We start from the raw sequence: 84,044 nt of genomic DNA on the forward strand, positions 1-84,044 counted from the left end.
TCGCTGTCGGCCAGAAACCTATCTGCCACCCGGAGTGCCTTCTGGCTTATCAGTTCAATATCTATGCCAACATTATGTGCCGCCGAGAGTATAACGGCAGCCAGTTGAGGAGAATGCGTAATAGAGATGTGCAGGTTGCTATGCTCAAAATAAGGTTTTCCGTATTCGTTGCGGCACAGCACCAAGGGTGCCTCTGTAAACTGCTGTAGGAGCTTGTAAGCCAGTACTCTGCTAGCCAGCCACTCCTGCTCACGCCTCGGGTGTACCTTGCCTGCCAGTACGCTGAGATCTGCATGCGCCGGCAAAGCAGCATATAAGTCTGCTGCAGGCTCTTCTATTTGCCAGATGCCGATAAGGGTTTGCGGAGCAGGATGCAGGGTGTGTACAAGTGGCATAAGTAGGGCAGGAGACCTGCCAAATTAATAATTAGAAAATAAAAATTAGATTTTGGAGTGCTTAAGCATTCCTATATCTAACATTCCGCAGTTGGTAGCGCATGTGACGCTAATTTCCGCACAGAAGTTACAGAACCTGCTATTGCTTCTTTTTTGTTGTAAATTTAAACAAATTTAAGCGCTTGTTTCCTTTTCGTGTTTGCAACAGAGCAGATGAAGGTACAGGCGCTTTCACTAAGGACCAAACAGCTGGCATGGCGAACACAATAGAAGTAAAAAAACTGCACACACTTACCGGTCACCGCGACTGCATCTACACTCTGGAACCATCCGGAGAGAGCCACGTGATTTTCTCGGCAGGTGGAGATGGCATGGTGGCAGCCTGGAATTTAAACGACCCCGAAAACGGGGAACTGGTGGCACGGGTAGGCTCATCGGTTTACGCGCTCAGTTATGTGCCTTTCCGCAACCTGCTGCTTATCGGGCAGAACAACGAAGGCGTGCAGGTGATCGACCTTCAGAACAAAACTATCTTAAAATCGGTATCGCTGCCGAAAGTATCCATTTTCGACATTAAATACAGCGCACTGCAGAACAAAGTATATGTAGCGCAGGGCAATGGTGGCGTTTGTGTTTTGGCAGCTGATACCTTTGAGCTGCAAAGTATAACCCGCAGCACCGACCAAAGTGCCCGTTCGCTGGCCCTGAACAACCAGACCCAGGAGCTGGCCGTTGGCTACAGCGACAACAGCGTCAGGGTATTTGATGCGGCAACCATGGAACTGAAGCACGAGCTGAAAAACCATACCAATTCAGTGTTTACCGTAGCCTATGCGCCGGAAGGCGACCTACTTATAACAGGCGGCCGCGATGCCCACCTGCGGGTGTGGGAGGTGCAGCAAGGATACAAAGAGCGAGGCTACACTATTGCCCATATGTACACCATCAACCACCTTGCTTACAGCCCCGATGGCCGCCATTTTGCCACCTGTAGCATGGATAAGTCTATTAAAATATGGGATGCCCGCACCTTTAAATTACTGAAAGTGATCGATAAAGTCCGGAATGCAAGCCACGGCACTTCCGTGAATAAATTATTTTGGACGGCTCACCATAATCAGTTAGTTTCGTGTAGTGATGATCGCACCATTTCGGTCTGGGACATAAAATTGAGTTGAATATGAAGATTACACCGTTAGAAATCAGACAAAAGACATTTGAGAAAGCTTTCAGAGGTTTAGACAAGGATGAGGTAAATGCTTTTTTGCTGACCTTATCGCAGCAGTGGGAAAAATTACTGGATGAGAATAAAGACCTGCGCATGAAACTTGATGCGGCTCATCGCGAAACCCAGAAGCTGCGCGAGGTGGAGTCTTCTCTATATAAAACACTTAAAACAGCCGAAGATACTGGCAACAGTATCCTGGAGCAGGCCACTAAATCGGCTGAGCTGAAAGCCCGTGAGGCCCAGTTGCAGTCGGATGAACTGCTGAACAAAGCCCGTAACGAAGCACGTTCGTTGTTAGAAGAAGCCAGCCAGAAATCTGGAAAAATTCTGGTAGAAATGCAGCAGGAGGTTAAAGCCTTGGAGCAGGATTACCAGCGATTGGAAAGCTATCTCGATAGCATGGTGCGCGACCTTAAAAACCTCGCTAATGATGCTTTAGAGAAGGTAGAAAAGACAAGTGCAAAACCTAAAGCCAGTACTTTGAGTATTCTTTCTAGAGCGGTAGACGTAAAAATAAACACGCCGGAACTGCTTCAAAACCTGAAAGAAATGAAAGTAACAAACGAAGATTTATATCCTGTGGCCGCCACACCGGTAGCCCTGCAGGTAGCAAGCGAGGTAGAGCCTTTCGGCGATCCTGCTCCAGGTGTTAACGATCCGATACCTGAAATTCCGAACCCGGTAACGCCGGTGCCATCTATTCCGGGCCCTGAAATAGAGCAGCCGGAGCCAGACTATCCTGGCCGTATACCTGGCCCTGAAATAGAACAACCCATTCCGGATATTCAGCCAATAAAGCCGGAGGAGCCGGAAATTCAGCCACCGTTAACGGAACCATCCAGAAGCTATAGCCAGCAACCAGCCAAACAAACTGCCGGCTCTTTCTTCGACGAGTTAGGCTAAACTATGGGACAAATTGCGCTGGAGGGCCTGGAGTTCTTCGCTTTTCATGGCTACTACGACGAGGAGCAGAAAATTGGAAACAAGTACGGCATAGACCTGTACCTGCACACCGACCTGCGCCGGGCCGCTGAGTCTGACGACCTGCACCAAACCGTAAACTACGAGACCCTGTATGCCCTGGTAGTGGAGGAAATGAAAGTGCCCGCACGGCTGCTGGAGCACCTGGGCCACCGCATCATAGACAAAGTTTATGAGCGGTTTCCGTTTGTGCAGTCGGTAAAGGTACAAGTGTATAAGTTTAACCCTCCGCTTGGAGGTATCTGCAAGTGGGCAAAAGTAACTTTAGAGGAGGAAAGGTAAGTACTTGCCACCTACCCATAAATGCAGCTGATTCTGAAAAAGGATCAGCTGTTTTTTTTTTGCGGCAAAAGCGGCTATGTTTTCTTAAGCCAGGAATCACTTACATTAGCAATTAATTGCCTTGCAACCAGCAACTAACTTTAGTATATTCAAAGATCAATCAGTGGCGCATTCAAGTTTGAAAGTAGTAACTAACTCCAAACCCGATTATTTTCTTTTTCTTTCGGAAGGGTAAGACCGGAGAGCGCAGGAGCTGAACGTTTAGCATTGTGTTTCATTTATAACCTTTAACCAATGGAAATTCCTAAAACACACCAAGCCGTAATGCCTTACCTCATGCTACACAATGCCGAGAAATTCAAAGCCTTTGTTAGCATCGTATTTGATGCTGAGGAAACATATTCTGCCATGCGGGATGAAAAACATGTGATGCATGCCGAAGTGCAGATAAGTGGCAGCACCATTATGTACTGCGATGCTACAGAGCAGTGGAAGGCACAAACAGCGAACTTGTTTGTGTACGTACCAGATGCCGATGCCACCTACGAACTGGCGCTTGCAAACGGAGCCACTACCGTTACGGCACCTTCCACACAAAGCTATGGCCGCAGCTGTGGCGTAACAGATCCGGTAGGGAACGTGTGGTGGATAACCTCTGTAGTAAGCCAGTAAACCTGGACCTGTTTTCGTGTTTTTTACCTCCGGAAGGGCTTTTTCATTCTAATAATTTATCTTTGGCTAACCTCTGCACACCTATGTTTATGGGCAAAGCAGGCAGCGCTGCTAAAGGCTGCTGGCAAAAGTTTGGTATTTGTAATTATTCTAATAAAAATGCCCTTCCGGAGAGGTTCGATAGCACAATATCTTTAGGGTAAGCAAAGGATTTTTGTGCCTGCTCTTAACTAATTCTGGTTGAAAAGAAATATTACCTAGCCTAAAATGGAAGTATCTGCCTTTAAAGAAAGTCTTTCTGCCGCACAGCCACCAGCCGAAGCAACTGTGTACCTGCAGGCACTCTGGTTCGATGCCCGAGGCAACTGGGAGAAAGCGCATGTGCTTATCCAGGACCTGCCCGATAAAAATGCCGCCTGGATACACGCTTACCTGCACCGCAAAGAAGGCGACACCTGGAATGCTGACTATTGGTACCGCCGGGCCGGAAAGACAAGGCCTGCCGTTTCGCTGGAACAAGAGTGGGAGGGGCTGGTAGAGGCGCTTCTTTAGCCTTAAAAGTAATAATACATATGGTGTAGGCCAGATAAATACACTTTGCTCAAAATCAGTGCCTTTGAAAAACCAGATGCAGCCGTTCCACTAAAAATATTTCAGTTAACATAACCTTAATTTGGGCTTTCGGGGTTTTGGGTAGCAACCATAAATTTCAGTAACGTATATTTAACCTCTTATGAGAGAGGAAACCCCAAAAAAGCCAAAACCGGAGAAAATGATTGTTGGGAGGCGCGAGCGTGTGTCGTTCCCGGAACTGGACCTGGAGGAGATAGAGGCCAAGATCGATACGGGAGCCTATACCTCAGCCATCCACTGCTCCGACATCCACGAAGAAACATTGCCAAACGGCACCAATGTAATTAGTCTGGACCTGCTGGACCCTTCGCACCCAAAGTACAACCACCGAAAACTTACTTTTTCCGATTACACCTTTCGCGACATTAAAAGTTCTAATGGCGAGGTGCAGCAGCGATATGTGATCAGAACCAAAATAAAGTTTTTTGAGGAAGAAATAGAAGCCGAGTTTTCTCTCTCAGATCGCAGCGACATGAAATACCCCGTCCTTATTGGCCGGACACTGTTGCGGGGCCGGTTTATCGTGGATGTTTCCCGTAAAAACGTCGGTAAAAAAACTAACATCAAACAGAAAAAAAATCTTTTATGAAAATAGCCATTCTCTCCCGTAACCCAAAACTGTACTCTACCAAACGTCTGGTAGAAGCAGCAGAGCAGCGGGGGCACGAGGCCGTGGTGCTGGACCATTTGCGTTGCGACCTAGTAGTGGAGCAAGGAAACCCGCACATCCTGTACAAAGGTGAGCGACTTACCGGCTTCGATGCTGTAATTCCCCGAATTGGGGCATCTGTTACTTTTTACGGAACAGCCGTAGTGCGCCAGTTCGAAATGATGAAAGTAAAAAGTATTGTAGGCTCACAGGCTATTGTCCGCTCCCGCGATAAGCTGCGCAGCCTCCAGATTCTGGCCCGGGCTGGTCTGGGTATGCCTAAAACAGCTTTTACAAACTACTCCAAAGAAACCTCTGAACTGGTAAAAGAAGTAGGCGGAGCGCCGTTAGTTATTAAGCTGCTGGAAGGCACGCAAGGCCTTGGCGTAGTGTTGGCCGAAACCAAAAAAGCCGCTGAGTCGGTAATAGAGGCTTTCCATAACCTGGAGGCACGCATTATTGTGCAGGAGTTTGTGGCAGAGGCAGGCGGAGCCGATATACGGGCTTTCGTGGTAAATGGCGAGGTAGTAGGTGCCATGAAACGACAGGGCAAAGAAGGCGAGTTCCGCTCTAACCTACACCGGGGCGGCAAAGCAACCCTAATCAAACTGTCGCGCCAGGAAAAAGCGGCAGCCTTGCTTGCAGCTAAATCGCTTGGCCTGAACGTGGCGGGTGTAGACATGCTGCAGTCGAAACGCGGGCCCCTTATTCTGGAGGTGAACTCCTCGCCTGGTCTGGAGGGTATCGAGAAAGCCACACAAAAAGATATTGCCGGAAAAATTATAGAATTTACAGAAGAGCTTGTAAAACGGAAGCTCACCAAAAAGAAAGACGTAAGCGAGTAGCATGCCTGAAACCATAACCATAAACGGGAGGTCAATAGACAGAGGTGAGAAAGTGCTCACCAAACTAAATATTTCGAAGCTGCCGAGCGGCACCGTAATAGAAATACCAGTATATGTGTTCCGGTCGGTGCACGACGGGCCGGTGGTGCTACTCATGGCCGGTATGCACGGCGACGAGGTAAACGGCATTGAGATTATACGGCGTATGCTGAGCAAAAAAATGCTGTACCCGCTAAGAGGCACTATTATAGCCGTACCCATTCTGAATATCTATGGCTTCCTGAACTTCTCGCGCGATGTGCCGGATGGAAAAGATGTGAATCGCAGCTTTCCGGGGAGTAAAGACGGTTCGCTTGCCAGCCGCGTAGCTTATCGGTTTATGAAAGAAGTAATGCCCTATGTCGACTACGGAGTCGATTTCCACACAGGAGGGTCGAGCCGCTCTAACTTTCCGCAGATAAGGTGCGTGCTTGATTACCCTAAAAACGTGGAGCTCTCGCAGGCTTTTGGTGCTCCTTTTGTACTAGACGCCGGTTTCAGGACCGGCTCGCTCCGTAAAGAAGCCTGGAAACATGGCAAAACTATACTGGTTTATGAGGCGGGCGAATCCTTGCGCTTCGATGAGGTTGGTATTTGCACTGGCATAGAGGGCACCTGCAGGTTTCTACACCACCTGGGCATGATGGCAGGCGCTCCTGCAGCTGCGCAAGAGCCTGTAGTATGCCACAAAGATGTTTGGATCAGGGCAAAAAACGCAGGTCTTTTCCGGAGTGTTGTAAAGTCGGGGGAGCAGGTGAAGAAAAACCAGTTACTGGGTACTATTACCGATCCGTATGGAGAAATGGAGGTGAAAATTGTAGCTACCTCTGCAGGCTATATTATCGGACTGAACAACATGCCCGTAGTAAACCAGGGCGATGCGCTGGTGCATATTGCTTTTTAAGTTAATAACTAGATTTCAGATACAAGAAATTTTAATTTGATGGCATTATTTGCTATTACTATACTGCCAACATTTGCTTGTAAACTTCGCAGTGAGAACCCAGTTTGAAGCGTAACAAATGGTCAGGCACAAAAAAGGAGAACTCTTTAATTGGAGTCCTCCTTTTTTGTGCCTGAAGCACCTTCAGTACGTATTGCTGAACCAATCTAGCATTTAAACTCTAGAACACGTAACGCACGTGCAGGGCAGAATCCCAGAAACCGCCACCGCTAGGTATGTTGATGTAAGGTTTAATGTCGGCACCAATAGTAAATGGAATATCGCGGATATAGTACTCAAGGCCAAGTATACCATCAATACCCAGACCAAGTACATGGCGGTCGCCGTAGCGTTTGTGGCCACGGTCGTAGTAGTAAGCTCCTTCGTAAAAGCCAACGTGGCCACCTAAACCGTAGTACCATTGCAGGCCGCTTATATCAAAGGCCTGAGCATGCTTTTCGTATAGTAGGGTAAGGGTGGTGCCTCTGTGGCGAAAGCGGGTGCTGATGATGCCTTCCAGGGCTGCATCGCTTTTAATAAAGTGCTTAATGGTAAGTCCGGAGGCTACGCCACCTCTGAAGCCAATGCCAGTAGAATAGCCACTCTGTGCCTGTGCGCCAACAGCACACACGATAACGATCAATAAGGTGAAAGTTAATCTGATAATTCTTTTCATGTTTATTTAATATATTGTAGTATCAATGGCTCTATGCGGGCCGCAAGGCTGCAAAGTTAAAAGTTCTTGCGTAGTAAAACCGTAAAATTATCAGCTGTCCTTACTTTTTGGTTGCAGATTTATAGTTTTGCAGGTAGGCTGTTTTGGAAGTGCGCTTTCCTATCAGTTTAAAAAAAGAGATAAAGCCTTCGCTATCAAGTTGGAGCGCTTTGGCGAATGGGTCTGGCTTTTTTGCCTCGGTATAATCGCGGATATACTCTTTGCGAACCAGCTCCGCTTCTTCTAACTGGCAGGCTTCTTCTATGTGTACCAGCCCTGTTTTCTCCCATAGCTTCCGCCACCAGTCTATGGTATGTATAAAGTACCAATAGTTCTGGAAATCCTTTTTAAGAAAACCAGGAACCTGCTCCAGCGTCTCGATTTCCTGAGTAAAGCAAACATCTACCAGTGCAATATGGCCTTCGGGTTTAAGGAAGCGTGCAATGTAGGGCAGGTACTTTTCGTCGGTGCCGAAGTAGGTATAGGAGTCCACTACAATAATAGCGTCGAAATACTCATCGGCGAAGGGGAGGGCACGGGCATCTGCCTCTATCGGAATAACCTGTTCCTCGCATCCTTGCTGCATGATGCGCTCGTAGTTGGCGCTGGCAGATATAGCCTCGTCTACAGCCCAAACTGTAACATCGAATTCTTTGGCCAGAAAAATAGAACTGATTGCTTTGCCGCAACCCAGGTCCAGTACCCGCATACCAGGTTTGAGGTGCAGCGATTTGGTAAGGCTTTCCAGGTTCAGGAGCACATTTTCGCCCATAGAGTGTTTGCGAACCCAGGCCGGGTCATAGCGCGATGCCTTTGGGAAGGCGTGTTGCAGCTGTTGTTCTTTCATGAAACAGTATTTTAGCGTTAGTTGCAATAGGAATACTGTCAGAGAGTCTTTTTTGATGCAGCGCAGACCACATAAACCCAAAAATGAAGGCAGGTCTACCTAAAGACATACCAACCAGCTAATTGGTGAACAAGCGCCACCAGCATTGCCTGCAGGTGAGCAGAGCCCATTTGCTAGCCCTTGGTGCTTTTTTGGTGCGAGAGCCTCTGGAAGGGTGTTTTTATTTAAATAATTTGCCTCCAAAGCTATTCGAGCTATGGCGCAGGAGCTTTAGAGGTGGTGTTGCCCAGGTCTTCTATATCATCGGAGGGGTAAATGTGTGTACCTTTCTTATCAAAGGCGGCTACGTGCAACATGGCTTTAGCCACCGTTTCGCCTTGAATAGGCTTGTATTTTTCCAGCGGACCAATAAGCAGGCTGCTTAAGGGGCGCATTACCTTACTGGCTATTTCTTCGCCGGTGCGCTGCACTTCTCGGTCGCCAAGCAGGAGCGAGGGCCTAAAAATATGAACCGACTCGTACCCGATATTTGTAACTGCCTGCTCCATGTTGCCTTTTACGCGGTTATAAAAGAACATCGATTTGGCATCGGCACCCATGGCAGACACCACCAGAAACTGAGAGGCTCCTTTGGCAAAGGCCAGCTCAGCCAACTGCACCACATAATGCTGATCTACTTTCTGAAACGCCTCCTTAGACCCAGCCTGTTTAATGGTGGTGCCTAAGCAGCAGTACACATCATCGGCAGCCAGGTCGGTTTTGTACTTCTGCAACTGGTCGAAGTCAATTACCTTCTGGTCGAGTTTGGGGTGTATAATGGGCACATCGCGGCGGCCAATAGAAATAACCTGATCGTAGCGATCGGAGTGGAGGAGCAGCTGCAGGCAGTGGCCACCTACAAGGCCACTGGCTCCGGCAATAAGTGCAGTTCTGGTTTTTTGCATAATGTTGAGGCAGGCTCTTAAGCAGACCTTACGCGATGTACCGCTTTAGGCACTTAAATGTTGTACTTTGAGCAGGAAATATGCGAAAACCAGAGAATTTAAGCTACTAGCTTGATATGGTCGGCTGCCAGTACGATTTTTCCTGCTTTATAAAGACTGCCAATAGCTCTTTTAAAATTTTTCTTGCTCATGCCCAGCATTTCATAAATTTCTTCGGGGCTGCTTTTATCAGAGAGATTAAGTAAGCCGTCTTGCTGCCGGAGCAGGTCCAGAATCTGCTCTGTAGCATCGCCTACTTCGTTAAAACCGCCACCGCTTCTGCGCAAAGTCACGTCTATTTTGTTATCAGGGCGAATCGTTTTTACAAAGCCTGTAAGTTTATCGCCGGTTTCGATTTTCTGGAAAACTTCGTTTTTATACAGAATGCCCATGTACTTGTTGTCGATAAGCACTTTGTAACCAATGTCTGTGGATCCTATCACCATCAGGCGTACTTCCTGGTTCTCTTCCAGCTGAATGTCGTCGTTTTGCAGGTATTTTCCGAGTTTGGCAGTAGCCACTACCCGGTCGGAGGTTTCGTCTACGTACAGGTACACGCAGTATTTACGGCCCGGCACCATTTTCTCCTTCTGGTTGTGCAGTGGCACGAGCAGGTCTTTTTCCAGGCCCCAGTCCAGAAACGCGCCGAAGGGGGTGCTGTCTTTTACGGTGAGGCAGGCAAATTCGCCCACAGTGGCATGGGGTATCAAGTTAGTGGCGATCACACGGTCTTCAGAATCGCGGTACACAAACACTTTTATTTTATCGCCGATCTGAGCTCCTTCCGGTATGTACTTGTTGGGCAGCAGAATGTCGCCATCTTCGGAGGTAAGGTACACGCCAAAATCTACTGCTCTGCTTATCTCTAAAATATTATAATTGCCTAAATCTACCATGGTTGTTCCGTTAAGTGTGTTACCTGAGGCTGTCAGGCTGCATTATTGTTTTACTTTTTCCGGAGGCATATTGTTTACAACCGAAGCTAAAATAAGATGCAGCTCCGCCTGTACTACCTGTTGCCTTCCTTGCAAAGCTAAAGAAATAGGGGGTGGTGTAAAAGCCAAATCTGCTATTGTTGAAGCCGAGGAGGCAAGCTTATGTTGTTATTGGTTTTGTTGCACTCATAGCCCAGGCATGCCGCGAGTGTTTTAAGCCTCCGGAAGGCTGTTTTCATTAGAAGAATTTACTGGTCTTCCGCAGGTTGTTTCAACCTTGCTCCAAAGTAACTCCTGCGTCAGGTATCTTGTTCAGCCTAGTTAAAATGATCCTGTCAAATGGCCGCAGGATCATTCAATGACAAGTGGAGGCGTAGGACTCACATGCCTTGCCAGCTAAAATATGCGTTACTGAAATTCTGTAACACCAGGCTGCGTGAACCGGAAGTCAGCAAAATCATAGTAAGGGCGGGTGGAGTTGTACATTCTAAAGTTGTTAAAATTCTGCAGCGGAGGCCCTTTAGGATAATAGTTGAACAGTATTTGAATGGTGCTGAAAGACAGGTACTCATTCCGGAACCTGAACCCGATGCCAAAGCCGGTATAGGGCTTAGTTTTAAGTGGAGAGCTTTTGTTGCCGGTGGAGAGCCAGGCGGCATCTGCAAAGGCCACAGTAGCCAGCCTGAACCCGAACAATGAAAAAGGCGTGTACAGGTTCGCCTCATAGTTGATAGCAATGCGCTTGCTTCCCCGTACAAAATCTGAGCGGAAGCCTCTCAGGCCACTCTCATTGTTAATGGTGAGGAGCTCTTCGGGGTAGCGGTTTACGCCGAAGGTGCCTCTGCCAATTATATAATGGCGTAGTTTCCAGTTACCCCACTCCGAAAGTTTAGTAAAGTACATGGTTTCCAGATCCAGCACACCCTGCTCGAGCTGATTGTTGTACACAAAGGAGCCGTAGGCTGCTTTTCCGAAAAAGTAACCAAAACTGGGATGATACTTGGCAAAGGAGCCTTCGGTGCTGAAGTAATAACGATCTTTTAAGGCTCCTTTCTGATAACCGTAGGTAACCGAGAACAGGCTTCCGGCCGGAACGTCTTCTGTTCGACCAAAACCAAACAGGTAACGGTCTTTAAAGTACCGCCGCACACTGTAACCAATACTACCCAGAACAAGCGTGTTGCTCTGAAAGCTGGGAGAGGGAGTGGTGGTGTAATTCGTTTTAATAAATCGCATCGCCAGAATAGTGCGCGCCCTCGGCTCAAAACCCAGGTTGTAGGTCTTGAACTTAAAGGCGCGGCCCAACCAGGCATCGTGCTGGGTATATACTACATTTTTCCGATAAAAAAGCGAATCTGTAGCTACCGGAGGCATCAGTACCTGTTCATCGGCCCACTTAGTGCCAATAGCTCCTGCATATTTCGTGTTCATTGAAAAGAAATCGCGTCGCAGAAAGGCGCTTCTCTCTTTGTAAAAGTTCTCGTTGGCATATATAATGTCGGCCGAGATATAGGAGTTACTGATGTTCTCTACTGTGTAAGCACCGGTAGCCTCCCAGGGGCGCGGACGATCCATGTTGAACCGGTAGGAGGAGCGCAGTTGGTGGCCGAGTCCTAAGAAATTAAGTTCGCGCACCGCTACTCTGCCAGCTCCTGAGGAGGGAGAATAAGAGCCGGAGCCGCCCAGGCTAAACACATCCTTTGTTACGATGAACACGTCTACGCTATCTTCGGTGGAGGTAGCCTCGTTTACAACAATGCGCGCATCGAGCAGGTAGCTGGTTTGGCGGAGCAAACGCTCCGACTCCACCAGTGCCAGCGGCTCCAGGTACTCGTTGCTCCGGAAGAGCAGCTTGTTGCGGATGAGCCGGTGCCGGGTTTTCATATGCAATGAGTTTCCTGCTTTCTCAAAAAAAGTTTGCGGCACCCGGGCCGTGTCGTGAATAGAGTAGCCAAAGGCGTTGAGGGTGCGGATATCGATGCGGCGGACCACCTTGTAATTATGTCGCTCGTTCTCCCGTTCTATTAGCTCGGCATCCAGTCCATACACTTCTTCGTCGCGCCGGTCAAATACCAGTACTGCCTTTAGGAGCTTGCCCATAATGGTTTTGCGCTGCGAGATCTGGCGCAGGTTGCTCATTACACGCTCATCAAACTTTGGCCTTAGGCTGTCGGTTGGGGCTGCTTTCAGACTATCTTTTTTGCTTTCCACTTCCTGCGCACGACACACACCAGCCAGCAGCAATATGCTGAGGAGACACAAGCATGTGGTGCGGGTGAAAAAGAAAGGCAATAGTAGCATGTAAGTATCTGTGGGTATTCGGCTTTGTAGCAACCTCCCAATATAACGTTTTCTTTAACGATAAATGTTATGCTGCCGGGCAGTATTTACGGTTGAATTTATAACAAGAAAGCATAATTTAAAATTTCAGAAATTCTGCAACTGCACCTGCTCATAAGTTGGGAGGCTTGTGAGCGGGTCTTGCCCAAAGCACTTACCGCCCAACGAAATTACAAATTGCCCACCACACAGACCATGTTTGGAGGCATGAGCTGCAAGAGGGAAATCAGATATTTTAGTCAGATATTTTAGTGGAATATAACTTAGTTAAAATGTCACCTTTGTTAGATTCTAAAGTGCCAAAATGGGAAATACGTTTTCAAAATAGCACAGTTAAAGTCTGTTGATAAACAGATAGTCATGGATTTTGTTTCTATAAGCTGCTCACAACACTATAATTAAGGATCGATGTATAGATTTAGCTTTAGCCTTAATCATGGCACGGTTTTTCAATGTACAAGTTTACCATTCTGGCACAGAGGTTCACTGCAAACAGGTGCTTAGTGAGGAATGGGGGGAAGCGTGCAGCAGTTTTCAGATAGAGCTTCTTATAAAAAAGATCGGGCCGAAGCCTAGGGTTATCCACATCTAAAACGGCTCCGGAAGCCCGCTTTCATTAGAATAATTGTAATGGTTTTCTAAAGGCAAATGATTTGCCTTTGAGGCGGCAGGAGCTGAAAACTACTCTTTATAGCTACAGCAGTAGGGTGTAATAGGAGGCCCTGTAGTACCTAAAATTAAATGCTAATAATGTTAGTTTTAATTGATTGTGGAAAACCTTGTGAATAACTTTTGCTAATTTTAATAGTTTTATTTGGGTCGCTCTGCTATCTTTAAATTATGAAAGACGGATATAAGAGATAGATGGACAACAAGATAGCAGATAAACTAAAAATATTAGCAGATGCAGCTAAATACGATGTTTCCTGTTCTTCGAGCGGAGGAAAACGCAAAAACGAAAACAAAGGATTGGGAAACGCAGAGGGAATGGGGATCTGCCACAGCTATACTGAAGACGGGCGTTGTGTATCGTTGCTGAAAATTCTGCTTACGAATTTCTGCATCTTCGATTGCGCCTACTGTGTTACCCGCAAAAGTAACGATGTGCAGCGGGCAGCCTTTACAGTGCAGGAGGTCGTGGATCTGACCATTAACTTTTACCGTCGCAATTACATTGAGGGGCTTTTTCTGAGTTCCGGTATTTTTAAAAACGCCGACTACACCATGGAGCGGTTGGTGCGGGTAGCCAAAAAGCTACGCCAGGAAGAAAAGTTTAACGGTTATATCCACCTGAAAACCATACCGGGAGCTAGCGAAGAGCTGATAAAAGAGGCCGGCCTCTATGCCGATAGGCTGAGTGTGAACATAGAGCTGCCTTCGGAGGAGAGCCTGCAGCAGCTGGCCCCCGAGAAAAGCTATGCTGAGGTATTAGACCCGATGAGTGCGATCAGCAAGCAACTGGTGCTGGCAAAAGAGGAAAAGAAGCTGTTTAAGTCGGCTCCCTCATTTGCTCCTGCCGGACAGAGTACACAGCTTATCGTAGGCGCTTCTGCCGAAGACGATAGGCAAATTCTGCAGCTTTCGGACCAGCTTTACAAAGGCTATAACCTAAAGCGGGTGTATTACTCCGGCTACGTGCCCATCAGCACTGATTTACGGATGCCGGTATTGGCAGAGCCGCCTATTATTCGCGAAAACCGCATTTACCAGGCCGACTGGCTTATGCGCTTCTACGGCTTCGATGTAAAGGAGATAGTAGATGAGCAGTATCCGAACCTCGACCTGGACATAGACCCAAAGCTGGCGTGGGCACTGCGCAACAGGCACGCCTTTCCGGTGGAGCTAAACACCGCAGATTATGAGATGATATTGCGCGTGCCGGGCATTGGAGTAAAATCAGCAATGAAAATTGTGTCGGCCAGGCGATTTGCACCGCTGCATTTCGACCATCTGCGCAAAATGGGGGTAGTGCTTAAGCGGGCCAAATACTTTGTTACTTGCCAGACCAAAAGTCTGCAACGCCAGGATTTTGACTCTTTCTCCATTCGCCGAAAAATACTCTTCGGCGATGGCTCCACCAGGAGTGCTTTACTGACCCAGCAGCTCGACTTGTTTCAGCAGGCCAGTTAGAGTTGCCCCGATGTACTAAGTGCTTATGCAGAATATGAGTTGGTGGTAATACTAAAAAAGAAGAGTTGCGGAGTTGCTACAGGCCATGTGATAACACAGGTTAGCGACAAAATCAGCAATAGTATGCATTCTCCGGCTTTTACATCACCAACATATGTTCCCAGTAAGCCTTGAGAATGGCTTAAGCTGAAAAACAATGATTTCTGGTTCTAACAATTCCGAAACTAAAATTTGTAACGCTCAAAATAATACGATCATGAGAAATAACACAAAAGTTGCCCGCATTACCTGCTACTGCAAACTAAACATGTTGGTTCCTCACCTGCAGCGGCTCACTTCTGGTTTACAGTCAGACCAAAAGCATCAAAAATCAAAGGCTAATTAGTAACTGCTTTTAGTAAGGTGCTGGTTTACAATAAGAAATATATGTGCTGCCACCTTGCCTGATTTTGTAATAAGAAGCAATACAGGCTGTTCTCTCCGGCAGTAATTTTATGTTGAGTTACAGGAACGGCAAACCAAAACTGAATTCTGCTAATAAAAAGAGCCTTCCGGAACTATTTAAGTACTATCAAACATAAGGCTTGTACTTGCCCGGTTCTTTGGTTTCCCGGTGTCCATAGGTTATTATGTACCACTGCCAGGCAACTTTAGCAACTATTTTTCATCTCTCTAATCTGTTTCATGCACCTCTATACCTACGATGGCTCCTTCGAAGGCCTGCTAACGGTTGTGTTCGATGCCTACGAGCGCAAAGTGTGGCCCCATAGCATTGAGCAGGAGCACCTGGCGCAGCCACAACTGCTAAGCCAGACCATTGCTGTAACAACAGACGAGGCAAAGGCAAACAGAGTATGGCAGGGGTTGCAACAGCGCTTATCGGCCGGTGCTTTACGTTCGCTCTACCATACTTACCTTTGGGAGCAACCTGGCTTTGAGATGCTGCTTTTTGAGTACGCTCGCCTGGTTTTTAGCAATAAAAGTAGCATAGAAGGCAATTTTACGGCAGATTGCGTGTTACAGGTGCAGCAGGCAAGCAAGCAGGTGCACCGCGAAAAGCATCGTATGGAAGCCTTTGTGCGCTTTCAGAAAACACAGGACGGATTATTTTACGCCGCCATTTCGCCGGACTATAATGTTTTGCCGCTCATTATAAATCATTTCAAGAACCGTTACGCAGACCAGCAGTGGTGTATCTACGACCTGAGGCGCCGCTACGGAACCTATTACGACCTTCAGGCTGTTACCTTTATAAATCTGGAAAAAACAGGCATGCCTCGCCGGCAGCAGGGAGTACTGCAAAAAGCTGATTTCGATACAAAAGAAGATATGTATCAGCAACTATGGCAGGTATATTTTGACCATGTAAATATTCCGGAACGGAAAAATCCGAAACTGCACCAGCGCCATGTGCCCAAACGGTACTGGAAATACCTCTCTGAAAAGCAGCCCAGGCCTATTTCTGAATAATTAATAACTTACACAAGGCCTCTCAAGTGCAGCTAACATCTGTTTGGGAACTATAGTTAGTTATAACCATAGCCGAGGCAGATGCGTATAAAGCTATATATGTTTTTTAAAATTTATAGCAGTCAGGCAACCTACCCCAGTTTTGATTGTTTTTGAGCCCTCTGCTAAAACCTTAAAATTTGCACTATGAATAACCGCGTACGAAAGAAACTCATACAAGTAGCCCGTGGAAGAGCTCACCTGATGTCTTTTCAAAATTTAGTGATCGAAGCTGAGCTTGGCCTTAATCTGGAAAATACTTACGAGAAGTGCCAGCTAAATGAGGTTATAGATGAAATTTCTGAGGAAGAGTATGCTGCCGGAAGACCTCTGTTAAGTGCCTTGGTACAAGTGAGAGGAAACCGCAACCAAGGAGACAGTTTTTTCAGACTCTGCGAGCGACTGGGCCTTGGCGACTGGAAAACTCTAAAGAAAGACCGCGAGTTTCTTGAGCAACAGCGCGATGCCTGCCGGAATTTCTGGCAAAACAACACCAATTTCTCTTCTTACCTGTAGCATCTCCATCCGGCATTGCAAAGCCGGACTTGGTGTCCACTACATAGGTTACTATAAAAGCAAACAACTTGGCCAGTTGGCACTCCTCGTGATGTGTTGACTGGCCTTTTGCATTTCTTCGAAGTTACTAGAGATTCTGCTGCACCAGCTCAGGCAGATAGGTTAATCCAATGCAGTGGCTATTTTACAAATCAGATATATTTTAAGGCTTTGCTCCGGTTTCTTTCACTTATAGCAGCAACAGCTACTGCAAATAAACAGTAAGCCACTGTCTTCGGCAACAAGAAGTGGATTAGTCGGCCTAGCTGCCTTGTAGCTGTGGTTGAACATAAAATTATTTCATTTCAGATAAGGTAACTACTTTATATTCAATACCCATTTGCTTGGCGTATTCTTCTATAGTCTGCTCAAATCCTGCTTTTCTTCTTCGCTTATTTACAAATTTGGGGTCTTTTATAGGCCAAATAACCGGACTGTTCACTCCATTGCTTAAGCAACCGCCGCAAGCTTGAGTACCATAAATCTGCTCTTTCTTTTGGTTCATTAAATAGCGGTCTTCCATTTTTGCAACCAATGTAAAAGGTAACTCCTTTTCCTTACCTGCCTTCCTTATTAGAGAGATATATTGAGGAATCTTATCTGAATGCTGTATCACATTCCAGGCAACTTCATTTGTTTTCGCTCCTACAAGACTTTTACCAGGATAGCCATATTTGTTGAACACTTCTTCAATAAAGAGAAGATTAGAAGAATCTGTCTTCAGCATGTTGCTCTGAATGTAGCCCCACAGTTCAGAGGGTGAAATACCAAAAGCTTTGGCAATGGAATCTTTCTGACTATGTTCTGGATAATCAAAAAGGAGGATCCTATACTTCTGGTCAAGTACACTAATACTATCCAGTTGGTTCTTCAACTCTACATTCATTTTCCGACTTTGCCCAAATGAATGGAAGGCAAGAGAATAAGAATGGCTAAGATTATGTTTTTCATACTTAATTTGTCTTTTCATGCTCAACAGCTGGCTAATAACACATCTTGTTCTATCTCTCTACCCATAGTAATTGTTCTGTTGCAGTATGGTTAATTTTAGAAATATAATTAATCTACTAAAGCGCCTAGGTTTTACTTCTTCAATTTTACTGGTCACTAGTCACCTAGGCTACTATTTAACTACTCAACAACTTAAGCAGAAATACCTGGAACAGCTAAATCATAAGGAATAAAGTTTTTATAGGATAATTGTAGAAAAAAAATTGGGTGTTACATAGATTATTTAAGAATTTATATATTAATTTATAGAATAATCTTATATCAGAGCTTTCGATCGGGAGGTTTATTAATAAAACACTGTAGTTTAGCTACTTACAAATATTAAACTTTATCTATTTAACATTCTTTACCAATTGCCTATGAAAGCTCATAAGTTTACTAAACTGTGCTTGCTATTTTTTTTGTACCTTTTTTATAGTATGCCCGCTGCTATGGCGCAGGAAGAGGCTGCCAAGTTCGGCAAAATAAGCGAAGCCGAACTCCGCATGAAATCTTACGACAAGGACACAAGTGCCGCTGCAGTTATCCTGTCGGACTACGGTTACTCGTATTTTAACACGAACGGTGGACTAAAACTTGTTTTTGAACGCCACACCCGCATCAAGATCCTGAAAAAATCTGGCTACGAATGGGCTAATGTAGAGATCCCGTACTATCGCAGAAACAGCGATAAAGAAATAATCACCTCTATCAAAGGCTTTACCTATAACCTCGAGAACGGCAAAATAACAAAGGATAAGCTGGAGTCTAAAGCCATATTCGATGAGAAGTTTAATGAAAACAACTCGCAGAAGAAGTTTACCATGCCCAATGTAAAAGAAGGTTCTGTAATAGAGTTTTCTTATACTGTTACCTCTGACTTTGTTTATACTTTAAACCCATGGGAGTTTCAAACTACTATTCCAACCATTTGGAGTGAGTACCGCGCCCGTATACCGGAGTACTTCGACTATAAGTTTCTGCAGAACGGCTACCATAGCTTTTATACAAACAAAAAAGATGCAGCAGCCTCTGCTGATGTAGACGTTCGAAACGAGGCCTATGTGTGGGTCATGAAAGATGTGCCCGCTTTGCAGGAAGAGAGATATATTACCACGCTCCGAGATTACCAGGCAAGGCTCGACTTTGAACTGCAAGTAGTTAAGTTTCCGGGCCAGATTCCGAGGGTAGCTACCGGTAACTGGGAAGAGGTAATCAAAAAACTGATGGAGGAGGAGCGTTTCGGAACCCAACTCAAGCGCAGCGGCTTCTTCAAGAGCGAAATAGCTACCATTAAAGCAGCTAATAAAACTCCTGAAGCACAGGTAGGAGCTATTTACAATTTGGTTAAAAACAACATGAAATGGAACGGGAAGCATGGTTTCTACACCACCAGTACCACCCGAAAAGCCTTCGATAGCAAAGCCGGTAACTCAGCAGATATAAACCTGCTATTGATTGCCATGCTCCTGGAAGCAGATATAGACGCTGCTCCTGTATTATTGAGCACCAGAAACCACGGCCGTGTACACAAGGGCTCTCCTTTGCTCTCCAAATTCAACTATGTAATTGCCCAGATAAAGATAGGGGAGAAGGAGATGCTGTTAGATGCCACTGACCCGCTCCTGCCAGTAGGAATGCTACCTTACCGCTGCCTTAACGGCGATGGCTATGTCATTAAATCAGGTTCTCACACTTGGGTGCCCATTAAGCCTACCGGCAACTACACTACGTTTTGCATGGGAGAACTAGCCATAGATGCCAAGGGCGAAATCAAAGGAAAATTAAGCGAGTCTAACACAGGCTACAGCGCACTGTTTCTAAGAGGAGACATCAAAGACGAAGGCGAGGATAAATTTGCTGAGAAACGAAATAAGGAAATTGGTGAAATTAAATTTGGAAAGCCAACGATTACCAACTTGAAGGAGCTCGATAAAGCGCTCAATATTGTATACGAAATAACCGGCATGGGCAATGGCCAAGCTAACGATGTGCTATACCTGAACCCTATGATGAGCAAGGGGGAAAAAGAGAATCCATTCAAGCTGGAGGAAAGAAGCTACCCGGTAGACTTCGGATACCCTATGGACGAAACTTTTATGTGCAAAATTGCCATTCCGGCTGGGTATGAGGTAGATGAGACTCCTAAAAGTATTGCTGTTTCTTTGCCAGACAATGGTGGTAAGTTTACTTACATTGTAGAAAGCAAAAATTCTGAAATTCAGGTAATGAGCAAAATCAGCATAAACAAGCCGCTGTATTATGCCGATGAATATCCTTACCTCAAGGAGTTCTATAACCAGATTGTGGCGAAGCACGCAGAGCAAATCGTGTTAAAGAAATCTTCAAATTAACCTTAATTCAACGGTAAATGATCAACCGGACAAGCATACTTTTTCTTTTCTGGCCTTTACCTTCTGATATAGCTTTTAAAAAACATCTAGTATGAATAAAATTTGTTTTATCCTTTGCCTCCTGGGTGTGCTTTTGGGCGCACCTCAGGGCGCGAATGCCTCTGCTAGTGCAGCTGCTGCGGCAGAGGAAAAGGAGAAAGAAGCCAATATAGTAGTGCGTTCTTCAGAGACCTATTTTACGGTAAACTCTATTGGCAGCGGCACCAAGCGCATAAAAGCGACTATAAAAATTCTCAACAGCAAAGGCCAGCACGAGGCTAAGCTGCGTGTGCGTTACGATAAACTCACCAAAGTAGATTATATAAAAGGCACTACTTACGATATGTTTGGTAAAAAGGTAGCCACACTGAAGAAAAGCGACATAAAAGATGTAAAGACGATGTCGGAAACCAATTTTTTTGATGATGACCGGCTGAAAATAGCAGATCTTTCGCACCGTGTTTACCCCTACACGGTAGAATATGAGTACCAGACCACTACCACGAACATGATGTTTTACCCCGTCTGGGTTCCGCAGGATCAGACAAAGCTGATGGTGGAGGCTGCTTTGTTTCAGGTAAGCATGCCTAAGGGTATGAAACTGCGCTACCGCGAAACAAATTTAACAGGCACTGTGGCAAAAGAAACTACCGCCACACACGATGTCTACACCTGGCGCGTAAGCAACCTCAAACCTTTATCAGATCCGGAGCCTTACGGACCATCGGCTTTAGAATTCCTGCCTTCGGTGCGCACAGCTCCCACCGATTTTGAAGTACAAGGCTATGCTGGCAATATGGAGACATGGGAGGCACTGGGGCAATGGATTAACAAACTTAACGCTGGCCGCGATGTATTACCAGAGGCTACAAAGCAGCAGGTAAAAGCATTGGTTGCTACGGCACAAAGTCCGGAAGAAAAGGTGCAGAAGGTATATGAATACCTGCAATCGAAAACCCGCTACTTTAATGTGTCGCTGGGCATTGGTGGCTGGCAGCCATTCGAAGCAAGCTATGTCGACGCAAAAGGATATGGCGACTGTAAAGGTCTTTCTAATTATACAAAAGCCTTGCTAAAAGCTGTTGATATCGACTCATATTATACCCTGATATATGGAGGCAGCAATGGACCGGAACTAATAAAAGATTTTCCGAGCTCGCAGTTTAACCATGTGGTACTTTGTGTACCTATGGCTAACGATACCATCTGGCTAGAGTGTACGGACCAAACTAATGCGGTAGGGTATGCCGGAAGTTTTACCGGAGACCGAAATGCCCTGCTCATTACGCCGGAGGGTGGCAAGCTAGTTAGAACTCCAAAATACAGTGCCACCGATAATGCGCAGAAGCGCAGCATTTTTGTAAAGCTTGATGAAAAAGGCAATGGGGCCGCCAAAGTTACAACCTTGTATTCTGGTATTCAGCACGAGTCACGTGAAAACGTTATATCCTCTTATAAGCCGGAGGAGCAGCGCAAATGGTTATACCAGCAGGTAAACCTGCCTGCTTTTGAGATCAACAGCTTTGTATTTGACCTGAAAAAAAGCAAAGTGCCGGAAGTAACTGAGAAAATGGAGCTGAGCCTGACCAAATGTGTAACCATAAGCGGCAAGCGGTTATTCCTTACTCCAAATTTAATGACCAAGTGGGACCACGTACCCAACACCGTCGAAAACCGGAAATCAGAAGTGGTACGTTCTATGTCCTTTCTGGACGTAGACACGGTGGAGTATCAACTGCCTCCTGGCTATGCCCTGGAATCGAAACCACAGGATATAGAAATTAATTCTGACTTTGGCGTTTACCAGGCGCAAACCAAAATAGACGGAAATAATGTGCTTTATATCCGGAAGCTGCAAATGGAAAAAGGAAGATTTCCGGCCGATAAGTATCCATCTCTTATTACGTTCATGAACAATGTGCTGAAAGCAGATAAACAGCAAGTGGTGTTCGTGAAAAATGTGCCATAGCGCGCTTCAATAACAAAAGCCTCTGGGAGAGCCAATTATTCTAATAAATTAGCCCTTCCAGAGGCTTTTGTATTGCTAACGAACAATGGCTTTAAGTGACAGGTTAGTACAGCTCATTTCAATACACAATTAGAAAGACCTTCTAAAATTCAATTGGAAGGGGAGGTGAAGGGTCAGAAATTAGAGCAACAATCCAAAATCGCTTTAACTTCTAACCCCTTTACTTTTTTAAAATCTGAAACGCGTCTGAACCCGCACGTCAGACCGGATAGGACCTTCTATAGTTTCGAGACCGGAGCCAATGGTGCTTTGGTTGCGGTAGTGGGTGATGCCGTATTTTATCCAAAAATCGAGGCGGCGCATAGGGCGAAGCTGCATTAGAGCATATATGCGGGTGCCCCTCCCAAAGAAAGCCGGAATGGCAAAAGCGTAGAGTACATCGCGCTCGAAAACGTATTGGCGGGTATCGTAGCTGTCGGTGTCGAAAATGGCATAACGGGTGCTAAAGCGGACGGAGCGAAGATTAAAATTGATATCCTGTGCAATCATATAGCCTGTAGTGCGTGGCGACTCCTGCGCATAGCTGCTAAACTGCACCCGCGATCGCAGCGACACGCGCGGCGTAGGAGAGAAGTCGTAATAAAGCAGGTAATTTCGCCGCTCAGCCTGCGCCACATAATCTATGCTGGTGGTGTTGTTCGCCATATTCAGGCCTTTCTGCTCCGTCCTTACCTGTGCGTATAAACTAGACTGCCGGTTAGGCCGGAAAAGCAGGCGCACCAGGTATTCATCGCCATGCGAAGGTGCATCTACGCGGTAGCGCAGCCATGGAAACCGGAAGCGGTCGTAATAGGCTGTCAGTTCCCATTTCGGAAAGGGCTTAAGCTTAATGCCTGTATAAAAACCACTTTCGTTTATGTTGCGGGTGCCTTCCCCAAATGCATTGCCATAAAAGCTATGGAAGTTGCGGGTATAATGGCGGTGCAACATAGCTACTTCGACCTTGTTCGATAAATTGGCAATCAATCCGTTTACAGTGCCTACTCCGCCACTCCCCGATACAGCAGTCTCTCCAAAGAGGTACACATTCTGCCATACGTAGCTGTAGTGGGTACCTACGTTAAAATTATGTGTTCCTCCAAACTCAAAGCGCTGGTAAGCGGCCCCCGATTTTTGAATAGGAACACTAAATGTGGTGCTGAGGGCAGTTAAACCGGCACTGAAAGCTCTGTCGCTGCTCTGGAAGCTGAGATTTCCGCCCACCATCTGCTCCCGCACCTGCTTGCGGTTGGCAAGCTCTGTTGGTGTGCGATGGAAGCCTGAAGCCTGTATGCCGGTAAAAAATGTGACCTCTTCCAGGGTATCGAGTTGCGTAGTTTGCAAGTTGGCATCTACGCGCTTGCTGGAGAAAAAGGAGGTAAGGTTCAGGTTCCGCGATAAGGCATACGTGGCAGCCGCTCCTCTATAAAAACTGTTTTCCAGTACCGAACTGTAGGGCCTGATGCCCACATTGGCCCTGCTAACGGTGGTAATCGTTTCGCTGCCTTTGCCTACGCTGTACCCCGACGAAAGCAGCAGCCCCTGCCCAAACTGCAGTTGGTAATCGCCGAGGGCAATCGTCTTAAACTTGCCTTTGTTGTAGAGCTGCAGGTGCGCTGAGTAAAAATCGAACCCATACCGACGGGTGCTGCTGTCCCAGATAATCTGCTCGCCGGCATCTTTTTCGGCTGTAAAACCAAGGCTGTAGTCGCGGGTGTGGCTTACACGGTAGCGCATCAGGATCTTATCGGGAGAGCCGAGGTAGCAGGAGGTAGAGCGGCTGGTGCTATCGAGGGGAGAGTAGCCCCGGCGTTGCTGCAGCGTGCGGTCGTAACGCATAATCAGCGCGTTGTTATCTTCGCCCACGATGCGCTGCCAAAGCGGGCGCTGGTCGGCATTGAGCCCCGCATCCTCCACCCTCACAAAATACACCAGCTGGTAAATTGTAAGCAGGTCGAAGCCGGCTATAGACTGCAGCTCATAAATGCTCAGGAGTTTACCATTGGTCTCTATATGGCTGAACAAGGCATTAATTTGAGGGCGCGACAAAATGTAAAGCGACGCCAGTTCTTCGGGAGTAGTGTTGTTGAGGTCTATGGGGTGCTGGTAGTATTGGAACAGCGTTTCGTACATGTCCTCGTAAGGCACGTTTTCATCTTCCTGCTGCGCAAACAGCTCCTGCACAAACAAATCGAAGTCGAAGGTATGGCGCCGGAAGTCCTGGGCCTGCAGCGGTAGCTTATGCAGGAGTATTAGCAGGAAGGAACATACAAAACACCGCACCATAAGCCTCAGTTATGTGTATAAGAAATGGAGAGGTGGTGGCTAAGGCCAAGCAGGGTAGTGGTGCCCAGCGCGTAATCGACCTGCAGGAAGCGGGCCAGAAAACCAGCGCCAAAGGTGGTTGTGCTGGTTTGGGCGGAGAAGCCGGTGCGCAATGCAAACTTTTCTACCGGCTTATACTCGATACCTGCCTTCAGGTCGGCAGGGTAGTTAATGTCTTTTTCGGTTTCGGCACTCAAAAGCAGTTTCTGATACGGACGGTATGCAAGGCCTGCTTTCATAATGGTTGGCAAGCGCTCATCCTGAAACGTAGCCACTTTTGCCTGGGTAAGGTTGTAGGCATAGGCACCGAAAAACAAGTCTGGTATTACCTCCGCCTGCACCCCCACTGAAAAGCTAAAGGCTTTTTTGCTGCCAAGGCCATGCGCCGACACCTGCCATAGATCTGCTTTTGCCCCCAAGCTAAATTGCCCTATCTGGTGCCCAAAGCCAAGGCCCAGCGATTGCCGGCTAAAAAGTTCATCGCCAAACCGGCTCATGCTCAACCCAAACGTACCCACATCTGTTACTGGGTAAATACCCAGAAAGCAAACCGTTGTAAAGGCACTCATTCCGAACCTGTTTTCGGTATAAACACCAGCCATAGGGTTTTCCGCTTTTCCTATACCGGCTACATTATTTTGCAGTGCCCACAGCCCCGGAAATGTAACAGAGGCATTGCCCATGGCAGCGGCTCTTGCTCCGACAGGCACATCGGCTTGCGCAAAGCTCAGGTGCGGGAGTAATAGGCAAAGAAAGAATGCAATGTGCTGTAGTATATTTATCCCATCCGTTTGTGATTAAGTCCTGTTTTAGAAACCATTTTATACGGACAGAAAATAAAAAAAAACCATTTTTTAGGCTGAAAATTGTATTAAGAAAAGAAGTTTATTTATAAGTGGTTGTTTTATAGTTGGTTGCATGATTATACTCACGACCGTTTGCTATTAATTAAATGATCAAAGAAGTAAATTCTTCTAATGAAAAAGGCCTTCCGGAGGTGTCTGATGCCTAAACGAGCAAAGGGTATTGGTAATAAAAAAGAGGCTGCCCACCAAGAGCAGCCTCTTTTTGTAAGAAGAACAAGATACTTAATTTCTTACATCAACTGTTACACTTTTCTTGCCTTCCTTTTTCTTCACTTTTACCTTAGACTCACCGCTAGATAGTTTTACCTTTGCCTCCTCTACTGCCTCGTTCAGAAGTACGTCTAGACCTTCTGGTGCGGCTGCACTTGCTGTGTTAGCACCTGGGTTGCCATTGTCCACGATCTTCATTTCGTTGATCAGGTTTGTGGCACCGGCATATTTATCTACAATAAACAGCACGTACCGAATGTCGGCGTTAATGCAGCGTTTGAACTCCGGGTCATACACCAGGTCACCTGTCATGGCTTCCCAGTTGCCATCGAAGGCCAGGCCGATGAGTTCGCCGTTGCCGTTGATAACCGGGGAACCTGAGTTACCGCCTGTTATATCGTTGTCGGTAATAAAGTTAACAACCAGTTCGCCGTCTTTGTTGGCATAGCGACCGTAGTCTTTAGCTTCGTAGAGTTGCTTGAGCTTAGCAGGCACCACAAACTCTTCATTGTTGGGGTCTTCTTTTGCCATCAGGCCCTCCATGGTGGTGTAGTAGTTGTAACGAACTGCGTCTTGCGGGCTGTAGTCTTTTACGGCGCCATAGCTCAGGCGCAGGGTAGAGTTGGCATCCGGATAATAAACCTTATCAGGGTTCATCTCGCGGAGGGCAGCTACGTAGAGGCGGTTTGCCTGCGCCAGCTTGGCATTGCTTTCGGCCAGTTGCGGTACTATGTTGCTGCGGTAGTTGTCTATGATGCTGCTCACGATCTGGTATGCCGGATCGTTCTCCAGCTGCTTCAGGGTTGGGTTTTTCAGGAAAGCCTCTGTTTGCTGCTGCGATACCACAAACGATTTGCTGTACACTTCATCGGCCAGCTTCTGAAAGTTACCGTTATGCTTCTGCACCAGTTTCTTAAACGAATCAGGTTGCTGCTCTTTCGGGATGTCCTGGTGGTAGAACTGAAGCAAGGCCGCAAACACTTTTTTGTCGCTGGCTGCATTGTAGTCTTTAAAATGAGCATCTACGCGAGGGCGAAGGTCTTCTACTGCCTGCTTTACGTTGGCATCGTTTTTAGCTTTGAGTGCGCCATGCAGGGCCGACATGCGGTAAGCCAGCAACAGCGATTCCGTGCCTAAAATAGCTTCGTTCAGGTAAATGCTACCCAGGTTATACTTCTCTATATTCGCATAAGCGCTTCCAATTTGGTTAAGCACATCGCCATACAAGGCTTTACGCTGCGCATCGGCGTTGGCCCATTTCTGGAAAGCAGCTTCGTCTGCTACTTTGCCTTCTACAGTTTTCATGCGCTTAATGCCTTCGTTCTGACCGATAGAGTATTTATAGTAGTTGGCCGTAGAAGCGTATTTAGAGGCATATTTAATGCGGGTGGCCGGGTCTTTGTCCATGTCGGCTTTCCACAGAGCCAGTTTTTCCTCACGCAGTTTTATGCGAGATTTGTTCAGTTGGTTCAATTCCAGTTTCAGGCCGTGCGAGGTCATAAAACGTTGCGTACGACCCGGGAAGCCGAATACCATTGAAAAGTCGCCCTGCTCTTTGCCGCTGATAGAGATCGGCAGGAAGTGCTTAGGCTTGTAAGGCACGTTGCTCTGGTTGTAAGCGGCTGGTTTGCCATCGGGGGCCATGTACACGCGGAACATGGCGAAATCGCCTGTGTGGCGTGGCCACATCCAGTTATCGGTGTCGCCGCCGTATTTGCCTACTGAAGAGGGGGGAGCACCTACCAGGCGCACATCTGTGAAGCGCTCGTACACAAACATGTAATATTCGTTTCCGTTAAAAAAATCGCGTACATAGCTCACATACTGGCCGTTGCTGCTTGCTTCTTTGGCAATGGCCTGCACACGCTGTCCTACCTTTTGTGCACGCTCCTGCTCCGGAGTATTATTGTTAATGCCTTCCAGCACCTGGGCCGTCACGTCTTCCATGCGGACCAGAATATCAACAAACAAGCTTGGGTTAGAGAGCTCCTGCTCTTTAGACTTGGCCCAGAAACCATCGGTCAGGTAGTCGTTTTCGGTGCTGGAGTGAGATTGTATGGCGCTGTAGCCACAGTGGTGGTTGGTCAGAAGCAATCCTTCCGGAGAAATGAACTCACCCGTACAGAAACCGCCGAACTGCACAATGGCATCTTTTAGGCTGGAGTTGTTTACGCTATAAATTTCTTCGGCCGTTAGTTGCAGGCCTTGCTTTTGCATATCGGTGTGGTTCAGGCGCTTTATGAGCAGCGGAAGCCACATTCCCTCATCGGCCCTGGCCCCGAAAGGTAGGGTCAGCGAGGCTAGAAGTAGGAGTGAAAGGATTTTTTTGAACATGATTTATTGTTTTGTTGATGTAGTTGCTGCAAATTTAACAAAAAGGTAGCAAATGCTGTTGAAACAATGTGGCATATTCGCGCAAAACCATGACCTGGATCATACAAAAGCTCTTACTGGGAATAATCTGGGTGTACCAGCACGTTATCTCGCCTATTACGCCGGCCAGCTGCCGCTACACGCCCACATGTTCTGCTTATGCCGTGCAGGCTATAAAAAAATACGGTCCTTTTAAAGGCGGTTGGATGGGGCTGAAACGTATCGGCCGTTGCCACCCCTGGGGAGGTAGTGGCTATGATCCCGTACCGTGAAGGGGGGAGGTTCTGCAAATACCATTCTTAACAATCTTTATATAGGTATTTTGTTCGGGTCACTCCATAAAGTATTAACGTTCTCCTTTTTGTCATCCTGAAAGGATCTTGTGAGCTAGATCCGTTCGCTTTTGCTATTGGCTTTTTTGTCTAAGCTCGCGTTGCTTCTGTCTGACTTTTCATCAAGCTGGAGCTATTTCATTGCTGGCTTCCTTGTTCTTTTTGTCTTGATACAAAAAGAACCAAAAAAATCAAGATGATTTTGAACTCGCTGAACGCTCAGACAAAAAATCGTCAATAGGTGCACCTGGCAGTTGTCTTTGCCTTGTAGCCTCCTGTCGCAATACATTGTCTAAAGCTTAGCTTGTTTTTTATGAAATTATTCTAATGATTTTGCCCTTCTGGAGGTTAGAATAAGAAATTAGCACTTACTTTATTACCATTCTCATCCAATTTCCAATTGTTTCTAAAGCTACTGGCGCAATGGTTTCTTCTATGGTGCCATATTCTGATACCATACCTGTGGTAGCTGTTTGGAGGAGGTGGTTGAGGTTTGGTAGCTCCTTAATGGTTACGGTTTTGTTACCGGCAATTTTTAGGGCTTTTTCTATGGCTGGCAGGTTTTGATGTGGCACCGCCTGCAGGTCTTTGGAACCAGTTACGGCCAGAACAGGCATTGTTAGTTTTTGTAAGTCGGGAGCAGGATGATAGGAGAGGAAGTTCCGGACCCAGGGTGTGGTTAACTGGGTAACAAGCGCCTGCGTATTTTCTGGCGAAAGACCTAGTCTCTGCCGCTCCTGTACCGAAAATTTGGCTTTCGCATCCTCCTCCAGCTGTTTTATGGTAGTGGCAACAGCAATACTATCGGTGGTGGAGGCTGCGGCTTTAAACTGTGCGCGGCGCACTTTTAAAAACTTTTGAATTGTTTCCTGCGGCGCTCCAATCTCTTTAAACAGAGCCTCATTCTGTGCCAGTAGCAATTCTGTTCCTGATACGCCAATGCCAGCCAAAAAGGCTACAAAGGCCACGCTCTTGTCGGTAGCAGCTAATTGAGTTGCTATAAGAGCACCTTCGCTGTGGCCCAGCAAACCAATTTTTTTGGAGTTGATGTCTTTATGGGTTTTTAAGAAAGCGTAAGCTGCCCTGGCATCGGAAGTAAAGTCTTGAGTAGTGGCGGTGGCGAAGTTGCCGCCCGATTTTCCAACACCCCGGTCATCTAAACGAAGCACAGCTATGCCTTGCCGGGTCAGGTAATCAGCTATAACCAAAAAAGGCTTGTGACCAAGTATAGTTTCGTCGCGATCTTGAGGGCCAGAGCCGGTTAGTAACAACACGGCCGGAAATGGACCTTTACCTTGCGGTAAGGTGAGGGTGCCGGCCAGCGTAATGCCTGCTTCCTTGTTTTGAACGCTTACTTCACGCTCCAGGTAGGGGTAAGGCTTCTGGGGTTCCTGAGGGCGTTTGGGTGTTACTACAGAGTCAGCGCCCTTGCCTAAAACAAGCGGGAAGGATTGGCCGGCCTGCTGCCACTGCCCCGTTATGGTTGAGGGGCCGGTTATTTTACCGCTGTATACAATTCCCAGATTTTTCATGTCGAGGAACAGGCTGTCTTGCAACAGCTTTGCTTGTTGTACCGGCAGGCCTTTTGCACCTTGTGCAGGTACATCAAATGTGCCCGAAACGCCACCTTCGGGAGAAGTGTTTATATGGAAAATGACCTGAATCTGCTGCTCTCCTGCTTGTATTGTTCCGCTCCAGCTTCCAGTAAGCTGTTCTGGTTGAACTTTTTGCTGGGCAAATCCCATAGACAATCCCAGCATGTAAAGCAGTAGCGACAATAAAAAGCGATTCATCTTTATAGATTTAGGTATGGTTGGATGTATTTTTCTACAAGCTGTGTTGGAAATTGTGTTGAAAAGCTAAAATAGCGATTTACCCTAAGGGTTTTTTGATTTTGCATGAAAAAGTTATATTATAAATCAATTAAGTGTTATTGATAACTATTTTCAAGCTATTCCGACTTACTTAGGTAGTAGACAAAAGGTCACAGGTCGGTTCTTTTGTCTTACTATATAAAGAATATAAAAAATATGGATGTAGAAATCAAGAGCCACTTTCCCCACTCGCTGAACGCTCAGACAATGGAGCTCAAATAAGTGCACCTGGCAAAGTTTTTCTCTCTAAAGCCTCTTGCCGCATTACATTATATTAAGATTAGCTACTGCACGATTCAAATTATTCTAATGAATTTGCCCTTCCGGAGGCTTTTGAGATGGTTTAGTGCCTTGGCAACAATGCCCGAAAATTTTGCCTAAATTCGCGCCTTTACAGCAGACATGACAGGAGAGACTACGCGTATTTACAATCTACAATTTGGATTACTTTGTTTAAGCTCTTTCCTGTTCTTTGCCAGCTTTAACATGATCATCCCGGAATTACCCGACTACCTTACCAGCCTGGGTGGGGCAGAATACAAAGGCTTAATCATTTCGTTATTTACGCTCACAGCCGGGTTATCGAGGCCGTTCAGTGGTAAACTGGCTGACGAGATAGGTCGGGTTCCGGTAATGGTGGTGGGCGGTGCAGTGTGCCTGGCTTGTGGCTTTATGTATCCGCTTACGGGTTCTGTGGCTGCTTTTTTGCTGCTACGGTTTATTCATGGTTTCTCCACAGGTTTTACACCAACAGGTATTGCTGCCTATGTGGCCGATATTATTCCGATGCACCGGCGAGGCGAGGCGACTGGCTTACTGGGGTTAGCCGGTAGTCTGGGTATGGCGGCAGGACCGGCTTTGGGTGGGGCCATTGCCAACCAGTTTTCATTAGATGTTATGTTTTATGCCTCTTCTGGTATGGCTTTTCTGGCGGTGGCCGTAGTGGTACGCATGCCCGAAACCTTGGTTGGTCCACAGCGGTTTAACCTCAGGCTACTTCAAATATCCAGAAAAGAGATTTTTGAGCCCCGCGTATTTAGCCCTTCGCTGGTTATGTTTTTTTCCATTTTCTCATTTGGAGTTATTCTTACTGTTGTACCCGATTTTAGCCAGCACCTTGGCATAAAGAACAAAGGGCTATTTTTTACTAGTTTTACCCTCTCCTCGCTGGCAGTCAGGTTTCTGGCAGGGCGTATATCTGACAAGTATGGTCGTATCACCATCCTGAAGATCAGCTCGGCTGTGTTGGTGCTGGCGCTGGTGTGGTTGGGGCTGGCTAAAAATACTTTCGATCTGCTCACAGCTGCGGCTATTTTTGGAGTAGCCTCTGGCATGAATTCGCCTACCATCTTCGCTTGGACCATAGACCTGAGCCACGAGGCACACCGGGGTAGAGCCATGGCCACCATGTATATTGCCTTAGAGGCCGGCATTGGGATTGGTGCTTTGGCTTCCGGGTGGATCTATAACAACCAGGCCGAAAACTTCCCCTTTGTTTTCTTTACCGGATCCGCCACTGCTCTGTTGGCTTTTCTGTACCTGATGCTCTTCGTAAAATCAAAATAACTTAAAACCTACTTCTTTTCCTTTTCATCAGTTTACGGCTTCAAAACAATCGTTTTTTGGCTTTATGTCTGCTTTGCCTCCTGGCAATCTTATAAATTTTGCAATAATTTTTAGTTTACCTACATCTGCTTCCTCGTTTGGTTCGTAAATGGCAAAGTTGTTTAGGTGCTCCTGCTGCGAGTCAGATTTGGTCTAAAGCCAACTGAACAGGAGGGGCAGGTACCATGCAGCAGTAGTTTTGTTTTTAACTAAATGGAGGGAGCGAATGGTATTTCATAATCAGGTTCTTCTTGGTCTTATTGGGGCTTTGTTGTTTGGGGGCGGTTTGCCTAAGAGGCAGCCAGAGCCGATACACACCAGCCATACTATGTTTTTTGGTATTGATCCCTCTACTTGCGAAGTAATAGAGTTTGACGAGGAGACACCGGGGCAGGGGCTATTAAGCGAAATAATTAGTGAAGGCACCCCTGTGGCTATTACAGCACAACACCGCTTGCCTGGTGGGCAGTACGAACAGGCAAACGTTGCCAGCCTGTTCGATACCAGCATCCCGAGCGCCAGGTCTACGGATTTTACAACACCAAACCCGCAGGCTATGCGCTCTATGGGCAAAGTGCTCACCCTCGGCAGCAGCCAACCTAGCCAGTCCGGGCAAAGCAGAACCGGTGGCAAACTAGAGGTCGACTTTTCGGCCATGAGCTCCATTACGCTGAAAGCCGTGCATGTGCTCGACATCAGAAAAGAGGATGCTGGCTCAAAACTCGAACTTATTAACAAAAAGGGCGAAATATTCAGAACCTTTGAGCTGCCAATTACGAATACGTATGGAGCGATAAGGCTAAACACCGGCGACGTGAAAGGAGTAGCGAAGTTGAGAGTAGTGTTTGGAGACGAAAAGCAACAAAGAGGCGGTGGCGCCATAGATGTTATTGAGTTCTGTCGCGATTAAGGTAATCATTCATTTAACTTCTAAAATATAGACTACCATGTATCCTAAAGTATTTATGATTTTAAGGTCTTTATTATGCTTGATCGTTCAGGATGAAGCGTAACACGATATAAAATAGTTGCAGACTATTGCCGATACGCCTCACAGCCCTTAAGTTGTGAGGCGTAATCTTTTACAAAAGTTTGTGTCTGCGCCTGGAACCACTTACATAGGCAGCAGCGGCAAAAGGCAGGGAACTAACTTAGAGGAAACTACCGATTTAAGAGAGAACTTTATTAGGAGTTCTCTTTTTTGTATCTTTCCAACTAAAATTCATACTGACGAAAGTCAGTACAGTTAAATTATGGATACTGCTTTTCTTGATTATTTATACCAGGAGCATCAGAGGGCGCAACATAAGGTGTCAGACACTGCCATTTGCCAGCTAATAGAAGGGGTGGTGCAGTTGCTGTTTCCTTCTTTGTCGGAGCGGCAATTCAGCAGCCCCGAAGCATTGAAGGCATACGCCAAAGCGCTTAAGAAGGAGTTGCACCGATTACTCTCAGGTATGCAACACCAACTTCCGGCACCGGCAAAAGAGCTTACCAACGCGCTAATGAACCGTTTGCCGCAAATTCACCAGTTAATGCTAGAAGATGCAACAGCTATTCTGGAAGGAGACCCGGCCGCCCGTAATTTAAACGAGGTGATCAGGACCTATCCTGGCTTCAGGGCCGTTGTGTTTTACAGGCTGGCGCACGTGCTCTACCGTCTGGAAATACCCTTGCTGCCGCGCATACTATCGGAGTACGCGCATGCCAAAACAGGCATCGAAATACATCCGGGTGCTGTAATCGGTAGCCATTTCTGCATAGATCATGGCACCGGCGTAGTAATTGGCGAAACAGCCGTAATAGGCAACAACGTAAAAATTTACCAAGGTGTAACATTAGGTGCCTTGAGCGTAGATAAAGCGATGGCTTTTACAAAACGCCATCCAACTATTGAGCATAATGTGGTTATTTATGCGGGAGCTACTATATTAGGAGGCAATACGGTGGTAGGTGCAAACAGTATTATTGGTGGCAACGTATGGCTTACTGAAAGTGTGCCACCATATTCACGGGTATACCACCGTTCGCAAATAAAGGTCAGCCGCTCGGCTGACCCTGCAGAAGCAATAAATTATTCAATTTAAACTACAAACAAATGAAAGCTACGAGCATTCTGGGAACCATAGGCAACACGCCTGTAGTACGAATTAACAAGCTTTATAAGAAAGAGGTAGAGGTGTGGGTAAAGATGGAGCGCAGTAACCCCGGTGGAAGTATAAAAGACCGGATCGCGCTCTCTATGATAGAAGATGCCGAGCAAAAAGGGTTGTTACATAAAGACAGCATCATAATAGAGCCAACTTCCGGAAATACCGGGGTAGGGCTGGCCATGGTGGCTGCTGTAAAAGGTTATGAACTGATATTGGTAATGCCGGAGTCTATGTCGATAGAGCGCAGGCGGCAAATGGCAGCCTATGGCGCTAAAATGGAGCTTACTCCACGCGAGAAGGGCATGAAAGGCGCTATTGAGCGGGCAAGAGAACTGGCCGCCGAAAGGGAAAACGCCTGGATGCCTATGCAATTCGACAACGAGGCTAACACCAAAATTCATATCGAAACCACGGCCCAGGAGATCTTAGCCGATTTCCCGGAAGGTTTTGATTACATGATTACTGGTGTAGGTACTGGCGGTCACATAACTGGCGTTGCCAAGGTGCTGAAAGAAAAATTCCCGAACCTGAAAGTGTATGCCGTAGAGCCCGCTGCCTCGCCAGTACTAAGTGGCGGGCAACCTGGTCCGCACCCGATTCAGGGTATTGGGGCTGGTTTTGTTCCATCTATCTTGGATACATCCTTGCTCGATGGCATAATACAGGTAAAACCAGAAGACGCATTTGAATATACACGCCGGGCTGCTGCCGAGGAAGGCATCTTTATGGGGATTTCTTCAGGTTCGTCGTTGGCTGCTGTAGCGCAGAAAGTTGAGAGCGAAATTCCTGCTGGCTCACGTGTTCTTACCTTCTGCTACGATACAGGTGAGCGATACTTATCGGTAGAAGGCTTGTTTGTATAGTTGTTGCAGAGTAAGCTGCATCTATTTAAAGAATTAGCGCCTCCTATAGCTGTGCATTATCTCTGCAGCTATAGGAGGCTTTTTTATGCGGTTCAGTTTCAGAGCCACTTTGGCTCTTTAGGCCATAAATGTGCTGGAAGGGCAAAATCATTAGAATAATTTAAGCTAGGTTAAAAAAGCAGATCTTTTCTGTAGCCACAGGCAGGAGTTAAAGAAGTAGTGGAGCGGAAATTGTTTCAGCTGGCAAGCTGGTGCCGGATAGTAGGGAATGGCTTTGGAGAAGAAATAGAAAAGGCCCACATTTCTGTGAGCCTTTCGTGGAGAATATCGGAGTCGAACCGATGACCTCTTGCATGCCATGCAAGCGCTCTAGCCAGCTGAGCTAATCCCCCTTGTTTGTGATGCAAAAATAGAACAAATTTTCTTATTCCAAAATAGCTGCATCAAATTTATGAAAATAAAAAAGGCGGGGAATATTCCCCGCCTTTTCTGTATGTAGTTTGGTTATACTTCTTAGTTGAAGATATAACGTAAGCCTACTTGGCCTACCCATCTTGATCCGCTAAGAGGATCGTCAGAGATGGTGTAAGGTCTTGCGTTGTCAGATAGCGAATATTTGTATACTGGCGTGTTGCCATTAAATTCTACTAAATCTAATACTGAAAAATTGTTATCCCAATAAGAACCACCAAAACCTGTTCTTTCACCCCAGTTCTTATTCAAGAGGTTACCTACGTTTAACACATCGAAAGATAGTTGCAATGTATTACGCTTACCTCCAACATTTGTGAAAATGTCTTGAATAATCTTTAAGTCAAATTGGTGTGTAAACGGTGTTCTGGCAGCATTTCTTTCAGCATATTGGCCTCTGCGGGTTCTTAGATACTCCTGTGACTCTATAAAGGAGTTCAACCGGCTCCATTGTGCAGCTTGTTCCGCTTCTGTACCTGAAAACGTAATTTCGCTAGCATCTCTAGGTATGTACATTAAGCTGAAGTGGTTACTGTTTGATGTAGTGAAAGTAGAACGGTTCACGTCTCCACGCACGATATACGAATAAGCCGGACCAGACTGACCAGTGTAGAACAAAGTAACAGATGTGCCAAAGTGGTTAAGATACTCTTTTCTGTAAGAGATGGCACCAACAATTCTACTTCCAACATTGTAAGGAGAGAAGGCAACATCTACATTGTTCGACCCATTTACAGAGGCCACTCTGTAGTAGTTAGAATGGTTCTGAGAAGATGTGCCTGGGAACAAGTCTTTAGACTCAGTATAAGAATAAGCTAACGAACCATAGAAACCGCTTTCAAATGATTTCTGAAGTTGTGCGGTTGCTGTCCAGGAATATCCTTTATTAACATTGTCGATGTATACTACTTCGGTGTATTGAGACAGTCTTCTTCTAGTATTCATTTCAGCTGGATATACCAGTCTGTTGTCAGCTCCATCCAGCGTTCCTTGTGGCTGCACAAGGTTCAGGTTAGTAAATCGGAAGGAGTTCAGGTTTTTAGAGTACATAAACTCTGCAGTACCGATGAGGCCAAAAGGAAGCTGCTGATCGATAGCAATGTTTGTTCTGGCTATTTGTGGCAATCTAAAATTTTCATCCAGAACAGTAATGTTACCACCTGGGCCAGATGCCGCCGCTCTTTTTGGCTGGTTGTTAGGGTCAGGATTAAAAGGAGTATTAGGAGTCGTAATACGGTTCTGATCTAATAGTACGCCAGATTGGGTAAAGGCACCGCCAGCCCAAACAAATGGGAATCTCGATGTGAATATACCAGAACCACCTCTTATTTGAGTTGTTCTATCGCCAGTTACATCCCAGTTGAAACCAATGCGTGGAGACCACATAAAGGCTGGTTTGGGCATTCTGTTTGTCTGTACATTATATTGTCTAGCCAAAACAGAGTTGTTGAAGTCTTGGTTTTCGAGAGGCTCGTCCAGATAAATTGGAACATCCAAGCGAATACCACCAGTGACTTTTAAATTATCTGTAACCTGAAATTCATCTTGTGCATAAACTCCTAGCTGTAATGCCTTAAATTTAGCGCCCTCTTTTGGATTATCTGTTCTGCTGTACTGGTAGGTGAAATTATTTGCTAAACCAAGCTGCCAGTTTTCAATAGCAGTTCTGGCTGGATTTAAGCCAGATGCCTCTGTGGCAGCAAATTGATAGTCACCAAAAGCCTGGCCAATAAAGGCATTGTACATATTGTACATTTCGTTGTGTGTGCCGAAAGTAAAGGTATGTTTTCCAGCAAAAACATTGAGGTTATCGGTTAAAGTAAATATATCTTGGTCCAGTTGGTTCACTGTAGAGAAAGCTTCTGTTCCAAGGCTAACAGTTCTACTTCCTGGTAATGCGATAGTAACTCTAGGAAATGGTGCTCCGGGAGCTGATCTAGGTTCTCTTACTCGTGTGTAGCCAACTACTAAGTTGTTAGACAGAATGTTTGAAAACCTGCTGTTCAATTCTACTACAGCAGAATTAGTAGTACTCTCTCTTAGAACAGCACCATTCGCAAAAGTGATAGATCTTGGTGATCTATTTAGGTTAGAAGTTGTTTCACCAAAAGTGTAGCTATAGCGGGTTGTTAGCTTATGCTTGTCAGAAATGTTCCAGTCAAGTCGGCCGAAGATCTTCTCAGATGAGGCAGTTTCTTCTTGATCCATAAAGCTTCCTGGGTCATAGCCTAGTGCTCTTGCGCGAGCCGCTATAGATTCTAATTCTGCTACAGTAAACTCAGAGCCTGCCTGGCCTGGTGCAAAGCTCAATGGCGTTACTCTGTTCGTTTTTTCTGCGTTTAGGAAAAAGAATAGTTTATCCTTAATAATAGGGCCACCTACTCTGAAACCATACTGCTTATCAGTAAAATCAGAGAATCTAATAGCTTCCTGTCCTTCATTTAACAAGCCCCCTGGTGTCTTGCCGGTTAACTTCTCGTTTCTGTAGAAGTAGTATGCAGAGCCTGAGAAATCATTTGTTCCTGAACGGGTTACAGCAGAAATACCACCACCTGCAAATCCACCTAAGCGAACATCGAAGGGGGCAATTTGCACGTTGAACTGTTCAATTGCATCGAGTGAGATAGGAGACGTACCGGTGCTGCCGCCATTTGTGCCTGTGTCAGAAAGGCCGAAAACGTCGTTGCTTACAGCACCGTCGATAGTAAGCTGGTTAAACCTGTTGTTGATACCAGCTATTGAAATAGAGCTACCTTTGATATCTGCTTGTGGCGTTAAACGTGCAAAATCGTTAATACCACGTGTTACAGTTGGCAAAGTTGCAATCTGCTCCGATCTAATAGTAGTAGAGGCACCTGTTCTGTCACCATTTATGATGTTATCTCGGTTGCTTACTACTTCTACCTGATTAAGAGATAAACTGCTTGGACTCAATGTAAAGTTAAGATTAAGTGTTTGACCCAGAGTCAAATTGATATTTTCAGTAACTCTATCCTGAAAACCAACAAAGGAAACAGTAATAGTGTAAGGTCCGCCTACACGCATGTTCTGGATGTTAAACCGACCTTGGGCGTTAGTTGGGGAAGCATACTGGGTGTTAGTGGGTGTGTGAATTGCAACAACAGTTGCACCTGGAAGTTCTTCACCGCTTTCATCTCTTACAGCACCGCTCAAAGATGCTGTAGTGCTTCCTTGTGCCCAGGCGAGATGAACAGGTAAGATTAATGCCAATGCTAAGGCAATCCTTAGATAAAAGTTCTTCATAAAGAGGTTGTTTTTTTTACAAAGTTAGTAAGTGTTCGATTGTGTAATGTAAAGTTAGTGTTAAGAGTTAGTGGTTGCGGATGCAGTGCAGGATTATGTCATAGGCAGAATAGATTAAGGCTCATTTTAAGCTTCTGGTTTACTATAAACTAAAGAGGCGGTCTGACCGCCTTAATAAATATTTTCTGATAATGATCTGAGAAAAAGTTGTTTTCGATTACGCCGAGGCTGGTAGAAGCATGAATAAATCTTATTTCCTGGCTGCTGATAACCTCTGTTATCATGCCCACATGCGTTACCTCTCTGCTGTTTTTGCTGGCCCCAAAAAATACAAGATCGCCTTCTCTAAGCTCCTTCACGCGCACAGTCTTGCCAAAGCGGCTTTGCTCTTCAGAGGTTCTGGGTAGTTTTACATCAATGCTTTCGAAGGAGGTACATAAAAGGCCGGAGCAGTCCATGCCTAAACGGGAGGTGCCACCCCAGCGGTAGGGGGTGCCGGTATAGGAGCGTGCCGTCTGTATAACAGTGGCAATATTCTGATCGACGTTGCGCTTAGGTATTCGGGTGCGGCTGGTGCGGTCTTTGGAACCAGAAGAGGGAGCTTGTTTGGTTCTGCCTGCTATTTTGCCAGATTTTCTGGCAGCTTTTTTTTCCTGGGCTATTTGCCGCGCAGATTTATAAGTTTCACCACGTTTGCTGAATACTGGTCCTGATGATTGGCAAGCTGCCACAAAAATCAGGAAAAACAACAAGATACCAGAAGTTGTGAAAAATTTTCTCAAAGCGTCCATCCAACAAGAATTGATACAAAATTATAAAAAGAAGTATAAAATTAGAGAATACTGGCCATTAAAAAAATCAAATATTTTTAATAGCCCTCTTCAGGTGCTTCAGAAGCTTGCCTATAGCCATTTTTTAGATCAAAAAATTTTAGACTAAACTTTTTAATACCTTTTTTAATACGGAATGGGAGGCGATTACCAATAAAAAATTAGCTGTTCCCAATCCTACTAACGTAGCTCAACCAGACAGTATTGTTCCGTAATAAAGTCGCTTTCTGGTGATGTTGGCAAATACAAAAACAAGTGAGGTTGTAGAATTTTTCACCGAAGTGGAGCACCCAAAAGATGCAAGGCTTTAATCTTTTTTGAAAAAAAATTACTGTTAGTTAGTTGAATTGGCCCTTTTTTGCCTTTTTATATATTTTATAGAGGTGGGTGGCATGCTGAGGTTTCTAAGGGTGGCAAAGGAAAAGTTGCCGTTCCTGAACTAGCAGTTCAGGAACGGTAAGGTGTGGCGCTTACCTTAATTATTCTAATGAAAATGGTATTCCAGAGGCTTACAAGCTTACATATAGTTTAGCCCAGGTTTTATAGAATAGGGGAGGGTGTTTAACGGCTACTGTAGCAGCGCTAGGTCCTATTTGTATACCTGGCTTTGCACTTGTTACCGGTACCATCTCTAATTAAAATATTAGAATATTTAAATTATTCTAATAAAAATATACTCCAGGAGGCTAAGCTGCCAATACGTGTCCAAGGCTTAAAGCATAAAAACCGTGCAGCACAGTTGCTACACGGTTTTTAGATAAGTTTATCCTGTTTTAATATAAGTGCAGGCTTCAGGGGGTAATTTAAACTTAGACTCCATCCATTGTGTTTTTTTGCAGAAGTTCACTATCCATGCCTCGCAGATTTTGCCAGGCCTGCATCATATTCACATGCGATTCATTTACGGGCGCTTTTGCATTGTATTGTTGGTTCAGGTGTTGGTTCGGCTCAGGTTTTGCCATTCCGAAAAGGTTTTCCTTTAGTTGGCTTTCCTGCGAGGTGCTCAGGTTTGCTCTTAAAGCGGATTCTTCCATCATTTTATCTTTTCTCATGATTGGTTTCTGGTTAAAATGTATAAAAGTGTTAAGAAGAAAGGGGTACAGGAACACGTTTTTTCCGCTCTTCAACTATAAAATTGTTTAAATAGCCAGCGATGTCACGCATCGGTTCCCCTTCTAATGAATACGTGCTGCTTTCAAGATGGATGACGTAACACTCATGAAAAAATTGTTTCCATTTTTGCAGCGACTTCATGGACGTTAACTTGTCGCACTCTCCCCATAAGAGTAGCGTGGCAATGCCTTGGATGCTGCTTCTGTTTTGCCAATGCTCGTTGTACCAGGCGGTGATTTCGGCCAGTTCTTTGGTGCCAGCAGCCAAGTTTGCTCCCTGCTGAGAAGCCGCAGCTGGTAGGTTACTGCCCAGTAGTTTTTTAGCAAGTGTGGGCCTGAAAGCATGTAATCTGGCGTACAACAGTTTACCCAGGTGAAGCGTAGGTCGCCCGGCGGAACCTGTGTGCTTGGTATTTTTGGTAAAAGAGCAGCTGGAGGTATTCAGTAGAATCAGGTTGTTGATGGTGTCAGCGTGCTGAATGGCGTAGGCTAATCCGGCCGGTATGCCTGCATCGTGCAGCAGTAATGTAAGTTCTCTGAGCTTTAAGTGTGCTAATAGTTGCTCCAACAGTTCTGTATGGGTTTTAGGATTGAAGGTCCAGTCTTCGGGCTGGCTCTGTTGGGCTGGTACAAACGAGGCGATGGCAATACACCGGTGTTTGCGACACAAGTCCTGGAGCAGTGGCTGGTAAAGCGTGGGCCATGAGGGGGTGCCATGTACCACTACCAAAGAGGCTCCCTCGCCTTCATCAATATAGGTTAATGTTCCGGAAGGCAGCTTCAGTAAGCCTGTCTTGAGGGAATTATCGCCTGTATCCTTGCTTTGAGATTTCATATGCTAACAATTGTTATACTTACTGATATACTTTATAGAAGAAGGGAGGTTGTTGTTTTTAAGTGAAAAGAACTACCTTCAGACTTTTAAAACGCCGCCACAGGCAGGGCTGTAATTCTTTTAGCAGATTTAAAATTTTAGGTTAGGTACATCATGTGTGGGATAGCAGGCATATTGGCGTTTACGGAGGCTGGGCGTAACACATTTATCCGCCTAGATGCTGCTGCAGCGTCCCTGGCTCACCGTGGCCCTGATGCGGCAGGCACAATAGTACGCGGCCGAATAGCCATGGCAAGCCGCCGGCTTGCCATTATTGCTCCCGAACCAGCCGCGAACCAGCCTATTAACGATGCCTCAGGACGTTACAGTATAGTGTATAACGGCGAAGTGTTTAATTATAAAGCACTTCGCAAAGACCTGCAGGCTGCCGGCCATTTATTTCAAACAGCCTCCGATACCGAGGTGGTGTTACAACTCTATATAAAGGAGGGGGCCGACTGCCTGAAAAAGCTAAGGGGCTTTTTTGCTTTCGCCATTTACGATGCTGCCGAAGAGGTGCTGTTTGTAGCGCGCGACAGGTTTGGCGAAAAACCACTCTACTTCTATAAAGATGCCGACAAGTTTATGTTTGCTTCGGAGCTTTCTGCTCTGTTTGAGCTGGGTGTTCCACGTGAAGTAGATTTTGCTTCATTGTACCAGTACCTGCAGTTAACGTATGTGCCTGCTCCGGCCTCTATGCTGCAGGGGGTAAAAAAATTGTTGCCCGGGCACTCGCTCCTTGTAAGGGGTAACCGGGTGCAGGAGCAAGTTTGGTTCCGCTCCCCTTTTAGTGGCGAAGTTTCAATGAAAAACCAGTTGCCTTACCCGCAGCAGCAGGCCAAGCTGAAACGATTTCTGGAGCAGGCGGTGCAACAGCGCATGACCGCCGACGTGCCGGTTGGTGCCTTTCTGAGTGGCGGGACAGATTCTTCTGTGGTGGTGGCACTGGCTGCTAGGCACCAACCTCAACTCAAGACCTTTTCCCTTGGCTTTACCGATAGCCCCTATTTCGACGAGACCCACTATGCCCGCCTGGTTGCAAATAAACTGGGCACCAACCACACCGAGCTGCGGCTGAGCACCAGGCAGTTGCAGGAGTACCTATTGCCTATGCTGCACGCACTGAGCGAGCCTTTTGCCGACTCGTCTGCTCTGGCCGTATATGCCCTCAGCCAACATGCTGGCCAGCACGTAAAGGTGGTACTCTCCGGCGATGGCGCCGACGAGCTTTTTGGTGGATATAACAAGCACCTGGCGGAGTACCGGCTGCTGCAGGGAGGCATGGGGGCAGGGGCTGTAAAGGCTCTCGACTTTTTGTGGAGCAGGTTGCCCGCTTCCAGAAACACATATGTTGCTAATAAGATCCGGCAGTTTCACCGGTTTGCGGCCGGGGCACGGCTGTCTGCGCAGGAGAGGTATTGGCTATGGGCAACCTGGCAAAACGAAGAAGAGGCATTAAGTTTATTGAGTCCTGGTTACAGATCGGGTGCCTCAGGCAGGTTGTACAGGGCCAGAAAAGGCCGTTTGGTGGCTTGTGTGAATAATGAGCAGCCAAACCTGCACAGTGTACTCTGCGCCGACACACAACTGGTGCTGAGCAACGACATGCTGGTAAAGACAGACCTCATGGGAATGGCCAACGGCCTTGAGATCAGGAGCCCTTTCCTGGACCATAAGGTCGTGAAATTTGCAGCTTCGCTACCGATCACCTCCAAAGTAAGCATGTCTGTTCAAAAAAAAATTCTGAAGGAAACATTCAGGCAAGAACTGCCGGAAGAATTATTCAACCGGCCTAAAAAGGGTTTTGAGGTTCCGCTTGCTGCTTTATGGCAGGGCGAGGTGCAGGCGCAACTGCAAGAGCTGCTATCTGACGAATTTATTTTTGATCAGGGAATATTTGATCAGGGGGCAATCAGGCAATTAAGAAAGCAAGCAGCAACTGGTAGTAGCCATGCCGCTACTCGCTTGTGGACAGTTCTGGTGTTTCAGTTCTGGTGGAGAAAATGGATACTAGGTGTCAAACAGTAAGCTGTAAGACAATAGCCAGCTGCCATAGGTAGGCTATTTGCCTCCGGAAGGCATATGTCATTAGAATAATTTGAGATGACTGACTGATGCTAATTATTTAACATGGCAAAGGGTAACTATAATTAGGTTAGGAGAGTAAGTGTTTTTCAGTACAGTTTTTATCCGGAAGGGCAATAGAGTAAACAGTTCGCATGACCTACATTTTATGATATTGGCTCTAGAAGGTCTATTTTATTAGAATAATTTGAATATTAATTTTAATTTTAGTATCATCGCAGGTGCGTTTAGAATAGACTCCTCTTCTTTTATTATAAAGCAAAGCAAAAAGCGAAATGGTTACTTTTACTATGTTTAGTGGAAGTGGCCCAGAATTTATAGGAAACATGCAAGAAATGCCTGTGCTTTCCTATGTTTAAGATGTTGGAGGTGTATAATTATGTTAATAGTTTATTTATATATAAATTGAATATTAATAATATTTTTTCTACTAACGAAACAAGAATTAAATATAAATTTGTAACCTCAACCTAATGAATCAAATATGAAAATTGCTGTAGTTGGCACCGGATATGTGGGCTTGGTTACTGGGACTTGCTTTGCAGAAGTAGGTATTGATGTAACCTGTATCGATATTGATACTAAGAAGATAGAAAATCTAAGGAAGGGCATCCTTCCTATCTACGAGCCTGGCTTGGAAGAAATGGTATTGCGTAACACACAAAAAGAGCGCCTTTCTTTCTCTACCGATCTCGCTACAAGTGTACAAGGCTGCGACGTAGCTTTTATTGCGGTGGGTACACCTCCGGGAGAAGATGGCAGTGCCGACCTGAAGTATGTGCTGGCAGTAGCCCGCAGCATTGGTCAGAATATTAACGATTACACCGTTGTTGTAACCAAAAGCACAGTGCCTGTAGGTACAGCCAATAAGGTGCGTCAGGAGATAGAAAGAGCTTTAGAAGCACGTGGAGTTAATATTCCGTTTGATGTGGCTTCTAATCCTGAGTTCTTAAAAGAAGGTGCCGCTATAGAAGACTTCCTGAAACCAGATCGTATTGTGGTTGGAGTATCTTCTGAAAAAGCAGAAGATGTTATGACCAAGCTTTACAAGCCATTCCTGATGAACGGTCACCCGCTTATCTTTATGGATGTTCCTTCTGCTGAAATGACCAAGTATGCTGCCAACGCTATGCTGGCTACTAAAATCAGCTTTATGAACGATATTGCCAACCTCTGCGAAATTATGGGGGCAGATGTGAACATGGTGCGCAAAGGCATAGGTAGTGATGCTCGCATTGGCAATAAATTTATTTACCCAGGCATTGGCTACGGTGGTTCCTGCTTTCCTAAAGACGTTAAAGCGCTGGTGAAAACGGCTGCTGAAAACGGTTACGAAATGCAGGTGCTTAAGGCTGTGGAGCAGGTAAACGAAAACCAGAAATCTGTTCTTTTCAACAAAATCAGCAAGCATTTTAACGGCGATCTGGCAGGTAAAACCTTTGCTATCTGGGGGCTTTCCTTTAAACCAAAAACCGATGATATGCGCGAAGCACCATCGTTGGTGATTATAGAAAAGCTGTTGGAACAGGGCGCAAGTGTACGTGCCTACGACCCAGTTGCAATGAAGGAAGCAGAGCACACCCTCGGCGATAGCATTTATTACGGAAAAGATGAGTATGAGGCCTTAATTGATGCCGACGCACTGTTATTAGTAACAGAATGGCCAGAATTCAGAGCTCCTAATTTTAACGTAGTTGGTAAACTAATGAAAGACCGTGTCGTATTTGATGGACGAAATATTTATGATGCCACCGAATTACGTGAAAAAGGTTTTGTATATTACGGGATCGGGGTTAAACAAACAATAGAGCAGGAAAACGCAGCAGTATAGCAGTATAAATTAGATATGTCAAAAAAACGTGTATTAGTTACAGGAGGCGCAGGCTTTCTGGGATCTCACCTCTGTGACCGGTTAATTAAGGAAGATTACCATGTCATTGCCATGGATAACCTGATAACTGGTAACTTAAGCAACATAGAGCATCTTTTCAAACTCGAAAATTTTGAGTTTTATCATCACGATGTTTCCAAGTTTGTGCATGTCCCGGGTAAGTTGGATTATATTCTGCATTTTGCCTCACCAGCCAGCCCGATAGACTACCTTAAAATTCCGATTCAGACGTTAAAAGTTGGATCTTTAGGTACGCACAATCTCCTTGGTTTAGCTCGAAATAAGGGTGCTCGCATGCTCATCGCTTCTACTTCGGAAGTGTATGGAGATCCACTGGTACACCCTCAGACAGAAGACTATTGGGGTAACGTGAACCCGGTTGGCCCACGCGGCTGCTACGATGAAGCAAAACGTTTTCAGGAGGCTATGACCATGGCTTACCACATGCACCACGGTGTAGAAACTCGCATAGTACGCATCTTCAATACCTACGGGCCACGCATGCGCCTGAATGATGGCCGTGTGTTGCCAGCATTTTTAAGCCAGGCGCTGAGAGGCGAGCCGCTAAGTATTTTCGGAGATGGTTCTCAAACAAGGTCTTTCTGCTACGTAGACGATCTGATTGAAGGAATTTACCGCCTCTTGTTAAGCGACTATGCCTATCCGGTTAATATAGGTAATCCTTCTGAAATCACTATAAAGCAATTTGCTGAGGAAATCTGTAAGCTAACTGGTGTAGAACTAAAGCTGGAGTACCAACCGTTGCCAAAAGATGATCCGCAGAAGCGCCAGCCAGATATTACCAAAGCCAAAGAAATTCTGGGTTGGGAGCCACAGGTAGGTCGTGAAGAAGGTTTGAGGCGAACACTGGAATATTTCAAAGAAAATATTCATGTAGAACCGAAAGAGGCGCGAAGCTTTTAGTAGAGAATATATATTTAAGAGGCTCAGGTTAATTTGATCTGGGCCTCTTCTTTTTATTTCTCTTGCAATAAAATTTCTCTTAATCGTTCCCCACTCTTTCCGTCAAATTTATAGAGCCACTCCCTAGTGAATTTTGCTTTGTTAAACATTTGCTGTTGGTGTAACATATTTATATGCTCCAATGCCCACTCTAGTTCTTGTAAATTATAGACAGGTTGTGCAACTCCTGCTTCTATAAAAGATTTAGAAACATTCAGATTCCCAACCGGATGATTCTCTAAGGTAAGTACAGTAGTATGTTCCATGGCAATTAATGGCAGTAGGTAAGTAGAAAAAAAACCGACAATAATCTTTGTTGTTGGAAGGAGATTAGCTAATGTGTCATCATCTATAACTATTACCTTCTTTTCTTCTGCCAAACGACCCCAATCTTTATTGGGCTGCCGAGGGTGCTTTTTTACAAATACTCTATAGCCATGCTCTAAGCATATCGCTGCAAAAGACTGAGTAAAGCTCTCAAAAATGGCTGAAGTCCAACCTAGGAAACCAGCAGTTGCAAGTCCTTGATCAATAAAAATTAAATTTTTAGCAGGAGTATGTGAAGCAGACAAGTTAACTAGATGGTCGAATGTAGGTATCCCAAAATAATGAGTTCTACTAAAACTGAAACCAAGTAATTTCTTTTGTGCCGAAGCTACTACTGGGCTAATTGAAATATAGGCATCAGGGTAATAGATTTGTTTTTCTAATTTTTTTAGAACAGAAATATAATGCTCTTTTTTGCGGTAAGAACAATATATTCTTAAAGCTTTTGAAGGCTTAGGAGGCAATATGTTAATTGTGTTAATTAAATACTGCCTAGCTTTTATTCTGGCTGGTATTTGCTTAAGTTTTGTGAATAAGAGTTGATTCTTAGGTATACGCTTTTGGGGAGAGGTAAAAGCTTTGAGAATTTTATGAACGTGTGAGTCTTGAATGCCATGATCTAATAAAAAAGTAGGGATCCCTTTTACTTTACAAGCAATGTTTAGAGCCATATGAAAATATGACTCTATGTAAAGGAATAATACTTTGTCAGGCTTTATCTTTTCCAGGAGATCAAAGGCATTCTTGAAATTGCCCCAAAAAATGGCTTGGCCATACTCAGCGAATTGCCTATTGAACACTTCATCTGGTGAGGCAAACTCTGCAAAGAAAAAAATGAAATCAGCTTTACAAACCCGAAAATATGATAAAAAGTCGCTTCGGTTAAAGTTATACACCAGGAGCAATGTTTGCTTAGAAGTATAATGTTTGTGCTCCATGCTAAAAGAGAATTTAATAATTATGTGCCTGCAGAAAAAGTTAACTTAACAATATAGCCTTTAATCTATCTCCACTTTTTCCATCAAAAATATAGAGCCAATCATTGGCGAAGGTGTTCTTGTTATTGATTTGTTTTTGATGAATTATATCGATCTCTGAAAGTAACTGAGGTAACTCTTCTAGCAAATAAACAGGGTGAGATACTCCAGCCTCAACAAAAGGTTTTGAAACATTAAAAGGGCCCGCCGGATGGTTCTCCAAAGTAAGGAGTGTTGTATGTCTCATGGCTGCAAGTGGCATAAGATAGGTAGAGTAAAAACCAATTATGACTGGAGTAAATGGCAAGGATGCTTTAAGTTGACCATCTGTAATCAACGTTATCTTGTTTTTCTTCGCTTGCTCCTGCCACATAGATAGGTCTTGTAGGGGGTGAGGCTTAATAAATAAGTTGTAATTTGCTTGTTGGCACATTCTAATGAATTCCTTGGCGAATTGTTCTTTGCTTTCTTTCGTCCATCCTAGAAGTTGATTTTCAGCAAGTGGTTGATCAATAAATATGATGTTTCTCTTTTTTTGTGCCTCCACCATACCAGCAAGTTTATCGAAATAGGGCACCCCAATAAAGTGAACTTTCTGGTCAGAAGTGAGGCTTTCGTGAGTTCTATGGATCTCAAAAACTTTTGAACTAAATGAGATGTAATAGTCTGCTAGTCGTTTCGGATCTTTTATCTTTTTGAAGGTTACTAAAAAGTTGTATTTTCTACGGGTGCTGATAAATGTTCTAAGAAAAGCAGCGTCCTCAGGTGTAGAGTGCCTGATAGTGCGATTTAAAAACAGCTTTGATTTGAAGCGAGCAGAAAATTGGTTGATTTTATTTATAAAGGTTCTTAACTTTTGGTAAAAGGATACTTTAGGAATACAAACCATTTCAGGATCAAATGCAATGTTATAATCTGCCCGCATGCCATGCTCCAATAAATAAGTAGGAATAACAAGCTTTTTACAGGCTACATTTAAGGCAACATGATGGTAGGACTCAATGTATAAAAACACAACTTTAAACGGTTTAATCTTTTTTAGAAGTTCATAAGCATCTTTAAAATCCTTCCAATAAACAGCATTCCCATACTCTTTATAATAACTATTAGTTTCCTCAGCGACAGAAGAAAAATTAAGAAAAGTAAACCTGATTATATCTTTGCATGATTTAAGGAGCGAAACGTAATCTGTCCTATTATAGTCGCCTATGAATAGTATAGTTTTATTAGATGGTTTGCAGTTAGCCATAAAATTATTCGTATTGCACTCTAAAATAAGTGGCATTGACTACTTAAATAATAATTATGCAAAATATAGTAATTATTGCCCCTGCTATTGCACATGAAGGTATAACGAAACTAGTAGCTATCCAAATAATTGGGTTTTTGCAAAAGGGGATAAAAGTTAGTTTAATTGTTTTGGCTAAATCAGATATAGAGGGGCTTAAAGAGTTAAGTGTAGATGTGGATAAAATACCAATCCTGCAACTTCAACAATCAACTTCATATCTCTCGGTTAAGGCTTTAATAAATTCTATCAGAATCGTATTACCAATTATAAAGTTCCTGAGAAAGCAGGAAGTAGAGATTGTGATTGCTCATGCCCCTTATGCTCATTTTATTATGCGACTTGTAAAAATGGTGGCTAATGGTAAAGGACTCAGATTGATACAGTATTTCCATGGACTACAATACAGTGAGTACCCTATTAATACTTGGAGACGCCAAATTATAAACGGCTTGAATAAATGGATGGCAAGGCGCTTTGATGATAAACATATTTCTGTATCTGAGATAGTGAAAGATGAGATCAGCAATAATTTAACCAAGCATTGTGAGCATTACGTTGTTTATAATTGTTTAGTTGAAAATTACAGTTGGAATGAGAAAGCTGAACAAGAATGGCAACAGATTCAGCTGTTGTTGAATTTGGCTAAAGATAAATATGTTATGCTGCTTCCTAATAGAATTGATTACAATAAAGGTCAGCTCTTTTTTTTAAAAGTTTTAAAAGGCTTGTTGCAGTTAGGAATTATAAATTCAGGTAACCTGGCGGTCTTTATAGTTGGGGATGGTCCGCAAAGAAGGGAGGTAGAGCAACAGGTACAGGTGTTGGATCTTGGTAATATTGTGAGTTTAACCGGGATCTTGCCCAATGTGGTGGTGCAGAGACTTATGAAAGTAGTTGATTTAGTTGTAGTTCCATCTTTTTTAGAAGGGTTTTCATTTGCGGTATTGGAGGCTTTACAATCAAAGTGCTTGATTCTGGCTTCAGATGCAGGAGGGATAAAAGAATTGGTGCGTCATGAGGAAACTGGATTTTTATTTGAGACAGGAAACAAAGAAGACTGTCTCAACAAACTAATACATATTTATCAGAATAAGCATAGAGTACTCTTAAATTATAAGAAAATGGAGATTGATGTAAAGACTAAATTTTCTTTAGAACAACACTTAAACCAGCTTTTAAGAGCATTTAAGTCGTGAAGAATCAATTGGGTAAAAATGTTCTATTTATATGCTACTGGTCGTGGCATGATGGACTGACACGTTCTGCAGCAATGCCACACGTGCGTGTGTTGGATGAAAATCAGCGTATTAACAAGATACTGCTCGTTACTATTGAACGCGAGCATAATGTTGATTTTCCTATCATCAAGAAAGATATTGGTAAAATTGCCCATATTCCCTTATACCCTGATAATTTCAAGTTCAACTTACTTACAAAGATCAATGACTTTATTCGGTTTCCGAAGAAGTTAGTGAAATTAGTAAAGCAATATCAGGTAGATATTTTAATAGCCCACGGAGCACCTGCCGGAGCCTTGGCCTATAAAATATGGAAGCAAACCCAAATCCCTTTTTATGTAAGTAGTTTTGAACCTCATGCCGCTTATATGCTGGAATCCGGTGTATGGAGTAAGAGTGGCTTAAAATACAAATTTCAGAAACACTGGGAGCAGCAGCAGAAAAGGTTGGCAGCAGGCTTGTTGCCAGTTTCTGATCATTACAGACAAGTACTTGAGAAGGAGGGGGTGCCACCTGAGAAGTTAAAAACAGTTGCCTGCACCACCAGTTTACACCAATTTAATTTTCAATTATCTCATCGCCAGTTTATTAGGGAAAGACTACAATGGCAACAAGAGGTAATAGGCATCTATGTTGGTAAGTACGGAGGTTTATATTATGAACAGGAAGCTTTTGAAATTTATAAAACCTGCTTCGAACAAATATCTAGCTTCCGGCTACTCATTCTGTCTCCACAAAAGCAAGCAGACATAGAAGATAGTTTGTTGCAGCACCAGCTCGATCTGAAAATGGTAAAGGTCCTTTCTGTGCCGCATGAGGAAGTGCCTCAATACCTTTCTGCTGCAGATTTTGCTTTTGCTACGTACAAACCAGGGCCTTCAAAACAGTTTCTTTCTCCAGTTAAAATAGGTGAATACTGGGCTACAGGTCTGCCTGTGCTGCTTACTGAAGGAATCGGTGACGATAGCGATATTATTGAAAGAGAAGGAGGGGGCGCGTTGTTTAATTTAGGAGAAGCCGGTAGTGTAGAAAAAGCCATCCAGAAAATTCAGGATATAATAAAGCAGCCAAGGCACCGGGAACAGATCAGGGAGCTGGCTGTCAAATACCGATCTCAAGACCAGATCAGGAAAGCGTATGAATATTTTCTGGGAGAGCCGGAGGATGGAGAGTAAACGTGTACTTTTTGTAGTGCCATACCCGTTAGGGCAGGCTCCCTCGCAGCGGTTTAGGTTTGAACAATACCTGTCTTTGCTTCGCGAAAAAGGAATCTCCTTTGCCGTTTCCTCATTCTGGAGTTCTTCGGGTTGGGGTATTTTGTACCAGCAACAAAAATCTTTTCAGAAGCTGTTAGCGCTCTTATTTGGTTTCCTGCAGAGGTTGCTGCTCTTACCCCGGCTCCTGCGCTACGATTTTGTTTTTATTCATAGAGAAGCCACCCCTGTGGGGCCACCTTGGTTCGAATGGATGGCCGCAAAAGTGTTTCGCAAGAAAATTATTTTCGATTTCGACGATGCCATCTGGCTCCCCAATACTTCCGAAGGCAACCATATCGTTTCTAGGCTGAAGTGGCACCACAAAACAGCTTCTATCTCCAGGTGGAGCTATAAAGTGAGTTGTGGCAATAGCTACTTGCAGGCATACGCACTGCACTATAATAAGGCCGCTGTTGTACTGCCCACCACCATCGACACGGAACATCTGCATAAGGAACAGGAAAGCCAGCAAACTGCTACCATTACAATAGGCTGGACCGGTTCTCACTCTACGCTGCCTTACTTGTTGCTGGTGGAGCCTGTGTTGCAAAAACTGCAACAGCAATATTGTTTTGAGTTTATAGTGATAGCAGACAAGGACCCTGCTTTACAAGTTGCCACCTATCAGTTTGTTCGTTGGCAAAAAGAAACCGAGATAGAGGACCTGTTGCGGCTCAACATAGGTTTAATGCCGTTGCCAGATACAGAATGGGCAAAAGGAAAATGTGCTTTTAAGGCGCTCCAATACATGGCTCTAGGTATTCCGGCAGTGGTATCGGCGGTAGGAGCCAACACCACTGCTGTAGCCGAGGGCGTTACGGGTTATTGTTGCAGATCGTTGGAGGAGTGGTACCAGCGCCTGGAAGAGCTATTGGTAAACGCTACCTTACGTGAAAATATGGGTGCAGCAGGACGTAAACACGTGGAGGAGCATTACGCTGTGAAGGCAAACCGCCAAAAGTTCCTGCAGCTGTTCTCTTAAATCTTCTTGTTGTCTTTTAAAAAGGTGCGGGCCTCTTTAAAGTTAGCAGACTTTTTGTCGCTGTTGTTTATAACGATGGTATAATAGCGCTTCGCCTCCTTCATGTCTTTTTCCTCTCTGGCAATTCGGGCCAGGTTCAAAAACGAATTTATGTAATAACCAGAGTCTTTTTCGCCTGTTAACTCTGTGAATTTTATTACCTGGCGATAATGCACCTTCGCTTTGTTAAAATCTCGGTATTTATTTTGGTTAATATAGGCTAACACATAAGAGGCATAGCGCCCGCTAATGGCTTCGTAGCCCGGCATCTGATTATTAAGCTTGTCTAAAATGTCTAAAGACACGCGCTCTGCCATGGTAAAGTGGCCTTGCACAAACAGCAAGCGGGCATAGGTCCTGTGGAAATAGGCATTATCAGGGTAGCGCTGAATAAGATCCTGCGACACCCGCAGTGCATCTACCAGGTTCCCTTCTTCGTTGGCGTAAATACGCATCAAAAAAAACTTGGCTTCTGTAGCGGTATAAAAGCCATTGTTTGCCACGTGGCTCAGTTGCTTAATACCCAAGCGTTTGTCCCCACTTGGGAAGAAGGCAAGCACAGGGCGCAGGAGCTTATAATTTTCATGAATCCAGATAGAGTAGTAGTTAAAAAGCGCTTCTCCAAACAAAAACTCAGGGCTCAAACCATTGCCAGATTTAGCTTTTTCCATGTATTCGAGGGCACGCTTACTTGCTACAGTGGCCTTGCGCCAGTTGCTGCGCTCAGAGTGCAGACGGGCTTCAAAACCGTAGGCAGCAGCCAGAAAAAATGCAGCCTCAAAATTCTTGTTGTCTTTGCTGTAGAGCTTGTCTGCTTTTTGTACGGTGCTATCCATGTAAGCAAAAAACAGATCGTCGTATTGCATGGTCTGGATGTTGGTAGGTACAATTTTCCACCAGTTGCTCAGTCCCAGCAGGAAATAGGGCATGGGGTGCTCCGGGTAACGACGGCGAAGCGACTTAAATTGCTTTTCGGCGCGCTCATATTTGAAATTGTACATATTATCCACAGCGCCTTCCAATTCATACTGGATATCCTTGTTGATGAGCAGCATCCCTTTTACATTGCCTTCCGGCAGCACCTCCACCTCCGAAAAATCGTACTCTGCCATATAGATCGAGTCCAATTGCGTGGTGTCTGCCTGAGGCACCTGCTCCTGGGCAGAGGCAATGAGTGGAAAAAAGATGCTTGCAGCAACAATTAGGAATTTCTTCATGAAATAGAATACTATGCAGGTGTTTTCAGCAAAAATTTGTCTCAAATACTGAAAGCTTAAAAGTAACAACAATTATGCTAAATTTGAATGACAACTATTGAAATTTAATATGAATCTCCTGGAACAACTCTGTAAAATACATGCACCGGCTGGTAACGAAAAAATGCTATCCGACTTCCTGATAAACTATATTGAACAGCATAAAGTTCAGTGGAAAGTGAAACCGGAAGTGCTCTATGGGGACGAATTTCAGGACTGTATACTACTGGTGTTCGGCAAGCCCAAAACGGCCATTTTTGCTCACATGGACTCCATTGGCTTTACCGTGCGCTATGGCAACCAATTGGTAACCATAGGCGGACCCGATGTAAAAACGGGCTATAAATTAGTTGGCGAAGATGAGCAGGGGCCTATAGAATGTACGCTAACCTACGATGCCGAAGAAGGCGAATTAACTTATGAATATGCGCGTGAAATAGAACGTGGCACCGAATTAGTGTTCAAGTGCGATTTTCGCGAAACAGAGGAGTCTGTGCAGTCTTGCTACCTCGATAACAGGCTCGGCGTTTGGAGTGCGTTGCAGGTGGCCGAGACGCTGGAGAACGGCATAATTGCTTTTAGTTGCTGGGAGGAGCATGGTGGTGGATCTGTTTCTTACCTCTCACGGTACATGTATGAGCAATACGGAGTAAAACAGGGACTTATTTCTGACATAACCTGGGTAACCGAAGGTGTGCAACCTGGCAAAGGCGTAGTAATTTCCTTACGCGACAGCCTTATTCCGAGGAGGTCGTATGTGCAGCGGATTGTAGCTATTGCCCGTGAGGCAGGAGTGCCTTACCAACTGGAGGTAGAAGGAGGCGGAGGCAGCGATGCCAAAGAACTGCAGCGCAGCCACTACCCCTGGGACTGGTGCTTTGTAGGCGCACCTGAAGACAATGTGCACTCTCCAGATGAGATTGTGCACAAGGCTGATATTGCCAGCATGGTATCGCTTTACAAGGTGCTGATGGAAAAGTTGTAATAGGCCTTTGCCTAACATAAGTGAAAATGCCTCCAGAAGGGCATTTTCATTAGCATAATTGCTCCTTGTCTAGCCTGGCTTGTAAAAATATCCAGAGTGGGCACCTTGACACCTCTACTATCCCATCAAGTGAAAGCTGTGCAGCATCCGGGTGCCTGGAAAAGCCATGACGCTCTACATCCTTTTTTACCTGCGGAAGGCAGTTTTTATTACAATAATTCAGGCTGCTAATAGCAGTAGAACTAGCAAAACGTATGGCTGCTTATTATGGAACAAAACGTGAAATGGGAGCAGCCACAAGCTTTATAGGCTGCTATCGAGTTAATAGGTTGATGTTCAGGAGGTAGTGGTTTTATTTGTACAATTGAGGCCGTTGTAGGCTAACCTGCCTTCTATCTTTAGTTATAAATTACAGAAAGTATATATGAACTTGGCGGGAGTTCGTATAAGTGGGGTGTTAATGTGCTTGTACAGAATAGTTTGAGGAAAAGATGCATGTGAATATTAATGCTAACATTAGTTAGGATATTTCACTGCAAAATCTTTTCTTTAAAGAGTACATTTTACCACTCAAAACCACACTCTTTCTATATGGAAAATATCCTTTACGCAATTCCCGGTTTCGGATTAGCTGCCCTTCTGTACACTTGGTTCATGTCTGCCTGGGTCACAAAACAGCCTTCTGGTAACGAACGCATGAGCACCATCGCCAGGTACATTGCGGATGGTGCTATGGCATTTTTAAAGGCAGAGTACAAAGTGCTGTTCTATTTTGCTGTTATAGCATCGTTATTTCTTTTTTATTTAGGGTATACCAGTGAGCGATCGCATTGGCTCATTGTCGTTTCATTTCTTATAGGGGCTTTTTTGTCGGCTTTGGCAGGTTTTATAGGCATGCGCATTGCCACTAAGGCAAACGTACGCACAGCAGAGGCAGCCCGTAACAGTTTATCTAAAGCGCTGGAGGTTTCGTTTGCAGGCGGAACTGTTATGGGAATGGGCGTGGCTGGTCTGGCGGTGCTGGGGCTGGGGTCGTTGTTTATTGTGTTTTACTACATGTTTGTGCAGAGTACAGGTGCCAGTGTGAACGGACTGGAGATGGAACGGGCTCTGGAGGTACTCACCGGTTTTTCATTAGGTGCAGAAAGTATTGCCCTATTTGCTCGTGTAGGTGGCGGTATCTATACCAAGGCAGCCGATGTGGGCGCTGATCTGGTAGGCAAAGTAGAAGCGGGCATTCCGGAAGATGACCCTCGAAACCCCGCTACCATTGCCGACAACGTAGGCGATAACGTAGGCGATGTGGCAGGTATGGGGGCTGACCTTTTTGGCTCCTATGTGGCCACTATTCTGGCAACTATGGTGCTGGGCCGGGAGGTAGAAGTAACCGACAATTTCGGAGGCCTTTCACCTGTTATTCTGCCTATGCTCATAGCAGGTCTGGGAATTGTTTTCTCGCTCATCGGGATGCTATTTGTACGGGTAAAAGAAGGCGGCAACGTGCAGGCAGCTCTTAACCTTGGCAACTGGATATCTGTTATATTAACAGCTGTTGGCGCTTACGTAGCCATACACTGGCTCCTGCCAGAGAATCTTTCGCTTCGTAACTTCGAGTTTACTGCTAACGGTGTGTTTCTGGCGGTGCTGGTAGGCCTGGTGGTAGGGGCGCTAATGAGTATTATTACCGAATACTACACAGCCATGGGCAAAGGCCCTGTTAATTCTATTGTACAGCAATCGTCTACGGGGCATGCAACAAATATCATTGCCGGTCTGGCTGTGGGCATGCACTCTACCGTGCTGCCTATTATTGTACTGGCTGCCGGTATTGTACTCTCGTATGCCGCCGCCGGACTTTATGGAGTAGCTATTGCAGCAGCCGGCATGATGGCCACCACCGCCATGCAGCTTGCGATAGATGCCTTTGGGCCAATAGCTGACAACGCCGGTGGTATCGCCGAAATGAGCGAACTGCCAAAAGAAGTTCGCGGGCGTACCGACATTCTGGATGCAGTGGGCAACACTACTGCCGCTACAGGTAAAGGCTTTGCTATTGCCTCTGCTGCGCTTACCTCTTTGGCGCTTTTTGCGGCCTTTGTAGGTATTGCCGGTATTTCCAGCATCGACCTTTACAAAGCACCCGTGCTGGCAGGGTTGTTTATAGGTGCCATGATTCCCTTTATCTTCTCAGCGCTGGCCATAGCGGCTGTAGGCAGGGCGGCCATGGCTATGGTGCACGAGGTACGCAGGCAGTTCCGCGAGATTCCGGGAATTATGGAAGGAACCGGTATGCCTGAATACGATAAGTGTGTGGCCATCTCTACCAAAGCCGCCATTCGCGAAATGATGCTGCCGGGAGCCATTGCGCTTATTGTGCCCATAATTGTAGGTTTCGGTTTCAGAGGTGTTTTTGAAGATACCTCTTCTCCTGAGATTCTGGGTGGCTTGCTGGCCGGCGTAACCGTATCGGGCGTGCTCATGGCCATGTTCCAATCTAATGCCGGTGGTGCCTGGGATAACGCTAAAAAATCCTTCGAAAAAGGAGTGGAAATAAATGGCAAAATGGAGTACAAAGGTTCAGACCCGCACAAAGCCTCTGTTACCGGCGATACTGTAGGAGACCCTTTTAAAGATACTTCCGGGCCTTCGATGAACATTCTCATCAAGCTCATGTCTATTGTGTCGCTGGTAATTGCGCCGCACATTGCCCTCGAACAGGCACCTCCTATACCGGAACGTCCTATCGAGATAAACATGGAAAACCAGCAGCAGGCCCCCATTACCAACACGAAGCAACCTGAGGCTGCTCAAACGGTGGCTGTTTACGGTGCAGCAAACTAGCACACATAAACCAGAGAATGAAGTACACTTAAGCCCGGCAGAAGGCTTAGGCAGGAGTTGATAGACGATACATCAATTACAGCGGCTGTTTCTTTGTTATCCTTACTCATAGGCAATTTCTTTTTGCCGCAGGTGGTAGAAGAGGTTTAAAAACGAACAAAGGTTCTTTCCGTATGCAAGTGCATCGCAAAATATCAACTCCGGCTAAGCTCAAAGTTGGGCTTATTTTTATTTATACTTACCTTTGCTTAGATCATCAATTTAAGCCCATGGAACCTCGCATAGTTACCTTGCACGATAGCCAGTTTAGCACCTACCTTTCTGAGGAAGAAATTATTGCACGCATTCAAATACTGGCCGATCAGATTAATCAGGACTATGAAGGAAAGAATCCTTTGTTCCTGGCTGTCTTAAATGGTTCTTTCATGTTTGCGGCTGACCTCCTGAAACGGGTAACTGTGCCTTGCGAAATAGCTTTTGTGCGGCTTTCGTCTTACCAGAATATGCAAAGTACCGGTAAGGTAAAAGAGGTGCTGGGCTTGGTAGACGACATTAAAAGCCGGCATGTGATCATACTCGAAGACATAGTAGACACCGGACATACCTTAAAAGGCCTGGAGCAACAGCTCCTGGAGAAAGAGCCAGCTTCTTTAGAGGTGGCTGCCTTGCTTGTAAAGCCTGAGTGCCTGCAGCATCCTCTGGAGCTAAAATACATAGCCAAAAATATTCCGAATGATTTTGTGGTAGGCTACGGGCTTGATTATAATGGAATAGGACGTAACCTGCGCGATATTTATAAGATCGTTTCCTAGTACAGGCTTCACTAATGGAAGAGCAGCAAGAGCAAATTATAGTTTTTGCGCATGTTCTCTCTAAAAAACGAACAAATTTTTAATTTTATACTTACTTTTGCCTTTTACATTCACGAAAAGATATGCTCAACATTGTTTTGTTTGGCCCTCCAGGAGCTGGAAAGGGAACACAAAGTCAGAAATTAATTGAAAAGTACAACCTTATCCACCTCTCTACCGGAGATTTGTTACGATCAGAGATAGCGGCTGGTTCTGAGCTTGGGCTCAAAGCCAAGTCTTTGATGGATAACGGGTTACTGGTTCCTGATGAAGTGGTAATCGGTATGATTGCAAACAAAGTAAGGGAGCACGGGAATGCTGCAGGTTTTATTTTTGATGGTTTCCCACGCACAGTGCCGCAGGCCCAGAGCCTCGACAAACTGCTGCAGGAACATGGAACAGAAATTTCGGCCATGCTTGCCCTGAAGGTAGACGACGAAGAGCTGACAAACCGTTTGTTACTTCGTGGCCAAACCTCAGGCCGCCCAGACGATCAGAACGAAGAGCTGATTCGCAAGCGCGTGCAGGAGTACAACACCAAAACAGCTCCTGTGGCAGATTACTACGCTGGCCAGAGCAAATTTTTTGCTGTGGATGGTATCGGCGAAATAAACGAAATATTTGCACAGCTTTGCAAGCACATCGATAGCCTGACACAATAGTCACAGCGCACCTAATTAAATAGTTTCATAGTTTTAAATACCAGTATTGGCATCATCAAACTTCATCGATTACGTTAAGATCTGCTCGCGCTCCGGCCGTGGCGGTGGCGGCTCCGCACATTTGCACCGCGACAAAAAGACTGCCAAGGGAGGTCCCGATGGCGGCGACGGCGGCAGAGGCGGGCACGTTATTCTGCGCGGCAACTCACAGCTCTGGACCCTGCTGCACCTGCAGTACCGGAAGCACGTGATTGCCGAAAACGGACTTAACGGCGGCCCCGACCACTCCTCAGGAGCGCAAGGCCACGATGAGGTGCTGGAGGTTCCTTTAGGTACTATTGCCAGAGATGCTGAAACAGGAGAGGTAAAGTGCGAGATTACGCAGCATGGCCAGGAAATCATACTGACACCAGGTGGCCGCGGTGGATTAGGCAACGCACACTTTAAGTCGCCTACCAACCAAACCCCCCGTTATGCACAACCTGGCGAACCGGGCATAGAGGAGTGGGTAGTACTGGAGCTAAAACTGCTGGCCGATGTAGGTCTGGTTGGTTTCCCAAATGCGGGTAAATCTACGCTGCTCTCAGTTGTATCGGCGGCCAAACCTAAAATTGCCAACTACGCCTTTACCACACTGGCACCTAACCTGGGAGTAGTGGCGTACCGCGACTACAAATCGTTTGTAATGGCCGATATTCCGGGCATTATCGAAGGGGCTTCTGAGGGCAAAGGATTGGGGCTACGCTTTTTGCGCCACATAGAGCGGAACTCCATGCTGCTTTTTATGGTTTCTTGTGATAGTGCCGATATTGCCGACGAATACAACGTGCTGTTAAAGGAACTGGAGAAGTACAACCCGGAACTGCTGGACAAAAAGCGAATTCTGGCTATTACCAAAACAGACATGATCGACGAGGAACTGGAGGCTGAAATAAGAGCCACCTTGCCAGAAGGCCTCCCAACCGTTTTTATTTCCAGCATTACGCAGAAAAATATCGGAACGCTCAAAGACTTGATCTGGCAGGCACTCAATAGCTAATACAATTATCAGCAAATACGCTTTAATCGGTAGAGGCTTTTACAGCTATCTACCGATTTTTTTATAACCAGGGCAAAACTGCCAAGCTTGTGTGTAAAGAGCCGGCGCAGAAGCTCAAATAGTTTAAGAGCGCAAGCTTATGTAGTGCTGAGAGCGGTAAAATTTACGACTGCATGAAGCTACAGCTTGTAGCCGCTGTTACAAAATCAGAAAAAGTATTAGGCACCAGAGAGGTTCGGTTGTGTCAGTCTGTCACAGAGGCAGGTTTGGCAAGTTAATTGAAAAGGAAAGGGTGACTTATCAACCTAAATTTATAAGGCATTATGTCAGATAAAAAAAACAGAAAAGAGCAACATAACGAAGAATTGAACGACGTTACTGCCAATCTGGAAGAAAACGGACAGGAGCAGGCGGAGGCAGACGAGCAGTCTGATCTATCTACCGAAACAGAGAATACTGATTCTGCTGCCATAGAGCTGGCAGAAATGAAAGATAAATACATCCGCCTGATGGCAGAGTTTGAGAACTTCAGACGCAGAACTGCCAAAGAGCGCATAGACCTTTCTAAAACAGCTACACAGGATCTGATGAGCAACCTGTTGCCTGTACTGGACGATATGGAGCGCGCCAAGCAATCTATAGAAGGAGTTCAGGATGTAAACTCTATTTTAGAAGGCCTGGAGCTTGTTTTCCATAAGCTGCAGCATGTGGTGCAGCAAAAAGGTCTTAAAGTAATAGAGATAAACGTGGGCGATAGTTTCGACAGCGACTTCCATGAAGCTGTTACACAAATTCCGGCTCCTTCAGATGACCTAAAAGGTAAGATTATAGATGTTATTGAAAAGGGATACACTTTAAATGAGAAAGTGATCCGTTTCGCAAAAGTAATTATAGGAGCTTAAGCAATGGCTAAGAGAGATTATTACGAGATTTTGGGAGTAAGTAAGGGGGCTACTCAGGAAGAGATAAAGAAAGCTTACCGCAAAATCGCTATCAAGTTTCACCCCGACAAAAACCCGGACGATCCTACTGCCGAAGACAAGTTTAAAGAAGCGGCAGAGGCTTATGAGGTGTTGAGCAACGAACAGAAGCGTCAGCGTTACGACCAGTTCGGGCACCAGGGCATGAATGGCGGCTTCGGTGGAGGTGGCGGCATGAACATGGACGATATTTTCTCCCAGTTCGGCGACATTTTTGGCGGAGGCGGCAGCCCGTTCGAAAGCTTTTTTGGCGGTGGCAGACAAGGTGGCGGTGGCCGACGCACCCGTAAAGGCTCTAACCTGCGCATTAAGCTTAAACTGAACCTCGAGGAAATTGCCAACGGTGTTGAGAAAAAGATCAAGGTAAAACGCCATGTAGCCTGTGGTACCTGCGGTGGCAACGGTGCTAAAAACGGCACCGACATGCAAACCTGTAACTCGTGCCAGGGCTCTGGCCAGGTGCGTAAGGTGGTTAATACCATGCTGGGCCAAATGGTTTCTACGGCTACCTGCCCAACCTGTAACGGCGAAGGCAGAATAGTAACCAAGAACTGCGAAGTGTGCCATGGGAGTGGCCGCGAACTTCAGGAAGAAGTAATTGCCATAAATGTGCCGGCTGGCGTAATGGATGGCATGCAACTTTCAATGAGTGGCAAAGGCAACGTGCCAGAACGAGGCGGCGTGCCAGGTGACCTCCTGATTCAGATCGAAGAAGAGGCGCATCCAACCCTGAAGCGTGATGGCAACAATGTTATTTTCGATCAATACATCAGCTTTGTAGATGCAGCCCTCGGAGCCGACATCGAAGTGCCGACTATAACAGGCAAAGTTAAAGTGAATATCAAGCCAGGCACGCAAAGCGGCGAAATTTTCAGGCTACGCGGCAAAGGCATTAAAGACATAAACGGGTACGGCAAAGGCGATCAGCTGATTCATATCAATGTCTGGACACCAAAGTCGTTGAGCAGCGAGGAGCGTGCCGCTCTGGAACGCCTCCGCGACTCAAATAACTTTACGCCGCATCCTGGCAAAAACGACAAAGGATTTTTCGAGAAAGTGAAAGATTACTTTCAGTAAAATTTTAAATAACAACTGCCAAAGTAGCACCAGGAGCCTGCCTTTTATCTAAAGGGCAGGCTTTTCTGATTAAAAACAGCCTGTGATTTTCTTAAAGCCATGATAAGACCCTGACTTCTAACTGGTGAAAACTCCTTTCGGAGGGGTTTTTCATTGGAATAATTTATTTGTGCGGTAGTAGCAAAAAAATTTGTTCTCTGTCATTCCTCGCTCCATTTGTCATCCTTTAGGGATCTTGTGGGCAAGATCCATCAGCAGTGGCAACTCTGAGTCTAAGTTCGCATAGCTGCTGCTAAAGTACTGTCTGTAGCTGTTTGCTTCATAGCTTTTGTCTTTGTTCTTTTTGTCTTGATACCATAGCTGTCAGCCTAAGAGGAAGGGCACACATTAATCGAGGGCCCCTTCTCCAGCCTTGAGTACTCAGAGCCCCAGCTATGGAACAAAGTGGTGTAGGGGCATCGGATAAAGCGGGTACCAGAAGTGTTGGAGCCAAAGTAATATTAGCGTAAGATCAATAAGAATAGCATTCGGCATACTTATAGTATCTGCTATCTTAATTGCCGCAGGTATTGCCGCATCAGCAGAATAAAAGTATTTTTACCTAAACTAACACGTAATACTTTGAGCATCCTGAAAATTGATGGCGTTTCCAAGCGCTACGCCAATCATACCGCCCTCGACAACGTCAGTTTTGTAATACCGACTGGTTGTATTTTCGGTTTGCTGGGGCCTAACGGAGCCGGTAAAACATCCCTGATCCGGATAATAACCCAGATTACAGGAGCCGATACCGGCGAAATTTTGTTTAAAGGTAACCGACTCAAACCTGACCATATCCGCGAAATGGGTTATTTGCCAGAGGAGCGGGGCTTGTATAAAAAGATGAAGGTAGGGGAGCAACTGCTGTACCTGGCACAACTAAAAGGCTTAACCAAAGCAGACGCAACAGAGCGTATTAAAGGCTGGATAGACCGCCTCGAAATACGCGACTGGGTAGGCAAGAACATAGAAGATCTCTCAAAGGGCATGCAGCAAAAGGTACAGTTTATCGCAACGGTGCTGCACGAGCCCTCGCTAATCATTCTCGATGAGCCTTTCTCCGGGTTCGACCCTATCAATGCGAATCTAATTAAGGACGAAATACTGCGGCTCCGCGAAAGAGGAGCTTCCATTATTTTCTCGACGCACCGCATGGAGTCGGTGGAGGAGCTCTGCGATAACATTGCGCTCATAAACCGTTCGCATAAAGTGCTGGACGGGTCTGTAAAAGAAATAAAAGAGGCCTACAAAACTGATACTTACCAGGTTATAGGCAACGGCAAGTTACTAATCCTGACGCCGGACTTTCAGGTACTGGAGCAGCACGAGAACCATGGCGTGTTCCGGGCTTCTATCAAACTCCTGAACGGCACGCAACCCAACGACCTGCTCCGGTACCTGGTGGAGCGGGTAGAGGTACATTCCTTTATAGAGCTGGTACCAAGCATAAACGATATCTTTATCAGAAAAGTAAAAGAAACACACCATGCATAAAATCTGGTTGATTATTCAGCGGGAGTACCTGACGCGTGTCCGGAAAAAGAGCTTCATTATTATGACCTTTCTGACGCCGCTTTTACTGGCTGCCTTTATGATAGTGCCTGCCTTACTGGCCACTGTGTCGAGCAGTTCGGATGTGGTGATGGTGCTGGACGAAAGCGGCCTGTTTACAGACAAGCTGGAGACAAAGAAAGACCTGCAGTTTATTCCGATACAAGGCGACCTGGAGAGTGCAAAGGAGCTGTACCGCGAAACAGGCAACACAGCACTGCTGTACATCCCGAAGATGGATATCAATGATCCGCAGGGCTTTAAAGTCTATTCTAAGAAGAACACCAACATACAGACCAAGGCACGGCTGGAGAATATGCTGGAGAAGGAGATTGAGAACCAGCGGTTTATTGCCTCAGGCATAGACCGGGAGCAACTCAACAAAATGAAAGCCGATATTTCGATTACTACCGTTAACCTCAGCGACGAAGGTGAGCGCGATAACAACGCCTGGGTAACGTCCGGGGCTGGCATTGTAGCAGCTGTCATTATCTACTTCTTTATTTTTATGTATGGCGTGCAAATTATGCGCGGCGTTATAGAAGAAAAGACGAACCGGATTGTGGAAGTTATCATTTCGTCGGTAAAGCCATTTCAGCTGATGATGGGCAAAATAGTGGGCATTGCCGCTGTGGGGCTTACGCAGTTTCTGCTTTGGGTTATTTTATCGATGGTGGTGGTAACGGGAGTGCGGGCCGCCTTTGGCATAAATCCTGCGCCTTCGCCTGCTGAGCAAATGATGTCGGGAAGGGTAGCAGGTGCTGATCTGACTGAAGAGGAGCAGGCAGCCGAGGAAAGCAATACCAAAGAGGTAATGGGCACTACTCTTAGCGCCCTCAGCAACCTCAACATACCGCTTATTCTGGGTACTTTCCTGTTCTACTTTCTGGGAGGCTACCTGCTGTACGGCTCTCTCTTTGGAGCTGTGGGAGCCGCTGTAGATAATGAGACCGATACCCAGCAGTTTATGTTTCCCATTACCATTCCGCTGGTGATCTCCTTTATACTATCGTACTCGGTGGTGCTGCAGAACCCTGATGGACCGGTTGCTTTCTGGTTGTCTGTTATTCCACTTACCTCGCCTATTATTATGATGGTGCGTGTGCCGTTTGGGGTGCCGACATGGGAGCTATTGGTTTCGATGGGAGCTCTGATCCTGGGCTTTATCTTTACCACCTGGATTGCCGCCCGTATCTACCGAGTTGGAATTCTGATGTATGGCAAAAAAGTAAGTTACCGGGAGTTGTCGAAGTGGCTGTTTTATAGAGTGTAATTTTAAATGTGAACAAGAGTTCTTGCTACTTCTGAAGAATAATTTATTTAAAAAGAAAACCGGCCCTTAGTAAGCCGGTTTTCTTTTTAAATAATCTTGATAAAGAATATTTAAACTTAATTCCCGACATTAAATCAGAGCCGTTAAATTTTTCTAATGAATTTGCCCTTTCGGGGGTATTTTGGGTTCGGTAAGACTATGGCTTTTGCTGAGTGTCTGGTTCTGGCTATTTACCTCCCTGTCATCCTGAAAGGATCTTGTGGGCGAAATGCATCAGCTATTACTACCTGCTTTTAAGTCTAAGTTCCCATAGCGGCTTTTCTTGCTGTGACAGTGACGTGACTTGTTGCATTGCCTGCTTTCCTGTTCTTTTTGTCTTGATACAAAAAGAACCAAAAAAATCAAGACGATTTTGAACTCGCTGAACGCTCAGACAAAAAATCGTCAGTGGGTGCACTGGGCATGTATGCTCGCTTCGTTGCCTTCTGCCGCAATACTTAGCTTTCATTAGTAAAGGTCCCTGGCTGGCGCGGGCTTGTAGCCCGTGCCAACATTGCAGGATGAATGACAAAAGCCCATCCGTCAGAAGATGGGCTTTTGCTTTAGCTGCTACCGGTGCTGCGGATTCGAATTTTTCAAATAAGAACAGCCTTTCAGAGCTTTTTGCTACTTCTAATTAGAGTCAAATGCAACTGCAAATTCCTTAGAAAGATTTTGTGAACCAGCCTTTGCGGTAGAAGAAGTAGAGCTGTAGCAAGATAAGCAGTATCATCAGGCAGATCAGGATGGGGTAGGCGTAAGGTTGGTATAGCTCTGGCATGCTGTAGTTGTAGACTTTGCCTGTTTCAGGGTCCTCGCGGGCGAAGTTCATGCCGTAGACACCGGCAATAAAACTCAGCGGAATAAAGATACTGGAGATAATCGTGAGCACTTTCATGATCTCGTTCATGCGGGTACTTACCGTAGACATGTACAGGTCCACGAGGCTGGTGGTCATTTCTTTGTGACTATCGATCAGGTCGAGGAGTTGTATGGTGTGGTCGTAGGCATCGCGGAAGTAGACTTTCAGGTTTTCAGGAATCACATCTTCTTCCATCCGGAGCAGCTCCACCAGTTTGTCGCGTTCGGGCCAGGCAATACGACGGAGCTTTATCAGTTCGTTTTTCAGGTTGAGGATATGCTGCAGCGTTATCTTGGAAGAGGTCATCAGGATGTCCTGCTCCAGCTCTTCTACATACTTGCCTATTTCAGCTATCACCGGAAAATAATAATCCAGCACCACATCCAGAATGGCGTACATCATGTAAATAGGTGGACGCTGCCGAATAATTCCCCGGCCAGCCCTAATCCGTTCCCGCACCGGGTCCAGGCAGTCGGCGTAGTCGCTTTGGAGGGTAAGCACAAAGTTTACATCCGAAAAGATAGATAGCTGCACATCTTCCAGTGTATGCTGCTCGCTCGACCAGCGCAACATGCGGGTAATCATAAAAAGTCCTTTCTGATACTCGTCTACCTTGGGGCGCTGGTAGTCGTTTATTACGTCCTCCATCTGCAGGGCGTGTATCTGGAAATCTTTTACCAATTGCTCTTGCACACTAAGGTCGCCGTAGCCTCTGATGTCGATCCAGTGCCGGGCTTGCGGAAGCTCGCGGTACCGTTTCAATAATAAATCATACGTTGCGAACTCCTGCTCCTCAAACAGCTCCTCGTTAAACGACATCAGGAAAAAGCGAGGCGGAAAGGCCTCGGCAGGAACGTATAAATGGCCAGGTTTGCTACCAACCTTGCGGTCGAGTATGCTGGTGCTTCCGGAGAGGCGTAGCTTTCTTTTTGCCATAATTGGTAAATAGTCGATGTTTAAAATAAAACAGGCACCGGAGCCATAACATAAGCAAGCTGTACGGCCCTCAGCATCCAAAAGCCTAAATTACCTCCGGAAGGCCACTTTTATTAGAATAATTTACTTGCTGATTGTTGATTGCCGGAAAGCTAAATGGTAAAATTGTTAAGTGGCTATGCTCAGAATCCGGAGAATCGGTTTCCAACTCATAACTGGCAATTTATTTCTCTTAACTAATGAAAGGTTTATGTTCTATCAGAAAGGCCAATTCCATAAAAGAAATTCGCTCACCCACTCAGTCACTCATTCAGCATTATAAAAGCTCCTGCACCAATACGCCTGGTACGCTTTCGAGTTTAGTGGTAACTTCATCCTGCAAGCTTTTGCGGACCTCCAGCGTGAGCTTACAGCTGAGCTCAAACTGCTGGTCCCGCATCTCCAGGTTATATTCTTTTACCAGGCTCATCACCTCGTTCATTTGCAGGTACTCGAAGTTAACCTGCAGCAAGGCCATTTCATGCTTTTCTATAATACTGGCGTTGGCAATGGCATCGGCGGCGGCTGTTTTATAGGCGTGAATCAATCCGCTTACTCCCAGCTTAATGCCACCGAAATATCGCACCACCACTACCAGCACATTGCTCAGGTCAGCCGATCGGATCTGCCCCAGAATAGGGTCTCCTGCCGAATGATTAGGCTCGCCATCGTCGTTGGCACGGTAGCGGCTTTTGTCGGCTCCCAGGCTGTAGGCGTAGCAGTGGTGGCGGGCATCGTAGTACTGTTTTTTTAGCCCGGCATAAATTTCTTTAATCTCCTCTTCAGAATAAACGGGGTATGCCAGTGAGATAAACTTGCTGCCTTTTTCTTTGTATAGTCCTTCTGCGGGTGCTGCAAGGGTGCGGTATGTATCCTCCATAACTCTTTAGACTGCCGATGATCGGCCACAAGTTTAGCAAATTAAGCTGATTTGGGTTAATTTGTACCTTAATTAACGCTATCGTTTTGGCTTCGGTACCTTATATATTACAGTTCGATCAGTTTGGTAGTCCTTCAGAAGGGTTTATCACGACCACGCAATTTGCTGAACGCTTGCCCTTTGCCATGCGCCGTGTTTTCTGGACCTACGACACGCCCATAGATGTGCTGCGCGGAAACCACGCTAACAAAACTACCGAAGAAGTGCTGGTGGCCTTAACCGGAACTGTAACTGTGGAGGCTGAAACAAAGGCCGGTAAAAACACCTTCACGTTGTCGTCGCCGGTTACTGGGCTATATATTCCGGCTATGTGCTGGACGCGCATCAGCTTTTCGCCCGATGCCATTGTTCTTTGCCTTACCTCCACCGACTACGATCAGGAGGATTACATACACTCCTACGAAGACTTTTCAAGATTAATCGGGCGTATTTAAAAACATAGGCATGGCAAGAGCAGCAATTCTTTATTTTGAGTTTCGTGATTTTCCGGAAGGGGCAGTTGCAGCCGTGGAGGAGGCCCTGCTGCAGGCAGTGCGGAGCCAACGGTACATTCTCAGCGAAAAAGTAACAGCCTTTGAGCAAGAGTTTGCCACCGCACTTGGTGCTGCACATGCCATTGGCGTTGGCAACGGCTACGATGCGCTTCTGCTGGCCCTTAAAGCTATAGGAGCTGGCCCCGGCGACGAAGTAATTGTACCCGCCAACACCTTTATTGCCACCGCTAACGCAGTAGCGCAGGCTGGTTGCGTACCAGTGCTGGTAGAGCCTGACGCGCACACTTATAACTTAACGGCTGCTACGGCTGCCAAAGCCATTACCGCTCGCTCTAAAGCCATACTACCGGTGCACCTCTACGGCCAGGCTTGCGAGATGGGCGCTTTAGTAGAGCTGGCTACCACTCAGAATTTGTACCTGATCGAAGATTTTGCCCAGGCGCATGGAGCCACGTATGGTGGCAAAGCAGTTGGCACTTTTGGTAATGTGAATGCCACCAGCTTTTACCCTACCAAAAACCTTGGTGCCCTCGGTGATGCCGGTGCCGTGGTAACTAACAATGCCACCATAGCAGCTTTTATTCGGCAGTACCATAATTACGGCGAAACAGCAAAATATCATAACCAACTCATTGGCATAAACTCGCGGCTGGATGTGCTGCAGGCGGCTGTATTGCAGGTAAAACTGGCCTTTCTCCAGCAAGCCACCCAAGAACGACAGCGGCTGGCGCAACTTTACTTGAGCGAGCTACAGGAGGTGGGAGAGGTGGTGCTGCCTTTTACCGCCCCCGGCTGCAGCCATGTGTTCCACGTGTTCAACATCCGGAGCAGCCACCGCGATGCGCTGAGGGCGCACCTGCTGGCCTTGGGCATCCATACTGCCATACATTACCCAGTGCCGGTGCATCTGCAGCCAGCTTACAGCTACCTCGGCTATCGCCCTGGCGACTTCCCCGTAGCGGAAGAACTGGCCGCCACCAGCCTTAGCCTCCCGCTGTTCCCCGGCCTGCGCGAAGACGAGCAGCTAGCAATAATAGAAGCGGTGAAGAAATATTTTAGATAAAGGAAGTTGTGCGAAGTCCAGCGTTTCGTCTGCAACCTTACTTGTGCCTTTAAGATGAGGCGTTTGTTGGCACCTCTTCGGATTACCAATTATTCTAATCAAAAAGTCCTTCCGGAGCCTTTTTTTGCTTTTTACACCTTGGGTCTGCTTTCCAATTTTATGATTTATCTTCCTTCGGGTAGCCGATCAGGTAGATAACATACTTGCCTGGTTTACTGCCGGCTTTGCCTGCTCGCCAGGAGTAATTTGGAGCATGTACGTTGGCGACCATTTGTTCGAGCATGCGGGGCGTGTAAATGCGGAGCAGCGACACAGTGCCATCCCAGATAATGCCAAGCGGAATTAACGGGATAATGTAGGTGAAAAACAACCTGCTAAACTTGAACGGACGGATAAACGGCGTTACCAGCAGAATAATGACAGGAAACACGAACCAGAGAATAGCTAACTCCCACCAACTTTTACTCGCCCCTTCAAACACCCCGATAGCCACTCTGTTAGAAGCTGCGTCTTGCAGAATTGCCTGCGCCTGCGCAGGCCTGAAATGATGAAACGAGGAAAAAATGGTGCGTGTGCCTTGCACAGTAGGAGGCACTGCCGTGGCATTAACGGGTTCTGGAATAAAGTTTATTAGTCCGCCGGAGCGCTCTTGTAAGTACTGGTAAGCCTGCAGGTTAGGATAAAGATCCGATAGTGTTACCTGCACCGGCTGGCTTATTTGCTTGCTCAGTTCCTCTCTGATTACTTCCATGCCGCCTCCTGCACCCGAACATAAATCTGTAAAATGCAGCTTATCTGTTTTTGCCAACAGCTCGCGGAGCAGGGGAACGGCGGCTTCGTAGGCTCCCAACTTTGAGATCATGAAGCGGAGGAAGTCCAGCATGCCCTGCCGGATAATGTGTGGGAACCAGGGCTGGTCCTCCAGCTCGAAAAGGTGTAGACGAAAATTCACAGCAGCTTTTTTACAAGCATACTATGCTCCTCCTAAAAGGTTGTTGCCCTTGCTGCTGCTAGCTAGTGAGGCCAGCTGGTCCTGCCTCTGCTTTAAAGTTGTCGCCGGTATTGCTGAAAAGCTGCCAGAAAAACTCTCCCTTTTCTGCCGGGCCAGGTTCCACCGACAATATTGCGCCATTTGTAAAAAGCAGATTAAACCCAACATGTTCAACAGCCGTTACTTTTTCAGCTTCCATAGGGTAGCCTCCCTTTAGTAAATCCTTCAGGCGCTGGTCGCGCATGTTGGCACCTGGCACTTTCCAGTCGAACTTGGGGTTGGGCAGGCCAGCCTCTTGCTTGCGCAGGCGAACCTGCTCGTGCGTAATGGTCTCACCGTTGGGCAGAAGTAGCTTCCAGGCACAGTCCAGCGCCAGCGTGTAGGCACCTATGTCGAGTACCAGGCCCTGACTGGTGGTATAGTGGGTGCTGCCAAAGTGGAAATATTGTACCTGTTCGTTTCGGGTAGTGCGGGTAAGAGGCAGACCAACGATGGGTCCAAACACCTCCTCTAATTTCTGTTGCATATTTATAGAGCTGGGTACTGGCAAAGATAGGCACGGCACAGAAAGAAGTGAAGCATTCGCTAAGTTTTAACACCTAAAATCAGGTATATTAAGTACAAAGGGTATATTTGTATTTTAGTAGAAAGAAGCCTGAACTGGAATTTTGGAGATTAACTCCCTGTTTAACAAGCATGCTGCAAGAGCAAGAAAAAGTAAAAGAACCCAAAAGATCTATATACAGGTTTGTCATCAGCTTTATCTGGAAGGTATTCTTTCTGGGTGTGGCTGGCGTAGCTTTCTACCTGTTTAGCGTAGAAAACAACCTGTTCTACCTGTTTGGGTCTTCGCCTAGCCTCGATAAGTTGGAGAACCCGCGGAGCGACCAGGCATCGGAACTTTACACCTCCGACGGGCAGCTTATTGGCAAATATTTCCGCGAGAACCGCAGCCCGGTAACGTATGACCAGGTGTCGCCTGTGCTGGTAAAGGCTTTGATAGCCACTGAAGATATTCGCTTTTACGAGCACTCAGGCATAGATCCGGCCGCAATTGCCTCTATTTTGTATGGTACCCTGCAAGGAGGCGAAAGCAGAGGAGGCAGTACTATTTCGCAGCAGCTGGCTAAAAACTTGTACAAAACCCGCACCGACGATTCTAAAGGCGCTTTAGGGCACATTCCGGGAGCTAATATCCTCATCTCCAAAACCAAAGAATGGATAACTGCCATTAAGCTGGAGCAGCGCTACACAAAAGAAGAAATTCTGGCCATGTACCTCAATACTGTCGATTTTGGTAGTAACTCTTTTGGTATAAAGGTTGCCTCCAAAACGTTTTTTAATACCTCACCCGATAGTCTTAAGCCGGAGCAGGCAGCAGTGTTGGTTGGCTTGCTGAAGGCGCCTACCAGCTACAGCCCCCGGTTTAACCCTGAAAACTCTCGCCGCAGACGCAACACTGTGCTGGCGCAAATGGCGAAATACAACTTTATGTCTAAAGCGGAGGCCGACTCNGAAGGCGCCTACCAGCTACAGCCCCCGGTTTAACCCTGAAAACTCTCGCCGCAGACGCAACACTGTGCTGGCGCAAATGGCGAAATACAACTTTATGTCTAAAGCGGAGGCCGACTCCTTAAGTAAGTTGCCGCTTACGCTGCAGTATAAGGTAGAAAACCACTACGATGGGCCCGCCACTTATTTTAGAGGAGCTGTGGCCGATTACCTGAAAGAGTGGTGCACCCAAAATGGCTACGACCTGTACCGCGACGGCTTAAAAGTATATACCACTATAGACTCGAGGCTGCAGCAGCACGCCGAAAATGCCATGGAAAAGCATATGCGTGTTCTGCAACGCCGCTTCGACAGCCACTGGAAAGATAAAAACCCCTGGGTTGATGAGAAAAACCGCGAGATCCCGGGCTTTATAGAATCTACTATTAAACGGACTGCCTATTATAAGCGCCTGAAAGAAAAGCACGGGAATGATACAGAGGCAATTAACCGGGAGTTGAACACACCACGCGAAATGATGGTTTTTACCTGGGATAATCCTGCGCTGGAGAAAAAAGTTACTATGTCGCCGCTGGACTCGCTGCGCTACTACAAGCGGTTTCTGCATGGTGGCATGATGACCATGGACCCTTTTAGTGGAGAAATAAAAGCATGGGTAGGCGGCATCAACTTTAAGTACTTTAAGTACGACCACGTAAAGCAGGCACGCCGGCAGCCAGGCTCAACATTTAAGCCCTTTGTGTATGTGGCCGCCATTGATAACGGCTACTCGCCCTGCGACAAAATTGTAGATCGGCGCATTACCATTAATTATGTAGAAAACGGCGAAAAAAAGGACTGGTCGCCCACCAATGCCGACTGGACTTACACCGGCGCTCCTATGACCCTGCGCCGCGCCATGGGTAAATCGGTAAACTCGGTAACAGCGCAGTTAACAGAGCTTATTGGCTGGGAAACTGTGGTAAAATACGCCAAGCGGTTAGGCATCAGCAGTCCGTTGCAGGCCGTACCGTCTATAGGTTTAGGACCCAGCGATGTATCTGTTTACGAAATGGTGGGTGCCTATAGCACTTTCCCTAACCACGGCTTTTATACCACGCCACGATTTATTACCCGCATAGAAGACCGCAACGGTAACCTGATCCATCAGTTTGTGCCTAAGCAGAAGAAGGTACTTAGCGAAGAAACAGCTTTCCTGATGATGCACATGCTCAAAGGCGGCATGGAAGAACCAGGTGGCACCTCGCAGGCGCTCTGGGAGTATGACCTCTGGAAAGGAAATGAAATAGGAGGGAAGACCGGTACTACCTCTAACCACTCCGACGGCTGGTTTATGGGCGTAACCAAAGACCTGGTAACAGGAGTGTGGGTAGGTGCCGAAGACAGGAGCATTCACTTCCGAACCTCGGCTCTTGGCGAAGGCTCCAAAACAGCCCTGCCTGTGTTTGGCTTGTTTATGGAGCAGGTGTATAAAGATAAGGACTTAGGCTATACACAAGGCCGGTTCCCGGCTCCAACGGTTAAGATTAGCAAAAAATACAACTGCACCACCGTATTACCAAAAGCTGTTCCAGACTCTACTGCCATAGATGCCGAATTAGAAATTCTGAACCTTGATGCAATTTAATCCATCTTAGTTAGGTAAGTATATCTGCACGTCCAATTATTCTAATGAAAATGGCCTTCGAGAGGCTTAGGCGCTTGAAAAAGAGCTAGGGGTAAGTAAAGTTTGTTTCGATAGCTAATCTTCTTTGGAAAAAAAGGATTTCAGGGCCTCTTTAAGCTGGCTATACTCAAACGTAAAACCGGTTTGAAGCACTTTGTTAGCACTAACCCGCTGTCCACCCAGCACTACACCACTCATTTCGCCTAACAGCAGACTAAGCGCAAAAGCCGGCACTTTGGGCAGCACCAGAGGGCGGTGCATTACCTCTGCCAATTGTTTTGTGAATTGGGTATTGGTTACCGGATTTGGGGCAACAGCATTGTATACACCTTCAAACTGGGTGTCTTCTATGGCCTTGATGTAAAGGCGGCAGGCATCATCTATATGAATCCAGGACATATATTGTTTCCCGGTGCCTAAAGGTGCGCCGGCCATGAGCTTAACCGGGCGGGCCAGTTGCGGAAGCGCACCACCCTTTGTACTCAGCACAATGCCGGTTCTGAAGATAACAGTGCGTAATCCGAGGTCTTTTACCTTCCAGGTGGCACCTTCCCAGGCTTTGCAAACCTCCGCCAAAAAGTCATCGCCATACATACTCTCTTCGGACATGAGCTGCTCGCCAGAGTTGCCGTAAATGCCGATACCAGATGCCGCAATAAAACCTTTTACATGGTGCTTTGTTTTTTGGAGGCAGCTGAAGAGCAGGTGCGCGCTGTTTACGCGGCTATCTAAAATCTCCTTTTTGTGCTCCTCTGTCCATTTCTCATCGGTAATGCCTGCCCCGGAGAGGTGTACTACATAGTCGGCCCAGGTTATGGCGCTGTCGTCGATGTGCGGGTGTTTTATGTCCCACTTAAAGGATTTGTAATTAGAGAATTTATCAGGGTTTCTGCTTAGATGAGCCACTTCATAACCTTGATCAATCAGCATTTCTGATAAGCGGGAGCCTATCAGTCCTGATCCGCCTGTAATAAGTATCTTACCTGGCATAGTTTAATTTTGCGTTAGAAGCATATCTTGTTTTGCCTATACGTGTAGAGGCCACTAAACAGTTATAGCTGTTTAGATGAACCGGTGATCAAGTATGTCTTCTGAGGCAGGTGTGCGGGTGGCGGCAATAAACTATTTCTGACGGATGTGGCTCAGGAACTCATTTCTGTACTGGTCCTGCTCAAACATTCCGGAGTATTCGGCGGTAATAGTGCTGCTACTTACATCATTTACACCACGGCTCATCACACATAGGTGGTCAGCTTCTATCAGCACGGCTACATTGTCTGTTCTAAGCGCCTGCTTCAACTCATTGGCTATCTGCATGGTCAGGCGCTCTTGTACTTGCGGTCGGCGCGCATAAAACTGCACAATCCGGTTCAGCTTCGAAAGCCCTATTACATGTTCGTTTGGCATATAGGCTACGTGCGCTTTGCCGATAATAGGTACAAAGTGGTGCTCGCAGGAGGAGTAAACGGTAATATCGCGCTCCACCAGCATTTGGGTGTATTTGTATTTGTTTTCAAACCGGCGAATAAGCGGTTTGTTTTCGGGGTTTAAGCCACTGAAAATTTCTTCCACATACATTTTAGCCACACGCAGCGGAGTACCTTTCAGGCTGTCGTCTTTTAAGTCGAGGCCCAAAGTATGCATTATCTTCTCGAAGTGTGCCGCAATGATGGCGATCTTCTCTCCGTCGGGCAATTCAAAGGCATCGGGGCGCAGGGGTGTTTCGAGCGAACCCATTAAGTGGTCCTCCATCGCATCCAAATCGTGCTCCTTGTCCTGCTTATCCATTATATTCAACAAAGTTTCGTTCAGTTTCATAAAGCAATACAGCTAGTTCTAAGTCTTCCCTGATGTTGGGCCGCAAAAGGTTCCAGATAACCCGGGCAATGTTCTCTGCGGTAGGGTTTAGCTGCCGGAACTCTGCTGTATCCAGGTTCAGGTTTTTGTGGTCAAACCGGTCCAGTACTTCTGTTTTTACCAGGTCGCTTAGCTTTTTCAGGTCGAAGACATAGCCCGTATCCGGATCTATGGCCCCGCGTAGCTTCACAGTTAGTTCGTAATTGTGCCCGTGGTAGTTCGGATTGCTGCACTTCCCAAAAAAAGCTTCATTTTCGTCATCGGTCCAGGCTTGGTTGTAGAGCCTGTGGGCGGCGTTAAAGTGTTCTTTTCGGCAAATGGTTAGTTTCATAATCTATTCAACATAACCGGGTGGGTTAATGTTCGGCAAAGCACAAAAAACATGCTGCATAGCTGTTGCTACAAGAGTACAAAGGTAGTGTTGCCAATCCGAACCGCAAACCAAATCTGCGGTAAATTAAATAATTCGTTTTGTGCCGGATTAGTTAACCTGAATAACTAATTTAGTAGCAAGAAGGTTTTAACAAAAAAATTACATTATTTCAGTATGAAAACAAGATTACTTTTAGCTGGTGTGTTGGTGTTTACCACAATGTTTGCGAAGGCGCAAACGGTACGGGTAGAGGAGCGGGAGCAACCTATAGAGGGCGTCGCCCGGCGCGGGCAGCAGCTGACAGTGGAACTGGACCCTAAGTTGGTGGAGAAGTCATGGAAGGAGCACTTAGGGCAAAAAGCCGGTAAGGTAAAGTATCGCAAAGGCGTGTACAGCATTGATGGTGCCGTAATCGACACTATTTCCAGCACGCCATTAAAAGTGCTCTCTAAGGTGGGCAATAACTCTGAGGAAGGCAGCTATGTGTGGTGGAGCTTAGATATGGGCACAGCCTATGTTGATAAAAGCGCCACACCCGCTGAGTATGCGGCTGCCGAGAATTTTATGCGCGGCTTTGCCCGCAAGGTGTACCGACAGGATGTGCTGCGCCAGATAAACGAGGCGGAAGATGTGCTGCGTACCACCAAGCTGGAGCAGGACCGGGTAGTAAAGCAGGCAAACGATATTCAGCTGAGCATTGAGAAAAACAGAAAAAAGCGGCAGGAGCTCGAAGCGGAACTAGCCAAAAATGCGGAGGAGCTGAAGCAGCTGGAGCTTACTGTGGAAGAGAATGTTGCACAGCAGGAACTCAGCCGGAAGCAAGTGCTGGAAATGGAGAAGTCAGTAGAAGGGGTGCGGCTTAAGCTGCAGTCTATTAAATAAGGGTAATACGTATATTTATATCAGGAAAAGAGGCAGCCTGGCTTTATTAAGTCTGGCTGCCTCTTTTTTTGATAATCCGAGATAGTCAAGATATAATCTGACAGATTGATTGGAAGTAACCAGCATGACCGATTCTTTTTGTCATCCGGAGGGGATCTTGTGGGCGAGATTTATAAGCAATGGCAGGTTTGAGTTTAAATTCGCATAGTTGCTGTCTCAGCTCTGGTAGCATCGTGAAGCTGTTGCATTGCCTGCTTCCTTGTTCTTTTTGTCTTGATACAAAAAGAACCAAAAAAATCAAGACGATTTTAAACTCGCTGAACGCTCAAACAAAAAATCGTCTATAAATGCACTTGGCAAAGGTGCTCTCTTCGTAGTTGATTGCCGTAAAACCTTAGTTAAAGTTAGCTGCCTTCTCAACTAAAATGTTTCGAATGATTTTCGCCTTCCAGAGGCTTTTTTATGATTTGAGGCACTGGACGGAAGATTTTTTCTCTAATACGTTTTTGGCTTGTCTACTGCTTGGGCAAAGTACTCGCAAGAGCTACACACGCTGCAAGGTCTTCCCTTCTTTCTTCAACCATCTAGCCATCAAACCATTAAACAATCAACAATTAACAACCAACAACTAACAATCGGAAACTAAATTCTTCTAATGGAAATGGCCTTCCAGAGGTTTTACAGCTTCATCCAGCGCTGAATCATTTGGTCTGCAAATTTGTCGTCGCGCCAGCCGCCCATGCGGGTTTTGGCAGCAGCGTTGTGGTGCAGGAACCAGTCTTCCAGAATCTTTTTGATGGCAGGGTATTGCTTGCTGAAGCTCCTGAAGTCGTGAGCGGAAATAAGCTGCTCGCTGGGCCTGGCCGGAATGGCAATAATCTGTGGGTGCAGCTCACCTGCAATCTCCAGCTGTAGCACGCCAATAGGAATAATTTCGATTACTGTGCCTGTTTCTGCCCGCTCCGATAGCACCAGCACCTCCAGTGGTGCTCCTTTGCCTCCTACTTCCGTGGAGGGTATAAAGCCGTAATTGCCCGGGTAAGGCAGAAACCGAATAATACGGTCTTTTCCTGCTTCTTTCTCGCTTATAAACTCCTGGCTGGTTCTATCGAAGACCATTTTGTGGTTATTGCCTGCTGGTGTTTCTATGACCGCCTGCAGCTGCTTGTTGGGAGTATAAGTAGGTAAATTGGCATAATCTGTTTTACAGGCTGAACAGAGTAGGGTAAGCAGTAGCAGGAGAGAGGCGTAGCGTTTCATAGGGGTAAGCAGACGAATTAATTAGTTTACAGTGCAAAGATATATTGCAGCAATCATAAGTGCCATGTAGTAGTTGCGTTGTACACTAAACAGAAAAACAAAAAGAGGAGTCGGTCTAAACCGGCTCCTCTTCAAAACTATGGTAAACTTATGAAAACAGGTATCTTTATCTTCTTTCCTTGATTCTGGCAGCTTTACCTTGCAGACCTCTGAGGTAGTAAAGTCTAGCTCTTCTTACTTTACCTCTTCTCACTAGCTCAATTTTCTCGATGCTTGGTGAAAGAAGTGGGAAAATACGCTCTAAGCCAATCTGGTTAGATACTTTTCTTACAGTGAAAGTCTCACCGTTTGTGTTTACATTCTTACGCTGGATAACAACACCTTGAAACTGCTGTACACGCTCTTTGTTTCCTTCGCGGATCTTAACATGGATGTTAACTGTATCGCCAGCCTGGAAAGATGGGAAAGAGGCACGCTTGTCGGTTGATTCCTGCTCAATAAATTTTAATAGTTCGCTCATGGCTATGTTCTTAAAGCTAAATATCTTCTTCAGATTTCGGACTGCAAAGATAGGTAAATATTTCTTAGTTAGGTATATTTAAAAGGAAAAATGTTTGAAATTTGTTTACTCCTTTGCTTTGCCCCCGTAGAAGCTAGCTTAAATCCATGCCAATACGGTACAAGCAATGCCTGCAGGAGGCACTTTATGGTTTTGTCTTTAGCTGTGGCTATTGCCCGGAACGAGGCTTTAGCCGGTACTCTTCTACTATATGTGCTCCAAATCTGTACGAAACGCCCAGTTCCAGCATAACACCAGTTGCCTGTTTTAAATCCAGGAAAACCGGCCTTATTGCACCATGTAAATTTAGGTAGTGGCTATAGATGGAAGGGCTACCGTAAGCATAGTACATTCTGTTTTTGCCAAATTGAATAAGGTAGTTTCCTACAAGGCCGGGGCTAAATCCTTTCAACTGTGTCCAGTCTTCGTCTTCGTTTCCTAGTCTAGGAGTAATATTCTGGCTGGCCAGCGCAAGCTCTGCCTGTAACATAGACTCGCTGCGTTCCTTCTTCAGTATGGTTTTGTTCAGGCCAATGCCAATAAGCAAAGTAGGAGGAGCGGGGTTCTGTTCTCTACCCGATAAAATGGGGTAATCCTGCTTTAACTTGTTACCGTAGAAGCTCATAATAAGGCCACCGCCAATCCCTGTTCTACCTCTGTACATCACATCGACCTTCATGCCACCACCTGGGTGCAGGTAGCTGCCAGGGCTGCCCAAAAAGGTATTGGCTACTCCGCCAAGGAGCAGGTCCAGGCGCTCGCCTGATTTATGGATGTATTCAAAATCTTCGTAGCTAGCCTCGTTGTAGGTTAGCATACTTTGCATGGCAGTTTGCTCATCTGCCACTCTATATTTGGGGAGCTGAAATTTGAGGAAGTATAAAGCAGACTCTTTCTCTCCGTTCACCGTGTAGGGCTCAAAAATAGGCAGTTTCTGCGATGCATTCTGCAGACTGTCGCGTATGGCTTTATCAGTAACTCCTTTAATGTCTTCTAAAGTGGCAACTCCACTGGTATCAACCAAAAAGGTTAACTCAATTTCTTTATCTTGCAGCAACTTACGCTGCTCTTTAGTAAAATCTATTTTATAATAGGTAAGGCCTAATTTGGCTGCTCCGCCCACAGGGCCCGACTCTGTTTGGTGGCTTCCGGACTGGCCGTATCCTTTCCTGTTGGTAATAGTGAGGATCAGCAAAAGTATGATCGCTCTAAGAAGAAAGTTCATGGAGAGGTAGAAGTGTATCGACTGCTAATTGGTAATTGCGTAATTATTGTAATGAAACTGGCCTTCCGGAGGCTTAATCTGTATGTTGGACTAAGGGGTAAATGAAGGGAGCTAGTCGTTTAGCAGATCGGGTCTGCGCTCGCGGGTACGGGCTATGGCTTGCTCAAATCGCCATTGTTCTACTTTTGGGGTGTCGCCAGACAGGAGCACCTCAGGCACTTGCAGGCCTTTGTAGTCGGCGGGGCGGGTATAAACAGGAGGAGCTAGCAGTCCATCCTGAAAAGAATCGGTGAGGGCCGAGGATTCATCGTTCAGCACACCAGGCACAATTCGGATAATAGCATCGGCCAGCACAGCGGCACCTAACTCACCACCCGAAAGCACATAGTCGCCAATGCTGATTTCGTGTGTTATAAATTTCTGTCGTACGCGCTCATCCACGCCTTTGTAGTGACCACAAAGAATAATCACGTTTTGGAGCAGCGAGAACTGGTTGGCAATTTTCTGGTTGAGTGTTTGCCCGTCGGGCGTCATGTAAATAATGGCATCGTATTCACGCTCAGCCTGTAACCCCGAAATGCATTTGTCTATGGGTTCAATCATCATGACCATACCGGCACCACCGCCAAAAGCATAATCGTCTATCTGGCCGTGCTTGTTTATGGCAAACTTGCGCAGGTCATGAATATGAACTTCTACCAGCCCTTTGTTTTGGGCTCTTTTTAAAATAGAATGGCTGAAAGGGCTTTCCAGTAAGTCAGGCTGACAACTGATGATATCAAAGCGCATGTGTTACTTCTTCTCCTCTTCCTCGTCCTGATCGTCGGGTGTGCCAGGTTGGGTGTACACTTCGAGCAGGCCTTCTGGCAGGCTCACGTGCAGTATTTTAGCCTCGTGGTCGGCACGCTGCATTACTTCGTCTATAACGGGTACCAGCATTTCCTGGCCCAGGTAATCCATGGCCATTAGCTGCTGCTGTGGCATGTCATAAAAGTCCTTTACCGTGCCAAGTTCTCCGTGGTTCTCGTCTACTACTTTGTAACCGATTACATCATGAAAATAGAACTGACCTTCTTCAAGCTCGGGCAGCTCGTCGAGTGGCAAGTATAAGGCTGTGTTGCGCAGTTTCTCAGCTTGTTCCATGGTTTTCACTTCTTCAAACCTGATAATGAAACGGCCTTTCTGCTGAGGCTCCATGTCCTCAATAAAAAATGGAACCAGTCTTCCTCCTTGTTCGAGAAAGACTGATTCCAGATCATCATAATCTTCAGGGTAGTCTACGTCAAAAAACGCCACTACCTGACCTTTCGTGCCATGGGTTTTGACGATATATCCTAGCAGGAAGCAGTCATCAATATTCATGGCAGCTTAAATTATGCTTGTTCTTCAGTTGATGCTTCGCCTTCAGCAGGAGCTTCAGCTTCTGCAGCTGGAGCACTGGCAGCAAGTTTTTCAGCATCACGCTGGCGGATAGCCTCAGCACGAGCTTCTTTTACTTTGGTCTCAGCCTCGAAGGCAGCTTTTTTGGCAGCTTCTTTTGTAGCACCTAATGACTGACGCTTGCTTTCGATCTTAGCTTCTTTAACTTCTTTCCACTCAGCAAGGCGAGCATCAGCAGTTTCCTGTGAGATGGCACCTTTTACCACACCAATTTGCAGGTGTTTTCTGAAAAGAATACCGCTGTAAGAAAGCATGGCTTTTACAGTTTCAGTTGGTTGGGCACCGTTCATCAACCACTGGAACGCTTTGTCCTCGTTGTAGTCGATAGAAGCAGGGTTTGTATTTGGGTTGTAAGTACCCAGTTTCTCGATAAATTTACCATCACGTGGTGAACGAGAATCAGCAATTACAATATCATAGATTGCTGCTTTTTTGCGGCCTCTGCGGGCCAGTCTGATTTTTACTGCCATTTTTTTATTTAAGTAAGGTCGGCGGAACCCGTCCGCCATTTTTAAGAACCGCAAAGGTAATAAAAAGTAAACGTATTTGCCAAAATTTCTGTGTATCAATCTCCTGCTAACAATTTACGAGGAGAAACAGTACCAGAAGCGGGGTAAGGATAAGAGAGTATTACCCTTGTCGCAAGATCTTCTCCATCTTCTTGCCTTTTGCCAATTCGTCTACTAACTTATCTAAATACCTTACTTGTCTGGTTAACGAATTTTCAATTTCTTCCATCCGGTAGCCACAAATGGCCCCTGTAATCAGGTGAGCGTTGGGGTTCAGTTTTGCCTGCTGAAAGAAGCTTTCGAAGGTTACTTTCTCGTCCATCAGTTCCTGTAGTTTTTTATCATCAAAGCCCGTCAGCCACGCTATTACCTGATGTAGTTCTTCTTTTGTCCTGCCTTTGCTCTCAATTTTTGTAATATAATGCGGATATACTGATGCAAATGTCATTTTTGCCATTCTTGCATCGTGTTCGGGTGTTGTTTTCAAGTTATTTTAACCTTTATAATTGTCCTTTCCTTTTCACCAGGCTTTAATAGGCCTAGTGTACTTCTCTTGATTTTTTTAATTAACCTCTTAAATCGGTTAAGTTAACCAGCTCTGTTGAAGTGTAGCGAATTGATGCCTCGTTAAATTTACCTGTGCCCATTTTAAGCCTTAATTCCCTAAATCTGCACCGCTCCAAAACATCAGTCGGATACAATTTTTTAATTTACTGTAGCCAACAATGGGTTACCTTCTAAAAACCAAACAGGGTGGGTGTGCCAGATTTTATTTTCTGCTTCAGTCAGTTCACTGTTAATTGTGGTTGCAAGTAGATTGCAAATATCTTTGTCAACAGTGGATTGTTTGTTGTTATATGCCTGAATCTCTTCATTCATAGTTTAATTTTTGAAGTCTTCACAGACTATAAAGCTTTGGCTATATAGCGTGTTGGTTGATGGTGTTCTGCCTGTATTTTGTTTCAGTCACCTTAATAAACTATAGCTAGATCATTAAAAATTGAATCCAAAATGCAGGCCTGGCTCTCCGAAAAAGAGTTTAGGCCACTTATCATCTAGTTGCTTGAACGAGTCGGGCATTCTTGTGTGATAAGGACGATGGGTAATTGCAATTGCTGGTTGAATAAAAAAGCTGTCCTTCAATAATTTGAAGTGATAACCAATTCGGTATGTATTGAAAACCTGGAAACCCTTATCAATTCTATTCCCTTCATCATTTACAAAAGTTTGCCAAGCAGGCATTACGTGGACACCGGTAAATAACCCCTTCCACCAAAATCGTTGATAAGCAAGCGCAAAACCATATTCACGAATATAACCCGGAAATTTTTCTTCGGGAGCTTCAAAGAATTGGCCATAGGGTATGCCGAGTGACCAAGCATATTTCCAGGTTTTAAGTTCTAGGGATAGCACATCCTTGGGAGTTAACCTGTAGCCGAAATTGAGTTGAACAAAGTCTGGGGCATTATCATCTGGCAACAAATTGGCTAGCACAAATAACGTGCTCCCTATAAAAAACTTCTTGTAGGTGCTGTCTTGCTTGGCGTATTGTGCTTTTAGTTGTAAAGTACTTGTCAACATCACAACCAAACCAACTAATAGAATCTTCTTTTGCATATCTTTAAAATTATTGTTGATCGATAATGCAAAATAATCTTTGAGTGGTTCTAAAGACGTTCACTTAAGTTAAGAAATGTAACTTAGGCCTAGCTCTTTTTTATAATTCTTGCTCTTAATCTACTTAACGATTGAGGTTTAATGCCTAAATAACTAGCTAATTGGTGTTGTGGAACACGTTGAATAAGATCTGGTCTTTTGTGTATTAGATGCAGATATCTTTGTTCGGGGGAAGAAATTTTGAACTCGTCAAAATTGATTTGTTGCTTAGATAATAGTTCTTCTGAAAGTATTCTGCAAAGCGTTTCAAATTTCGGGAATTTATTAAATATCTCAGCTTCCATTTCAGTGTTTGCAACTGTTATTATGGAGTCTTCCACACAAGATATGTAATATTCAGAAGGGAATTTGTTGATAACGCAATGAGGTGTCAGCCCTTCCATTTCTGTATAAAAAGCTGTTGTTTTTTCTTCTCCATCTATTAAGTAATATGTCCGGATGCACCCTTTTAGTACAAAGTAGCCATCTGTTGATTTCTGCCCTTCTTCAAGTAAAGTCGTTCCTTTCTTTACAGAGCGAAATATGTCCAAAGAGTTTATTGCGTTCTTTTCATCTTCTGAAAGAGAAACATATTTTGATAAAAAGTCAAATAGTAAATCTTGCATTGCTTATTTCTGTTGTTACTATCTTGCTTATGACTTGCCGCTAATGGCTCTGTTAAACGACGGGCGAGGCTGTAGGCCGAAGACTGACATTTGGGTTTTGTTAGGTGCTTTTCTTTTTATTTAAACAGATTTCTAAGTTTGGAAATAAAACTGATTTTGGAAGTATTAAAGTGTATTCTGATTAATTGTTATTGATTTTCCTAAAGGAGGTTCGCAGGTTGTGTAAACCACAAGCGACCATCATAATTCTGTCACGGGCATTCTGTACGCGTAGCCTTATTTTCTCTT

General features: G+C 45.7%; 74 protein-coding genes and 1 tRNA gene (1 of these 75 only partly in view). 39 read left to right on the plus strand and 36 right to left on the minus strand.

The annotated features are described in order from the left end of the window. A protein-coding gene (locus tag ACMA1I_RS15245) for a 4'-phosphopantetheinyl transferase family protein (protein WP_337069247.1) crosses the window boundary here: on the minus strand, positions 1–395 show its 5' portion. It extends 247 nt beyond the left edge of the window; 395 of the gene's 642 nt are visible here — the first part of the coding sequence; the start codon lies at positions 393–395; its stop codon lies beyond the left edge, outside the window. A gap of 254 nt (positions 396–649) precedes the next feature. Here ACMA1I_RS15245 and ACMA1I_RS15250 point away from each other — a divergent pair, with 254 nt between their 5' ends. The 8 genes from ACMA1I_RS15250 to ACMA1I_RS15285 all read left to right on the plus strand — a co-directional run bounded on the left by ACMA1I_RS15250 (position 650) and on the right by ACMA1I_RS15285 (position 6,628). Next, on the plus strand, positions 650–1,573 hold the full coding sequence (locus ACMA1I_RS15250; protein ID WP_337069248.1) for a WD40 repeat domain-containing protein: 924 nt from the start codon (positions 650–652) through the stop codon (positions 1,571–1,573). 2 nt (positions 1,574–1,575) lie between these two features. Further along, positions 1,576–2,526 (plus strand): DivIVA domain-containing protein, encoded by a 951-nt coding sequence (locus ACMA1I_RS15255; protein ID WP_337069249.1) that lies wholly within the window; start codon positions 1,576–1,578, stop codon positions 2,524–2,526. Between the two features lie 3 nt (positions 2,527–2,529). After that, positions 2,530–2,886, plus strand: a complete 357-nt coding sequence (gene folB, locus ACMA1I_RS15260) for a dihydroneopterin aldolase (protein ID WP_337069251.1) — start codon at positions 2,530–2,532, stop codon at positions 2,884–2,886. A 294-nt stretch (positions 2,887–3,180) separates the two neighbouring features. Further along, positions 3,181–3,558 (plus strand): VOC family protein, encoded by a 378-nt coding sequence (locus ACMA1I_RS15265; protein ID WP_337069253.1) that lies wholly within the window; start codon positions 3,181–3,183, stop codon positions 3,556–3,558. A 267-nt stretch (positions 3,559–3,825) separates the two neighbouring features. Further along, a complete protein-coding gene (locus ACMA1I_RS15270) occupies positions 3,826–4,110 on the plus strand; it encodes a hypothetical protein (RefSeq protein ID WP_337069255.1) in 285 nt (94 codons plus the stop codon). A 181-nt stretch (positions 4,111–4,291) separates the two neighbouring features. Then, a complete protein-coding gene (locus ACMA1I_RS15275; RefSeq protein ID WP_337069257.1) occupies positions 4,292–4,780 on the plus strand; it encodes an ATP-dependent zinc protease in 489 nt (162 codons plus the stop codon). After that, positions 4,777–5,685 (plus strand): 30S ribosomal protein S6--L-glutamate ligase, encoded by a 909-nt coding sequence (rimK, locus tag ACMA1I_RS15280; RefSeq protein WP_337069259.1) that lies wholly within the window; start codon positions 4,777–4,779, stop codon positions 5,683–5,685. The genes ACMA1I_RS15275 and rimK overlap by 4 nt, the downstream gene beginning before the upstream one ends. A 1-nt stretch (position 5,686) precedes the next feature. Further along, complete coding sequence (locus ACMA1I_RS15285; protein ID WP_337069261.1) at positions 5,687–6,628, plus strand: succinylglutamate desuccinylase/aspartoacylase family protein; 942 nt, start codon at positions 5,687–5,689, stop codon at positions 6,626–6,628. A 220-nt stretch (positions 6,629–6,848) separates the two neighbouring features. On the opposite strand, the gene ACMA1I_RS15290 is transcribed toward ACMA1I_RS15285, so the two are convergent. From ACMA1I_RS15290 to ACMA1I_RS15310, 5 genes are all read right to left on the minus strand, one after another. Continuing rightward, positions 6,849–7,343 (minus strand): hypothetical protein, encoded by a 495-nt coding sequence (locus tag ACMA1I_RS15290; RefSeq protein ID WP_337069262.1) that lies wholly within the window; start codon positions 7,341–7,343, stop codon positions 6,849–6,851. A 100-nt stretch (positions 7,344–7,443) separates the two neighbouring features. After that, positions 7,444–8,229, minus strand: a complete 786-nt coding sequence (locus ACMA1I_RS15295) for a methyltransferase domain-containing protein (protein ID WP_337069263.1) — start codon at positions 8,227–8,229, stop codon at positions 7,444–7,446. 254 nt (positions 8,230–8,483) lie between these two features. Beyond that, positions 8,484–9,173, minus strand: a complete 690-nt coding sequence (locus ACMA1I_RS15300; protein WP_337069265.1) for an oxidoreductase — start codon at positions 9,171–9,173, stop codon at positions 8,484–8,486. 98 nt (positions 9,174–9,271) lie between these two features. Beyond that, entirely contained in the window at positions 9,272–10,108 is an 837-nt protein-coding gene (locus ACMA1I_RS15305; RefSeq protein WP_337069267.1) for a S1 RNA-binding domain-containing protein, read from the minus strand. A gap of 447 nt (positions 10,109–10,555) precedes the next feature. Continuing rightward, positions 10,556–12,448, minus strand: a complete 1,893-nt coding sequence (locus ACMA1I_RS15310) for a hypothetical protein (protein ID WP_337069269.1) — start codon at positions 12,446–12,448, stop codon at positions 10,556–10,558. Between the two features lie 903 nt (positions 12,449–13,351). On the opposite strand from ACMA1I_RS15310, the gene ACMA1I_RS15315 reads away from it, so the two are divergent. The 4 genes from ACMA1I_RS15315 to ACMA1I_RS15330 all read left to right on the plus strand — a co-directional run bounded on the left by ACMA1I_RS15315 (position 13,352) and on the right by ACMA1I_RS15330 (position 16,642). Beyond that, positions 13,352–14,617, plus strand: coding sequence for a putative DNA modification/repair radical SAM protein (locus ACMA1I_RS15315; RefSeq protein ID WP_337069271.1), 1,266 nt, complete (start codon positions 13,352–13,354; stop codon positions 14,615–14,617). Positions 14,618–14,873: 256 nt separating this feature from the next. Further along, complete coding sequence (locus tag ACMA1I_RS15320; RefSeq protein WP_337069272.1) at positions 14,874–15,002, plus strand: hypothetical protein; 129 nt, start codon at positions 14,874–14,876, stop codon at positions 15,000–15,002. Positions 15,003–15,301: 299 nt separating this feature from the next. Continuing rightward, entirely contained in the window at positions 15,302–16,087 is a 786-nt protein-coding gene (locus ACMA1I_RS15325) for a TIGR03915 family putative DNA repair protein (RefSeq protein WP_337069274.1), read from the plus strand. A gap of 186 nt (positions 16,088–16,273) precedes the next feature. Continuing rightward, the gene (locus tag ACMA1I_RS15330; protein ID WP_337069275.1) at positions 16,274–16,642 is read left to right on the plus strand and encodes a hypothetical protein; all 369 of its coding nucleotides are present in this window, start codon (positions 16,274–16,276) and stop codon (positions 16,640–16,642) included. Between the two features lie 334 nt (positions 16,643–16,976). Here ACMA1I_RS15330 and ACMA1I_RS15335 read toward each other — a convergent pair whose 3' ends face one another. Then, positions 16,977–17,651: a DUF6624 domain-containing protein gene (locus ACMA1I_RS15335; protein WP_337069277.1), complete on the minus strand. Its 675-nt coding sequence runs from the start codon at positions 17,649–17,651 to the stop codon at positions 16,977–16,979. A 460-nt stretch (positions 17,652–18,111) separates the two neighbouring features. On the opposite strand from ACMA1I_RS15335, the gene ACMA1I_RS15340 reads away from it, so the two are divergent. Both ACMA1I_RS15340 and ACMA1I_RS15345 read left to right on the plus strand, forming a co-directional pair. Continuing rightward, a complete protein-coding gene (locus ACMA1I_RS15340) occupies positions 18,112–20,025 on the plus strand; it encodes a DUF3857 domain-containing protein (protein WP_337069278.1) in 1,914 nt (637 codons plus the stop codon). 91 nt (positions 20,026–20,116) lie between these two features. Further along, the gene (locus ACMA1I_RS15345) at positions 20,117–22,033 is read left to right on the plus strand and encodes a DUF3857 domain-containing protein (RefSeq protein ID WP_337069280.1); all 1,917 of its coding nucleotides are present in this window, start codon (positions 20,117–20,119) and stop codon (positions 22,031–22,033) included. Between the two features lie 228 nt (positions 22,034–22,261). Here ACMA1I_RS15345 and ACMA1I_RS15350 read toward each other — a convergent pair whose 3' ends face one another. The 3 genes from ACMA1I_RS15350 to ACMA1I_RS15360 all read right to left on the minus strand — a co-directional run bounded on the left by ACMA1I_RS15350 (position 22,262) and on the right by ACMA1I_RS15360 (position 27,807). Further along, on the minus strand, positions 22,262–24,358 hold the full coding sequence (locus ACMA1I_RS15350) for a hypothetical protein (RefSeq protein ID WP_337069281.1): 2,097 nt from the start codon (positions 24,356–24,358) through the stop codon (positions 22,262–22,264). Positions 24,359–24,363: 5 nt separating this feature from the next. Beyond that, positions 24,364–25,107 (minus strand): hypothetical protein, encoded by a 744-nt coding sequence (locus tag ACMA1I_RS15355; protein WP_337069282.1) that lies wholly within the window; start codon positions 25,105–25,107, stop codon positions 24,364–24,366. Positions 25,108–25,485: 378 nt separating this feature from the next. Next, positions 25,486–27,807 (minus strand): S46 family peptidase, encoded by a 2,322-nt coding sequence (locus ACMA1I_RS15360; RefSeq protein WP_337069283.1) that lies wholly within the window; start codon positions 27,805–27,807, stop codon positions 25,486–25,488. A gap of 89 nt (positions 27,808–27,896) precedes the next feature. On the opposite strand from ACMA1I_RS15360, the gene yidD reads away from it, so the two are divergent. Further along, positions 27,897–28,118 carry a membrane protein insertion efficiency factor YidD gene (yidD, locus tag ACMA1I_RS15365; RefSeq protein WP_337069284.1) on the plus strand — a complete coding sequence of 74 codons (222 nt, stop codon included), beginning with the start codon at positions 27,897–27,899 and terminating at the stop codon, positions 28,116–28,118. Positions 28,119–28,546: 428 nt separating this feature from the next. Here yidD and ACMA1I_RS15370 read toward each other — a convergent pair whose 3' ends face one another. Beyond that, positions 28,547–29,971 carry an alpha/beta hydrolase family protein gene (locus ACMA1I_RS15370; protein ID WP_337069285.1) on the minus strand — a complete coding sequence of 475 codons (1,425 nt, stop codon included), beginning with the start codon at positions 29,969–29,971 and terminating at the stop codon, positions 28,547–28,549. A 483-nt stretch (positions 29,972–30,454) separates the two neighbouring features. On the opposite strand from ACMA1I_RS15370, the gene ACMA1I_RS15375 reads away from it, so the two are divergent. The 4 genes from ACMA1I_RS15375 to cysK all read left to right on the plus strand — a co-directional run bounded on the left by ACMA1I_RS15375 (position 30,455) and on the right by cysK (position 34,673). Further along, entirely contained in the window at positions 30,455–31,618 is a 1,164-nt protein-coding gene (locus ACMA1I_RS15375; RefSeq protein WP_337069286.1) for an MFS transporter, read from the plus strand. 265 nt (positions 31,619–31,883) lie between these two features. Then, positions 31,884–32,567, plus strand: a complete 684-nt coding sequence (locus tag ACMA1I_RS15380; RefSeq protein WP_337069287.1) for a hypothetical protein — start codon at positions 31,884–31,886, stop codon at positions 32,565–32,567. A gap of 343 nt (positions 32,568–32,910) precedes the next feature. Continuing rightward, positions 32,911–33,744, plus strand: a complete 834-nt coding sequence (gene epsC / locus ACMA1I_RS15385) for a serine O-acetyltransferase EpsC (protein WP_337069288.1) — start codon at positions 32,911–32,913, stop codon at positions 33,742–33,744. Positions 33,745–33,755: 11 nt separating this feature from the next. Further along, entirely contained in the window at positions 33,756–34,673 is a 918-nt protein-coding gene (gene cysK, locus ACMA1I_RS15390; protein ID WP_337069289.1) for a cysteine synthase A, read from the plus strand. Positions 34,674–34,991: 318 nt separating this feature from the next. Here the strand turns inward: cysK and ACMA1I_RS15395 are convergent. The 5 genes from ACMA1I_RS15395 to ACMA1I_RS15415 form a co-directional block, all read right to left on the minus strand. Then, positions 34,992–35,065: transfer RNA gene (locus ACMA1I_RS15395), tRNA-Ala, on the minus strand. A 121-nt stretch (positions 35,066–35,186) separates the two neighbouring features. Further along, positions 35,187–38,408, minus strand: a complete 3,222-nt coding sequence (locus ACMA1I_RS15400; protein WP_337069290.1) for a TonB-dependent receptor domain-containing protein — start codon at positions 38,406–38,408, stop codon at positions 35,187–35,189. A 149-nt stretch (positions 38,409–38,557) separates the two neighbouring features. Next, positions 38,558–39,190: a C40 family peptidase gene (locus tag ACMA1I_RS15405; protein ID WP_337069291.1), complete on the minus strand. Its 633-nt coding sequence runs from the start codon at positions 39,188–39,190 to the stop codon at positions 38,558–38,560. 857 nt (positions 39,191–40,047) lie between these two features. Then, entirely contained in the window at positions 40,048–40,290 is a 243-nt protein-coding gene (locus ACMA1I_RS15410; protein ID WP_337069292.1) for a hypothetical protein, read from the minus strand. 31 nt (positions 40,291–40,321) lie between these two features. Continuing rightward, positions 40,322–41,185, minus strand: coding sequence for an alpha/beta fold hydrolase (locus tag ACMA1I_RS15415; protein ID WP_337069293.1), 864 nt, complete (start codon positions 41,183–41,185; stop codon positions 40,322–40,324). A gap of 153 nt (positions 41,186–41,338) precedes the next feature. On the opposite strand from ACMA1I_RS15415, the gene asnB reads away from it, so the two are divergent. The 3 genes from asnB to ACMA1I_RS15430 all read left to right on the plus strand — a co-directional run bounded on the left by asnB (position 41,339) and on the right by ACMA1I_RS15430 (position 46,124). Further along, on the plus strand, positions 41,339–43,252 hold the full coding sequence (gene asnB, locus ACMA1I_RS15420) for an asparagine synthase (glutamine-hydrolyzing) (RefSeq protein ID WP_337069294.1): 1,914 nt from the start codon (positions 41,339–41,341) through the stop codon (positions 43,250–43,252). A 541-nt stretch (positions 43,253–43,793) separates the two neighbouring features. Further along, positions 43,794–45,140, plus strand: a complete 1,347-nt coding sequence (locus tag ACMA1I_RS15425; protein ID WP_337069295.1) for a UDP-glucose/GDP-mannose dehydrogenase family protein — start codon at positions 43,794–43,796, stop codon at positions 45,138–45,140. A 15-nt stretch (positions 45,141–45,155) separates the two neighbouring features. Then, positions 45,156–46,124, plus strand: a complete 969-nt coding sequence (locus ACMA1I_RS15430) for a UDP-glucuronic acid decarboxylase family protein (protein ID WP_337069296.1) — start codon at positions 45,156–45,158, stop codon at positions 46,122–46,124. 53 nt (positions 46,125–46,177) lie between these two features. On the opposite strand, the gene ACMA1I_RS15435 is transcribed toward ACMA1I_RS15430, so the two are convergent. Next, a complete protein-coding gene (locus ACMA1I_RS15435) occupies positions 46,178–47,428 on the minus strand; it encodes a polysialyltransferase family glycosyltransferase (protein WP_337069297.1) in 1,251 nt (416 codons plus the stop codon). A gap of 40 nt (positions 47,429–47,468) precedes the next feature. After that, positions 47,469–48,716: a polysialyltransferase family glycosyltransferase gene (locus ACMA1I_RS15440; protein WP_337069298.1), complete on the minus strand. Its 1,248-nt coding sequence runs from the start codon at positions 48,714–48,716 to the stop codon at positions 47,469–47,471. A gap of 56 nt (positions 48,717–48,772) precedes the next feature. Between ACMA1I_RS15440 and ACMA1I_RS15445 the strand changes: the two genes are divergently transcribed. The 3 genes from ACMA1I_RS15445 to ACMA1I_RS15455 are packed head-to-tail and all read left to right on the plus strand — an operon-like array spanning position 48,773 to position 52,234. Beyond that, entirely contained in the window at positions 48,773–49,954 is a 1,182-nt protein-coding gene (locus tag ACMA1I_RS15445) for a glycosyltransferase family 4 protein (RefSeq protein WP_337069299.1), read from the plus strand. Then, positions 49,951–51,171 carry a glycosyltransferase gene (locus ACMA1I_RS15450; protein WP_337069300.1) on the plus strand — a complete coding sequence of 407 codons (1,221 nt, stop codon included), beginning with the start codon at positions 49,951–49,953 and terminating at the stop codon, positions 51,169–51,171. The genes ACMA1I_RS15445 and ACMA1I_RS15450 overlap by 4 nt, the downstream gene beginning before the upstream one ends. Continuing rightward, the gene (locus tag ACMA1I_RS15455) at positions 51,134–52,234 is read left to right on the plus strand and encodes a glycosyltransferase family protein (protein WP_337069301.1); all 1,101 of its coding nucleotides are present in this window, start codon (positions 51,134–51,136) and stop codon (positions 52,232–52,234) included. The genes ACMA1I_RS15450 and ACMA1I_RS15455 overlap by 38 nt, the downstream gene beginning before the upstream one ends. On the opposite strand, the gene ACMA1I_RS15460 is transcribed toward ACMA1I_RS15455, so the two are convergent. Then, complete coding sequence (locus tag ACMA1I_RS15460; RefSeq protein WP_337069302.1) at positions 52,231–53,490, minus strand: tol-pal system protein YbgF; 1,260 nt, start codon at positions 53,488–53,490, stop codon at positions 52,231–52,233. The genes ACMA1I_RS15455 and ACMA1I_RS15460 overlap by 4 nt on opposite strands. Positions 53,491–53,599: 109 nt before the next feature. Between ACMA1I_RS15460 and ACMA1I_RS15465 the strand changes: the two genes are divergently transcribed. From ACMA1I_RS15465 to ACMA1I_RS15505, 9 genes are all read left to right on the plus strand, one after another. Next, a complete protein-coding gene (locus tag ACMA1I_RS15465) occupies positions 53,600–54,514 on the plus strand; it encodes a M20/M25/M40 family metallo-hydrolase (RefSeq protein ID WP_337069303.1) in 915 nt (304 codons plus the stop codon). 591 nt (positions 54,515–55,105) lie between these two features. Further along, positions 55,106–57,355 carry a sodium-translocating pyrophosphatase gene (locus tag ACMA1I_RS15470; RefSeq protein WP_337069304.1) on the plus strand — a complete coding sequence of 750 codons (2,250 nt, stop codon included), beginning with the start codon at positions 55,106–55,108 and terminating at the stop codon, positions 57,353–57,355. A gap of 269 nt (positions 57,356–57,624) precedes the next feature. Next, entirely contained in the window at positions 57,625–58,167 is a 543-nt protein-coding gene (gene hpt, locus ACMA1I_RS15475) for a hypoxanthine phosphoribosyltransferase (RefSeq protein WP_337069305.1), read from the plus strand. Positions 58,168–58,289: 122 nt separating this feature from the next. Next, on the plus strand, positions 58,290–58,868 hold the full coding sequence (locus tag ACMA1I_RS15480) for an adenylate kinase (RefSeq protein ID WP_337069306.1): 579 nt from the start codon (positions 58,290–58,292) through the stop codon (positions 58,866–58,868). A 46-nt stretch (positions 58,869–58,914) separates the two neighbouring features. Further along, the gene (obgE, locus tag ACMA1I_RS15485) at positions 58,915–59,907 is read left to right on the plus strand and encodes a GTPase ObgE (protein WP_337069307.1); all 993 of its coding nucleotides are present in this window, start codon (positions 58,915–58,917) and stop codon (positions 59,905–59,907) included. A gap of 323 nt (positions 59,908–60,230) precedes the next feature. Continuing rightward, positions 60,231–60,809 carry a nucleotide exchange factor GrpE gene (locus tag ACMA1I_RS15490; protein ID WP_337069308.1) on the plus strand — a complete coding sequence of 193 codons (579 nt, stop codon included), beginning with the start codon at positions 60,231–60,233 and terminating at the stop codon, positions 60,807–60,809. Between the two features lie 3 nt (positions 60,810–60,812). Further along, positions 60,813–61,964: a molecular chaperone DnaJ gene (gene dnaJ / locus ACMA1I_RS15495; protein WP_337069309.1), complete on the plus strand. Its 1,152-nt coding sequence runs from the start codon at positions 60,813–60,815 to the stop codon at positions 61,962–61,964. Positions 61,965–62,585: 621 nt separating this feature from the next. After that, the gene (locus ACMA1I_RS15500; protein WP_337069310.1) at positions 62,586–63,497 is read left to right on the plus strand and encodes an ATP-binding cassette domain-containing protein; all 912 of its coding nucleotides are present in this window, start codon (positions 62,586–62,588) and stop codon (positions 63,495–63,497) included. Beyond that, positions 63,490–64,827 (plus strand): ABC transporter permease, encoded by a 1,338-nt coding sequence (locus ACMA1I_RS15505; protein ID WP_337069311.1) that lies wholly within the window; start codon positions 63,490–63,492, stop codon positions 64,825–64,827. Before ACMA1I_RS15500 ends, ACMA1I_RS15505 begins: the two co-directional genes overlap by 8 nt. Positions 64,828–65,530: 703 nt before the next feature. On the opposite strand, the gene corA is transcribed toward ACMA1I_RS15505, so the two are convergent. Both corA and ACMA1I_RS15515 read right to left on the minus strand, forming a co-directional pair. Further along, a complete protein-coding gene (corA, locus tag ACMA1I_RS15510; RefSeq protein WP_337069312.1) occupies positions 65,531–66,664 on the minus strand; it encodes a magnesium/cobalt transporter CorA in 1,134 nt (377 codons plus the stop codon). A gap of 316 nt (positions 66,665–66,980) precedes the next feature. After that, a complete protein-coding gene (locus ACMA1I_RS15515; protein WP_337069313.1) occupies positions 66,981–67,583 on the minus strand; it encodes a YigZ family protein in 603 nt (200 codons plus the stop codon). An 86-nt stretch (positions 67,584–67,669) separates the two neighbouring features. Between ACMA1I_RS15515 and ACMA1I_RS15520 the strand changes: the two genes are divergently transcribed. Beyond that, complete coding sequence (locus ACMA1I_RS15520) at positions 67,670–68,077, plus strand: FdtA/QdtA family cupin domain-containing protein (RefSeq protein ID WP_337069314.1); 408 nt, start codon at positions 67,670–67,672, stop codon at positions 68,075–68,077. Between the two features lie 10 nt (positions 68,078–68,087). Then, positions 68,088–69,200, plus strand: coding sequence for a DegT/DnrJ/EryC1/StrS family aminotransferase (locus ACMA1I_RS15525; RefSeq protein ID WP_337069315.1), 1,113 nt, complete (start codon positions 68,088–68,090; stop codon positions 69,198–69,200). Positions 69,201–69,357: 157 nt separating this feature from the next. On the opposite strand, the gene ACMA1I_RS15530 is transcribed toward ACMA1I_RS15525, so the two are convergent. Together ACMA1I_RS15530 and ACMA1I_RS15535 are read right to left on the minus strand one after the other, a co-directional pair. Next, positions 69,358–70,152 carry a class I SAM-dependent methyltransferase gene (locus ACMA1I_RS15530; protein ID WP_337069316.1) on the minus strand — a complete coding sequence of 265 codons (795 nt, stop codon included), beginning with the start codon at positions 70,150–70,152 and terminating at the stop codon, positions 69,358–69,360. 58 nt (positions 70,153–70,210) lie between these two features. After that, complete coding sequence (locus ACMA1I_RS15535; protein WP_337069317.1) at positions 70,211–70,717, minus strand: hypothetical protein; 507 nt, start codon at positions 70,715–70,717, stop codon at positions 70,211–70,213. Between the two features lie 170 nt (positions 70,718–70,887). Here ACMA1I_RS15535 and ACMA1I_RS15540 point away from each other — a divergent pair, with 170 nt between their 5' ends. Together ACMA1I_RS15540 and ACMA1I_RS15545 are read left to right on the plus strand one after the other, a co-directional pair. Next, the gene (locus ACMA1I_RS15540) at positions 70,888–71,739 is read left to right on the plus strand and encodes a transglycosylase domain-containing protein (protein ID WP_414703925.1); all 852 of its coding nucleotides are present in this window, start codon (positions 70,888–70,890) and stop codon (positions 71,737–71,739) included. Positions 71,740–71,800: 61 nt separating this feature from the next. Then, on the plus strand, positions 71,801–73,330 hold the full coding sequence (locus tag ACMA1I_RS15545) for a penicillin-binding transpeptidase domain-containing protein (RefSeq protein ID WP_414703926.1): 1,530 nt from the start codon (positions 71,801–71,803) through the stop codon (positions 73,328–73,330). A gap of 114 nt (positions 73,331–73,444) precedes the next feature. Here ACMA1I_RS15545 and ACMA1I_RS15550 read toward each other — a convergent pair whose 3' ends face one another. The 3 genes from ACMA1I_RS15550 to ACMA1I_RS15560 all read right to left on the minus strand — a co-directional run bounded on the left by ACMA1I_RS15550 (position 73,445) and on the right by ACMA1I_RS15560 (position 75,557). Continuing rightward, positions 73,445–74,359 carry a TIGR01777 family oxidoreductase gene (locus ACMA1I_RS15550; RefSeq protein ID WP_337069320.1) on the minus strand — a complete coding sequence of 305 codons (915 nt, stop codon included), beginning with the start codon at positions 74,357–74,359 and terminating at the stop codon, positions 73,445–73,447. A 132-nt stretch (positions 74,360–74,491) separates the two neighbouring features. Further along, complete coding sequence (gene folE / locus ACMA1I_RS15555) at positions 74,492–75,187, minus strand: GTP cyclohydrolase I FolE (RefSeq protein ID WP_337069321.1); 696 nt, start codon at positions 75,185–75,187, stop codon at positions 74,492–74,494. Further along, on the minus strand, positions 75,150–75,557 hold the full coding sequence (locus ACMA1I_RS15560) for a 6-carboxytetrahydropterin synthase (protein WP_337069322.1): 408 nt from the start codon (positions 75,555–75,557) through the stop codon (positions 75,150–75,152). Before ACMA1I_RS15560 ends, folE begins: the two co-directional genes overlap by 38 nt. A gap of 216 nt (positions 75,558–75,773) precedes the next feature. Between ACMA1I_RS15560 and ACMA1I_RS15565 the strand changes: the two genes are divergently transcribed. Beyond that, a complete protein-coding gene (locus ACMA1I_RS15565; protein ID WP_337069323.1) occupies positions 75,774–76,481 on the plus strand; it encodes a DNA repair ATPase in 708 nt (235 codons plus the stop codon). A gap of 678 nt (positions 76,482–77,159) precedes the next feature. On the opposite strand, the gene ACMA1I_RS15570 is transcribed toward ACMA1I_RS15565, so the two are convergent. The 10 genes from ACMA1I_RS15570 to ACMA1I_RS15615 form a co-directional block, all read right to left on the minus strand. Continuing rightward, the gene (locus ACMA1I_RS15570) at positions 77,160–77,741 is read right to left on the minus strand and encodes an inorganic diphosphatase (protein WP_337069324.1); all 582 of its coding nucleotides are present in this window, start codon (positions 77,739–77,741) and stop codon (positions 77,160–77,162) included. A gap of 166 nt (positions 77,742–77,907) precedes the next feature. Continuing rightward, complete coding sequence (rplS, locus tag ACMA1I_RS15575) at positions 77,908–78,261, minus strand: 50S ribosomal protein L19 (protein WP_337069325.1); 354 nt, start codon at positions 78,259–78,261, stop codon at positions 77,908–77,910. Positions 78,262–78,469: 208 nt separating this feature from the next. Then, complete coding sequence (locus ACMA1I_RS15580) at positions 78,470–79,525, minus strand: hypothetical protein (RefSeq protein WP_337069326.1); 1,056 nt, start codon at positions 79,523–79,525, stop codon at positions 78,470–78,472. A gap of 111 nt (positions 79,526–79,636) precedes the next feature. Further along, positions 79,637–80,314: a tRNA (guanosine(37)-N1)-methyltransferase TrmD gene (gene trmD / locus ACMA1I_RS15585; RefSeq protein WP_337069327.1), complete on the minus strand. Its 678-nt coding sequence runs from the start codon at positions 80,312–80,314 to the stop codon at positions 79,637–79,639. Positions 80,315–80,317: 3 nt separating this feature from the next. Further along, complete coding sequence (gene rimM / locus ACMA1I_RS15590) at positions 80,318–80,887, minus strand: ribosome maturation factor RimM (protein WP_337069328.1); 570 nt, start codon at positions 80,885–80,887, stop codon at positions 80,318–80,320. An 11-nt stretch (positions 80,888–80,898) separates the two neighbouring features. Further along, a complete protein-coding gene (locus ACMA1I_RS15595) occupies positions 80,899–81,435 on the minus strand; it encodes a 30S ribosomal protein S16 (RefSeq protein WP_337069329.1) in 537 nt (178 codons plus the stop codon). 160 nt (positions 81,436–81,595) lie between these two features. Then, a complete protein-coding gene (locus tag ACMA1I_RS15600) occupies positions 81,596–81,961 on the minus strand; it encodes a DUF2200 domain-containing protein (RefSeq protein WP_337069330.1) in 366 nt (121 codons plus the stop codon). 218 nt (positions 81,962–82,179) lie between these two features. Further along, a complete protein-coding gene (locus tag ACMA1I_RS15605) occupies positions 82,180–82,353 on the minus strand; it encodes a hypothetical protein (protein ID WP_337069331.1) in 174 nt (57 codons plus the stop codon). Positions 82,354–82,467: 114 nt separating this feature from the next. After that, positions 82,468–83,091 (minus strand): hypothetical protein, encoded by a 624-nt coding sequence (locus tag ACMA1I_RS15610; protein ID WP_337069332.1) that lies wholly within the window; start codon positions 83,089–83,091, stop codon positions 82,468–82,470. An 89-nt stretch (positions 83,092–83,180) separates the two neighbouring features. Further along, on the minus strand, positions 83,181–83,756 hold the full coding sequence (locus tag ACMA1I_RS15615) for a Crp/Fnr family transcriptional regulator (protein WP_337069333.1): 576 nt from the start codon (positions 83,754–83,756) through the stop codon (positions 83,181–83,183). Positions 83,757–84,044 lie beyond the last annotated feature (288 nt).

This window comes from Pontibacter sp. 13R65, assembly GCF_047525655.1.
Classification (GTDB): domain Bacteria; phylum Bacteroidota; class Bacteroidia; order Cytophagales; family Hymenobacteraceae; genus Pontibacter.

Bases quoted from the DNA above. Each gene is read 5' to 3' on its own strand.
- ACMA1I_RS15250 (WP_337069248.1), top strand. From the start codon at position 650: ATGGCGAACACAATAGAAGTAAAAAAACTGCACACACTTACCGGTCAC.
- ACMA1I_RS15255 (WP_337069249.1), top strand. From the start codon at position 1,576: ATGAAGATTACACCGTTAGAAATCAGACAAAAGACATTTGAGAAAGCT.
- folB (WP_337069251.1), top strand. From the start codon at position 2,530: ATGGGACAAATTGCGCTGGAGGGCCTGGAGTTCTTCGCTTTTCATGGC.
- ACMA1I_RS15265 (WP_337069253.1), top strand. From the start codon at position 3,181: ATGGAAATTCCTAAAACACACCAAGCCGTAATGCCTTACCTCATGCTA.
- ACMA1I_RS15270 (WP_337069255.1), top strand. From the start codon at position 3,826: ATGGAAGTATCTGCCTTTAAAGAAAGTCTTTCTGCCGCACAGCCACCA.
- ACMA1I_RS15275 (WP_337069257.1), top strand. From the start codon at position 4,292: ATGAGAGAGGAAACCCCAAAAAAGCCAAAACCGGAGAAAATGATTGTT.
- rimK (WP_337069259.1), top strand. From the start codon at position 4,777: ATGAAAATAGCCATTCTCTCCCGTAACCCAAAACTGTACTCTACCAAA.
- ACMA1I_RS15285 (WP_337069261.1), top strand. From the start codon at position 5,687: ATGCCTGAAACCATAACCATAAACGGGAGGTCAATAGACAGAGGTGAG.
- ACMA1I_RS15290 (WP_337069262.1), bottom strand. From the start codon at position 7,343: ATGAAAAGAATTATCAGATTAACTTTCACCTTATTGATCGTTATCGTG.
- ACMA1I_RS15295 (WP_337069263.1), bottom strand. From the start codon at position 8,229: ATGAAAGAACAACAGCTGCAACACGCCTTCCCAAAGGCATCGCGCTAT.
- ACMA1I_RS15300 (WP_337069265.1), bottom strand. From the start codon at position 9,173: ATGCAAAAAACCAGAACTGCACTTATTGCCGGAGCCAGTGGCCTTGTA.
- ACMA1I_RS15305 (WP_337069267.1), bottom strand. From the start codon at position 10,108: ATGGTAGATTTAGGCAATTATAATATTTTAGAGATAAGCAGAGCAGTA.
- ACMA1I_RS15310 (WP_337069269.1), bottom strand. From the start codon at position 12,448: ATGCTACTATTGCCTTTCTTTTTCACCCGCACCACATGCTTGTGTCTC.
- ACMA1I_RS15315 (WP_337069271.1), top strand. From the start codon at position 13,352: ATGGACAACAAGATAGCAGATAAACTAAAAATATTAGCAGATGCAGCT.
- ACMA1I_RS15320 (WP_337069272.1), top strand. From the start codon at position 14,874: ATGAGAAATAACACAAAAGTTGCCCGCATTACCTGCTACTGCAAACTA.
- ACMA1I_RS15325 (WP_337069274.1), top strand. From the start codon at position 15,302: ATGCACCTCTATACCTACGATGGCTCCTTCGAAGGCCTGCTAACGGTT.
- ACMA1I_RS15330 (WP_337069275.1), top strand. From the start codon at position 16,274: ATGAATAACCGCGTACGAAAGAAACTCATACAAGTAGCCCGTGGAAGA.
- ACMA1I_RS15335 (WP_337069277.1), bottom strand. From the start codon at position 17,651: ATGAAAAGACAAATTAAGTATGAAAAACATAATCTTAGCCATTCTTAT.
- ACMA1I_RS15340 (WP_337069278.1), top strand. From the start codon at position 18,112: ATGCCCGCTGCTATGGCGCAGGAAGAGGCTGCCAAGTTCGGCAAAATA.
- ACMA1I_RS15345 (WP_337069280.1), top strand. From the start codon at position 20,117: ATGAATAAAATTTGTTTTATCCTTTGCCTCCTGGGTGTGCTTTTGGGC.
- ACMA1I_RS15350 (WP_337069281.1), bottom strand. From the start codon at position 24,358: ATGGTGCGGTGTTTTGTATGTTCCTTCCTGCTAATACTCCTGCATAAG.
- ACMA1I_RS15360 (WP_337069283.1), bottom strand. From the start codon at position 27,807: ATGTTCAAAAAAATCCTTTCACTCCTACTTCTAGCCTCGCTGACCCTA.
- yidD (WP_337069284.1), top strand. From the start codon at position 27,897: ATGACCTGGATCATACAAAAGCTCTTACTGGGAATAATCTGGGTGTAC.
- ACMA1I_RS15370 (WP_337069285.1), bottom strand. From the start codon at position 29,971: ATGAATCGCTTTTTATTGTCGCTACTGCTTTACATGCTGGGATTGTCT.
- ACMA1I_RS15375 (WP_337069286.1), top strand. From the start codon at position 30,455: ATGACAGGAGAGACTACGCGTATTTACAATCTACAATTTGGATTACTT.
- ACMA1I_RS15380 (WP_337069287.1), top strand. From the start codon at position 31,884: ATGGTATTTCATAATCAGGTTCTTCTTGGTCTTATTGGGGCTTTGTTG.
- epsC (WP_337069288.1), top strand. From the start codon at position 32,911: ATGGATACTGCTTTTCTTGATTATTTATACCAGGAGCATCAGAGGGCG.
- cysK (WP_337069289.1), top strand. From the start codon at position 33,756: ATGAAAGCTACGAGCATTCTGGGAACCATAGGCAACACGCCTGTAGTA.
- ACMA1I_RS15400 (WP_337069290.1), bottom strand. From the start codon at position 38,408: ATGAAGAACTTTTATCTAAGGATTGCCTTAGCATTGGCATTAATCTTA.
- ACMA1I_RS15410 (WP_337069292.1), bottom strand. From the start codon at position 40,290: ATGAGAAAAGATAAAATGATGGAAGAATCCGCTTTAAGAGCAAACCTG.
- ACMA1I_RS15415 (WP_337069293.1), bottom strand. From the start codon at position 41,185: ATGAAATCTCAAAGCAAGGATACAGGCGATAATTCCCTCAAGACAGGC.
- asnB (WP_337069294.1), top strand. From the start codon at position 41,339: ATGTGTGGGATAGCAGGCATATTGGCGTTTACGGAGGCTGGGCGTAAC.
- ACMA1I_RS15425 (WP_337069295.1), top strand. From the start codon at position 43,794: ATGAAAATTGCTGTAGTTGGCACCGGATATGTGGGCTTGGTTACTGGG.
- ACMA1I_RS15430 (WP_337069296.1), top strand. From the start codon at position 45,156: ATGTCAAAAAAACGTGTATTAGTTACAGGAGGCGCAGGCTTTCTGGGA.
- ACMA1I_RS15435 (WP_337069297.1), bottom strand. From the start codon at position 47,428: ATGGAGCACAAACATTATACTTCTAAGCAAACATTGCTCCTGGTGTAT.
- ACMA1I_RS15440 (WP_337069298.1), bottom strand. From the start codon at position 48,716: ATGGCTAACTGCAAACCATCTAATAAAACTATACTATTCATAGGCGAC.
- ACMA1I_RS15445 (WP_337069299.1), top strand. From the start codon at position 48,773: ATGCAAAATATAGTAATTATTGCCCCTGCTATTGCACATGAAGGTATA.
- ACMA1I_RS15455 (WP_337069301.1), top strand. From the start codon at position 51,134: ATGAATATTTTCTGGGAGAGCCGGAGGATGGAGAGTAAACGTGTACTT.
- ACMA1I_RS15460 (WP_337069302.1), bottom strand. From the start codon at position 53,490: ATGAAGAAATTCCTAATTGTTGCTGCAAGCATCTTTTTTCCACTCATT.
- ACMA1I_RS15465 (WP_337069303.1), top strand. From the start codon at position 53,600: ATGAATCTCCTGGAACAACTCTGTAAAATACATGCACCGGCTGGTAAC.
- ACMA1I_RS15470 (WP_337069304.1), top strand. From the start codon at position 55,106: ATGGAAAATATCCTTTACGCAATTCCCGGTTTCGGATTAGCTGCCCTT.
- hpt (WP_337069305.1), top strand. From the start codon at position 57,625: ATGGAACCTCGCATAGTTACCTTGCACGATAGCCAGTTTAGCACCTAC.
- ACMA1I_RS15480 (WP_337069306.1), top strand. From the start codon at position 58,290: ATGCTCAACATTGTTTTGTTTGGCCCTCCAGGAGCTGGAAAGGGAACA.
- ACMA1I_RS15490 (WP_337069308.1), top strand. From the start codon at position 60,231: ATGTCAGATAAAAAAAACAGAAAAGAGCAACATAACGAAGAATTGAAC.
- dnaJ (WP_337069309.1), top strand. From the start codon at position 60,813: ATGGCTAAGAGAGATTATTACGAGATTTTGGGAGTAAGTAAGGGGGCT.
- ACMA1I_RS15505 (WP_337069311.1), top strand. From the start codon at position 63,490: ATGCATAAAATCTGGTTGATTATTCAGCGGGAGTACCTGACGCGTGTC.
- corA (WP_337069312.1), bottom strand. From the start codon at position 66,664: ATGGCAAAAAGAAAGCTACGCCTCTCCGGAAGCACCAGCATACTCGAC.
- ACMA1I_RS15515 (WP_337069313.1), bottom strand. From the start codon at position 67,583: ATGGAGGATACATACCGCACCCTTGCAGCACCCGCAGAAGGACTATAC.
- ACMA1I_RS15525 (WP_337069315.1), top strand. From the start codon at position 68,088: ATGGCAAGAGCAGCAATTCTTTATTTTGAGTTTCGTGATTTTCCGGAA.
- ACMA1I_RS15535 (WP_337069317.1), bottom strand. From the start codon at position 70,717: ATGCAACAGAAATTAGAGGAGGTGTTTGGACCCATCGTTGGTCTGCCT.
- ACMA1I_RS15545 (WP_414703926.1), top strand. From the start codon at position 71,801: ATGTCTAAAGCGGAGGCCGACTCCTTAAGTAAGTTGCCGCTTACGCTG.
- ACMA1I_RS15550 (WP_337069320.1), bottom strand. From the start codon at position 74,359: ATGCCAGGTAAGATACTTATTACAGGCGGATCAGGACTGATAGGCTCC.
- folE (WP_337069321.1), bottom strand. From the start codon at position 75,187: ATGAAACTGAACGAAACTTTGTTGAATATAATGGATAAGCAGGACAAG.
- ACMA1I_RS15560 (WP_337069322.1), bottom strand. From the start codon at position 75,557: ATGAAACTAACCATTTGCCGAAAAGAACACTTTAACGCCGCCCACAGG.
- ACMA1I_RS15565 (WP_337069323.1), top strand. From the start codon at position 75,774: ATGAAAACAAGATTACTTTTAGCTGGTGTGTTGGTGTTTACCACAATG.
- ACMA1I_RS15570 (WP_337069324.1), bottom strand. From the start codon at position 77,741: ATGAAACGCTACGCCTCTCTCCTGCTACTGCTTACCCTACTCTGTTCA.
- rplS (WP_337069325.1), bottom strand. From the start codon at position 78,261: ATGAGCGAACTATTAAAATTTATTGAGCAGGAATCAACCGACAAGCGT.
- ACMA1I_RS15580 (WP_337069326.1), bottom strand. From the start codon at position 79,525: ATGAACTTTCTTCTTAGAGCGATCATACTTTTGCTGATCCTCACTATT.
- trmD (WP_337069327.1), bottom strand. From the start codon at position 80,314: ATGCGCTTTGATATCATCAGTTGTCAGCCTGACTTACTGGAAAGCCCT.
- rimM (WP_337069328.1), bottom strand. From the start codon at position 80,887: ATGAATATTGATGACTGCTTCCTGCTAGGATATATCGTCAAAACCCAT.
- ACMA1I_RS15595 (WP_337069329.1), bottom strand. From the start codon at position 81,435: ATGGCAGTAAAAATCAGACTGGCCCGCAGAGGCCGCAAAAAAGCAGCA.
- ACMA1I_RS15605 (WP_337069331.1), bottom strand. From the start codon at position 82,353: ATGAATGAAGAGATTCAGGCATATAACAACAAACAATCCACTGTTGAC.
- ACMA1I_RS15610 (WP_337069332.1), bottom strand. From the start codon at position 83,091: ATGCAAAAGAAGATTCTATTAGTTGGTTTGGTTGTGATGTTGACAAGT.
- ACMA1I_RS15615 (WP_337069333.1), bottom strand. From the start codon at position 83,756: ATGCAAGATTTACTATTTGACTTTTTATCAAAATATGTTTCTCTTTCA.